The 112,775-nt window shown below is 64.2% G+C and carries 110 protein-coding genes (1 of these 110 only partly in view); 55 read left to right on the forward strand and 55 right to left on the reverse strand.

The genetic code is table 11. From position 1 onward, the window contains the following. Positions 1 to 27 precede the first annotated feature (27 nt). Positions 28 to 246 (reverse strand): hypothetical protein, encoded by a 219-nt coding sequence (locus XH84_RS08540; RefSeq protein ID WP_128922245.1) that lies wholly within the window; start codon positions 244 to 246, stop codon positions 28 to 30. Between the two features lie 250 nt (positions 247 to 496). Continuing rightward, positions 497 to 1,942 (reverse strand): TAXI family TRAP transporter solute-binding subunit, encoded by a 1,446-nt coding sequence (locus XH84_RS08545; protein WP_128922244.1) that lies wholly within the window; start codon positions 1,940 to 1,942, stop codon positions 497 to 499. A 415-nt stretch (positions 1,943 to 2,357) separates the two neighbouring features. Here XH84_RS08545 and XH84_RS08550 point away from each other — a divergent pair, with 415 nt between their 5' ends. After that, positions 2,358 to 2,705 (forward strand): DUF3307 domain-containing protein, encoded by a 348-nt coding sequence (locus XH84_RS08550; protein ID WP_206734179.1) that lies wholly within the window; start codon positions 2,358 to 2,360, stop codon positions 2,703 to 2,705. 183 nt (positions 2,706 to 2,888) lie between these two features. Beyond that, entirely contained in the window at positions 2,889 to 3,287 is a 399-nt protein-coding gene (locus XH84_RS08555) for a hypothetical protein (protein WP_128922242.1), read from the forward strand. Here the strand turns inward: XH84_RS08555 and XH84_RS08560 are convergent. Both XH84_RS08560 and XH84_RS08565 read right to left on the reverse strand, forming a co-directional pair. Further along, the gene (locus tag XH84_RS08560; RefSeq protein ID WP_128922241.1) at positions 3,284 to 3,607 is read right to left on the reverse strand and encodes a YkgJ family cysteine cluster protein; all 324 of its coding nucleotides are present in this window, start codon (positions 3,605 to 3,607) and stop codon (positions 3,284 to 3,286) included. The genes XH84_RS08555 and XH84_RS08560 overlap by 4 nt on opposite strands. A gap of 16 nt (positions 3,608 to 3,623) precedes the next feature. After that, positions 3,624 to 4,322 (reverse strand): helix-turn-helix transcriptional regulator, encoded by a 699-nt coding sequence (locus XH84_RS08565; protein ID WP_128922240.1) that lies wholly within the window; start codon positions 4,320 to 4,322, stop codon positions 3,624 to 3,626. Between the two features lie 113 nt (positions 4,323 to 4,435). Here XH84_RS08565 and XH84_RS08570 point away from each other — a divergent pair, with 113 nt between their 5' ends. Further along, on the forward strand, positions 4,436 to 4,690 hold the full coding sequence (locus tag XH84_RS08570) for a hypothetical protein (RefSeq protein WP_128922239.1): 255 nt from the start codon (positions 4,436 to 4,438) through the stop codon (positions 4,688 to 4,690). A gap of 36 nt (positions 4,691 to 4,726) precedes the next feature. Beyond that, on the forward strand, positions 4,727 to 5,455 hold the full coding sequence (locus tag XH84_RS08575; protein ID WP_128922238.1) for a glutathione S-transferase family protein: 729 nt from the start codon (positions 4,727 to 4,729) through the stop codon (positions 5,453 to 5,455). A 161-nt stretch (positions 5,456 to 5,616) separates the two neighbouring features. On the opposite strand, the gene XH84_RS08580 is transcribed toward XH84_RS08575, so the two are convergent. From XH84_RS08580 to XH84_RS08630, 10 genes are all read right to left on the reverse strand, one after another. After that, positions 5,617 to 6,768, reverse strand: coding sequence for an ABC transporter substrate-binding protein (locus XH84_RS08580; RefSeq protein ID WP_128922237.1), 1,152 nt, complete (start codon positions 6,766 to 6,768; stop codon positions 5,617 to 5,619). A gap of 78 nt (positions 6,769 to 6,846) precedes the next feature. Further along, entirely contained in the window at positions 6,847 to 7,266 is a 420-nt protein-coding gene (locus tag XH84_RS08585; RefSeq protein WP_128922236.1) for an acyl-CoA thioesterase, read from the reverse strand. A gap of 12 nt (positions 7,267 to 7,278) precedes the next feature. Further along, positions 7,279 to 8,040 (reverse strand): SDR family NAD(P)-dependent oxidoreductase, encoded by a 762-nt coding sequence (locus XH84_RS08590; protein WP_128922235.1) that lies wholly within the window; start codon positions 8,038 to 8,040, stop codon positions 7,279 to 7,281. A 215-nt stretch (positions 8,041 to 8,255) separates the two neighbouring features. Continuing rightward, complete coding sequence (locus tag XH84_RS08595) at positions 8,256 to 10,139, reverse strand: feruloyl-CoA synthase (protein ID WP_128922234.1); 1,884 nt, start codon at positions 10,137 to 10,139, stop codon at positions 8,256 to 8,258. Beyond that, entirely contained in the window at positions 10,136 to 10,945 is an 810-nt protein-coding gene (locus tag XH84_RS08600) for a crotonase/enoyl-CoA hydratase family protein (RefSeq protein WP_128922233.1), read from the reverse strand. Before XH84_RS08600 ends, XH84_RS08595 begins: the two co-directional genes overlap by 4 nt. Before the next feature lie 130 nt (positions 10,946 to 11,075). After that, complete coding sequence (locus XH84_RS08605) at positions 11,076 to 11,756, reverse strand: DUF2270 domain-containing protein (protein WP_128922232.1); 681 nt, start codon at positions 11,754 to 11,756, stop codon at positions 11,076 to 11,078. Positions 11,757 to 11,979: 223 nt separating this feature from the next. Beyond that, a complete protein-coding gene (locus tag XH84_RS08610) occupies positions 11,980 to 12,441 on the reverse strand; it encodes a DUF3237 domain-containing protein (RefSeq protein ID WP_128922231.1) in 462 nt (153 codons plus the stop codon). A 12-nt stretch (positions 12,442 to 12,453) separates the two neighbouring features. Next, entirely contained in the window at positions 12,454 to 13,773 is a 1,320-nt protein-coding gene (locus XH84_RS08615) for a TRAP transporter large permease (RefSeq protein WP_128922230.1), read from the reverse strand. Positions 13,774 to 13,775: 2 nt separating this feature from the next. After that, complete coding sequence (locus XH84_RS08620) at positions 13,776 to 14,285, reverse strand: TRAP transporter small permease (RefSeq protein WP_128922229.1); 510 nt, start codon at positions 14,283 to 14,285, stop codon at positions 13,776 to 13,778. Positions 14,286 to 14,472: 187 nt separating this feature from the next. Further along, positions 14,473 to 15,489 (reverse strand): TRAP transporter substrate-binding protein, encoded by a 1,017-nt coding sequence (locus tag XH84_RS08630; protein ID WP_128922228.1) that lies wholly within the window; start codon positions 15,487 to 15,489, stop codon positions 14,473 to 14,475. A 264-nt stretch (positions 15,490 to 15,753) separates the two neighbouring features. Here XH84_RS08630 and pobA point away from each other — a divergent pair, with 264 nt between their 5' ends. Together pobA and XH84_RS08640 are read left to right on the forward strand one after the other, a co-directional pair. Then, positions 15,754 to 16,923, forward strand: coding sequence for a 4-hydroxybenzoate 3-monooxygenase (gene pobA, locus XH84_RS08635; protein WP_128922227.1), 1,170 nt, complete (start codon positions 15,754 to 15,756; stop codon positions 16,921 to 16,923). Between the two features lie 332 nt (positions 16,924 to 17,255). Then, positions 17,256 to 17,675 carry a PaaI family thioesterase gene (locus XH84_RS08640; RefSeq protein WP_128922226.1) on the forward strand — a complete coding sequence of 140 codons (420 nt, stop codon included), beginning with the start codon at positions 17,256 to 17,258 and terminating at the stop codon, positions 17,673 to 17,675. Positions 17,676 to 17,809: 134 nt separating this feature from the next. Here the strand turns inward: XH84_RS08640 and XH84_RS08645 are convergent, their stop codons facing one another. After that, a complete protein-coding gene (locus tag XH84_RS08645) occupies positions 17,810 to 18,694 on the reverse strand; it encodes a LysR family transcriptional regulator (protein WP_128922225.1) in 885 nt (294 codons plus the stop codon). Between the two features lie 120 nt (positions 18,695 to 18,814). Here XH84_RS08645 and XH84_RS08650 point away from each other — a divergent pair, with 120 nt between their 5' ends. Beyond that, a complete protein-coding gene (locus XH84_RS08650) occupies positions 18,815 to 19,432 on the forward strand; it encodes a pyridoxamine 5'-phosphate oxidase family protein (protein WP_128922224.1) in 618 nt (205 codons plus the stop codon). 38 nt (positions 19,433 to 19,470) lie between these two features. On the opposite strand, the gene XH84_RS08655 is transcribed toward XH84_RS08650, so the two are convergent. From XH84_RS08655 to XH84_RS08665, 3 genes are read right to left on the reverse strand one after another with little or no spacing between them, the layout of a single operon-like run. Then, positions 19,471 to 20,202 (reverse strand): ABC transporter ATP-binding protein, encoded by a 732-nt coding sequence (locus XH84_RS08655; protein WP_128922223.1) that lies wholly within the window; start codon positions 20,200 to 20,202, stop codon positions 19,471 to 19,473. Continuing rightward, positions 20,199 to 21,968, reverse strand: coding sequence for a branched-chain amino acid ABC transporter ATP-binding protein/permease (locus tag XH84_RS08660; protein ID WP_128922222.1), 1,770 nt, complete (start codon positions 21,966 to 21,968; stop codon positions 20,199 to 20,201). The genes XH84_RS08655 and XH84_RS08660 overlap by 4 nt, the downstream gene beginning before the upstream one ends. 7 nt (positions 21,969 to 21,975) lie before the next feature. Continuing rightward, positions 21,976 to 23,016 carry a branched-chain amino acid ABC transporter permease gene (locus XH84_RS08665; protein WP_164936610.1) on the reverse strand — a complete coding sequence of 347 codons (1,041 nt, stop codon included), beginning with the start codon at positions 23,014 to 23,016 and terminating at the stop codon, positions 21,976 to 21,978. 177 nt (positions 23,017 to 23,193) lie between these two features. Here XH84_RS08665 and XH84_RS08670 point away from each other — a divergent pair, with 177 nt between their 5' ends. The 8 genes from XH84_RS08670 (at position 23,194) to XH84_RS08705 (ending at position 31,476) form a co-directional block, all read left to right on the forward strand. Next, positions 23,194 to 23,715, forward strand: coding sequence for a MarR family winged helix-turn-helix transcriptional regulator (locus XH84_RS08670; protein WP_128922221.1), 522 nt, complete (start codon positions 23,194 to 23,196; stop codon positions 23,713 to 23,715). Positions 23,716 to 24,064: 349 nt separating this feature from the next. After that, positions 24,065 to 24,340 (forward strand): transcriptional regulator, encoded by a 276-nt coding sequence (locus tag XH84_RS08675; RefSeq protein WP_164936609.1) that lies wholly within the window; start codon positions 24,065 to 24,067, stop codon positions 24,338 to 24,340. Between the two features lie 34 nt (positions 24,341 to 24,374). After that, entirely contained in the window at positions 24,375 to 26,375 is a 2,001-nt protein-coding gene (hyfB, locus tag XH84_RS08680; protein ID WP_128922219.1) for a hydrogenase 4 subunit B, read from the forward strand. Further along, complete coding sequence (locus XH84_RS08685; RefSeq protein WP_128922218.1) at positions 26,372 to 27,328, forward strand: respiratory chain complex I subunit 1 family protein; 957 nt, start codon at positions 26,372 to 26,374, stop codon at positions 27,326 to 27,328. The genes hyfB and XH84_RS08685 overlap by 4 nt, the downstream gene beginning before the upstream one ends. 3 nt (positions 27,329 to 27,331) lie before the next feature. Then, positions 27,332 to 27,994 (forward strand): hydrogenase-4 component E, encoded by a 663-nt coding sequence (locus XH84_RS08690; RefSeq protein WP_128922217.1) that lies wholly within the window; start codon positions 27,332 to 27,334, stop codon positions 27,992 to 27,994. Continuing rightward, positions 27,991 to 29,430, forward strand: coding sequence for a hydrogenase 4 subunit F (locus XH84_RS08695; protein ID WP_128922216.1), 1,440 nt, complete (start codon positions 27,991 to 27,993; stop codon positions 29,428 to 29,430). Before XH84_RS08690 ends, XH84_RS08695 begins: the two co-directional genes overlap by 4 nt. Positions 29,431 to 29,433: 3 nt before the next feature. Further along, the gene (locus XH84_RS08700) at positions 29,434 to 30,948 is read left to right on the forward strand and encodes a hydrogenase large subunit (RefSeq protein WP_128922215.1); all 1,515 of its coding nucleotides are present in this window, start codon (positions 29,434 to 29,436) and stop codon (positions 30,946 to 30,948) included. Between the two features lie 3 nt (positions 30,949 to 30,951). Further along, positions 30,952 to 31,476, forward strand: a complete 525-nt coding sequence (locus tag XH84_RS08705; RefSeq protein ID WP_128922214.1) for an NADH-quinone oxidoreductase subunit B family protein — start codon at positions 30,952 to 30,954, stop codon at positions 31,474 to 31,476. 57 nt (positions 31,477 to 31,533) lie between these two features. Here the strand turns inward: XH84_RS08705 and XH84_RS08710 are convergent, their stop codons facing one another. The 11 genes from XH84_RS08710 to XH84_RS08755 all read right to left on the reverse strand — a co-directional run bounded on the left by XH84_RS08710 (position 31,534) and on the right by XH84_RS08755 (position 42,865). Then, complete coding sequence (locus XH84_RS08710) at positions 31,534 to 32,817, reverse strand: glycerate kinase type-2 family protein (RefSeq protein ID WP_128922213.1); 1,284 nt, start codon at positions 32,815 to 32,817, stop codon at positions 31,534 to 31,536. 187 nt (positions 32,818 to 33,004) lie between these two features. Next, complete coding sequence (locus XH84_RS08715; protein WP_128922212.1) at positions 33,005 to 34,234, reverse strand: ABC transporter substrate-binding protein; 1,230 nt, start codon at positions 34,232 to 34,234, stop codon at positions 33,005 to 33,007. A 165-nt stretch (positions 34,235 to 34,399) separates the two neighbouring features. Beyond that, complete coding sequence (locus tag XH84_RS08720; RefSeq protein ID WP_128922211.1) at positions 34,400 to 35,629, reverse strand: ABC transporter substrate-binding protein; 1,230 nt, start codon at positions 35,627 to 35,629, stop codon at positions 34,400 to 34,402. A gap of 90 nt (positions 35,630 to 35,719) precedes the next feature. Next, positions 35,720 to 35,863: a hypothetical protein gene (locus tag XH84_RS39595; protein ID WP_164936608.1), complete on the reverse strand. Its 144-nt coding sequence runs from the start codon at positions 35,861 to 35,863 to the stop codon at positions 35,720 to 35,722. A gap of 25 nt (positions 35,864 to 35,888) precedes the next feature. Then, complete coding sequence (locus XH84_RS08725; RefSeq protein ID WP_128922341.1) at positions 35,889 to 37,115, reverse strand: ABC transporter substrate-binding protein; 1,227 nt, start codon at positions 37,113 to 37,115, stop codon at positions 35,889 to 35,891. 121 nt (positions 37,116 to 37,236) lie between these two features. Continuing rightward, on the reverse strand, positions 37,237 to 38,472 hold the full coding sequence (locus XH84_RS08730; protein ID WP_164936607.1) for an ABC transporter substrate-binding protein: 1,236 nt from the start codon (positions 38,470 to 38,472) through the stop codon (positions 37,237 to 37,239). Positions 38,473 to 38,509: 37 nt separating this feature from the next. Further along, positions 38,510 to 39,529, reverse strand: a complete 1,020-nt coding sequence (locus XH84_RS08735) for a branched-chain amino acid ABC transporter permease (protein ID WP_128922210.1) — start codon at positions 39,527 to 39,529, stop codon at positions 38,510 to 38,512. Between the two features lie 2 nt (positions 39,530 to 39,531). Further along, positions 39,532 to 40,410, reverse strand: coding sequence for a branched-chain amino acid ABC transporter permease (locus XH84_RS08740; RefSeq protein WP_128922209.1), 879 nt, complete (start codon positions 40,408 to 40,410; stop codon positions 39,532 to 39,534). A 14-nt stretch (positions 40,411 to 40,424) separates the two neighbouring features. Next, complete coding sequence (locus XH84_RS08745; RefSeq protein WP_008135694.1) at positions 40,425 to 41,138, reverse strand: ABC transporter ATP-binding protein; 714 nt, start codon at positions 41,136 to 41,138, stop codon at positions 40,425 to 40,427. Beyond that, positions 41,135 to 41,932 carry an ABC transporter ATP-binding protein gene (locus XH84_RS08750; protein ID WP_128922208.1) on the reverse strand — a complete coding sequence of 266 codons (798 nt, stop codon included), beginning with the start codon at positions 41,930 to 41,932 and terminating at the stop codon, positions 41,135 to 41,137. The genes XH84_RS08745 and XH84_RS08750 overlap by 4 nt, the downstream gene beginning before the upstream one ends. 66 nt (positions 41,933 to 41,998) lie before the next feature. Further along, on the reverse strand, positions 41,999 to 42,865 hold the full coding sequence (locus tag XH84_RS08755; RefSeq protein ID WP_164936606.1) for an IclR family transcriptional regulator: 867 nt from the start codon (positions 42,863 to 42,865) through the stop codon (positions 41,999 to 42,001). Positions 42,866 to 42,996: 131 nt separating this feature from the next. Here XH84_RS08755 and XH84_RS08760 point away from each other — a divergent pair, with 131 nt between their 5' ends. From XH84_RS08760 to XH84_RS08795, 8 genes are all read left to right on the forward strand, one after another. Further along, positions 42,997 to 45,090, forward strand: coding sequence for a 3-hydroxyacyl-CoA dehydrogenase NAD-binding domain-containing protein (locus XH84_RS08760; protein WP_128922206.1), 2,094 nt, complete (start codon positions 42,997 to 42,999; stop codon positions 45,088 to 45,090). Between the two features lie 88 nt (positions 45,091 to 45,178). Further along, on the forward strand, positions 45,179 to 46,861 hold the full coding sequence (pimA, locus tag XH84_RS08765) for a dicarboxylate--CoA ligase PimA (RefSeq protein ID WP_128922205.1): 1,683 nt from the start codon (positions 45,179 to 45,181) through the stop codon (positions 46,859 to 46,861). Further along, entirely contained in the window at positions 46,858 to 48,045 is a 1,188-nt protein-coding gene (locus tag XH84_RS08770; RefSeq protein ID WP_128922204.1) for an acetyl-CoA C-acyltransferase, read from the forward strand. Before pimA ends, XH84_RS08770 begins: the two co-directional genes overlap by 4 nt. Before the next feature lie 186 nt (positions 48,046 to 48,231). Further along, a complete protein-coding gene (gene pimC / locus XH84_RS08775; RefSeq protein WP_128922203.1) occupies positions 48,232 to 49,422 on the forward strand; it encodes a pimeloyl-CoA dehydrogenase large subunit in 1,191 nt (396 codons plus the stop codon). A gap of 195 nt (positions 49,423 to 49,617) precedes the next feature. Beyond that, on the forward strand, positions 49,618 to 50,760 hold the full coding sequence (gene pimD / locus XH84_RS08780) for a pimeloyl-CoA dehydrogenase small subunit (RefSeq protein ID WP_128922202.1): 1,143 nt from the start codon (positions 49,618 to 49,620) through the stop codon (positions 50,758 to 50,760). Positions 50,761 to 50,921: 161 nt separating this feature from the next. Further along, complete coding sequence (locus tag XH84_RS08785) at positions 50,922 to 51,695, forward strand: SDR family NAD(P)-dependent oxidoreductase (RefSeq protein ID WP_128922201.1); 774 nt, start codon at positions 50,922 to 50,924, stop codon at positions 51,693 to 51,695. Positions 51,696 to 51,919: 224 nt separating this feature from the next. After that, positions 51,920 to 53,425: a glycerol kinase GlpK gene (gene glpK / locus XH84_RS08790; RefSeq protein ID WP_128922200.1), complete on the forward strand. Its 1,506-nt coding sequence runs from the start codon at positions 51,920 to 51,922 to the stop codon at positions 53,423 to 53,425. Positions 53,426 to 53,617: 192 nt separating this feature from the next. Beyond that, a complete protein-coding gene (locus tag XH84_RS08795; RefSeq protein ID WP_128922199.1) occupies positions 53,618 to 54,211 on the forward strand; it encodes a GNAT family N-acetyltransferase in 594 nt (197 codons plus the stop codon). A gap of 151 nt (positions 54,212 to 54,362) precedes the next feature. Here XH84_RS08795 and XH84_RS08805 read toward each other — a convergent pair whose 3' ends face one another. Further along, complete coding sequence (locus XH84_RS08805) at positions 54,363 to 55,346, reverse strand: threonine/serine dehydratase (protein WP_128922197.1); 984 nt, start codon at positions 55,344 to 55,346, stop codon at positions 54,363 to 54,365. A gap of 27 nt (positions 55,347 to 55,373) precedes the next feature. Between XH84_RS08805 and XH84_RS08810 the strand changes: the two genes are divergently transcribed. Further along, positions 55,374 to 55,676 (forward strand): ArsR/SmtB family transcription factor, encoded by a 303-nt coding sequence (locus tag XH84_RS08810; RefSeq protein ID WP_128922196.1) that lies wholly within the window; start codon positions 55,374 to 55,376, stop codon positions 55,674 to 55,676. Between the two features lie 129 nt (positions 55,677 to 55,805). Continuing rightward, positions 55,806 to 56,435 carry a glutathione S-transferase family protein gene (locus tag XH84_RS08815; protein ID WP_128922195.1) on the forward strand — a complete coding sequence of 210 codons (630 nt, stop codon included), beginning with the start codon at positions 55,806 to 55,808 and terminating at the stop codon, positions 56,433 to 56,435. 363 nt (positions 56,436 to 56,798) lie between these two features. Here XH84_RS08815 and metH read toward each other — a convergent pair whose 3' ends face one another. Both metH and metF read right to left on the reverse strand, forming a co-directional pair. After that, entirely contained in the window at positions 56,799 to 60,647 is a 3,849-nt protein-coding gene (gene metH / locus XH84_RS08820) for a methionine synthase (RefSeq protein ID WP_128922194.1), read from the reverse strand. Between the two features lie 6 nt (positions 60,648 to 60,653). Next, a complete protein-coding gene (metF, locus tag XH84_RS08825; protein ID WP_164936605.1) occupies positions 60,654 to 61,574 on the reverse strand; it encodes a methylenetetrahydrofolate reductase [NAD(P)H] in 921 nt (306 codons plus the stop codon). Between the two features lie 411 nt (positions 61,575 to 61,985). Here metF and XH84_RS08830 point away from each other — a divergent pair, with 411 nt between their 5' ends. Next, a complete protein-coding gene (locus XH84_RS08830; RefSeq protein WP_128922192.1) occupies positions 61,986 to 63,005 on the forward strand; it encodes an LLM class flavin-dependent oxidoreductase in 1,020 nt (339 codons plus the stop codon). A gap of 149 nt (positions 63,006 to 63,154) precedes the next feature. Here XH84_RS08830 and XH84_RS08835 read toward each other — a convergent pair whose 3' ends face one another. Together XH84_RS08835 and XH84_RS08840 are read right to left on the reverse strand one after the other, a co-directional pair. Then, complete coding sequence (locus tag XH84_RS08835; RefSeq protein ID WP_128922191.1) at positions 63,155 to 64,015, reverse strand: prephenate dehydratase; 861 nt, start codon at positions 64,013 to 64,015, stop codon at positions 63,155 to 63,157. Positions 64,016 to 64,053: 38 nt separating this feature from the next. After that, complete coding sequence (locus XH84_RS08840) at positions 64,054 to 64,794, reverse strand: 3-deoxy-manno-octulosonate cytidylyltransferase (protein WP_128922190.1); 741 nt, start codon at positions 64,792 to 64,794, stop codon at positions 64,054 to 64,056. 247 nt (positions 64,795 to 65,041) lie between these two features. Between XH84_RS08840 and XH84_RS08845 the strand changes: the two genes are divergently transcribed. The 6 genes from XH84_RS08845 to XH84_RS08870 all read left to right on the forward strand — a co-directional run bounded on the left by XH84_RS08845 (position 65,042) and on the right by XH84_RS08870 (position 73,542). After that, positions 65,042 to 65,596, forward strand: a complete 555-nt coding sequence (locus tag XH84_RS08845) for a c-type cytochrome (RefSeq protein ID WP_128922189.1) — start codon at positions 65,042 to 65,044, stop codon at positions 65,594 to 65,596. A gap of 210 nt (positions 65,597 to 65,806) precedes the next feature. After that, the gene (locus XH84_RS08850; protein WP_128922188.1) at positions 65,807 to 67,723 is read left to right on the forward strand and encodes an extracellular solute-binding protein; all 1,917 of its coding nucleotides are present in this window, start codon (positions 65,807 to 65,809) and stop codon (positions 67,721 to 67,723) included. A gap of 14 nt (positions 67,724 to 67,737) precedes the next feature. Beyond that, positions 67,738 to 69,609 carry an extracellular solute-binding protein gene (locus tag XH84_RS08855; RefSeq protein ID WP_128922187.1) on the forward strand — a complete coding sequence of 624 codons (1,872 nt, stop codon included), beginning with the start codon at positions 67,738 to 67,740 and terminating at the stop codon, positions 69,607 to 69,609. Positions 69,610 to 69,611: 2 nt separating this feature from the next. Then, positions 69,612 to 70,721, forward strand: coding sequence for a microcin C ABC transporter permease YejB (locus XH84_RS08860; RefSeq protein WP_128922186.1), 1,110 nt, complete (start codon positions 69,612 to 69,614; stop codon positions 70,719 to 70,721). Continuing rightward, the gene (locus XH84_RS08865) at positions 70,721 to 71,899 is read left to right on the forward strand and encodes an ABC transporter permease (protein WP_128922185.1); all 1,179 of its coding nucleotides are present in this window, start codon (positions 70,721 to 70,723) and stop codon (positions 71,897 to 71,899) included. The genes XH84_RS08860 and XH84_RS08865 overlap by 1 nt, the downstream gene beginning before the upstream one ends. A 5-nt stretch (positions 71,900 to 71,904) precedes the next feature. Further along, entirely contained in the window at positions 71,905 to 73,542 is a 1,638-nt protein-coding gene (locus XH84_RS08870) for an ABC transporter ATP-binding protein (RefSeq protein WP_164936604.1), read from the forward strand. A gap of 93 nt (positions 73,543 to 73,635) precedes the next feature. Here XH84_RS08870 and XH84_RS08875 read toward each other — a convergent pair whose 3' ends face one another. Continuing rightward, positions 73,636 to 74,475: a C40 family peptidase gene (locus tag XH84_RS08875; RefSeq protein ID WP_128922184.1), complete on the reverse strand. Its 840-nt coding sequence runs from the start codon at positions 74,473 to 74,475 to the stop codon at positions 73,636 to 73,638. Next, on the reverse strand, positions 74,468 to 75,841 hold the full coding sequence (locus XH84_RS08880; protein ID WP_128922183.1) for a leucyl aminopeptidase family protein: 1,374 nt from the start codon (positions 75,839 to 75,841) through the stop codon (positions 74,468 to 74,470). Before XH84_RS08880 ends, XH84_RS08875 begins: the two co-directional genes overlap by 8 nt. A gap of 199 nt (positions 75,842 to 76,040) precedes the next feature. Here XH84_RS08880 and XH84_RS08885 point away from each other — a divergent pair, with 199 nt between their 5' ends. Continuing rightward, positions 76,041 to 76,244: a hypothetical protein gene (locus XH84_RS08885; protein ID WP_128922182.1), complete on the forward strand. Its 204-nt coding sequence runs from the start codon at positions 76,041 to 76,043 to the stop codon at positions 76,242 to 76,244. A 175-nt stretch (positions 76,245 to 76,419) separates the two neighbouring features. Continuing rightward, complete coding sequence (locus tag XH84_RS08890; RefSeq protein WP_128922181.1) at positions 76,420 to 77,235, forward strand: tetratricopeptide repeat protein; 816 nt, start codon at positions 76,420 to 76,422, stop codon at positions 77,233 to 77,235. Between the two features lie 63 nt (positions 77,236 to 77,298). Here XH84_RS08890 and XH84_RS08895 read toward each other — a convergent pair whose 3' ends face one another. The 10 genes from XH84_RS08895 to XH84_RS08935 all read right to left on the reverse strand — a co-directional run bounded on the left by XH84_RS08895 (position 77,299) and on the right by XH84_RS08935 (position 86,234). Continuing rightward, positions 77,299 to 78,273 (reverse strand): type II secretion system F family protein, encoded by a 975-nt coding sequence (locus XH84_RS08895; RefSeq protein WP_128922180.1) that lies wholly within the window; start codon positions 78,271 to 78,273, stop codon positions 77,299 to 77,301. Positions 78,274 to 78,282: 9 nt separating this feature from the next. Next, positions 78,283 to 79,260, reverse strand: a complete 978-nt coding sequence (locus tag XH84_RS08900) for a type II secretion system F family protein (protein WP_128922179.1) — start codon at positions 79,258 to 79,260, stop codon at positions 78,283 to 78,285. 16 nt (positions 79,261 to 79,276) lie between these two features. Further along, on the reverse strand, positions 79,277 to 80,746 hold the full coding sequence (locus XH84_RS08905) for a TadA family conjugal transfer-associated ATPase (RefSeq protein WP_028138538.1): 1,470 nt from the start codon (positions 80,744 to 80,746) through the stop codon (positions 79,277 to 79,279). A 21-nt stretch (positions 80,747 to 80,767) separates the two neighbouring features. Continuing rightward, complete coding sequence (locus XH84_RS08910; RefSeq protein ID WP_128922178.1) at positions 80,768 to 82,036, reverse strand: CpaE/TadZ family protein; 1,269 nt, start codon at positions 82,034 to 82,036, stop codon at positions 80,768 to 80,770. Next, on the reverse strand, positions 82,033 to 82,767 hold the full coding sequence (locus XH84_RS08915) for a CpaD family pilus assembly protein (RefSeq protein WP_128922177.1): 735 nt from the start codon (positions 82,765 to 82,767) through the stop codon (positions 82,033 to 82,035). The genes XH84_RS08910 and XH84_RS08915 overlap by 4 nt, the downstream gene beginning before the upstream one ends. 20 nt (positions 82,768 to 82,787) lie before the next feature. Continuing rightward, entirely contained in the window at positions 82,788 to 84,263 is a 1,476-nt protein-coding gene (locus XH84_RS08920; RefSeq protein WP_164936624.1) for a type II and III secretion system protein family protein, read from the reverse strand. Positions 84,264 to 84,274: 11 nt separating this feature from the next. Beyond that, complete coding sequence (cpaB, locus tag XH84_RS08925) at positions 84,275 to 85,075, reverse strand: Flp pilus assembly protein CpaB (protein WP_164936603.1); 801 nt, start codon at positions 85,073 to 85,075, stop codon at positions 84,275 to 84,277. Positions 85,076 to 85,203: 128 nt separating this feature from the next. Continuing rightward, on the reverse strand, positions 85,204 to 85,728 hold the full coding sequence (locus tag XH84_RS08930) for an A24 family peptidase (protein WP_128922174.1): 525 nt from the start codon (positions 85,726 to 85,728) through the stop codon (positions 85,204 to 85,206). 124 nt (positions 85,729 to 85,852) lie between these two features. After that, positions 85,853 to 85,999: a hypothetical protein gene (locus XH84_RS39600; RefSeq protein ID WP_164936602.1), complete on the reverse strand. Its 147-nt coding sequence runs from the start codon at positions 85,997 to 85,999 to the stop codon at positions 85,853 to 85,855. Positions 86,000 to 86,069: 70 nt separating this feature from the next. Beyond that, entirely contained in the window at positions 86,070 to 86,234 is a 165-nt protein-coding gene (locus XH84_RS08935) for a Flp family type IVb pilin (protein ID WP_128922173.1), read from the reverse strand. 266 nt (positions 86,235 to 86,500) lie between these two features. On the opposite strand from XH84_RS08935, the gene XH84_RS08940 reads away from it, so the two are divergent. The 4 genes from XH84_RS08940 to XH84_RS08955 all read left to right on the forward strand — a co-directional run bounded on the left by XH84_RS08940 (position 86,501) and on the right by XH84_RS08955 (position 89,409). After that, entirely contained in the window at positions 86,501 to 87,328 is an 828-nt protein-coding gene (locus XH84_RS08940; RefSeq protein ID WP_128922172.1) for a sterol desaturase family protein, read from the forward strand. Positions 87,329 to 87,478: 150 nt separating this feature from the next. Beyond that, positions 87,479 to 87,976: a pilus assembly protein N-terminal domain-containing protein gene (locus tag XH84_RS08945; protein ID WP_128922171.1), complete on the forward strand. Its 498-nt coding sequence runs from the start codon at positions 87,479 to 87,481 to the stop codon at positions 87,974 to 87,976. 216 nt (positions 87,977 to 88,192) lie between these two features. After that, a complete protein-coding gene (locus XH84_RS08950) occupies positions 88,193 to 88,777 on the forward strand; it encodes a TadE/TadG family type IV pilus assembly protein (protein WP_128922170.1) in 585 nt (194 codons plus the stop codon). A gap of 17 nt (positions 88,778 to 88,794) precedes the next feature. Continuing rightward, positions 88,795 to 89,409: a TadE/TadG family type IV pilus assembly protein gene (locus tag XH84_RS08955; RefSeq protein WP_128922169.1), complete on the forward strand. Its 615-nt coding sequence runs from the start codon at positions 88,795 to 88,797 to the stop codon at positions 89,407 to 89,409. A 91-nt stretch (positions 89,410 to 89,500) separates the two neighbouring features. Here the strand turns inward: XH84_RS08955 and XH84_RS08960 are convergent, their stop codons facing one another. The 3 genes from XH84_RS08960 to XH84_RS08970 all read right to left on the reverse strand — a co-directional run bounded on the left by XH84_RS08960 (position 89,501) and on the right by XH84_RS08970 (position 91,881). After that, complete coding sequence (locus tag XH84_RS08960; RefSeq protein WP_028138527.1) at positions 89,501 to 89,713, reverse strand: cold-shock protein; 213 nt, start codon at positions 89,711 to 89,713, stop codon at positions 89,501 to 89,503. A 269-nt stretch (positions 89,714 to 89,982) separates the two neighbouring features. After that, positions 89,983 to 90,270 carry a translation initiation factor IF-1 gene (infA, locus tag XH84_RS08965; RefSeq protein ID WP_128922168.1) on the reverse strand — a complete coding sequence of 96 codons (288 nt, stop codon included), beginning with the start codon at positions 90,268 to 90,270 and terminating at the stop codon, positions 89,983 to 89,985. A gap of 24 nt (positions 90,271 to 90,294) precedes the next feature. Further along, entirely contained in the window at positions 90,295 to 91,881 is a 1,587-nt protein-coding gene (locus XH84_RS08970; protein ID WP_128922167.1) for a DEAD/DEAH box helicase, read from the reverse strand. Between the two features lie 480 nt (positions 91,882 to 92,361). Here XH84_RS08970 and urtA point away from each other — a divergent pair, with 480 nt between their 5' ends. From urtA to XH84_RS09045, 15 genes are all read left to right on the forward strand, one after another. Next, on the forward strand, positions 92,362 to 93,690 hold the full coding sequence (gene urtA, locus XH84_RS08975) for an urea ABC transporter substrate-binding protein (RefSeq protein WP_128922166.1): 1,329 nt from the start codon (positions 92,362 to 92,364) through the stop codon (positions 93,688 to 93,690). An 83-nt stretch (positions 93,691 to 93,773) separates the two neighbouring features. Next, complete coding sequence (urtB, locus tag XH84_RS08980; RefSeq protein ID WP_128922165.1) at positions 93,774 to 95,381, forward strand: urea ABC transporter permease subunit UrtB; 1,608 nt, start codon at positions 93,774 to 93,776, stop codon at positions 95,379 to 95,381. Next, positions 95,378 to 96,547 (forward strand): urea ABC transporter permease subunit UrtC, encoded by a 1,170-nt coding sequence (urtC, locus tag XH84_RS08985; protein ID WP_128922164.1) that lies wholly within the window; start codon positions 95,378 to 95,380, stop codon positions 96,545 to 96,547. The genes urtB and urtC overlap by 4 nt, the downstream gene beginning before the upstream one ends. A 4-nt stretch (positions 96,548 to 96,551) precedes the next feature. After that, entirely contained in the window at positions 96,552 to 97,313 is a 762-nt protein-coding gene (gene urtD / locus XH84_RS08990; protein WP_128922163.1) for an urea ABC transporter ATP-binding protein UrtD, read from the forward strand. A gap of 3 nt (positions 97,314 to 97,316) precedes the next feature. After that, positions 97,317 to 98,012, forward strand: coding sequence for an urea ABC transporter ATP-binding subunit UrtE (gene urtE, locus XH84_RS08995; RefSeq protein ID WP_128922162.1), 696 nt, complete (start codon positions 97,317 to 97,319; stop codon positions 98,010 to 98,012). 31 nt (positions 98,013 to 98,043) lie between these two features. Continuing rightward, entirely contained in the window at positions 98,044 to 98,874 is an 831-nt protein-coding gene (locus XH84_RS09000; RefSeq protein ID WP_128922161.1) for an urease accessory protein UreD, read from the forward strand. A gap of 37 nt (positions 98,875 to 98,911) precedes the next feature. Next, entirely contained in the window at positions 98,912 to 99,214 is a 303-nt protein-coding gene (locus XH84_RS09005) for an urease subunit gamma (protein ID WP_007605424.1), read from the forward strand. Positions 99,215 to 99,345: 131 nt separating this feature from the next. Further along, positions 99,346 to 99,651 carry an urease subunit beta gene (locus tag XH84_RS09010; RefSeq protein ID WP_026202067.1) on the forward strand — a complete coding sequence of 102 codons (306 nt, stop codon included), beginning with the start codon at positions 99,346 to 99,348 and terminating at the stop codon, positions 99,649 to 99,651. A gap of 57 nt (positions 99,652 to 99,708) precedes the next feature. Continuing rightward, complete coding sequence (locus XH84_RS09015) at positions 99,709 to 100,248, forward strand: HD domain-containing protein (RefSeq protein WP_128922160.1); 540 nt, start codon at positions 99,709 to 99,711, stop codon at positions 100,246 to 100,248. Between the two features lie 34 nt (positions 100,249 to 100,282). Then, positions 100,283 to 101,998 (forward strand): urease subunit alpha, encoded by a 1,716-nt coding sequence (ureC, locus tag XH84_RS09020; protein WP_128922159.1) that lies wholly within the window; start codon positions 100,283 to 100,285, stop codon positions 101,996 to 101,998. 124 nt (positions 101,999 to 102,122) lie between these two features. After that, on the forward strand, positions 102,123 to 102,422 hold the full coding sequence (locus XH84_RS09025) for a putative quinol monooxygenase (RefSeq protein ID WP_128922158.1): 300 nt from the start codon (positions 102,123 to 102,125) through the stop codon (positions 102,420 to 102,422). A 12-nt stretch (positions 102,423 to 102,434) separates the two neighbouring features. Next, positions 102,435 to 103,067, forward strand: a complete 633-nt coding sequence (locus XH84_RS09030) for an urease accessory protein UreE (RefSeq protein WP_128922157.1) — start codon at positions 102,435 to 102,437, stop codon at positions 103,065 to 103,067. Further along, positions 103,048 to 103,776 carry an urease accessory protein UreF gene (locus XH84_RS09035; RefSeq protein ID WP_128922156.1) on the forward strand — a complete coding sequence of 243 codons (729 nt, stop codon included), beginning with the start codon at positions 103,048 to 103,050 and terminating at the stop codon, positions 103,774 to 103,776. The genes XH84_RS09030 and XH84_RS09035 overlap by 20 nt, the downstream gene beginning before the upstream one ends. A 41-nt stretch (positions 103,777 to 103,817) precedes the next feature. Next, positions 103,818 to 104,441, forward strand: coding sequence for an urease accessory protein UreG (gene ureG / locus XH84_RS09040; protein WP_128922155.1), 624 nt, complete (start codon positions 103,818 to 103,820; stop codon positions 104,439 to 104,441). Positions 104,442 to 104,735: 294 nt separating this feature from the next. Beyond that, on the forward strand, positions 104,736 to 106,394 hold the full coding sequence (locus tag XH84_RS09045) for a CHASE domain-containing protein (RefSeq protein ID WP_128922154.1): 1,659 nt from the start codon (positions 104,736 to 104,738) through the stop codon (positions 106,392 to 106,394). Between the two features lie 10 nt (positions 106,395 to 106,404). On the opposite strand, the gene XH84_RS09050 is transcribed toward XH84_RS09045, so the two are convergent. From XH84_RS09050 to XH84_RS09070, 5 genes are all read right to left on the reverse strand, one after another. Beyond that, positions 106,405 to 107,019, reverse strand: coding sequence for a TetR/AcrR family transcriptional regulator (locus tag XH84_RS09050; RefSeq protein WP_164936601.1), 615 nt, complete (start codon positions 107,017 to 107,019; stop codon positions 106,405 to 106,407). Positions 107,020 to 107,095: 76 nt separating this feature from the next. Continuing rightward, a complete protein-coding gene (locus tag XH84_RS09055) occupies positions 107,096 to 108,238 on the reverse strand; it encodes an OpgC domain-containing protein (RefSeq protein ID WP_128922152.1) in 1,143 nt (380 codons plus the stop codon). A 186-nt stretch (positions 108,239 to 108,424) separates the two neighbouring features. Beyond that, on the reverse strand, positions 108,425 to 108,880 hold the full coding sequence (locus XH84_RS09060; RefSeq protein ID WP_128922151.1) for a hypothetical protein: 456 nt from the start codon (positions 108,878 to 108,880) through the stop codon (positions 108,425 to 108,427). Between the two features lie 93 nt (positions 108,881 to 108,973). After that, positions 108,974 to 109,345 carry an ElaB/YgaM/YqjD family protein gene (locus XH84_RS09065; RefSeq protein ID WP_164936600.1) on the reverse strand — a complete coding sequence of 124 codons (372 nt, stop codon included), beginning with the start codon at positions 109,343 to 109,345 and terminating at the stop codon, positions 108,974 to 108,976. Between the two features lie 77 nt (positions 109,346 to 109,422). After that, positions 109,423 to 110,535 (reverse strand): AI-2E family transporter, encoded by a 1,113-nt coding sequence (locus tag XH84_RS09070; RefSeq protein ID WP_164936599.1) that lies wholly within the window; start codon positions 110,533 to 110,535, stop codon positions 109,423 to 109,425. A 208-nt stretch (positions 110,536 to 110,743) separates the two neighbouring features. Between XH84_RS09070 and XH84_RS09075 the strand changes: the two genes are divergently transcribed. Together XH84_RS09075 and XH84_RS09080 are read left to right on the forward strand one after the other, a co-directional pair. Beyond that, the gene (locus tag XH84_RS09075) at positions 110,744 to 111,517 is read left to right on the forward strand and encodes a L,D-transpeptidase (protein ID WP_128922149.1); all 774 of its coding nucleotides are present in this window, start codon (positions 110,744 to 110,746) and stop codon (positions 111,515 to 111,517) included. A gap of 17 nt (positions 111,518 to 111,534) precedes the next feature. Next, positions 111,535 to 112,188, forward strand: a complete 654-nt coding sequence (locus XH84_RS09080) for a DUF2865 domain-containing protein (protein ID WP_128922148.1) — start codon at positions 111,535 to 111,537, stop codon at positions 112,186 to 112,188. A gap of 250 nt (positions 112,189 to 112,438) precedes the next feature. Here XH84_RS09080 and XH84_RS09085 read toward each other — a convergent pair whose 3' ends face one another. Next, a protein-coding gene (locus XH84_RS09085) for a methyl-accepting chemotaxis protein (RefSeq protein ID WP_128922337.1) crosses the window boundary here: on the reverse strand, positions 112,439 to 112,775 show its final stretch. The gene runs 1,757 nt beyond the window's last position; 337 of the gene's 2,094 nt are visible here — the last part of the coding sequence; its start codon lies beyond the right edge, outside the window; it ends in the stop codon at positions 112,439 to 112,441.

The raw sequence follows: 112,775 nt of genomic DNA on the forward strand, positions 1-112,775 counted from the left end.
CCGTGCCGCCGTCGCTGGCGGGGGTGTCTACCTGAAATGTGGCGGTTCGTCGTAACCGCGGCGGCTGCTGAAGAACAGCAGCACCATCAGCCCGACGCCGACGACGATGGAAAACCCCGCGCCCAGCGCCAGCGCCACGTAGCCTTCCGTCGGAATCGGCTCACCGTCGACCGCCATTGCGGAATAGGCGAAGTAACCGGCCCCCGCCAGCATTCCCAGAAGGATGATGATGAGGAGTGCACGCACGCCGCGGTCTCCGGTTGTAACAAGAATCCAACGGTTGCAGATCGCGGTGGTTCCGGACGGACGATATCGGCCGGCCGGAGCCACAACCCGAGTCTCATGCCCCCGGACGCAGCGCAGCACGCAGTGTTGCGCTGCAGAGCCGGGGCCCATCTTGCAGAGCAGGCTGCGGCTCCTGGGTCCCGGCTCTGCGCCGCAACGCCTTCGGCATTGCAGCTTGTCCGGGACAACAGATTGATGGGCGCGCAACCCCTCAGGCGCTCTGGGCGGTCTTCACCACCACGACATTGCTGTCGTCGTGCGGAGCAGGGCCAGCGCCCTGCACTGTCTTCTCGGTCTCGCTGGCATGACGTTTCAGATAGTCGCGGCGCATGCCGATCTCGTCGCGGACGAACTCGTAGCCGAGCTTGAAGGTGTCGAGCCCGTCGGTACTGATCGTGCCATCTCTGAGACCGATGACGGCGCCGCGCAAAATGCTCTCCAGCTCGTCCTGGAGGCATTCGAGCTGATCCAGCGAGTGGGCGTGCTCGATCCGCTCGCCGATGTCGAGGATGGCGGTGGAGAGCTTGCTGGCCTTCTCGGGCGCGATGCGGGTGATCTTGGCGTAGATCGCAGCGAAGATCGAGCCGATGACACTGAGCGCCGCGGCGCCCAGATACATCAAGTCACTGTACTTATCCATGAACGACTTGGTGTCGTCGTTGATGTAGTCGGCCGCCCCCTGGTGCGCCATCACGAAGGCGTCCTTCTCGACAGAGGCCGGCTCGATCCTGGTGGCAAAGCCGTTGTCGAGCCCGAGCGCGGATTTGTTCTCGTAGACGGTGCGGGCGAGCTCGCCTGCCGTGGTCGGGGACATCCTGGATTGCGCGACCAGCAGCCATTCCAGCCCGATCGTGTCGAGATCGTCGTCGGGAATTTGCGGGGAGGTCGACAGCGTGCCTGCCGTCAGCGTTTCGCTTGAAATGCCGGGAAGCCTGCGCGCCAGCGCCTTGGCCTCGTCGATCGCGTTGAGCGTGAAGCCGCCGCGCTTGGCGGCCTGCTCATAGGCCTTGTCCCTGACAGCCCTGGAGGCATGGACGATGGCGATGACCGCGCCAAAGCCGTTCGACGGTGCGAACAGCTTGTCGAGCGTTGCGCCCTGCGGCGCCATCTGGATCTTCGCGGCATCCGGACCGTCGGGGATGTCGAGGATGCTGCGGACAAAGGCGAGGGAGGATTCGCTCTGGGCGAGAACGGCGACCTTCTTCTTCTTCAGTTCGGCGATCGATTTGATCTTCTTGTTGCCGGGACCGAGCAGAAGCACGAGATCGTGCTCGAGGATCGCGAGCGTGCGCGCCCGCAACGGGACCTTGGCGTCGGTGCGCAGGACAGCGAGGTCGGCCTGCTTGCGGTCGAACTGTGCGAGCGCCTTGGCGTTGTCCGCATTGTTGACGATCTTGATCCGGAAGCGCGAGGCGTTGGACTTAAGCACGGCGGCGAGCTTGGCCGCGAACAGTGCCTCGTCGCTGTTGGGACCGCCGACGGCAAAGGTCAGCGTTTCCGAATTGTGCAGCAGGGCGCGGCCGCCCCAGACGGTGGCGAGCGACAACAGCAGGGTCAGCACGACATAGAGGAAGACCTGCTGTTGATTGGTCTTGATGACCTTGGGGCGCCGGGACGGCGGTTCAGTGAATGACGAAGTGGGGCCTTCAGTACTCATGGCAGCACTCTGGCCTTATTGTTTCGGTGGCGGGCGGCTCGCGAATGCGATCGCAGCGAGCGCCCTTTAATTCGTAAACGCCTGAAAAAAGAACGAAATTCTCTGTCTGCAATGATAGCGTGAAGGGAGCGGATTGCAAATTTCGAGCCGATGGTAACCTTACGCGACGCGTCGGCGGCGATTGGTCCTCCTATCACCAGTTAGCCACACTTGGCGATTTTCCGGTTCCCCCGGCTGCATTCCGTCGCGGGAGATGTCATAAATCGCGCCTCCCGGCGATTTGACCGGTCCAGAACTGGTCCAAGAAGAAGTTGCGCTGAACGCTCCAATTTTTCTTGTCACGTCAATGAGGGCGTCAGCCTTGTCGTTTCCACCCATGTCATCGGCGGTTCCGGTCGAAGCGCTTATTGGCTGGATGTTGCTGCTCACCTTCAAGCACGTCATCGCCGATTTCGTCCTCCAGACCGCCTGGATGGCGCACGGCAAGGATCAGAAGCACGGCTGGGCTCTGCCGCTCCTGGTGCACTGCCTCGTTCACCTTGCGGTTGCGCTGCCGCTGATCCTGATCGTGGCGCCGAAATTCTGGTTCGTGGCATTCATCGACTTCGTGATCCACATCACGATCGACCGTGCCAAGGGGTTCGTTTCGGCGAATTTCGGGGTCGACCTGGCGCACCCCTGGTTCTGGACCCTGATCGGCGTCGACCAGGCGCTGCACCATCTCACCGGCTTCGGGCTGTCCATCTTCATGGCGACGAACTGACTGCCGCGCAATCATTCCGTAGCTCGGTCCTGCGGACCGCCCCCCGGAATGGCGGCAAGCGACGAGTCCCGCACCTTCCGATTCGCGGCCCACGCGCAAGCACCCCGGGTGACTACCGGGCAGCGTGGTTAACCTTTCATTAGAGAATTGCGCTGCATCTTCCCCACACGAGGGAGAACTGCAATGTTTTCAAGCCGCGACGCCTTTGAAAGCGATTTCTGCCCGGTTCGCGACGAACTCCTTGGCGAGATGTACCGCGCCAGCGAGAGCGGCCTGCCGAGGCTGGTTGAGAGTGTTTCCCCTGACGCGCGCGCCAGGCTGGCGCTGTTCTGCTATCGCCGCAACCATCTGTACTCGCTGGCGGTTGTGATCGCAGCAAGCTGCAACGAGCGCGACCTGATCGAGAACGGCGGCCGTGTCGGCTCGACACTCTATGCGCTGTCGCGGGAAGGCGCGGCGAAATCCTCGCCGTCGCTGTCGGGCGGCCGCAAGCCGATCACGCTGTCGACCAAGCCGCTCTCGGTGCTCGTGCCGCTCGAGGACGAGTTCGACGACGAGATCATCGAAGCAGTCCCCGCTTAAGCGATCGCGATCATAGGCAACCTGAACTTCCGCCGCGCCATTGCACATTCGGCGTCGCCCGGCATGCAGGTGCGGCACACCTCCGGCCGCATCGCATAGATGCCGCACGCGGTCGCTTTCCCGATGTCCCCCTGCAGGGCCGAGCAGCGATCGCCCTCACAACGCATGCCGGACTGGCGCTCGTTGACCAACGCTTGCGGAATCGCCGCAAGCTCCTCGTCGCTCTCGATCGAGAAGCGCGGCCAGTTGGCCGAATAGCCGCAGCACGCGCCGCAACTCTGGCAGCAGCTCGACGGATCGATGGGGGAGCTCCCTTGCATCCTCGTCACGTGTCCTTCAGGTATCTTTGGGAGGGCCCCAGACCAGGCTCTGCCGCCATCTTGCGCGCAGCACGTCGCGTCGTTCCGGATATTTCTCGTCGAGATAGTTCGCCTCCACCACGCGGTCGGTGCGGAAGCTGCGGAAGTCGCCGCGCAGCTCGCACCAGGCGGCAAGCAGGCGCACGGCTTCGAGATAGCCGACCGAGATCGGCCAGATCATGCGCTCGCTGGCGCGGCCCTGCTCGTCGCGATAGCGCAGCATGATCTTCTTGCCTTCGTGGATCTGGGTGCGGGTACGCACCATGTCCAGGCGGTCCGGCTCCCTGTTCCAGCTCGGGCGTGCGCGGCTCGCCGGCTCCAGCACGAAGGGGCGCAGACGCTCAGGCACGGTGTCGGCGATCTTGGCCATCAGATCTTCGGCCGCGCGCGCGAGGGCCGAATCGGCATGGCCGGCGACCCATTGTGCGCCCAGCACGGCCGCCTCGATCTCGTCGGGCGTCAGCATCAAGGGCGGCAGGTCAAAGCCCTTCTCCAGGATGTAGCCCATGCCGGCTTCCCCGCGGATCGGAACGCGCTGGCCGATCAGCGTTGCGATGTCGCGATAGATCGTGCGCTTCGAGGTCTCGAGCTCGGACGCGATGGCATCTGCCGTCAGCGGCTTACGCGTGCGCCTCAGTACCTGGATGATCTGAAACAGCCGGTCGGCGCGTCTCATGACGGGTCTCTTGTTGGTTGTCTTTTCAGAAAGCGGCGCGCGGCTGCTGACAGGATGTTGGCAGCAGGGGGGTTCTATACCGGGACAACACATCGACTGAAGAGGATTTGTCCATGATCATTCCAACCCATTTCGGCCCGGCCGTTCCGCTGTGGCAGGCGTGGTCCGTATCGGCGTTCGGCCGCCTCGTTTCGCTCGATCTCATGGCCGTCGACCTCCGGTTTGCCCTCGCAAGCGTCGTGGCACGTTCGCTGACCCAGGTTGCGGACGCGCTGGTCCGCCACGTGATGGGCCGTGCCTGGCGGGGGGCCCGCTTCGCAGAAGATATCACGGCTGCTGCCACCATGGTGGCAGCAGCCGGTCGCTAGGTTCCGTCAACTTTCGGTAGGTTCAGGAGAGCTCGCATGATCACGCTTTACGGCTTTGGCACCGGCTTCGGCCTGCCGGAAATCAGCCCCTTCGTCACCAAGACGGAGGTGCAGCTCAAGATGGCGGGACTGCCCTACCGGAAGGAGCGGGCGATGCCGCCGGCCTCTCCCAAGGGGCAATTGCCGTTCATCGACGATAGCGGTGAGGCGGTGGCTGATTCCACGTTCATCCGCGCCCATATCGAGCGCCGCTACGGTTTCGATTTCGATGCCGGCCTGTCGCTGGCCGAACGTGCGCAGGCCTGGGCGTTCGAACGGATGATCGAGCACCATGTCTATTGGGGGCTGGTCGGGGCGCGCTGGGTCGACCCGGTGAATTTCGCCAAGGGACCTGCGCATTTCTTCGATGGCGCGCCGGAGCACAACCGCGAGAAGCTGCGCGAAGATGCGCAGTTCCGCGTCGCCGAGAACTATCTGCTCTCGGGCCTCGGCCGCCACGCGCCCGATGACGACGTCGACCTCGCCGTGCGCTCGCTGTTTGCACTCTCGGTGCAGCTCGGCGACAAGGCGTACCTGATGGGCGACAAGCCCTGCGGCGTCGACGCCACCGCCTTCGGTATGCTCGCCGGCATCCTCACGCCGTTCTTCGAATCGGTCTTGCGCGAGCGCGCGGAAGGGTTTCCAAACCTCACCGGCTTTGTCGACCGCATGATGGATACCTATTACCCCGAATTCGCCTGGGCCCCGCTGCGGCAGGCGGCGTAGCAACGCGACGTATCCGTTTCGTCATGCCCGCACGGCAAGGCGTGGATGGCCGGGGACAAGCCCGGCCATGACGACCTCAGTGACAGTGCCAATATAGAATTGAAAGACAAAAGAGCCGGCCCGCCGGGCCGGCTCTCGTCGTCTCTCAACTTTCGCTGGGCTTACTTCACCAGCGAGTACTTGCCGTCCTTCACCGTCAGCAGGATGCGTGAGCGCTCGTCGAGGCCGTAGCGGTCCTTTTCGGTGAAGTTGTAGACGCCCTGGCTCGCCGCCAACTCCTTCTCGGACAGCAGCGCCTGGCGAATCGCTTCGCGGAATTCCGGCGTGCCCGGCTTGGCCGTCTTCAGCGCGGTCGGGATAATGCGCTTGAGAAGCTCGAAGGCGTCGTAGGAGTGACCGGCGAACTGGCTGCGGCTGTTCGGGCCGTACTTGGCCTCATAGGCCGAGTTCAGCGCGAGGCCCGGCTTCTTGGTGGCGGCTTCGTCCGGCTGGTCCTCCGGGTCCATCACTGGGCCCGAAGCCATCAGCACACCTTCCGCCGCTTTGCCGGCGATGCGGATGAAGTCCATGCTGGCGGCACCGTGAGTCTGGTAGATCAGGCCCTTGTAGCCGCGGTCGCGCAGCTCGGATTGCGGCAGCGCGGCTGCGGTGCCGGATGCACCGACCAGGATCGCGTCGGGATTGGCGGCGACCAATTTCAGCACCTGTCCGGTCACCGACGTATCGGGACGGGCGAAACGCTCCTCGTCGACGATGGTCATGCCCATCGGCACGGCCTGGGCCTTCAAATCGTTGAACCAGAGATCGCCATAGGAGTCGGAATAGCCGATATAGCCGAGCGTCTTCACGCCCTTGGCTTTCATGTGGTCGTACAGCACCTTGCCGACGATCGGAATCGGCTGCGGCATCGCGACCGACCACTTCATGCGCTCGGGCGTGATCGGGAACGGCGCCAGGCCGAAATGCGGAATGCCTGCTTCGTTGGCGACGTTGGAGACCGCGATCGTCGGCGGCGTCAGGGCCGAGCCCATGATGATGTCGGCCTTGGATTCGGTCACGAAGCGGCGAGCGTTGGTGGTTGCAGTGGTGGGATCGCCGCCGTCGTCGAGCACGATCACTTTCAGCGGCACGCCGCCGATCTCCTTCGGCACGAACTCCAACGCGTTGCGCTCGGGAATGCCCAGCGCTGCCCCGGGGCCGGTCGTGGTGGTGGTGATGCCGATGGTGATTTCGCTGGTCTGGGCCAGCGCGGGCAGCGCCGGCAGGGCCAGCGTCGCCGCGGCGATCGCGGCAGTCAGGTAATAGCGTTTCATTGTTTCCTCCCTTGACGTGTTTCTTTGAAAGCAGAAATCGGGGGGTAATTCAGCCCCCTCTTTTGGTGATGCGGCGATTTAGCTTCCCGTGAATTTGGCTACCATTTCCGCCGGGAATGGTGCCGATTTCAGCTTGTCTGGGTTAACGGGATCGCGGCCCACCAGGACGCGGGTCTCGAACCCCTCGATCGCCAGCGCCTCGGCCTTGTAGACGTTGTGTTTCACCTCGAAGCTCGAGCGCTTGATGCTCTCGATTCTGGTTTCGATGGTGATCCAGTCGCCATAGGTCGAGGGGATGTAGAACTTGGCCCGCGTGTCGACCATGGGGATGCCCACCAGGCCGTATTTGCGGACCAGATCCTGCTTGGAGAAGCCGGCGACCTCGAACAGGGTCGAGGTCGAATCGTCGAACATCGCGAAATAGCGCGGATAGTAGACGATGTTGGCGGGGTCGCAATCGCCCCACTGGATCTGGACCTCGCGCCGGTTCACGAACATGCGTCGCGCGCCTTATTTCGGCGCCATGCGCAGCGAGCCGTCGAGGCGCACCACTTCGCCGTTCAGGTATGCATTCTCGACCATGTGCAGCGCGAGCGCGGCGAATTCGTCGGCCTGGCCGAGCCGGCGCGGGAAGGGGATGGCGGCGGCGAGCGAGTCCTGGGCTTCCTGCGGCAGGTTCGCAAGCAGCGGCGTCAGAAACAGGCCGGGTGCGATGGTCAGCACGCGGATGCCGAACTGCGCCAGCTCGCGCGCGATCGGCAATGTCATGCCGACGATGCCGCCCTTGGAGGCCGAATAGGCGGATTGCCCGATCTGGCCGTCATAGGCGGCAACGGAGGCCGTGTTGATGATGACGCCGCGCTCGCCGGTCGCCTGCGGCTCCAGCTTGGACATCTCGGTGGCGGCAAGGCGCAGCATGTTGAAGGTGCCGATCAGATTGACCTTGATCACCTTGTCGAAATCGGCGAGCGCCATCGGGCCGTCGCGCCCGACCACGCGCTTGGCAACGCCGATGCCGGCGCAATTGACCAGTACGCGCGCCGGGCCGTGAGCTTTCGCAGCCTGCGCGACCGCGGCTTCGGCGGAAGCGGCATCGGAGACGTCGCAGGTCACGGCGACGCCCTTGATCTCGGCGGCAACGGTTTCAGCAAGCTTGGTATTGAGATCGCACACCGCGACCTTGGCACCCTGCGCAGCCAGCTTTCGCGCAGTGGCCGCGCCCAGTCCCGATGCACCGCCGGTGACGATGGCTGCCTGATCCTTCAACAACATGGCGTTCTCCTTTAGCGGAATTCTAGACGAAATGAACTCCCTCGCCCCGCTTGCGGGGAGAGGGTTGGGGTGAGGGGGGCTCTCCGCAGGGAAGGTGAGAGTGGGACGCGCGGAGAGTCCCCCTCACCCGAATTTGCGCTTTGCGCAAATTCGACCTCTCCCCGCAAGCGGGGCGAGGTGAAGCAAGCGCCAGCCGGTACATCCCATCTCTCATGCTATCCGACCGATATCACACGGTTGGATGGATTGGCAGCGTAGAGCTCCTCGATCAATTCGGTGCGGTGCTCGAGCACGGCGCGCTGGTTGATCGAGCCCTTGTCGGTGACCTCGCCCTTGTCGATCGAGAGCGGCGTGTCCATCAGGATCGCGCGCGTGATCCGTGTCGAGGATCCCGTGGCTTGGCTGAGGAAACGGGTCAGGCGCTCGCGGAAGGCTTCGCGCACCAGGCGGTCGCGTGTTGCGACGACGAGATCGTCGGTCGGCAGCGTCGGATTGATCAGGCGGCAGCCGTCGAGGTCGAGCACGACCAGCGCGGAGACCTCGTCGCGGTTGATGCCGGCGATGACGACGTCGCGCACCAGCGGTGCGCAGGCCGCCGTGAGGCGCGCGCGCAAGGGGCCGACGCTGACCCAGGTGCCGCTGGCGAGCTTGAAGTCCTCACCGACACGGCCGTCGAAATCGAATCCGGCATTGAGATCGTCGGGGTCTGCGGGCTTGAGCGCATCGCCCATCATGTAAAATCCTTCCTCGTCGAAGGATTTCGCGCTGATGTCGGGCTGGCGCCAGTAGCCGGGCATGACGTTCGGCCCCTTGGCGCGCACCTCCAGCTTGCCGTTGTTCGGCACCAGTTTGGCGTCGTTGCCCGATACGGGCAGCCCGACATGGCCGGAGCGGCTGGTGCGTGGATTGACCGACATGAAGAACGGCGCGGTCTCGGTCGCCCCAAGGCCGGTCAGCATCGGCACGCGATAACCTTTTTCCTTCACCGCGAGCTCGTCGAGGCTGTCCCAGATGAAGGGCGAGAGCGCAGCGCCAGAGAAGAACATCGCGTGCAATCGGTCGAAGAATTTTGCGCGCAGGCTCTGGTCGTCGCGCAAATAGGGCAGCAGCGATTCATAGCCCTTGGGCACGTTGAAATAGACCGTCGGCGAGATCTCCTGGAGATTGCGCACGGTCTCCTCGATGCCGCCGGGCATCGGCTTGCCGGCGTCCAGATACATCGAGCCGCCGTTGTAGAGCGTCAGGCCGATATTGTGATTGCCGCCAAAGGTGTGATTCCAGGGCAGCCAGTCGACGATGACGGGCGGCTCGTCCTTGAGGAAGGCGAGCGTCTCGCGCAACATCACTTGGTTGGCGCAGATCATGCGCTGGGTGTTGATGACGGCCTTGGGATTGCCGGTCGAGCCCGAGGTCAACAGGAACTTTGCGATCGTGTCGGGGCCGATCCTGCCATGGACGTCGTCGAGATCGCTGCGGATCGGAGCCGCCATGAGGTCGGCCAGCAGGGTGACGTCACGGCCCGGCACGCCGCCATAGGACGCGGCGATCTCGGTGCCGAGCGAGACGTTGGCGGCGAGCGCATCGGCGAACTTGTCGGCATCTTCCGCGAAGACGAGGCCGGGCGTCAGCAGCTTCATCAGATAGGACAGCTTGCCGTAGTCCTTCGACACCAGCGAATAGGCTGGCGACACCGGGCAGAACGGAATGCCGGCATAGAACGCGCCGAACGCGAGCAATGCGTGGTCGATCGAGTTTCCGGAAAGGATGACGACCGGCCGCTCCGCCGACAGGCCGCGCGCAATCAGGCTTGAAGCGATATGCCGGCTCGCGGTGAGCAGCTCGGCGTAAGTGATCTTGCGCCAGCCCCGGCCGCCTTCGCGCTCCGCCATGAAGACGCGATCCGGCGTGGTCGTCGCCCAATGATGCAGGCGGTCGGTGATGCGGGCGGGATAGTCGCCGAGCAGCTGTTTGGGCCGCAGGTAAATCGTGCCGTCGTCGCGGCGCTCGATGTTGACGGCAGGATCGCCGAACGAGATGGGCCGCAGCGGGGAAGTGCTCGCGCCGCGCTCCATGCTGGAAGAGGACGGCTGCGCGCTCATGACTTGGGCTTTACCTTTGCGGTCTTGTGCTCGAGGAATTCGCGGATCCGGCGTTTTGCCTCCTTGTCGCTCTGAGCCACGGTGGCCATCAGCGATTCCATGAGCAGGCCGGTCTGCGGATTGGCCTCCGCGATCATCGGCAGCGCCTGGAGCACGGCGAAATTAGTCAGCGGCGCGTTGGAGGCGACCTTGGTCGCAAGCTCCATCGCCTTGCCGAGCGCATTGCCGGCTTCCGTTACATATTGCGCGAAGCCGTAGGAGGCGCCTTCGGTCGCGCTATAGACGCGGCCCGTCAGCATCATGTCCATCATCCTGGCGACGCCGATCAGCCGCGGCAGCCGCACCGAGCCGCCGCCGCCGACGAAGATGCCGCGCTGGCCCTCCGGCAGCGCGAAATAGGTGGTGGGCTCCGCGACGCGGATATGCGCCGAGCAGGCAAGCTCCAGCCCGCCGCCGATCACCGCGCCCCTCAGCGCCGCGATCACGGGCACGCGGCTGTACTGGATGCGGTCGAACACCCGGTGCCACATCTGGGAATGCAGCAGGCCGCCGGTGGCGTCATGCTCGGTCAGCTCGGAGAGGTCGAGGCCGGAGGAGAAATGATCGCCGATGCCGTGGATGACGACCGCGCCGATATCCTCGGGCAGGGACGCGAAACATTCGCCGATTTCCAGGATGATGCCGTCATTGAGCGCATTGCGCTTGGCCGGCCGGTTCAGACCCACGGTCAGAACCCGGTCCACCCTCTCGATCCGGAGTAGCCCGGAGGCACCCGCGGCAGCGGGCTCGGCGTTTCCCTGTGTCATTTGCGTCCTTATCAGAATAGTTATGTTGTATAACGAATTCTGGGGGAGTCAAGGAGGGGCGGGTTCCCGATCCTCTCCCTGGGGGCGGGCGGGGGACCCCCGGCGCTCGGCCGGACTTCCCCGTCGCTAGCTAGCCCATTGCAACGCCATCGCCCTTGGTCCCGTGCTCGCGCTGGTCGAGCCAGAGCGTGCCGAACGCGAACGCCAGCCAGCCCAAATCGTAGGCGCCCCCCATGAGCAGAATGATCCAGCCGGGAAGCGGTCCGACCGCCGCGCGATCGACAAATTCCGCCAAGCTCTCTGCGGGCGTCGGATGGATTGCAATCTTGCCGTAGTAGGCCACGGCCTGGATGGCGAGGATCCAAACGTAGTTGCGTCGCAGCCGCCGCCCCGCAGCGCGGACGAACGAAATGTGATGGCGTGGCGCGGTGTAATCACGCGCAAGAACCGTCTGCCAGCCGTCATCGTGCGCTTCGCCCGTGAACATCGGCGCGTAAAAATTCTTCTCGATCCAGCGGGCGCGGGCGCGCCAGACGTTGAAATAGCGATAGCGCCGCGCCTCCATCGCGAGGAACGCAGCAAGCAGCAACCCGACGAGCACGAGCGGCAGCGGAGATGCTTGCGGGCTCGAAAAGGTCGTCGACAGCGCGATGCCCATCGTGACAATGGCCCAATTGGTCGTGTTATCGAGTCGCGTTCGCCAGATCGTCGAGCGATAGACCTCGCCCCGATAGAGATGGGCGATGGCGCCCATCTCGGCAGGATCGAAACTGTGTCGTGGATTTGAGTCGCTGGAAGCCATGAGGGACATGGTGGCACTCCCGTGGTCTGCGCAATCTCGCGCAAGTCGTATCCTGAACCAGCTCAGAGGCGCGTCATAGGCGGATTCAGCTCTCACCTTCAATGAGCTCAGGCACGCCGCCACACTCTCACGGCAGGATCTGCCCGAGCTTTGCGCCCGTCGCGCTCCCGAATTGGCTCAGAAGGCGCAGGGAAGGCCGGGCACGGGTTGGTACCCGTGAGTTCCCAAAGAGTCACATCACCTGATGCACGTCGATCACGACGCGATCGGCATGGCGCGCGGCTGAGCCCACAAAAATGTGCTCCATCAGCCAGCGATATTTCTCGTGCCCGGTCTCGAATTTCGGCACGGTGCGGAAATAAATTAGCTTGGGATCGACCGGCTCGCCACGCTTGAGCTTTTGCAAGAGTTCGACCGGGCCAAACCGCATGCCTTTGTTCTCGACATAGACCACGGCGCCGTCGTCGGTCTCGAAGGCGTATTTGGCCTCGAGGTCGATCAGCTCGTTGGGGCGGATGGTCTGGAAGTCGGCGCCGAACGGCAGCACCTTGCCTGATATCGCGCCCTCCACCTCGCCGCCGATGATCGGGATGATGCGGCGAACGCCGATGCCGGTCTCACCGGCGGTGACGACGTCGCCAATCTTCGCCGTGATGGTGAAGACGTATTTGGTCTCCAGCGTCGGTGTCGTCATCGCTTCACCTCTTTAGTTCGCCATCATCCGTGTCGGCAGCCAGGTCGCCAGCAGCGGGAAGGCGATCAGGATCACGAGGCGGATCAGGTCCGTGACCACGAACGGGATCACGCCCTTGAAGATGGTGGAGAAGGAGACGTCCTTCACCACGCTCTTGATGACGAAGACGTTCATGCCGACCGGCGGGTGGATCAAGCCGAGCTCGACGGTCATGACGATGATGACGCCGAACCAGATCGGATCGAAGCCGAGATGCGTGATGACGGGGAAGATGATCGGCACGGTGAGGATGATCATCGCCATGGCGTCCATCAGGCAGCCGAGCACGAGATACATCACCATGATCAGCGCCAGCACGCCGTAGCTGCCGAGGCCGAGACCGGTGAGGAACTCGGTTACTTTCTGCGGCGTCTGCGTCACCGTCAGGAAATAGCCGAAGATCAGCGCGCCGATCAGCACGGTGAAGACAGCGGCCGCGGTGCGCGTCGCTTGCAGCAGCGAGGCCAGGATCTTCTCGCGGTCGAGGCGGCCCGTCAGCACGCCGATGACGAAGGCGCCGGCGGCGCCGACGCCGCCGGCTTCCGTCGGCGTGAAGCGCGGCAGGAAGGGCAGGCCGTAGAGGCCGCCGATCACGAACACGAACAGCAGCACCGGCGCCCAGATCTCCTTCAGGCCCGCAAAGCGCTCGCGCCACGAAGTCACCTTGCCCTTGGGCAGGAAGTCGGGCCGCAAATAGCCGATCAGGAAGATCGTGACCATGTACATGGTCATCGCCAAGAGGCCCGGGATGATGCCGGCGATGAAAAGCTTTCCGATGTCCTGCTCGGTGATGATGCCGTAGACGGCGAGCACGGTGGACGGCGGCAGCATCGCGCCGAGCGTGCCGCCCGCTGCGATCACGCCGGTGGCAAAGGATTGCGGATAGCCGAAGCGGCGCATCTCGGGATAGGCGACGGCGGAGAAGGTCGCGGCAGTCGCGACCGAGGAGCCGCAGATCGCGGCGAAGCCGCCGCAGGCGCCGACGGTGGCGATGCCGAGCCCGCCGCGCAAATGACCGACGAAGCCGTTGGCGGCGCGGAACAGCTCGCGGCTCATGCCGGAATTTGACACGAACGAGCCCATCAGCAGGAACATCGGGATGACGCCGAAGGTGTAGTCGGTGACCGTGCGCATCGAGGTCTGGCCGACCAGCTTCAGCGCCGCATTGCCGTTGACGAGATAGGCAAAGCCGGAGACGCCGACGAGCCCCATGGCCATGCCGACGGGTACGCGCAGCAGCATCAGGACGAACAGGGAAACGAAGCCGATTAAGGCGACGGCATCGGTGCTCATGATTACTCCGTCGCCTTCAATTTGGGATCGTGCATCTCTTCAGGATGGAAGATCAGCCGGTAGGTGCGGATCGCGATCAGCAGCACGGCGGAGACGTCGCCGATCCAGGCGATCGCGAAGAACGGCCAGGTCGGCATGTGCATGTCGAAGGTCTGAACGTTGTCGTTGTAGGTGCCGCGCACCTTGTCGAACAACGTCCAGGTCTGCACGGTCACCACGAACAGCAGCACCAGGGTCGCGAACACGTCGATCCAGCGCTGGTAGCGCGGGCCGACATTGCCCCAGACCAGATCCACGGTGATGTGGGTGCCGCGATAGGAAGTCGCCGCGATGCCCCAGAAAATGAGGATGCCGAGCAGCATGCGGCCGATGTCGAAGCTGTCGGGGATCGAGTAGTTCAGCGTATTGCGCAGCAGCACCGACACGAAGATGTCGAGCGCGACGATGCCGACGAAGCCGGCCGCGATCCATTCGATCGTGTCGATGATGCGGTCCATCCAGGAGCGCTTCATGGGGAAAGAGTCCTTCCGACGAGTGCGAGGTGTGCCCGCGATCGAGCTGCGCTCCCTCCCCCGCTTGCGGGGGAGCGGGTGTCTCCGCAATCGAGAACCCCCAAGAGGAGGGAGCCCTCACCCGGCGCTCCGCGCCGACCTCTCCCGCAAGCGGGAAGGTGCAGCAAGTGCGCGGCCGCGGTTGAGGCTACTCTGCCAGCGCGTTGTACTTCTTCAGCGAGGCCTTGAGGTCTGCCAGCGCGGCGTCGGGATCGGCGCCGGCCTTCTTGGCGCCCTCGGCCCAGGTCTTCACCAGCGGCTCGGCGGCCTTCTTCCAGGCGGCGGTCTGCTCGGGTGTCAGCTTGTAGACCTCGTGGCCGGACTCCGCCTTGACCTTGTCGATGCCGGCATCCTCGAACTTGCCCCAGTGCTCGCCGACCACGCCGGCCATCTCGACCGAGCAGTTCTTGTCGATCGCGGCCTTCTGCTTGTCGGACATCGCATTGTACTTGTCCTTGTTGATCACGAACACGAAGGTCGTGGTGTAGAGCGGCGCCTCCATGTCGTACCTGGTCACCTTGTCGATGCCGAACAGCACCAGGGAGCCCCAGGGGAAGGTGACGCCGTCGGCGACGCCGCGCTCGATGATGTCGCGCACTTCCGGCGCCGAGGACTGCACGTTGGTGCCGCCGAGCGAGGTGACGAAGTTCGCCATGGTGGCGTGCGCCGGGCGGATCTTCATGCCCTTCACGTCCTCAGGCATCACGATCTTCTTGGTCTTGGAGTGGAAGGAGGAAGGCGAGTGGACGAAGGCGAGGCAGTATTTGACGTCCTTCATCTCCTTCTCGGCATATTTGCGATACCAGGCATCCAGCCCCATCGAGCCGCCCTTGGCGTCCGAGATCAGGAACGGCAGCTCGCCGGCGCCGACGATCGGGAAGCGGCCGGGCTGGTAGCCGGGATTGACGTAGGTGACGTCTGCGATGCCGTCGCGCGCCATGTCGTAATGGTCGAACGCCTTGCCGAGCTGCTGGGCCGGAAACACCTTGCCCTTGATGGTGCCGCCGGAATCCTTCTCGACCGCCGCGGCCCAGTCTTCCAGCGACTTCTGCAGCGGATGCGAAGCCGGCACCCAGTGCGAGATCTTCAAATCGAAGGTCTTGTCCTGCGCGAAGGCAGGCGTCACGCTCGCGGCCAGCAGCAATGCCAGACAGGCTTTTCTCATCACGCGTCTCTCCCTGTTGTCGACGGTGGGCTTCGATGGCCCGGTCTCGTTAATTAACATGTTATCTAATTGGCCGGCGCGTTCAAGCCGGAATTGGTGCGCGCCTCGTCGCCCAGCTACGTCAGCCATGTTGCACGGATTTGTCGCTGCTCGGGCGACCATCGCTCCCCTTTTTGCCCAACCGTTATATGATATAATTATCGTCCGCGAGCCGGCGCGACAAGCGGCAGCGACCAAAGCCTACAGGATCGGAAGGAGCAAGTATTGCGGACAAAGGTCGCAATCATCGGGGCCGGGCCGGCCGGATTGTTGCTTGGGCAATTGCTGCACGCCTACGGCATCGACAATGTCATCCTGGAGCGGCAGAGCCCGGACTACGTGCTCGGCCGCATCCGCGCCGGCCTGCTGGAGGAGGGAACCGTCGCGCTGCTCGACCAGGCCGGGGCGGGGACCCGGGCGCATGCCGAAGGTCTGGTGCACGAAGGCATCGAGCTTGCCTTTTCCGGCCGCCGTCATCGCATCGACATGAAGGGTGCGACCGGCAAGACGGTCATGATCTACGGCCAGACCGAAGTCACGCTCGACCTGATGAATGCGCGCAAGGCCGCCGGTCTCGTCTCGGTCTACGAGGCCAAGGACGTCCAGCCGCATGATTTTGACGGCAGTCACCCGCGCGTGACCTACGTCAAGGACGGCGTCACCCACACGCTCGGTTGCGATTTCATCGCCGGCTGCGACGGATTTCACGGCGTCAGCCGCGCCAGCGTTCCGGCTTCGGCGATCGAGGAGTTCGAGCGGGTCTATCCGTTCGGCTGGCTCGGCATTTTGTCGGAGACGCCGCCGGTCAGCCATGAGCTGATCTACTCCAACCATGCGCGCGGCTTTGCGCTGTGCACCATGCGCTCGACCCGACGCAGTCGCTACTATGTGCAGTGTTCGCTGGACGACCACGTCGACCAATGGCCGGACGATCGCTTCTGGGACGAATTGAAGCGCCGGCTCGACCAGGAGGCCGCCGACAGCCTCGTCACGGGCCCCTCGATCGAAAAGAGCATCGCGCCTTTGCGCAGCTTCGTCGCCGAGCCGATGCGTTTCGGCAAGCTGTTCCTGTGCGGCGATGCCGCCCACATCGTGCCGCCGACCGGCGCCAAGGGCCTCAACCTCGCAGCCAGCGATGCGCATTATCTGTCGAGCGCGCTACGCGAATTCTACGACGAGAAATCAAGCGCCGGGATCGACGCCTATTCCACCAGGGCGCTGGCGCGCGTCTGGAAAGCCGTGCGCTTCTCCTGGTGGATGACCTCGATGCTGCACAAATTCCCCGACACCGGCACCATCGGCGCGCGCATCCAGCTCGCCGAGCTCGACTACGTCACGCAGTCGCAGGCGGCCATGACGTCGCTGTCGGAGAATTACGTGGGGCTGCCGTTTTAAGGGCGGCGTCGTCGGTGCCGTAGGGTAGGCAAAGCGAAAGCGTGCCCACCAGCTTTCGCAATCGTGGAGAGATCGTGGGCACGGCGCTGTCGCGCCTTTGCCCACCCTACGGCATCGCGTGCTTGGGCTCCATCGTCATTGCGAGCGTAGCGAAGCAATCCAGACCGTCTCTGCGGAAAGATCCTGGATTGCTTCGTCGCAAGAGCTCCTCGCAATGACGGGCGTGTCCCGTTTCAAACGCTCGCGCAAATCCCGTTTAAAACTTTGTAATTGATGCATCTGTCACGTCCGTCGCGTTCAATGACGGCGACACAGCAAAACGCGAGACGCCCATGACCACTCCCGACATCCCCGCCGGCTTCGAGCCGCATTTCCGCAAGGCGCCGCTCACCGATCCCTGGGAGCCGCTCTATTCGAAGAAGACCGACAAGGGCGTCACCGTCGGATTGCGGCTGGCGGTGCCGCACACCAATTCACGCGGGCTCATCCACGGCGGGCTGATCGCGGCGCTGGCCGACGCCGCCATGGGCTACAGCTGCGCGCAGGCGAGTGGCTGGACGACCTCGTTGGTCACGATCTCGCTGTCGATCGACTATGCCGGTGCTGCCGAGATCGGCCAATGGCTCGCGGTCGAGGGCGAAGCGATCAAGACCGGCTCTACGATCTGTTTCGCACAATGCCTGGTGAGGGCGGATGATGCCGTGATCGCGCGCGCCAGCGGGACGTTTCGCGTGTTGCCGAAGAAGGGGTGATATCGTGCGCCGGACGCAGCGCAGCGCCCTCTTCGGCGGTGCGCTGCAGAGCCGGGGCCCATCCATCCGCAGCTTTCCTCTTGGCCGTCTGGGTCCGGCTCTGCGCCGCTGCGCGGCGCGTCCGGGACACGCACTCACCCGAACCTCCACTCCGCCGTCTCCACCACGAGATCGATGAACGCGCGCACCTTGGCCGAGAGCAGGCGCGAAGTCGGATAGACGATGTGGATCGGCAGTGCCGGCTGCCCATATTTTGCCAGCACGATTTTCAGCCGTCCGCGCTTCAGCCCCTCGGCGGCCTGATAGGCCAGCACCCGCGTGACGCCGCCGCCGGCCTCGGCATATTGCAGCGCTGCATCGGCGCTGTTGCTGATGAAGCGCGGGGCCGTCGTCAGCTCGATGTCGCGGCCGTCCTGCACGAAGTGCCAATCGGCGGATGGGCCGAACTGGATGGTCTGGTGCTCGCGTAGCGCCTCCGGCGTCCTCGGCTCGCCGTGGCGCTTGAGGTAGGCGGGCGAGGCCACCACGATCCGCCGCATCTCGCCGACCTGGCGCGCCACCAGCGAGGAATCGGCGAGGTGACCGATCCGCACCGCGGCGTCGACGGCATCCTCCACGAGGTTGACGAGATGGTCGGACAGCCGCAATTCGCAGGCGACCTCGGGATAGCGCTTGAGATAGGCGGTCATGACCGGCCCGACATGCAGCCGGCCGAAGCCGACCGGGGCCGACACCACCAGCCGTCCGCTCGGCCGGTTGCGCTCTTCGCGCGCGGAGCCGTCGGCCTCCTCGACATCGGCGAGGATGCGCCGCGCGCGTTCGAGGTATCGCGTCCCGACATCGGTCAGCGTCACCTGCCGCGTGGTCCGTTGCAACAGCCGCGCGCCGAGATGCTCCTCCAGCGCAGCAATCATTCGTGTCACCACCGAAGGCGACAGCCGCAGCTTGCGCGCCGCCGGCGCAAAGCCACGAAGATCGGCGACGGTGACGAAGACGTGCATGGCTTCGAGACGGTCCATGGCATTATTGCATATATTGCAACGATGAAGTGTCAAGCGGCGAGATTGTTCGAGCCGAAGAAAGGGCCAGATTACAGGTCGAAGACGCAGCAATGCGTCGGAATCCCCGGAGATGTTCCGATGACGGCAACTCACATCTACGCCAGCGACGTCGCCTTCTCGCCGGCGGTGAAATCGATTCAGTCCCGAAAGGGATCGCGCGAAGGCTATGCCGAGGCCGAACAGCGCGGCTGGCGCACCGAGGTCGACGAGAGCCTTGCGGCATTTCTGGCTGGCGCCAATAGCTTCTATTTCGCCACCGCATCGGCCGATGGTCAGCCCTATATCCAGCACCGCGGCGGCCCGAAGGGCTTCTTGAAGGTCTTGGACAAGCAGACGCTCGCCTTCACCGACTACGCGGGCAACCGGCAATACATCACGCAAGGAAACCTCTCGGAGAACCCCAAGGCCTACATCTTCGTGATGGACTACGCCCATCGCCGCCGCGTGAAGATTTGGGGCGAGGCGCGCGTAGTCGAGGACGACGTGGCACTGACGACAGCTCTAATGCCGAAAGGCTATCGCGCGCGGCCGGAGCAGGTGATCCTGTTCAAGATCGCGGCCTGGGACACCAACTGCCCGCAGCACATTCCGCAGAAGTTCGATGCGGCCGATGTCGCGGCCGCGCTGGCGGCCAGGGATGCGCGGATCGCGGAGCTGGAGGCGGAGGTCGCGGCGTTGAAGGGGAAGGCGAGCTGAGCTTCGCCTCTCCCGGCAAGCAGGGAGAGGGAGAAGACCTACAGCGCGCTTTCACCTTCGTGCTGGAAGCCGAGATAGCTCGCCGCGACCCGCTCGTTCGCGGCGATGTCGCTGGCCTTGCCGCTCAGCACGAACTCGCCGAGCTCCATCACGTAAGCCCGGTCCGCGATCTTCAGCGCGGCCTGCGCGTTCTGCTCGACCAGCAGCACGGAGACGCCGCTGGCGCGGAGCTCAGTGACGATGCGGAAGATATCGGCGACGATGATCGGGGCGAGGCCGAGGCTCGGCTCGTCCAACATCAATAGTTTCGGCTCGCCCATCAGTGCGCGGCCCATCGCGAGCATCTGCTGCTCGCCGCCCGACAGCGTCCCGGCGAGCTGCTTGCGGCGCTCCTTCAGCCGTGGAAACAGCGCGTAGACCCGCTCGATCGAGGACTTGGCACGGCTGCGCTCGATGCGGAAGGCCCCTAACTCGAGATTGTCCTCGACATTCATGGTCACGAACAATTCGCGGTGCTCGGGAACGAGGCCGAGGCCCATCGCGACGCGATCCTCGATGTCGAGCCGGGCCAGATCCTGCCCGGCAAAGGCGACGCGGCCTTTCAGCGGCAGGATGCCCATGATGGCGGATAGCAGCGTGGTCTTGCCGGCGCCGTTGGCGCCGACGATGGTGACGATCTGGTTGGCGCCGACCTCGAGCGAGACCGAGCGCACGGCCTCGACCTTGCCATAGGCGACATGGGCGTCGGTGACGGACAACAGCGCGCTCATGCCGCCACTCCGAGATAGGCCTTGATCACTTCGGGATTGGTCTTGATCGTGGCGGGGGTGCCTTCGGCGATCTTGGTGCCGAAATCGAGTACCACGATGCGATCGGCGAGGTTCATGACGAAGCCCATGTCGTGCTCGACCAGCAGCACACTCATGCCGCCGTCGCGCAAGTCGCGCAGCAGTGTCGCAAGCCGCTGCTTCTCCATGTGGCGCAGGCCCGCGGCGGGCTCGTCGAGCAGCAGCAGCATCGGATCGACGCAAAGCGCCCGCGCGATCTCGACGATGCGTTGCTGCCCCAGCGAAAGCGAGCCTGCGAGCTGGTGCATCTGCTCGGTGAGGCCGACGCGCTCGATCTGGCGGGCGGCCTCCGCAAGCAGTTTTGCCTCGTCAGCGCGATCGAGCCGCAGCATCGAGGAGATCGGCCCGGCATGGCCGCGCAGATGCGCGCCGATCGCGACGTTTTCCAGCACGGTCATGTCGGGGACCAGCTTCACATGCTGGAAAGTCCTGCTGATGCCGAGCTTGACGATCTCCTGCGGCGGCGCCTTGTCGACCTTCTTGCCCAGCACCGAGATCGAGCCTGCCGTGGCCGACAGCACGCCGGTGATCAGGTTGAAGGTTGTGCTCTTGCCGGCGCCGTTCGGGCCGATCAGCGCGACGATCTCGCGGGCCTGGACGTCGAAGGAGACGTTGTTGACGGCGACGACGCCGCCGAACTGTTTTCGCGCCTTGTCGACCTGGAGCAGGATGCTGCCCTCGCCGGGCGCGCGGGGACGCTGCTCGAGCTTCAGGGAGGTGTCGGGCTTCTTGCCTCCGGCGCGCTCGGGCAGGAAGGAGATCAGCCAGGGCCAGAGGCCGCCGGGCGCAAGCTGCAGCAGGGCGACCAGCATGATGCCGAACACGATGGTCTCGACCTGTCCGGAGCCGGGCAGGATCAGTGGCAAATAGCTTTGCAGCACCTCTTTGAGGACCACGACGATCGCCGCGCCCAGAACGCCGCCCCAGACATAGCCGGCGCCGCCGACCACCGCGATGAAGAGATATTCGATGCCGGCCTGCGCGCCGAACGGCGTCGGGTTTACGGCGCGCTGGAGATGCGCGTAGAGCCACCCCGAAAGGCCGGCCAGCACGGCGGCATGGATGAACACCAGCAATTTGGCGCGGGGCGTGTGCACGCCGAACGCCTCGGCCGCGACATGGCCGCGGCGCAGCGCGCGGATGGCGCGGCCGGTGCGGGAATCCAGCAGGTTCATCGTCAGCAGTGCCGAGAGGATCACGGCGACCCAGATCGCGTAATAGATCGAGCCGGGCGAGAGCATCTTGAACGTGCCGATCGACAGCGGCGGGATCGCCGAGATGCCGTCGTTGCGGCCGAGAAATTCCAGCTTGCTGAACAGATAGAACAGGCCGAGCCCCCAGGCGAGCGTGCCGAGCGGCAGGTAATGGCCGGAGAGGCGGACGGTGATCAGACCGAGCAGCACCGCCAATGATCCGCTGACCGCCAGCGATAGCGGCAGCGTCAGCCAGGGCGACAGGCCGTAGGCCGTCGACAGCACCGCGGTGGTATAGGCGCCGAAGCCGACGAAGGCTGCTTGTCCGAAAGAGGTCAGGCCGCCGACGCCGGTCAGCAGCACGAGGCCCATCGCGACCAGCGCGGTAAGGCCGATATTGTCGAGCAGCACGATCCAGAACGGGGGCATGCCCGGGACAAACGGGATCGCCGCCATCACGAGTGCGAAGACGAGAATGGGAAGCCGGCTCTGCATCTTAGCCTCAGTCCTTCTCTTCCTCGACCGCCGGCGCGGCGAGCGAGCGCAGCAGCAGCACGGGGATCAAGAGCATGAAAACGATCACCTCCTTGTAGTTGGAGGCATAGAAGGACGAGAACGCCTCGACGAGGCCGACCACCAGCGCCGCGACGGCGGTCAAGGGGTAGCTGACGAGGCCGCCGATGATCGCGGCGACGAAACCTTTCAGGCCGATCAGGAAGCCCGAATCGTAATAGAGCGTCGTGATCGGCACGATCATGATGCCCGACAGCGCGCCGATGACGGACGCCAGTAGAAAAGCGATCTGCCCCGACAACGTGGTGCGGATGCCCGCGAGCCGCGCCCCGAGCCGGTTCACGGCGGTCGCGCGCAGCGCCTTGCCGTAGAGCGTCAGGCCGAAGAACAGCCAGAGCCCGACGATGAAGGCAACGGTGATGCCGTAGACGGTGAGGCTCTGGCCGGTGAAGCGCAGCGCGCCGGCTGTGAAGGCGCCGGACAGCACGGCGGGGCCGCGCTGGCCTTCGGCGCCGAAGAACAGGAGGCCGAGGCCCTGCAGCGCGAGGTGGACGCCGACGGAGGCGATCAGCAGCACCAGCACCGAGGTGTGCGCCAGCGGCTGGAACGCGATGCGGTAGAGATAGAGGCCGATCATCGCGACGATCACCAGCGACAACACGATGCAGATTGCGACCGGCGGCTTCTGGGCCGCGAAGTACACGGTCAGCGCCAGCACGATGGAAGGCAGCACGATGTTGGTAACAACGCTGCGCAGGATCAGCCGCCCGTGCAGCGCCTTGCGCGCCACGATCAGGTCGAAGGCGAAGGCACCGATACCGAGCGCCAGCGCCAGCTTTGCCGTTCCCGGCATCTGGCCCGCGGCCAGCGAGGCGTAGGTCAGCGCGCCGTAGGTGACGAATTCGCCCTGGGGAATGAGGATCACACGGGTGACGGCGAATACCAGCACCAGCGCCAGGCCGAGCAGCGCATAGATCGCGCCATTGGTGATGCCGTCCTGCATCAGGAACAGCATGATGGTGGTATTCAAGACCGGACGCTCCCCCTCAAGATTACGAACCGGTCCCCTCGATTGCGGTGGACGGTTCGCTCACAGCCATTGAAAAACGCTGACGATATTTGATATGGTCTATAACAATTATCAAATATAACATCAAGGGCGGGGAACGACCCGGCCCGAATTTAGCGGGATTACGAGCACGAGGCGATGACCGTTTCCAAAACCGCTGAAAAGTCCTCTGGGAAGTCGGCCGACCCGGCCAAGGGCCGCAAAGACGCGACTGAAGTCCAGAGCGAAGCCCTTCAGCTCGGCGAGCTCTCCGAACAGCTCGGCTATGTCTTGAAGCGGGCGCAGCTCAAGGTGTTCGAGAACTTTTTGCGCTGCATGGCCTCGCTCCAGCTCACGCCGGCGCAGTTCTCCGTGCTGCTGCTGGTCGAGAAGAATCCCGGCCGTAACCAGACCGAGATCGCCTCTACGCTAGGCATCCTCAGGCCGAACTTCGTGGCGATGCTCGACAATCTCGAGAGTCGCGACCTTTGCGCGCGGATCCGCTCCACCAACGACCGCCGCTCGCACATCCTGGTGCTGACCGACAAGGGCAAGGCCGTGCTGGCCCGCGCCAAGAAGCTCGTTGCCACCAAGCACGAGGCGCGGCTGAACGAACTGCTCGGCCAGGCCAACCGCGAAGCCCTCCTCGCGATGCTCTCGAAGATCGCGAGCGAGTTTTGAGGCGGGCAGTCACGACCTAGGTGCGCGAGCGCGACCCTGGAATCTTTCGCCGCATTTGCGTGGTCGCCTTTGCCCCGGCTTGACTAGCTTCTGTCGCGGGCATCCGCGTCTCTTCTCTCACTCCGTCATGCCTGGGCGATCCGCCGGACAGCTGCGCGGTCGCGCTTTGGTGGCGCGTCACTCGCGTCCGGAATGGCGGACGAGCCTGATGGCGGAGTGCGAGGGCGTGAGTTCCGAGGGGGGCGAGCGGTATGATGCGCCGCATGTAGAAAATGATGCTTGAAACATCATTTCGTGCGTCCTAAGCTTGGCAAATCAACCATTGTAACTGCCACGGACATCCTGCCCCGTGATCACCGCCGCGCAGCTTCGAGCCGCCCGTGCTTTGCTCAGGATCGACCAGCGCGAACTCGCGCAGCGCTGTTCGCTGTCGCTGCCGACGATCCAGCGTATGGAGGCCTCCGAAGGGGTGATCCGCGGCAATGTCGATTCCCTGGTGAAGCTGGTTGAAGCGCTATCGGCTGCCGGCATCGAGCTGATTGCCGAGGGGGCGGTGTCGAGCGCCGGGGGCCGCGGTGTGCGGCTGAAGTCTCCACCTCCAAGCGCGGGCGGCCAATCGGGATGAGGGCGCGCGCACAAATCATGATCGAGGACCGGCCATGATCGCCGTCGCGCTATGGTCGGTGGCGGCTCTGCTGGCGCTGGCGCCTGCGGGAGTCGTGCTGTCGACGCGCCCGCGCGGCTCGATCATCCTTTACGGCGGATGCCTGATCGCCACATCGACGCTCTGTGTCACGGCGCTGTCCGCTCTGCTCTATTCCCCTCAGTTGGCGCCGAGCGCGATACTGCCGATCGGATTGCCGTGGCTCGGTGCTCATTTCCGGCTCGATGCACTGTCCGCCTTCTTCCTCGTCGTCGTCAATCTAGGCGGCGTCGCTGCGAGTCTGTTCGCGATCGGTTACGGCCAGCACGAGGATTCCCCCGGCCGCGTGCTGCCGTTCTATCCCGCCTACCTCGCAGCGATGAACGTCGTCGTGCTGGCAAACGATGCCTTCAGCTTCCTGGTCGCCTGGGAATTCATGTCGCTGACCTCCTGGGCGATGGTCGTATCGCATCACCGGGACGCAGAGAATGTCCGCGCCGGCTACGTCTATCTTCTGATGGCAAGTTTCGGCACGCTGGCGCTGCTGCTCGCCTTCGGCCTGCTCGCGAGCAACGCCGGTTACGATTTCGATGCGATCCGAGCCTCGCATCCTTCCGCTGCGCTGACCGGCACGGTGGTCATCCTCGTGCTGCTGGGGGCCGGCTCCAAGGCTGGCTTGGTGCCGCTGCACGCTTGGCTGCCGCTCGCCCATCCCGCGGCGCCCAGCCACGTCTCCGGCCTCATGAGCGGGGTCATGACCAAGGTCGCCGTCTACGGCTTCGTGCGCATCGTCTTCGATCTTGTGCCCGAACCGGTGTGGTGGTGGAGCATGGTGGTGCTGCTGGTCGGCGGTCCGACGGCGACGCTGGGCGTGCTCTATGCGCTGATGCAGCGCGATATCAAGCGCGTGCTCGCCTATTCAACGATTGAGAACATCGGCATCATCTTCACCGGCCTCGGGCTGGCGCTGGCTTTCAAGGCGGAAGGGCTCGACTGGGTGGCGGCGCTCGCCTTCACCGCGGCGATGATGCATGTGTTCAATCATGCGCTGTTCAAGAGCCTGTTGTTCTTCGGCGCCGGCGCGGTGCTGGGAGCGACCGGCGAGCGCGACATGGAGAAGCTCGGCGGGCTGATCCATCGCATGCCGAAGACGGCGTTTGTGATGCTGGTCGGCTGCGTCGCGATCTCGGCATTGCCGCCGTTCAACGGCTTCGTTTCGGAATGGCTGATCTTCCAGGCGATCCTGCTTTCACCGCAACTGCCCTCTTGGGGTCTCAAGCTCGTCATCCCGGCGGTCGGGGGTTTGCTGGCGCTCGCGGCCGCCTTTGCCGCGGCCTGCTTCGTCAAGCTCTTTGGCATCAGCTTTCTCGGTCGGCCGCGTTCGGACGTCGCGGCGTCAGCGCATGAGACTGACCGCTTCTCGCTGACCGCGATGTTCGCGCTTGCCGCCTTCTGCCTCATTGCCGGTATCCTGCCCGGGCTGTTCATCGATGCACTGGCACCGGTGAGCAAGGATATGGTCGGCAACATCATGCCGCATCAAGTCGGATTGCAGTGGCTCACCATCGTGCCGATTGCGGAAAGCCGCAGCTCCTATAACGGCCTCCTGGTGTTCCTGTTCGTGGCACTCTGCGGCACGGCGGCGGCGTCAGCCATTCACCGTCTCGCCTCCGACCGCTTACGCCGCGCACCCGCCTGGGATTGCGGCTATCCCGACGCGAACCCGGCGATCCAGTACTCAGCCTCCAGCTTCTCGCAGCCGATCCGCCGTGTGTTCGGCAGCGTCGTCTTTGGCGCACGCGAGATCGGCGAGATGCCGCCGCCGTCCTCGCCGCTTCCTGCGCGGCTCCAGGTCGAACTGCACGATCGGATCTGGGATTGGCTGTACGCGCCGATCGCGAGGGCCATCGGCTTTGCGACGGAGCGCATCAATATCCTGCAGTTCCTCAGCATCCGCCGCTACCTGACGCTGGTATTCGTGGCGCTGGTCGTGCTGCTGCTGGTGGTGGCACTATGAACGGGCTGCGCGACATCCTCTCCCAGGGCGCGCAGATGTCGCTGGTGCTGGGACTCGCGCCGCTGCTGACGGGTTTCGTGCGGAAGGTGAAGGCTCGGCTGCTACGGCGGCGTGGACCGCCGCTGCTCCAACCCTATCGCGACCTCGTCCGCCTGATGCGCAAGGACGTCGTGCTCGCGGACAACGCATCCTGGCTGTTTCGCGTCATTCCCTATCTGATGTTCGCGGGCACCTGGGTCGCCGCCTCGCTGGTGCCGACTTTCGGCAATGGTCTGTTGTTCTCCTGGACCGCCGATCTCATCGCCATCACTGCGCTGCTCGGCAGCGCTCGTTTCTTCCAGGCGCTCGCCGGCATGGACGTCGGAACCGCCTTCGGCGGCATCGGCTCCAGCCGTGAGGTGATGATCGCCTCCCTCGCCGAGCCCGCGATGCTGATCACCGCGTTCTCGGTGGCAATGATCGCCGGCTCGACGCAGCTGCCCACGGTGGCCGAGTTCATGGGCTCGGACGCGGTCGGTCTGCGTGTGTCGTTGGGAATGGCGTTCGTGGCGCTGACCATCGTGGCGCTGGCGGAGAATGCCCGTATCCCGGTCGATAACCCCGCCACCCATCTCGAGCTCACCATGGTGCACGAGGCCATGGTGCTGGAATATTCAGGGCGGCATCTCGCGCTGATCGATTTGTCGTCGCAGCTCAAGCTTCTGCTCTACGTCTCGCTGATCGCCTGCGTGTTCCTGCCATGGGGCACGGCGACTGCGGATGCGAGCGTTGCAAGGCTCGCGCTTGGCACACTGGTCTATTTCGGCAAGCTGACGGTCCTCGGCTTCCTGCTTGCCGTGTTCGAGACCGCAATCGCCAAGATGCGCGTGTTCCGGATTCCGGAGTTCTTGGGCGCGGCGCTGATGCTGGCATTGCTTGCCACCCTGTTGCGCTTCGTGTCGGGGAGCCTCTGAGAGATGAGCAGCCTGCAATTCGACATCGCCCATCTGCTCGCCGGCTCGCTCGTGCTGGCGAGCTTCATGATGCTCTATCAGGATCGACTCTATGCGCTGCTGAATGTCTATGCGCTGCATGCCGGCGTGCTGGCGCTATCGGTGGCCTGGCAGGCCTATGTGCAGCAAGCGCCGCATCTCTATATCACGGCGCTGATCGCGTTGGCCTTCAAGGCCATCATCATCCCCGTGGCGCTGCACCGGATCATCAAGCGGCTCGGTATCCACCGCGAGATCGAGAACGTGATCGGCGTCGGGCTGACCATGATGGCCGGCATAGGACTCGTCGCGCTGTCGATGGTGGTGATGTTGCGGGTGACGCCGGGCGCCGACGCGCTCGCGCGCGAGGATCTCGCCTTCGCGCTGTCGGTGGTGCTGCTGGGTCTCCTGATCATGGTTACGCGACGCAACGCGGTGAGCCAGGTCGTCGGCTTCATGTCGCTGGAGAACGGCTTGGTGCTGGCGGCAACCGGCGCCAAGGGTATGCCGCTGGTGGTCGAGATCAGCGTCGCCTTCTCGGTGCTGATCGCTTTCATCGTGATCGGGATCTTCCTGTTCCGCATCCGCGAGCGTTTCGACAGCGTGGACGTACAGGCGCTCGATCGCTTCAGGGGAGAGCGGCGATGACGCTCGATGCGCTCGGTGCGATCCTGCTGATCCCGACCATCTCGGCCGCTCTGCTCGCGATCCTGCCTGGCTACATGCTGGCGGCGAGGCTCAACATCGCCGCGGCGCTCGCGACCTTCCTCACTTCGCTGTCGCTGTTCGTGATCGAGCCGACGTCGGGGCAATATCTGCTGCTCGACGACCTTAACAAGGTCTTCATAGTTCTGACGACCTTCATCGGCTTCACGACGTCGGTCTTCAGCGCGAGCTACATCCACCACGAGATCGAGACCGGGCGCTTGACGCCGGCCTTTCTGCGTTTCTATCACGCGATGTACCAGATGCTGATGTTCGCGATGAACCTCGCGCTCGTCGCCAACAATATCGGCCTGATGTGGGTCGCGGTCGAGGTGGCGACGCTGACGACCGTGCTGATGGTCGGCATCTACCGCACCCATGAGGCGCTGGAAGCCGCATGGAAATACTTCATCCTCGGTAGCGTCGGCATCGCGCTCGCGCTGTTCGGCACGATCCTGGTCTATATGGCGGCCCGCCCCGCGGTGGGCGAGGGGCTGGACGGAATGGTATGGACGGTGCTGGTGAAGCACGCCGCACAGTTCGACCCGGCGTTGCTCAACGTCGCCTTCGTTTTCCTCCTGCTCGGCTACGGCACCAAGGTCGGCCTCGCGCCGTTGCACGCCTGGCTGCCGGATGCGCATGCCGAGGGCCCGACGCCGATCTCGGCGGTGCTGTCCGGCCTGTTGCTCAACGTCGCGCTCTATGCGCTGCTGCGCTTCAAGATGATGCTCGCGGTCAACTCCGAGGCGATCGCGCCGGGTCCGCTGATGGTGACCATGGGCCTGATCTCGGTGATCTTCGCCGCGCTGATGCTGTACCGGCGCCGCGACATCAAGCGGATGTTCGCCTATTCCTCGATCGAGCATATGGGCATCATCGTCTTCGCCTTCGGCATGGGCGGCCCGCTCGCGAATTTCGCGGGTCTGTTGCACATGGCCATGCATTCGCTGACCAAGTCGGCTATCTTCTTCGCCGTCGGCCATATCGCACAGGTCAAGGGCACACAGAAGATCGCCGATATCGGCGGCCTCACGACGACCAACCCGGTGCTCGGGTGGGGCCTGATGCTCGGCGTCATCGCCATCGTCGGGCTGCCGCCGCTCGGCATCTTCATGAGCGAGTTTCTAGTGGTGAGCTCGACTTTCGCCCGCGCGCCCTGGCTGACGGTGATCCTGGTGCTTGGCATCATCATCGCGCTCGGCGGGCTTTTCCTGCGGGTCGGCGTGGTGATGTTCGGCGAGCCCAAGGGCAAGACCGCACCCGCGGAAGCCTCCTACGTGCCGATGTTCACGCACCTCGGATTGGTGCTGATGGCCGGCATCTATCTGCCGCCGGTGCTGGTCACCGGCTTCCAGAACGTCGCGAAGCTCCTGGGATAGGCGATGGGCATCCTCGACAGCATCCCCCACGTCAATGCGGTGTCGTCGCACCGGCCCTGGCCGCGCGCCGTCGTGACGGAGGCGGGCTGGCAGGCAGCGATCGATCGGCTCGTCGAGGGGGGCCTCACACTGCTCGGCTTCTGGGGCGAGCCGACCGCGGTGCATATGGCGATGCTCGATGGAGGCTCAGCCGCGATCGCAGTCGTCACCTACGAGTGTCCGGCCGGCACATTTCCAAGCGTCGCCAACCGCCATCCGCCGGCGCTTCGGCTGGAACGGACCATCCATGATCTGTTCGGGCTTGTTCCGACCGGCGCGGACGATCTGCGGCCATGGCTCGACCACAATGCCTGGGGCCAATCCCATCCGCTCTCCGGCCGCAACGCATCGCGCGAGGTGCGGCCATATCAATTTCTGCCGGCCGAGGGCGAGGCGCTGCACCAGGTGGCGGTCGGCCCGGTCCATGCCGGGATCATCGAGCCCGGCCATTTCCGCTTCACCGCCAATGGCGAACACGTGGTGCGGCTGGAGCAGCGGTTCGGCTACACCCACAAGGGCATCGAGTCGCTGATGCAGGGTGCGAGCCTCGAGGCCGCGGCAAAGCTCGCCAGCCGCACTTCCGGCGACAGCACCGTCGCCTATGCCTTCGCCTTTGCGTGTGCCGTGGAAGCAGCCCTGCAGATCCAGGCGCCGAGGCGAGCGACGCTCTTGCGAGCGCTGATGGCGGAGCTGGAGCGGCTCGCCAATCATTTGGGCGACATCGGGGCCATCTGCAACGACGCCTCGTTCGCGCTGATGCATGCCCAGACCGGCATTTTGCGTGAGCGTTGTTTGCGCGCTGCGGACGTCGCATTCGGCCATCGCCTGATGATGGACGTCATCATGCCCGGTGGCGTGACGCGTGACATTGCGCCGGACGGCGTGTCCGCGCTCCGCGCGCTGCTCGCGGAGCTACGCAAGGTCTTTCCGCGCTTGATCGAGCTCTATGACAATACGGCGTCCTTGCAGGACCGCACCGTCACCACAGGCATCGTGAAGGCGGAATATGCGCGTCAATTTGGTGCCGGCGGCTATGTCGGCCGCGCCTCGGGCCGCGATTTTGACGCGCGGCGGGCGCTGGCCTACATGCCTTACGAAGCGCTATCGTTCGAGGTGCCGGTCCTGCAGGCCGGTGACGTGAATGCGCGGGTCTGGATCCGAATTCGCGAGATCGAGCAGAGCGTCGCGTTGATCGAGCAGATTCTCGACCAGCTTGGGCCGGGCGGGCTCGAAACCGCGCTGCCAGCCGGGACCGGCGGCGCTGCCCGTGAAGGCATGGCGCTCACCGAGGCCTTCCGCGGCGACGTTCTGGTGTGGCTGCGGCTCGATGGCGAATTGCGCGTCGAACGCTGCCACCTGCGCGACGCGTCGTGGTTCCAGTGGCCGCTGCTGGAAGCCGCGATCGAAGGCAACATCATTGCCGACTTTCCGCTCTGCAATAAGTCGTTCAACTGTTCCTATTCGGGCGTGGACCTCTAAGCCATGCGCAAGACCCTGCTCGAAAGCCTCACCCATGGTTCGCTGACGGAGCCCGCTCCGGCGCCGGACGGTTCCGCGCTGGCCGAGCTTGCAGCGAAGGTCGACCGTGCTGCCCAGGCCCGGCTTGGGCGTTCTCTTGCCATTCGTGAGGTCGACGCCGGATCCTGTAATGGCTGCGAACTGGAGATCCATGCGCTTTCCAACGCCTTTTATGACGTCGAACGTTTCGGCCTGCGTCTCGTCGCCTCGCCACGTCATGCCGACGTGCTGCTGGTCACGGGTCCCGTGACGAAGAACATGCGAGAAGCGCTGGAGCGGACTTACAACGCGACGCCAGATCCGAAATGGGTCGTCGCGGTCGGCGGTTGTGCGATCGATGGCGGTATTTTCAGGGACAGCTACGCCTGCGTCGGCGGCGTATCCGAGACCGTTCCGGTGGATCTGCACATCAAGGGCTGCCCGCCGTCACCGACGGACTTGTTGAAGGGGCTGCTCGCGCTGCTGGAGCACGTCGGCGGCGAACGGTAATCCGCGCAGACTCCGTCATGTCGGGCCAAGCCGCGACCGCGTCGAACAGGGCGGGCTCTAATCGACCAGGATCACTCTGATGTCATTGACGTTCGTCAGCGTCGGGCCCGGCAGCAGCAGGTCGCCGGTCGCCTCGAAGAACGTCGTGGCGTCGTTGTTGTCGAGATAGGCCTGCGGCTGCAGCGCTAGCGCCTTCATCTTCGCGAACGTCGCCGCGTCGATCAGCGCACCGGCGGGGTCGGTCGGGGTGCCGGCACCGCCGTCGGCACCGTCGGTGTCGCCCGCCAGCGCCGAAATGTCCGGCGTGTCCTTGAGCAGGCTGGCGAGCGCCAGCGCGTATTCCTGGTTCGGGCCGCCGCGCCCCTGGCCGCGCACGGTCACCGTGAGCTCGCCGCCGGAGAGGATGGCGAGGCGCTTGCCCTGCGCGCGCGCATCCAGCGCCAGCCGGGCGTGCGCGGCCGCGACCTCGCGCGCTTCGCCTTCGAGGTCGGCGCCGAGGTCGATCGTCTCGTAGCCGGATTCGCGCGCGAGCTTCACCGCGGCGTCGAGCGACTGCTTGGGCCGCGCGATCAGTTCGAAATGCGCGCGGGCGAAGGCGGCATCATCGGGCTTGCAGCTTTCGTTGCGGGGATCGTCGAGCGCGTGGCGAACGGCATCGTCGATGTCGAGCTTGTATTTCGCGACGATGGCGCGCGCATCAGCCAGCGTGGTCGGATCGGGTACGGTCGGACCGGAGGCGATTGCGGAAGGATCGTCATGCGGCACATCCGAGATCGCGAGCGTCACGATCTCGGCGGCATTCCTGCCGGCGCGTGCCAGCCGGCCGCCCTTGATCCGCGACAGATGTTTCCTGACGGTATTCATCTCGCCGATCGGCGCGCCCGAGCGCAGCAGCGCCTTGTTGACCGCCTGCTTCTGCGCGAAGCTGATGCCCTCGCTCGGCGCGATCCAGTTGGCCGAGCCGCCGCCGGTGAGCAGCACCAGGAGCAGATCGTCCGGCCCGGCCTCGCCTGAGAGCGCGAGCGTGTCGGCGGCGCCCTTCAGGCCGGCCTCGTCCGGAACGGGATGCCCGGCTTCGACCACGCGGATGCGGCGCGTCGGCACGCCGTAGCCGTGACGCGTGGTGGCGATGCCGACGATGCGTTCCGGTGCGAGGTGGAGCGTGTCGAGATAGTGCCGCTCGGCGGCCGCGGCCATGGCACCCGCGCCCTTGCCGGCGGCAAGGCAGATCACGCGTCCCTTGGGCGCGGGCGGCAGGTGCGGCGCCAGCACCACATTGGGATGGGCGGCGGCGACGGCGGCGTCGTAGAGCGCACGGAGCAGGGGACGTCGGTCGGTCATGACGATGGCCTTCGGCAGACATGAGACTGGCGGCCAAGGCCGCCGTTCACCTGCCTACCGCATCGGGCGCCAAAGCGTAAGCCGGCTTTGCCGTCATTCGATTGTGCAATCGCGTGATCATAATCGGCGGGCAAGCAAAAGCCCCCTGCGACGGGGTCGCAGGGGGCTGGTTTCTTGCTTGAGACGGTTAGCCGCCGGCTTCGGCGTTGATCACGTCGCCGAACAGCTCCCACCGCTCGCCCTTGAAGCGCTGCAGCTGCAGTGAGCTGATCGGTGCGAAATCGGTCGGCGACGTGTTGATCTTGATGCCGGGCAGCAGCACCTCGGTGCGGAAGTCCTTCAGGCTGGCCGCCTGCTTCATGACGTTCGCGCGTGTGAGGTCGTCGCCGCAATTCTTGAGCACCTGGACCAGCGTCTGGGCCACGCCGTAGCCGACGATCGTGCCGTTGTCGGTCTTGTCGCCTTCGGGAAAGTACTTCGCCATGAAGTCGAGGAAGCCCTTCATGCCGGCATCATTGGCCCATTGCCTGTCGGTGGTGTCTTTCAGATAGGCCGCCGAGATGATGCCTTGTGCGTTCTCGAAGCCTGCCGGCTTGATGACGCTGCCGACGGAAGCCGAGACGTTGTTGAGGAAGTGAGTCGGCTTCCAGCCGATCTCGGCATTCTTCTTGATCGCCTGCGCCGCGAATTTCGGCGTGGTGATGTTGACGAAGATGTCGGCGCCGGTCGCCTTCAGCTTGACGATGTGGTTGTCAATGGTCGGCTCCGACGTCTCGTAGCTCTCCTCGGCCACGATCATGCTCGCGGCCTTCGAGCCGAGACCGTCCTTCAGGCCCTTGAGATAATCCTTGCCGTAATCGTCATTCTGAAACAGGACGGCGATCTTCGCGTTCGGCATCTCCTTCAGGATGTACTTCGCGTAGATCTGCGTTTCGCTCTGATAGTTGGGCTGCCAGCCCATGGTCCACGGAAAGTCCTTCGGATCGTTCCACTTGGTGGCGCCGGTGGCGACGAACAGCTGCGGGACCTTCTTCGAGTTCATGTACTTCTGGATCGCCGAGTTCGGCGGGGTGCCGAGCGAATTGAAGATCAGCAGCACCTCGTCGCTCTCGACCAGCTTGCGCGCCTGCTCCACCGTCTTCGGTGGCGAATAGGCGTCGTCGTAGCTGATGAAATTGATCTTGCGGCCGTTGATGCCGCCCTCTTCGTTGATCTTCTTGAAATAGGCGGCCTCGGTCCGCCCGATGATGCCGTAGGCGGAGGCCGGTCCGCTGTAGGGCATGATGTTGCCGACCTTGATCTCGGTATCGGTCGCGCCGGTATCGTATTTTTTCTGGGCAAGAGCGGCACTCGTCGAGGCCGCGAAAACTGCGAGCGCAATCGATGCGGCCGCAAGTTTGCTGGTGACAGCAGGCATTCCTATCTCCCTATTTTTCTTGATGTGCGCGTCCTTGTTCTTGTGTCGCTCTTCTTGCCGACGCGATCGGGATTGAACCCGATTTGGCCGGAACCTTCAAGGAAAAGCCCCTGCAACCGTGTCGCAGGGGCTACTTCTTTAGTAGTCATGCGCGATGATGGACCCTCATCCGCCGACGTCGCCACTGATGACGTCGCCGAAAAGCTCCCAGGTTTCACCCTTGAATCGTTCCAGCCGCAGCTGCGAGAGCGGCGCGAAGTCGGTAGGGCTTGTGTTTACCTTGACTCCTGGAAGCAGTCCGTGGGGTTCGAAATCTCTCATACTCGCGGCCTGCTTCATCACGTTCGCGCGGGTCAGATCGTCGCCGCAAGCCTTCAGCACATGTACCAGTCCCTGTGCGACGATGTAGCCGTACATGACGGAGGCGTCCGCGCGGTTCGCCTCGGGATAGTACTTGTCCAGGAATTCATTCCAGGCCTTCATGCTCGGATCGTTCGTCCATTGCGGATCAGTCGGATCCTTGAAATATTGCGAGGAGATGATGTCCTGCGCGTTCTCGAAACCTGCGGGCTTGATCACGCTGCCGATCGATGCCGACACGTTGTTGAGGAAGTGCAGTGGCTTCCAGCCGACCTCGGCGTTCTTCTTGATCGCCTGGGCCGCGAATTTCGGTGTCGTGATGTTGAAGAACACGTCGGCGCCCGTCGACTTCATCTTGACGATATGGGAATCGATCGTCGGTTCGGAGACTTCGTAGCTTTCCTCGATCACGATCATCGAGGAACCTTTGGCGCCAAGTCCATCCTTGAAGCCCTTGAGATAGTCCTTGCCATAGTCGTCGTTCTGATAGAGCACGGCGATCTTGGAGTCCGGGTGGTTCTTCAGCATGTACTTGGCATAGATTTGCGCTTCGCTCTGGTAGTTGGGCTGCCAGCCCATGGTCCAGGGAAATTCCTTCGGGTCGTTCCACTTGGTGGCACCTGTGGCGACGAACAATTGCGGCACTTTCTTCGAATTCATGTATTTCTGGATTGCCGAGTTGGGCGGTGTCCCGAGGGAGTTGAAGATCAGCAGCACCTCGTCGCTCTCCACAAGCTTGCGCGCCTGCTCCACCGTCTTCGGCGGCGAGTAGGCATCGTCATAGCTGATGAAGTTGATCTTGCGGCCGTTGATGCCGCCTTCCGCATTGATCTTGCGGAAATACGCCTCCTCGGTCTTGCCGATCACGCCGTAAGCGGACGCGGGGCCGCTGTAAGGCATGATGTTGCCGATCTTGATTTCGGTGTCGGACGCGCCAGTGTCGTATTTCTTCTGCGCGAACGCTGCCGTGGACAGGGTGGCAGCCAGCACGAGGGCGGCCGAGAAGGCCCCCAATCGCACATGCATTGCAGGCATCTTGCTCTCCCTAGCTCGGTTTGAATGTGTCGATTGTTCTTGTTGGGAGCGATCATTGCGCGCCGCTCCGGCACGCATTGAATACCCTTCTCAGGCGCCCAGCAAGGAGAACGCCCAGCCGGCGCGATCGCGGCGAGCTGCTTCTTTTTCGAGGGGATGCGGAATATTCCGGCGCGCGAGATCAAGCGCGTCGCCGCTCACCCACGCGTAAATTGTCTTATCAAGCAGACGCAATTTTCAATTGCGCCTTTGCCTGGCTTCAATGCCCGATCTCGCTGGAGATGACGTCGCCGAACAACTCCCATTTCCGGCCCTTGAAGCGCATCATTTGCAGCTGCTCGATCGGGGCGAAATTGTCCGGCGCGGTGTTGATCTTGATGCCGGGCAGCAGCGTGTCGGGCTCGAAATCCTTCAAGGAAGCTGCCTGCTTCATGACGTTCTCGCGGGTGAGATCGTCGCCGCACATCTGCAGCACCTTCACCATCGTCTGTGCGGCGGCGTAGCCGAACACGACACCGGCATCGAGCTTGTTGGCCTTGGGATCGTATTGCGCGAGGAAGTCATAGAACTTCTTCATGCCGTCATCGGCATTCCACTGCGGATCGGAGCCGTCCTTGAGGTAGCTCGCCGACAGGATGCCCTGGGAGATCTCGAGGCCGGCCGGCTCGATCACGCCGCCGACGGAGGCCGAGACGTTGGAGACGATGTAGACCGGATGCCAGTTGATCTCTGCCGCCTTCTTGATCGCCTGCGCGGCGAACTTCGGGGTGGTGATGCTGATGAAGACGTCGGCGCCCGAGGCCTTCAGCTTCACGATGTGCTCGTCGATCGCGGGCTCGGAGGTGTCGTAGGCCTCCTGTAGCACGATCATCGAGGCTTTGGCGCCGAGGCCGTCCTTCAGCCCCTTCAGATAGTCCTTGCCGAAATCGTCGTTCTGGTAGAGCACGCCGATCTTTCCGTCCGGCTTCTCCTTCGTGATGTACTTGGCATAGATGCGCGCCTCGCTCGCGTAGCTCGGCTGCCAGCCCATGGTCCAGGGATATTGCTTGGGATCGTTCCACTTCGAGGCGCCGCTCGCGACGAACAATTGCGGCACCTTCTTCTCGTTCATGTATTTGCGGATGGCGCTGTTGGTGGAGGTGCCGAGCGAGCCGAAGATCAAGAGCACCCCGTCGCTCTCGACCAGCTTGCGCGCCTGCTCCACCGTCTTCGGCGGCGAATAGGCGTCATCATAGGAAATGAACGTGATCTTGCGGCCGTTGACGCCGCCTTCGGCATTGATCTTGTTGAAATAGGCTTCTTCGGCCTTGCCGATCGCGGCGTAGGCCGAGGCCGGGCCGCTATAGGGCATGATGTTGCCTATTCTGATCTCAGTATCGGAAGCGCCGCTGTCGTATTTCGCCTGCGCCAGTGCCGGGCTGTCCATCGCAGTGCACAACGCGACCGCGGCCAGAAGCGCCGCAACCTGACATCGAACGGCAGTCATCATTCTCCCACCCCGAGTTGGATCGGCGCCGCATTGAACAAGATTGACGCCTGCCGTCAACAAAAAGCCCCCGCGATCGCTCGCAGGGGCTTCTCGAGGGTCGGACTTTTGCGTCAGCGGGTCACTCGGAGGCGATGTCGCCGCTGATGATCTCACCGAACAGTTCCCACTTCTCGCCTTTGAAGCGCTGCATCTGGAGCTGGGCGATCGGGGCGAAGTCGGTGGGGCCGGTGTTGATCTTGACGCCGGGCAGCAGGGTATCCGGCGCAAAGTCCTTCAGGCTGGCGGCCTGCTTCATGATGTTGGCGCGGGTGAGATCGTCCCCGCACATCTCCAGCACCTTGGCGAGGGTCGACGCAGCGCCGTAGCCGTAGACCATGCTGGTGTCGGACTTGTCGGCCCCGGGCATGTACTTGTCGACGAACTCGTTCCACTTCTTCATGCCGGGATCGTTGGCCCATTGCGGATCGGTGGAGTCCTTGGCATAGGCCGCCGACAACACGCCCTGGGCGTTTTCGAAGCCGGCCGGCTTCATCACGCTGCCGACCGAGATCGACACGTTGGTGAGGATCTGCAACGGCTTCCAGCTGAGCTCGGCGGTCTTCTTGATGGTCTGGGCCGCGAATTTCGGCGTGGCGTAGATCAGGAGCACGTCGGGATTGGCCGCCTTGATCTTGACGATGTGGCCGTCGATCGAGGGCTCGGACACCTCATAGCTCTCTTCCATGATGATCATGGACGAGGCCTTGGCGCCGAGGCCGTCCTTGGTGCCCTTGAGGTAGTCTTTGCCGAAATCGTCGTTCTGATAGAGGATCGCGACCTTGGCGTCGGGCTTCTCCTTCATCAGCCATTTGGCGTAGATCTGCGCTTCGCTCTGGTAGGAGGGTTGCCAGCCGATGGTCCAGGGGAAGTTCTTCGGATCGTTCCACTTGGTGGCGCCGGTGGCGACGAACAGTTGCGGGATCTTCTTGGCGTTGAGGTACTTCTGGATCGCGCTGTTCGAGGGCGTACCGAGCGGATTGAAGACGGCCAGAACCTCGTCGCTCTCGACCAGCTTGCGGACCTGCTCGACGGCCTTCGGCGGCGAATAACCGTCGTCATAGGTGACGAAGTTGACCTTGCGGCCGTTGATGCCGCCCTTGTCGTTGATCATCTTGAAATAGGCTTCTTCGGTCTTGCCGATGATGCCATAGGCCGACGCCGGACCGCTGTACGGCATGATGTTGCCGATCTTGATCTCGGTATCGGAAGCGCCGGTGTCGTATTTCTTTTGGGCGAGTGCAGCGCCGGAGGTGAGAGTGATGGCCGCCGTTGCCGTGACCAGCGCGGCGGCTCGCAGTGTTCTTCCAAAATACAATTCGGTCTCCTTGGTTAAACAGCAGTCTTTGAGAGTTTCAGTTTCTTCTGAGCTTGGCGGCGAATTGCTGGCCCATGATCGCGATCTGCCTTGCGCCGTGTGGCACGAGATAGATGACGAGGAATAGCAGCACGCCGAACACCGCGCCGGAAAGACCTTTGGAGATGCTTTCCGCCATGTTCGGCACGAAGATGATGAAGGCCGCTCCGACGAACGAGCCGGGCAGCCAGCCGACGCCGCCGACCACCATGCCGAGGAACAGCGAGATCGCCAGCGTGATGGTGTAGCTGTCGGGCGCCACGAACTGCACCGCGATGGCGCCAAGCGAGCCGGCAACGCCGGTGATGCCGGCGGACACGCCGAAGGCCAGCGTCTTGTACAAAGCGACGTTGACCCCCATCGAGGAGGCCGCGATCTCGTTGTCGCGGATCGCCATGAAGGCGCGGCCGGAGCGCGAGCGCAGCAGGTTGACCGAGAAGATGTAGATCGCGAGCGTGACGATGAGCGTGAAATAATACAGCCACATGTCCTGCGACATCGGCAGGCCGAACGGCGCGTCCGGCTTGGTGACGACGAGGCCCTGCACGCCGCCGGTCCAGTGTTCGAGGAAGTTCAGCTTCAACAGCTGCGGCATCGCGGTGGCGAGCGCGAAGGTCGCGAGCGCGAGATAGACGCCCGACAATCGCAGTGCCGGCTTGCCGAACAGGTAACCGAAGCCGAAGCAGACCGTCGCGGAAATCGGAATCGTCAGCGCGTAATTGACGTTGAAGTACTCCATCAGCACTGCTGACGTATAGGCGCCGACGGCGTAGAACGCGCTCTGGCCGAGCGAGAACTGGCCGGAGCCGCCCGTCAGGATGTTCAGCGCCAGCACGGCAAGCCCGTAGATCAGGAGCATCGTCATCTGGAAGATGATGAAGTTCTTGACGAACACCGGCACCAGCAACAGCACCGCCAACACCAGCAGCGAGGTGCCCGTGCCCAGCGTCATGGCCCGCTTCGGAACCGCCTCGACCGCCTCGTGGCCTTCTGCAACGACTTCTTCTGCAGCGCTCATGATCAAACTCGCTTGACGATGTGCCGGCCGAACAGGCCAGCGGGCTTGACGACCAGGACGGAGATGATCAGCGCGAGCGCGATCGGAAGTTTCAGCTCGTTGCCGACGCCGGGGATGTAGGTGCCGGCGAGATTCTCGAAGATGCCGACCAGGAAGCCGCCGACCACGGCGCCGAACGGGCTCGACAATCCGCCGAGCACGGCTGCGGCAAAGCCGTAGATCAGCACGCCGCCCATCATGTTGGGCTCCAGGAACACCACCGGTGCGATCAGCATGCCGGCGATCGAGCCGATCGCGGTCGCCATGCCCCAGCCGAGCGCGATCATCCAGCTGGTGTTGATGCCGACCAGGCGGGCCGATTCAGGCACCGAGGCGGCGGCGCGCATCGCAAGCCCGATCCGCGTGTACTGGAAGAAGAAGTAGAGGCCGAGCAGCAGCAGCACGGTGACGCCGATCATGCCGGCCTGGTGGGTCGAGATCAGCTGGCTGCCCAGGAACGGCGAGGAGCCGAACGGGGTCGGATATTGCTTGATGGTGAAGTCCCAGATCAGGCCGGCCGAGGAGTTGATGATCGCGAACAACGCAATGAAGCCGGCGACGTTGGTCAGCACCGGCGCTTTTGCCAGCGGCTTGAACAGGATGCGCTCGATCGCGATGCCGGCGACGAAGGAGAATGCCAGCGTGATGATGAAGGCGGCCCAATAGGACAAGCCCCATTGCATCAGCTGCCAGGAGATGAAGGTCGAGAACATCGCCATCTCGCCTTGCGCGAAGTTGAGATGGTCGATGGCCTGGTAGATCATCACCACGGCCAGCGCCATGCAGGCGTAAATGGCGCCGGTGGCGATCCCAGCCAGGACCTGGTTGGTGAAAAGCTCCATTTGTCCCGGCTCCCTCAGTAACCCAGATAGGATTTGCGGATTTCTTCGTTGTTCGCGATGTCCTTGGCGTTGCCCGACATCACGATGCGGCCGGTCTCGATCACATAGGCCTGGTCGGCGAGCTCGAGCGCGAGCTGGGCGTTCTGCTCGACCACCAGGATCGACACCTTGTCCTCGCGGTTGATCTTGCCGAGAATGCCGAACAGGTCGCGCACCACCAGCGGCGCGAGTCCGAAGGACGGCTCGTCCAGCAGCATCAGCCGCGGTCGCAGCATCAGGGCGCGGGCGACCGCGAGCATCTGCTGCTCGCCGCCGGAGAGCGTGCCGGCCTGCTGGGTGTGGCGCTGCTTCAGCACCGGGAAATGCGCATACATCCGCTCGATGTCGGAGACGATGCCGGCGCTGTCCTTGCGGGTGATGGCCCCGAGCTGGAGATTTTCCTCCACCGTCATGGTGGTGAAGGTGCCGCGGCCCTGCGGCACATGGGCGATGCCGAATCGCACGATGCTCTCGGTGGACCGGTTGTTCAGCGGCTTGCCGTCGAACTCGATGCCGCCGGTCGAGCGCACCATGTTGCAGATCGCGCGCAGCGTGGTGGTCTTGCCGGCGCCGTTGGCGCCCAAAAGCGTGGTCAGCGAGCCTTCGTTGAGGGAGAAGGACAGGCCATGGAGCGCCTGGACCTGGCCGTAATAGGCGCGCAGGTCCTTGACGTTGAGCAGTGTCGTCATTGATCCTTGCTCCCGAGATAGGCCTTGATGACGTCGGGGTCCGCCTGCACTTGGGCGGGCGTGCCTTCCGCGAGCTTCTTGCCGAAGTTCAGCGCGACCACGTGGTCGGCGATCGACATCACGAGGCCCATGTGGTGCTCGACCAGCAGCACGGTCATATGGCGCTCGTCGCGGATGCGGCGGATGAGGTCGCCGAGCACGTGGACTTCCTCGTGATTGAGGCCGCCGGCGGGCTCATCCAGCAGCAGGATCTTCGGATCGGCCGCGAGCGCGCGTGCCAGCTCGACGCGCTTCTGCGTGCCGAACGGCAGGCCGGAGACGGTGGTATGGGCGACGTCCTCGAGGTCGAGATAGGCGAGGATCTCGTGCACCTTCTTGTTGACGTCGGTCTCGCTGCGGCGGACCCAGGCGAGGCGCAGCGAGTCGCTGATGATGTCGCTGGAGGTCCGGGCGTGTGTTCCGACGCGGACATTGTCCATCACCGAGAGGTTCGGAAACAGCGCCACGTTCTGGAAGGTGCGGCCGATGCCGATCTCGGCGATCCGGTGCGGCGGCCGCGTCAGGATGCTTGCGCCTTCCATCAGGATGTCGCCGGACGAGGGCTGATAGAGCCGCGACAGACAGTTGAACAGCGTAGTCTTGCCGGCGCCGTTGGGGCCGATCAAGCCGAGGATCTGGCCCTTGTGCATGTCGAAGGACACACCGTTGAGCGCGACAATGCCGCCGAACACGACGCTGACGTCGCGAACCGCGAGCAGGGGCGATGTCCCCCGCGCGAGCTGTGCCTGCGTCATCTCGTCTCGCTCACGTCGTTCGGTGAGCGCAGGGGCGATGCGAACCGCTCCCGACGATGACAAAGGCTATCTGATCCCCTCGGCCAAACGCGCAACTTTCCCTCCTGATTTCAGCTTTTTGCTGACGTCTTTTTTGGAATGCGGCATCAGACCCCCGAGCGCCGCTTCGATGTTCCTTACCATCGCCAAGAGACGCGGTCCAATGTCGTTGATCAAACGCTCTTCCGTGAAACGGAATGCGGGCGCGCCGCAATTGAATGCGTAAGGTCCGGTTCCGTCGTTGAGCTTGAGCGCGACGCCGGCGGCGCCGATATCGTCGTGCCAGTCGCCGACCGAAATCGCAAAGCCGTATTTCGCGACGGTCTCGCCGGAACGTTCCAACCCATCGCGCATCTTTGGCCAACGGCTGCCGTAATGTTCGCGCAACAGACGCGACAACTCCGTACGGTCGGCGTCGTCGAGCGCCCAGAAATAGGCGCGGCCCATCGCACTGGTTGCAATCGGCACGCGGGAGCCGACGTCAAGTTGAACGCCGACCGTCTCGCTGCCGCGGCTTTGCCCGAAATAGATCATGCTGTGACGGTCGCGGCCGCCGACGGCGACGGCGCCGCCGGTCGCGCGCATCACGTCCTCGCGGAACGGCTCGGACAAATGCCGAACGCCGAGATTGGCGAGCGCGGCGTAGCCGAGCGACATCGCGGCGGGCGTGAGCTGGTACTTCTCGAAGCGGGGAACCGGCGCAAGATAACCCAGCTTGGTCAGCGTGTAAGTCAGTCGCGACACCGTCGGCTTCGGCAGGTTGGTGCGAGCCGCAATCTCCTGATTGCCGAGAAGGCCGTCATTGGGGTGGAATGCTCGCAATACGTCCAGTCCGCGGGAAAGCGCGACGACGAAATTCCGATCGGTCGCGGTCTTCTTTCCTGTACGCTTCATCCCTGATCTGCTTCTTGCGCGGAGTCGTTGACAAGCCACGTGCTTCAAAATAACCCTGCCGTCAAGATGCGGAATTAAATTCCGCACCGCGAAATCGAACAAAAGTTAATCCCCACCAAGGAGGGAACACCGTGAGCGAAGTGGTCAAGCTTGAGCGTCATGACGAGGTCGGGATCGTCACGGTCGACAGCCCTCCGGTCAACGCGCTGAGTGCCGCGGTCCGCGGTGGTATCCTGGAGTGCATCAAGGCCGCGGTCGCCGATCCCGCCATCAAGGGCATCGTGCTGACCTGTGCCGGCCGCACCTTCATCGCCGGCGCCGACATCACCGAATTCGGCAAGCCGCCGAAGCCGCCGGCCCTCAACGACGTGCTGTCCGAGATCGAGAACTCGCCGAAGCCGGTGGTTGCCGCGATTCACGGCACGGCGCTCGGCGGCGGCCTCGAGGTTGCACTCGCCTGTCATTTCCGCGCCGCGGTGAAAGAGGCCAAGCTCGGCCTGCCCGAGGTGAAGCTCGGCCTGCTGCCGGGCGCCGGCGGCACCCAGCGCCTGCCGCGCGCGGTTGGTCCTGAGCTCGCGGTCAAGATGATCGTCGGCGGCGATCCCATCGGTGCGGCGGAAGCGCTGAAGAACGGCCTGATCGAGGAGATCATCGAGGGACCGGCATCGGGCGGCGAAGCCTTCGTGCGAAAACTGCTGGCCGAGAAGCGTCCGCTGCGGCGTCTGCGCGACGACGATTCCAAGATCGCGGCCGCCAAGGCCGACCGCTCCATCTTTACCAATGCGGTCGCCGCCATGACCAAGAAGTCGCGCGGCCTGGAGGCGCCGTTCGCCGCCGCCGACGCGGTGGGCTACGCCATTGACCTACCTTTCGACGAAGGCCTCAAGAAGGAGCGCGAGGGCTTCCTGAAGCTCGTCGCCAGCGACCAGTCCAAGGCGCAGCGTTACGCCTTCTTCGCCGAGCGCGAAGCCGCCAAGATCGCGGGCGTTCCTGAGGGCACCAAGTCGCGTCCCGTGAACCGCGTCGCCATTCTCGGCGCCGGCACTATGGGCGGCGGCATCGCGATGTCCTTTGCCAATGCCGGCATCCCCGTCACCCTGATCGAGACCGGCGAGGAGCAGCTCAAGCGCGGCATGGGCGTCATGCAGAAGAACTGGGAAGCGACCGCGGCGCGCGGCGGCATCCCGGCAGACGCGCCCGCCAAACGGATGGCGCTGATCAACGGCGTCGTCGGCATCGAGAATGTTGGCGATGCCGACCTCGTCATCGAAGCCGTGTTCGAGACCATGGCGGTGAAAAAGGAAGTGTTCGGCAAGCTCGACCAGTATGCCAAGCAAGGCGCCGTGCTCGCCTCCAACACCTCCTACCTCAACATTGACGAGATCGCGAAGTCGACCAAGCGTCCGCAGGACGTGCTCGGCATGCACTTCTTCTCGCCGGCCAACGTCATGAAGCTGTGCGAGATCGTGCGCGCCGACAAGACCGCGCCGGACGCTCTCGTGACGGCTGTCACCATCGCACGCAAGATCGCCAAGGTACCGGCCGTGGTCGGCGTCTGCGACGGTTTTGTCGGCAACCGCATGCTCGCCCAGCGTGGCAAGCAGTCCGAGAAGCTGCTGTTCGAGGGCGCTTTGCCCCAGCAGGTCGATGCCGTGGTGACAAAATTCGGCATGCCGATGGGGCCGTTCGCGATGGGCGACCTCGCCGGCCTCGACATCGGCTGGCGCTCGCGCAAAGACCGCGGCATCAAGTCGGAGATCGCGGACGCGCTGTGCGAAGCCGGCCGCTTCGGCCAGAAGACCGGCAAGGGCTACTACAAGTATGAGGCCGGCAGCCGTGCGCCGCTGCCCGACCCTGATGTCGAGAAGCTGATCGACGAGACGCTGCTGCGCCTCGGCCGCAAGAAGCGCGTCGTCAGCGACGAGGAAATCCTCGAGCGCATGATGTATCCGATGATCAACGAGGGCGCGAAGATCCTCGAGGAGGGCATCGCGGCACGCCCGTCCGACATCGACGTGGTCTGGCTCTACGGCTATGGCTGGCCGATCTACCGCGGCGGGCCGATGTTCTGGGCCGACAGCGTCGGCCTCAAGCACATCGCCGATCGCCTGGCCTTCTACGCCAAGGAGACCAACGACCCCAGCCTCGAGCCCGCGCCGCTGCTGAAGAAGCTCGCCGCCGAAGGCAAGACGTTCGCCTCGCTCGCGGCGTCGAAAGCGGCGTGATGGGGCTTTGCGCTCCAACTCTCAGTCATTCCGGGTTCGGCTCTTCGAGCCGCCCCGGAATGACGGTCTGCGTAGTTTCAAGGAAGCTATGACCCATCCCGGCGAACAGTTTTACCCCGACGGCGTGCATTGGGACGACCCCATCGCCCAGGGCACGCTGCCCGATTTGTTGTCGAAGGCTGTCGCCGATTACGGCCCGCGCACCGCGCTGGAGTTTCGCGATCGCCCGATCACCTACACCGATCTTGCCGCGATGGCCGAGCGCGCCGCCGCGGCGTTTCTCCGCGCCGGCTGCGGCAAGGGCACATCCATCGCGCTGTTCCTCGGCAACACGCCCGACCATCCCGTCAATTTCTTCGGCGCGCTGAAAGCCGGCGCCCGCGTCGCGCATCTGTCGCCGCTCGACGGCGAGATCGCGCTGACGCACAAGGTCTCCGATTCCAGCTCGCGCCTGCTCGTCACCTCGAACCTCCAGGCCTTGCTGCCGACCGCGCTCAAATTCCTGGACAAGGGACTGATCGACCGCCTCGTCGTCTGCGAGGACGACGCTTGGGGCAAGGTCGGCACGCCGCAGGCGGCGATCCCCGATGATCCCCGCATCGTCACCTTCAAGGCCTTCGTCGAAGGCGCGACGGTGCCCGCGCAATGGCCGTCCGTGACGGCCGACGACGTCGCGCTGCTGCAATATACCGGCGGCACCACCGGCCTGCCCAAGGGCGCCATGCTGACCCACGGCAATCTCACCTCGGCGGTATCGATCTACGACGTCTGGGGCAAGCCGGGACGCGCGGCGCGCGGCGACGTGATCGAGCGCGTGATCTGCGTGCTGCCGCTGTTCCACATCTACGCGCTCACCGTGGTGCTGTTGTCCTCGCTCAGCCGCGGCAATCTGATCTCGATCCATCAGCGCTTCGACGTCGAAGCCGTGATGCGCGATATCGAGGTCAAGCGCGCGACGTATTTTCCGGGCGTGCCGACGATGTGGATCGCGATCGCGGCGCTTCCTGACCTCGACAAGCGCGACTTCTCCTCGCTCGCCTCTATCGGCTCCGGCGGCGCGCCGCTGCCGGTGGAGATCGCGAGCTTCTTCGAGCGCAAGGTCGGCAAGAAGCTGAAGAGCGGCTGGGGCATGACCGAGACCTGCTCGCCCGGCACCGGCCATCCGCCCACGGGGCCGGAAAAGCCCGGCTCGATCGGCCTGATGCTGCCCGGCATCGAGCTCGACGTCGTCGCACTGGACGATCCGAAACGCGTGCTTGCGCCGGGCGAAGTCGGCGAGATCCGCATCAAGGGCCCGAACGTCACCAAGGGCTATTGGAACAAGCCGGAAAGATCCACCGACGCCTTCGTCGACGGCCGCTTCCTCACCGGCGACATCGGCTATGTCGACACCGACGGCTATTTCTTCCTGGTCGACCGCAAGAAGGACATGATCATCTCCGGCGGCTTCAACGTCTATCCGCAGATGATCGAGCAGGCGATTTACACCATTCCAGGCGTGCACGAGGTGATCGTGCTCGGCATTCCCGATCAGTATCGAGGCGAGGCCGCCAAAGCCTTCATCAAGCTGAAGCCCCACGCAAAGCCGTTCTCGCTCGACGAGCTGCGCGCGCAGCTTGCCGGGAAGGTCGGCAAGCACGAATTGCCGGCCGCGGTCGAGTTCGTCGACGATTTGCCGCGCACGCCGGTCGGAAAATTGTCGCGCCACGAATTGCGCCAGCAGCAGAAACCGTCACAATCCGTTCAACACGCATCAGGAGGTCGTTCTTGACCGACGCCGTCATCGTTTCCACCGCCCGCACCCCGATCGGCAAGGCCTATCGCGGCGCGCTCAATGCCACCGAGGGCGCGACCCTTCTGGGCCATGCCGTCGGCGAAGCCGTCGCGCGCGCGAAAGTCGATCCCAAGGAGATCGAGGACGTCGTGATGGGCGCAGCGCTGCAGCAGGGCGCGACCGGCGGCAACATCGCGCGCAAGGCGCTGCTGCGCGCCGGCCTTCCCGTCACCGTCGCCGGCACCACCATCGACCGGCAGTGTGCCTCGGGCCTGCAGGCGATCGCGCTCGCCGCGCGCTCGGTGATCTTCGATGGCGTCGAGATCGCGGTCGGCGGCGGCGGCGAGTCGATCAGCCTCGTGCAGAACGACAAGATGAACGGTTTCCACGCCCAGGATCCGGCGCTGCTCAAGATCAAGGGCGAGGTCTACATGCCCATGATCGACACGGCCGAAATCGTCGCCAAGCGCTACGGCATCTCGCGCGAGAAGCAGGACGAATATTCTCTGGAGAGCCAGCGCCGCACGGCCGCTGCCCAGCAGGGCGGCAAGTTCAAGGAGGAGATCGCGCCGATCACGACCCAGATGGCGGTCACCGACAAGGCCACCGGTGCGGTGTCGATGAAGGACGTGACGCTGTCGCAGGACGAGGGCCCGCGCCCCGAGACCACGGCCGAAGGCCTTGCCGGCCTCAAGCCCGTGCGCGGCGAAGGTTTTTCGGTCACCGCCGGCAATGCCAGCCAGCTCTCGGACGGCGCCAGCGCCTGCGTGATCATGAGCGACAAGGAAGCTTCCAAGCGCGGCCTCAAGCCGCTCGGCATCTTCCGCGGCTTCGTCTCGGCCGGCTGCGAGCCCGACGAGATGGGCGTTGGCCCGGTCTTCGCCGTGCCGCGCCTTCTCAAGCGCCACGGCCTCACCGTCGACGACATCGGCCTGTGGGAGCTCAATGAGGCCTTCGCGGTGCAGGTGCTGTATTGCCGCGATAAGCTCGGCATCGACCCCGACAAGATCAACGTCGACGGCGGCGCGATTGCGGTCGGCCATCCCTACGGCATGTCGGGCGCGCGCCTCACCGGCCACGCTTTGATCGAAGGCCGCCGCCGCAAGGCCAAATATGCGGTCGTCACCATGTGCGTCGGCGGCGGCATGGGCGCGGCGGGTTTGTTCGAGGTGTTGCAGTAATTGCTGTCGTCCCGGACAAGCGCAGCGAAGCGGAGCGCCGATTCGGAACCCATACTCCGCAGCATGAGTGTGAAACGTAAATGGTAATGGCCTTCGCAAAACGAAGGCCGGTGGTTATAGGCCCCGGCGCCCGTGCGCAATTGCGCACTAGGCCGGGACGACAAGGGAAGCTCACAGGAGGATCCGATGGATCTCGCATTCACGAAAGAAGAGCAGGCGTTTCGCGAGGAAGTACGGCAGTTCTTCCGCGACAACGTGCCGCCGGATACGCGGCGCAAGATGATCGAGGGCCGTCACCTCTCGAAGGACGAGATGGTGACGTGGTGGCGCATCCTCAACAAGAAGGGCTGGGGCGTCAGCCACTGGCCCAAGCAATATGGCGGCACCGGCTGGACCTCCGTGCAGCACTACATCTTCAACGAGGAGCTGCAATCCTATCCGGCGCCGCAGCCGCTCGCTTTCGGCGTCAGCATGGTCGGCCCGGTCATCTACACCTTCGGCAACGAGGAGCAGAAGAAGCAGTACCTGCCGCGCATTGCCAATGTCGACGATTGGTGGTGCCAGGGCTTCTCCGAGCCAGGCTCCGGCTCCGACCTTGCCTCGCTCAAGACCAAGGCCGAGCGCCGGGGCGACAAGTGGATCATCAACGGCCAGAAGACCTGGACCACGCTGGCGCAGCACGCCGACATGATCTTCTGCCTCTGCCGCACCGACAACAATGCCAAGAAGCAGATGGGCATCTCCTTCATCGTGTTCTCGATGAAGTCGAAGGGCGTCACCGTGCGTCCGATCCAGACCATCGACGGCGGCCATGAGGTCAACGAGGTCTTCTTCGACGACGTCGAGGTGCCGATCGAGAATTTGATCGGCGAGGAGAACAAGGGCTGGGATTACGCAAAATTCCTGCTCGGCAACGAGCGCACCGGGATCGCGCGGGTCGGCGTCTCCAAGGAGCGGCTGCGCCGCATCCGCGATCTCGCCGGCAAGGTCGAATCCGCCGGCAAGCCCATCATCCAGGACGCGGCGTTCCGCGAGAAGCTGGCGGCCTGCGAGATCGAGCTGAAGGCACTCGAGCTGACCCAGCTCCGCGTCGTCGCCGACGAAGGCAAGCACGGCAAGGGCAAGCCCAATCCGGCCTCCTCGGTGCTGAAGATCAAGGGGTCCGAGATCCAGCAGACCACCACCGAGCTGCTCATGGAAGTGATCGGTCCGTTCGCAGCGCCCTACGACGTGCACGGCGACGACGGCTCGAACGAAGCCATGGACTGGACCGCCCAGATCGCGCCGAGCTACTTCAACAACCGCAAGGTTTCGATCTACGGCGGCTCCAATGAGATCCAGCGCAACATCATCGCCAAGGCGGTGCTGGGGCTGTGATGCTTTCTTCTCCCTCGCCCCGCTCTTGCGGGGAGAGGGCGGGGTGAGGGGCCTCTCTCCGGGCAAAGATCGTCGAGAGAGCGGCACCCCCTCACCCGGATTGCATCTCCGTGCAATCCGACCTCTCCCCGCAACCGGGGAGAGGTGAAGAGGCACCCCGCGCCATGCAGACACTTTTGACTTGAGGAAACAGAAATGGATTTTGATCTGAACGAGGAGCAACGGCTTCTCAAGGAAAGCATCGACGGCCTGCTGACCGATTCATACGATTTCGAGCAGCGCAAGAAATACATGGCGGAGAAGGGCGGCTGGAGCAAAACCGTCTGGCTCAAGCTCGCCGAGCAGGGTTTGCTCGGTCTGCCCTTCAGCGAGGCCGACGGCGGCTTCGGCGGCGGCGGCGTCGAGACCATGATCGTGATGGAAGCGCTCGGCAAGGCGCTGGTGCTCGAGCCGTATCTGGCAACAATCGTGATCGGCGGCGGTTTCCTGCGCCATGCCGGCACCGATGCGCAGAAGGCCGCGCACGTGCCAGGGATCATCGACGGCAGCAAGACGCTCGCGTTCGCCCAGCTCGAGAAGAACTCGCGCTACGATCTGTTCGACGTCTCGACGACGGCGAAGAAGAAGGGCGACGGGTGGGTCATCGACGGCGAGAAGTTCGTCGTGCTCAACGGCGAGAATGCCGACACGCTGGTCGTCACCGCGCGCACCAAGGGCGAGCGCCGCGACAGAAGCGGCATCGGTGTGTTCCTGGTGCCGGCGAATGCCAAGGGCGTCGCCAGGAAGGGCTATCCGACCCAGGACGGCCTGCACGCCGCCGACATCACTCTTACGGGTGTCGAGGTCGGCCCGGACGCCGTGCTCGGCAATCCCGAGGATTCGCTGGCGCTGATCGAGCGCGTTGTGGATGAAGCCCGCATCGCGCTCTGCGCTGAAGCGGTCGGCTTAATGGACGAATCGCTCAAGACCACGGTCGAATACATCAAGACGCGAAAACAGTTCGGCGTTGCGATCGGCTCGTTCCAGTCGCTGCAGCACCGTGCCTCCGACATGTTCGTCGCCGCCGAGCAGGCGCGCTCGATGTCGATGTTCGCGACCATGGCGAGCGATTTCGAGAACGCCAAGGAGCGCACCAACGCGATCGCCGCGGCCAAGGTGCAGATCGGCAAGTCGCTGAAATTCGTCGGCCAGCAGTCGATCCAGCTCCACGGCGGCATCGGCATGACCATGGAGGCGAAGATCGGCCACTACTTCAAGCGCCTCACCATGATCGAGAACACGTTTGGTGACACCGACTACCACCAGCGCCGCGTCGCCGACGCGGGCGGGCTGGTATGAGTTGATCTAGCCCGCACGAAGGCTGTCATGCTCCGGCTTGACCGGGGCATCCAGTACTCCGCGGCGACAGTTCGTTCACGCAGCTTCAGCCGCGGCGTACTGGATCGCCCGATCAAGTCGGGCGATGACACGGAGTAAATGGTGTCAACGGAGCAACAACAATGAAGAACACCCCGTTCGATCTCACCGGCAAGGTCGCGGTCGTCACCGGCTCCAGCCGCGGCATCGGCCGCTCCTCCGCTGAACTCCTGGCCAAGCTCGGCGCCAAAGTCGTCGTCTCCTCGCGCAAGCTTGAGGCCTGCAAGGAGGTCACCGACGGCATCATCGCTGCTGGCGGTGACGCGATCGTCATCCCCTGCAACATCGCCCGCAAGAACGAGGTCGAAGCGCTGATCGCGGGCGCCACCAAACATTACGGCAAGATCGATATCCTCGTCTGCAACGCCGCGGTGAACCCGTATTACGGCCCGCTGCTCGACATCACGGACGAGGCCTTCGACAAAATCATGGGCTCGAACGTCAAGAGCAACATCTGGCTCTCGGCGCTCGCGATCCCGCAGATGGCCGAGCGTGGAGGCGGCTCCGTGATCATCATCTCCTCGATCGGGGGCTTGCGCGGCTCCACCGTGATCGGGGCCTACGGCATCTCCAAGGCGGCCGACTTCGCGCTGTGCCGTTCGCTCGCCGGCGAGTGGGGCCCGAAAGGCGTCCGCGTCAATTGCATTGCGCCCGGCCTCGTCAAGACCGATTTCGCCCGCGCGCTGTGGGAAGACGAAGCCAACCTGAAGCGCCGCACCGCCACCACGCCACTGCGCCGCATCGGCGAGCCCGAGGAGATCGCCGGCGCCGTCGCCTACCTCGCCTCGGACGCATCGAGCTTCATGACCGGCCAGACCATCGTCATCGACGGCGGCGTGACGACGGCCGCGGTGTAGCTGGATCGTGTCCCGGACGCATTGCAGTGCGGAGCGCTGCTGAGCCGGGACCCAGAACGGCCTCGGCGTTGGGCCCCGGCTCAGCAGCGCACCGCCGAGGCGCTGCACTGCGTCCGGGGCACGAGACCGACACCAACCTTGACCTTCCGCCTCCAATCCGCTCCCTTTGGCGCGACACACTGATCCCCTCGGGATAACGCCAAGATAACGCCAGGGTAGCTTCCATGTCTTTCGTCCTCGCCATCGACCAGGGCACCACCTCCTCGCGCGCGATCGTGTTTCGCGGCGATATTTCCATCGCCGCCAAGGCGCAGCAGGAGTTTCCGCAGCATTTTCCGGCTTCGGGCTGGGTCGAGCACGAGCCGGAGGACATCTGGACCTCGACTGTGATGGTGTGCCGCGAGGCGATCGAGCAGGCCGGCATCGGCGCAAAGGACATCGCCGCGATCGGCATCACCAACCAGCGCGAGACCACCGTGGTGTGGGACCGCGCGACGGGGCAGGCCGTGCACCGCGCCATCGTCTGGCAGGACCGCCGCACCGCCGACATCTGCGCAAACCTGAAAGCGGAAGGCCGCGAGCCCGTGATCTCGCAGAAGACTGGCCTGATCATCGATCCCTATTTCTCCGGCACCAAGGTCGCCTGGATCCTCGACCACGTTCCCGGCGCCCGCGCCCGCGCCGCGCGCGGCGAATTGATGTTCGGCACGGTCGATTGCTACCTGCTCTGGCGCCTCACCGGCGGCAAGGTGCACGCCACCGACGCCACCAACGCCTCGCGCACGCTGCTGTTCAACATCCACACCGGCCAGTGGGACGATGAGCTCCTGGAGATCATCGGCGTGCCGCGCTCGATGCTGCCCGAGGTGAAGGATTCCTCCGCCCGTTTCGGTGAGAGCACGCCGGACCTGTTCGGCGGCGCCATCGCCATCTCCGGCATCGCCGGCGACCAGCAGGCCGCGACCATCGGCCAGGCCTGCTTCCGCCCGGGCATGATGAAGTCCACTTATGGCACCGGCTGTTTTGCCCTGCTCAACACCGGCACCACGCCCGTCGTCTCCAAGAACAAGCTGCTCACCACCGTCGCCTATCAGCTCGAGGGCAAGCGCACCTACGCGCTCGAAGGCTCGATCTTCGTCGCAGGCTCCGCGGTGCAATGGCTGCGCGACGGCCTTGGCATCATCAAGCACGCCGCCGAGACTGGCCCGCTGGCCGATCAGTCCGACTCCATGCAAAGCGTCTATCTCGTCCCGGCCTTCGTCGGCATGGGCGCGCCCTACTGGAATCCGCGCGTGCGCGGCGCGCTGTTCGGCCTCACCCGCAACACCGGCCCCGCCGAGCTCGCCCATGCCGCGCTGGAAAGCGTCTGCTACCAGACCTTCGACCTCTGGGCCGCGATGCGCGCGGACTGGCCGAGTTCGGAAACCGCAAGCGTCGTGCTCCGCGTCGACGGCGGCATGACCGCCTCGGACTGGACCATGCAGCGCCTCGCCGATCTCCTCGATGCCCCGGTCGACCGCCCCGTGATCCAGGAAACCACGGCGCTCGGCGCCGCCTATCTCGCCGGCCTCAACGCCGGCGTCTATCCCGAGCCGACCAAATTCGCCGACAATTGGCGCCTCGAGCACCGCTTCAAGCCGAACATGAGCCAGGCGACGCGCGAGCGGAAGCTCGCCGGCTGGGCGCGCGCGGTGAAGGGCGTGCTCGCGAGTGACGAGGGGGAGGGGTAGGCACGTCCCGCGTACCCGCGTGGAGTGAGGTGCAGCCTGCTGCCTCCACACCCGTCATTGCGAGGAGCTCTTGCGACGAAGCAATCCAGATTGCCGGCGCGGAGACAGTCTGGATTGCTTCGCTGCGCTCGCAATGACGGAGTATGGAGCAACCGACCCGGGCTGACCTCTAGGGAACGAAAGCAACGAAGCATGATCCTCCCCGACGGCTATTCCGACGTCCCCGCCGGCAAGATCGCCGCCGTCGTCACCCATCTGGAGATGACCGCGCCTCCCGCGCGCCGCGACGATCCGCCCGGCGCCTGGACCCTGCGCAAGGTCGACGCCCCCGCGCTCGCCTGGTACCGCGATCTCTTTCGCCGCGTCGGCGAGGACTGGCTGTGGTTCTCGCGCACCCGCATGACCGATGCAGAGCTCGCCGCAATCATCCACGCGCCTGGCATCGAGGTCTACGCCCTGGTCGCCGACGGCCGCGATGAAGGCCTGCTCGAACTGGACTTCCGCGAGCCCGGCCAATGCGAGCTGGTCTATTTCGGCGTCACCGCTAGGCTGATCGGCACCGGCGCCGCCCGCTTCCTGATGAACCGCGCGCTGGAGCTTGCATGGTCACGCGACCTCCGCCGCGTCTGGGTCCACACCTGCACCTTCGATCATCCCTCCGCCGTTGCCTTCTACCAGCGCTCCGGCTTCCGCCCGTTTCGGCGTCAGATCGAGATCGCCGACGATCCGCGTTTCGACGGCACACTGTCGCGCGATGCGGCGAAGCATGTGCCGATCATTGAGTAGTACGCGGCTGCCGCCCTGCCGTCATTGCGAGGCGCCCCTGCGACGAAGCAATCCAGTCTGTCTCTGCGGAAAGATTCTGGATTGCTTCCGCCTTCGCAGAGGCTTTGGCGACCATCAGATGCGCGCCGCCCCCGACCATGTCACCCTCGGGCTAGCTATCGAAATTCACCGCCGTCGTGTTGGCGCCGCAGACCAGAACCGCGACACGCTCGGTGGGTGACGGACGGTAGCGGCCGGAGAGTAATGCGGCAAAGGCGGCTGCGCCGCCGGGCTCGGCCACCAGGCGCAAGTGCGACCACAGCGCGGCCTGGGCCTGCCGGATCGCCTCGTCGCTGACCAGGACGACGCGCTCGACATGAGCGCGCGCGATCGGAAACATCAGTTCGCCGACGCGTCGCGGCGCGAGGCTGTCGGCGGCGAGACCGCCGGCCGGCGCATCGACCGGAGCGCCAGCCTCGAACGCGTTATGCAGGGTTGGCGATTGCTCCGGTTCGACCGCGATGATGCACGTCTTGCCGCCGTACCACGCTGCAATGCCGCCGATCAGTCCACCGCCGCCGACCGCCACCAGCAGCGTGTCGATGCCGGGTGAGTCCTGCTCCAGCTCCAGGCCGACGCTGCCCTGGCCGAGCAGGGTTTCGGCCTGGTCATAGGCATGGACGGCCAGCGCGCCGGTCTGCGCGACATGCGCCTCGCTCGCGGCGAGCGCGTCGGCGTAGCGGCTGCCCGCGATCACGAGCTTGGCGCCGTAACCCCTGATCCGGTCGGCCTTGGCCGGCGAGGTGATGTCAGGGACGAAGATCGTGGCGGGAATGCCAAGCCGCTGCGCCGCATAGGCGACGGCCGCGCCGTGATTGCCGCCGGATGCGGCGACGACACCGGCTTGCGGCACCTGCCGCAGCAACAGATTGGCGAAGGCGCCGCGGGCCTTGAACGATCCGGAATGCTGCAGCATCTCGAGCTTGAACGTGACGGGCGCGGCCGGCAGGCCGAAATCGGCGAGGTCGGCCCGAACAAGGGGCGTGCGCCTGATATGCGGGCGGATGACGGTCTCGGTCGCCGCAATCCGCTCCCGCGTGATGTTCATTGTCGCTGTCATGATACCGTTCAGAATAGCGCAGGGGAGCGTTGACATCAATTAGGTAATTAGCAAAATAGCTAAATGAAATTTGCCGTCGCCCTGCGCGCGCTCGCCAACGAACGCCGCCTGCAGATCCTGGAATGGCTGCGGGATCCGCGGAAGCATTTTCGCGAGCAGGCCGACGGCGACCTGGTCGAGGACGGCGTCTGCGGATTGCTGATCGCCGAAAAGCTCGGCGTCAGCGCGCCGACATTGAGCGAGCACATGCGGGTGCTGACGGCCGCCAAGCTGGTGCGCGCCAAGCGGATCAAGCAGTGGACGATGTACAAGCGCAACGAGACGGCCATCGCCACGATCAAGCGCTCGATCCAGGACGGCCTTTGAGCGTGGAGTGGGAGGCGCCGTTGCAGCCGGCGCAATGCTCCATTTCCGAGAAATTTGTTGCGCCGCACCGAGCTGGTCGTGGAAACTGATCGGCCCTGCCTTGTTCAATGATCGAGAAGAGCGCGAACCATGTTCCTGATCGGCCAATATGATTCCCCCTTCGTCCGCCGCGTCGCGATTGCGCTGAAGCTTTACGGCCTCACTTTCGAGCACCAACCGTGGTCGACCTTCGGCGATGCCGACAAGATCGCGCCGTATAATCCGCTGCGCCGCGTGCCGACCCTGGTGCTCGACGACGGCGAGGCGTTGATCGAGAGCACAATCATCCTGGATTATCTCGACGAACTCGTCGGCGAGGCGAAGGCGATGCTGCCGCGCAGCGGCACTGATCGGCGCAAACATTTGCGCATCTGCGCGCTTGCCTCGGGCCTCGGCGACAAGGCGGTCAGCCTGCTCTACGAGCGCGTGCTGCGGACGGAGCAGCTCGCGCTGTGGGTCGAGCGTTGCCAGGCGCAGATCGGCGACGTCCTGAAAGTGCTCGAGGCCGAGCGCGCCAAGGTGGCAACGCCGTACTGGCTGGGTGAGCGCATCGGGCACGCCGACGTCGCCGTGGCCTGCGTCGTCCGCTTCACCCGCGAGGCGCATCCGCAGCTGTTCGACGCCTCGCGCTATCCGGCGCTGAGCGCGCATGCCGAGCGCTGCGAGGCTTTGCCGCCGTTCAAGGAGATCGTACAGCCGCTCGCCCCGCCGAAGGGGTGATGCGCTTACCCTCCCCTGGAGGGGCAGGGCAATCGCATATGGGGGGCATCTCGCCTGTGGCCATCCTTCGAGACGCCCGCCGTTGGCGGGCCCTCAGGATGAGGACGAGCGGATGCGCGGCGCCAGTTTCAGCGAGCACCAACGCTGCTTAGCCTCATCCTGAGGAGACCGCGATGGGGACCGGAGGTGGGCTTGAGTTGCCCGGGCACATCACTCGGACCGGCACAGCAGCCGATGATGCAATGTTACCCCTGTTTTGCCCGACGCCGCAACCGCGGCTTCGGCAAGACCGAAATTGCCCAGTCTTATCAACCCCATCGCTACTGTGCATGGGGTTGTTTTTCAGTTTTCACTTTCCGAGGCCTATCCTGCCCCCGCGCGCTTCTTCTGCCAGACCAGATGCACCGCGCAGGTGCAGCCCGGCGGATGCGAGGCGAGATCCTTCGAGGTCTCGTCGTTCGCCGGCGTTGCCGCAAAGGTCTTGTCGGTCTGCTGCGACGGGATGTAGTTCAGCACCGGCGCGAGCCAGCGCTCGGTCTCCGCGACGGTCATGCCCTTACGCGCGGCGTAGTCCTCGACCTGATCGCGCTCGATCTTGCCGACGCCGAAATAATAGCTCGCAGGGTTCGCGAAATAGAGCCCCGACACGCTACTGCCCGGCCACATCGCAAAGCTTTCGGTCAGCTTCACGCCGCAGGTCGCCTCCGCATCGAGCAGCTCGAACAGCGTCGCCTTCTCGGTGTGATCGGGCTGCGCGGGATAGCCGGGCGCGGGGCGGATGCCCTGGTATTTCTCCAGGATCAGCTCGTCGTTGGACAGCGTCTCGCTAGGGGCGTAGGCCCAGAACTCGCGGCGCACGCGGGCATGCATGCGCTCGGCGAAGGCCTCGGCGAGCCGATCGGCCAGCGCCTTGCAAAGGATCGAGGAATAGTCGTCATTGGCCATCTTGAAGCGATCGGCAACCGCATCCTCGCCGATGCCCGCGGTGACGACGAAGCCGCCGACATAGTCAGGAACGCCTGCAGGCGCCACGAAGTCGGCAAGCGCCGCGTTGAAGCGTCCCTCGCGCTTCTCGAGCTGTTGGCGCAGCGTGTGCAGCGTCGCGATCTTCTTGGTGCGGCTCTCGTCGGCATAGAGCGCGATGTCGTCACCTTCAGCGTTCGCCGGCCAGAAGCCGATCGTCGCGCGCGCCCGGAACCACTTTTCCTTGACGATGGTGTCGAGCATCTTGCGCGCGTCGTCGTAGAGCGAGCGTGCGACTTCGCCGACCTTGGCATCATCGAGAATGGCGGGGAAGCGTCCGGCGAGCTCCCAGGTCTGGAAGAACGGCGTCCAGTCGATGCAGTCGACGAGCTCGGCGAGATCGTAGTCGTCGAAGCTGCGGATGCCGAGGAAGGTCGGCTTCACCGGCTTGTTCGCGGTGAAATCGACCGGCACGCGGTTGGCGCGGGCGTCGCTGAGCTTCAGGCGCTTCTTGTCGGCCTGCGCGCGCAGATGCGCGTCCGAGATTTTTGCATATTCGGCCCGCACCTCGGCGGCATAGGCCTCGCGCTTCTCCGCCGAGAGCAGCGAGGACGCAACGCCGACGGCGCGGCTGGCGTCGTTGACATGGACGACGGGACCGGCGCGATAGCTGGGATCGATCTTGACAGCGGTATGCACGCGACTGGTGGTAGCGCCGCCGATCAAGAGCGGCAGCTTGAGGCCTTCGCGCTGCAATTCGCCGGCGAAGAACGCCATCTCGTCGAGCGAGGGCGTGATCAGGCCCGAGAGACCGACGATGTCGGCCTTCTCCGCCTTCACGGTCTCGACGATCTTCGCCGCCGGCACCATCACGCCGAGGTCGATGACCTCGAAATTGTTGCACTGGAGCACAATGCCGACGATGTTCTTGCCGATGTCGTGGACATCGCCCTTCACCGTCGCGAGCACGATCTTGCCGGCGGACGAGGATCCCTCGGTGCCGATGCCGTTTGCGAGATTGCGGGCCTTCTCCTCCTCCATGAACGGCATCAGCCAGGCCACCGCCTGCTTCATCACGCGGGCGGATTTCACCACCTGCGGCAGGAACATCTTGCCGTCGCCGAAGAGGTCGCCGACCACGTTCATGCCGGCCATTAGCGGTCCTTCGATGACGTCGAGCGGGCGCGAGGACTTCTTGCGGGCTTCTTCGGTGTCCTGCTCGATGAATTCGGTGATGCCGTGGACCAGCGAATGCGACAGCCGCTTCTCCACCGGCCATTCGCGCCAGGCGAGATCGGCTTCCTTGGTCTGGGTCTTGTTGCCGCGGAATTTCTCCGCCAGCACGAGTAGCCGCTCGGAGGCGCCGGGATCACGCTTGAGGACGACGTCCTCGCAGGTCTGGCGCAGCTCCGGATCGATGTCGTCATAGACGATCATCTGTCCGGCATTGACGATGCCCATGTCCATGCCGGCCTTGATGGCGTGATACAGGAACACCGAGTGCATGGCCTCGCGCACCGGCTCGTTGCCGCGGAACGAGAACGACAGATTGGAAACGCCGCCCGAGATATGCGCGCCCGGCAGGTTCTGCCGGATCCAGCGGGTCGCCTCGATGAAGTCGACGCCGTAATTGTTGTGCTCCTCGATGCCGGTCGCGATTGCGAAGACGTTCGGATCGAAGATGATGTCCTCAGGCGGGAAGCCGACCTTGTTGACCAGGATGTCGTAGGCGCGCTTGCAGATCTCGGTCTTGCGCGCGAACGTGTCGGCCTGGCCGACCTCGTCGAACGCCATCACCACGACGGCCGCGCCATGGCGGCGGGCGATCTTGGCTTCGTGAATGAACTTCTCCTCGCCCTCCTTCATCGAGATCGAGTTCACGACCGGCTTGCCTTGCACACATTTCAGGCCGGCCTCGATCACCGAGAATTTCGAGGAGTCCACCATGACGGGGACGCGGGCGATGTCGGGCTCGGCGGCGACGAGGTTGAGGAAGGTCACCATCGCAGCTTCGGAGTCGAGCAGACCCTCGTCCATGTTGACGTCGATGATCTGCGCGCCGTTCTCGACCTGGTCGCGCGCGACCTGCAGCGCGGCGGTGTAGTCGCCGGCGGTGATCAGCTTGCGGAAGCGAGCCGATCCCGTGACGTTGGTGCGCTCGCCGACGTTGACGAAGGGAATCGCATCGGTCAGCACGAACGGCTCGAGGCCGGACAGCCGCAGGCGCGGGGTGATCTCGGGCACGATGCGCGGCTTGTGCGGGGCGACGGCAGCCGCAATCGCCGCAATATGTTCCGGCGTGGTGCCGCAACAGCCGCCGACGATGTTGACGAGGCCGTCTCGGGCGAATTCGCCGACGAGGCGGGCCATGTATTCCGGCGTCTCGTCATACTGGCCGAACTCGTTGGGCAGGCCGGCGTTCGGATAAGCGCAGACCAGCGTATCGGCGACGCGGCCGATATCGGCGATATGCGCGCGCAAATCTTCGGCGCCGAGCGCGCAGTTGAAGCCGATGGTGATGGGCTTGGCGTGCCGCACCGAGTTCCAGAACGCCTCCGGCATCTGGCCCGAGAGCAGGCGGCCGGACTTGTCCGTGATGGTGCCCGACACCATCACGGGCATGTCGATGCCGCTCTCGTCGGTGATCTCGGCGATCGCATAGAGCGCCGCCTTGGCGTTCAGCGTGTCGAAGATGGTTTCGACCAGCAAGAGGTCGACGCCGCCGTCGAGCATGCCACGGATCTGCTCGCCATAGGATTTGCGCAAATCGTCGAAGGTGACGGCGCGGTAGCCGGGATTGGAAACATCCGGCGAGATCGAAGCGGTGCGGTTGGTCGGGCCGATCGCGCCCGCGACGAAGCGCGGCTTGCCGTCCTCGGCCTCGACGCGGCGCGCGGCATTGCCGGCGAGGCGGGCGCCTTCGCGCGCCATCTCGTAGACGATGTCGGTGAGGTCGTAATCGGCTTGCGCGATCGAGGTGGTGGAGAACGTGTTGGTCGCGACGATGTCGGCGCCGGCGCGCAAATAAGCGGCGTGGATGTCCTCGATCGCCTGCGGCTGGGTCAGGATCAACAAATCGTTGTTGCCGCGCAGGTCGCGATGGAAGTTCTTGAAGCGCTCGCCGCGGAACGCCTTCTCGTCGAACTGCAGATTCTGGATCATCGTGCCCATGGCGCCGTCGAGCACCAGGATGCGCTCGCGCGCGGCGTTGAGCAGGGCAGTTCGCTTGGCGGAAACGGGTACGGTCATTTTCTCTTACGCAGCCTTCTGAGCGCTCTTGGCGCGAATGCCGAGCAAATGGCTGATCGCGAACACGAGATCGGCGCGGTTCATGGTGTAGAAATGGAAGGTGTCGACGCCGTGCTTGGCGAGCTTCTGCACCTGGCCGGCGGCGACGGTTGCGGCCACCAGCTTGCGGGTCTCGGCATCGTCGTCGAGGCCCTCGAATTTCGCGGCGAACCAGTCCGGCACGGTGGTGCCGGCGCGGGTGACGAAATTCCGGGCCTGCTTGAAATTGTGCATGGGCATGATGCCCGGCACGATCGGAATGTTGATGCCGCGGGCGCGGACGCGGTCGAGATAGCGGAAGTAGAGGTCGTTATCGAAGAACACCTGGGTGATCGCGCGGGTCGCGCCCGCGTCGACCTTGGCCTTCAGCGTGTCGATGTCGGCATCGAAGTCGCGCGCTTCGGGATGCTTCTCGGGATAGGCCGAGACGGACACTTCCATATCGGCATGCCGCTTCTTGATTCCCGCGACGAGCTCGGCGGAGCTCTGGTAGCCGTCGGGATGGCTGGCATAGGGCGTGCCGATGCCGCCGGCGGGATCGCCCCGCAGGCCGACGATGTGGCGGACGCCGACCTCGTGATAGCGGTCGACGATCTCGTCGATCTCGCCGCGCGAAGCTCCGACGCAGGTCAAATGCGCTGCCGGCAGCAGCGTGGTTTCCTTCAGGATGCGGGCAATGGTCGCATGGGTGCGCTCGCGGGTCGAGCCGCCGGCTCCGTAGGTCACCGAGACGAATTTCGGGTCGAGCGGGGCGAGCCGGTTGATGGTCTCCCAGAGATTGCGCTCCATCTCCTCGGTCTTGGGCGGAAAGAACTCGAAGGAGATCGCAGGCCGCGTCAGGTGCCCGTCTTGCCCATCGGTCCGGGCAGGAATCGTCAGATCGGTCATGGCACCACGCACTCCAGATTTGTCGCCAAAGAATTTTCGTCAGGTTTCGGCGGCCGACGGTCAGGTCTCGCTTGGAAGCCCAAGATAAGCCAAAGGCGGGTTGATCGACAGCCCATCGGAAATGGGAAGTGGCCCACTTATGCCAATAATTCCGGAATTATTGGTCGAATGTCAATTTTTGTGGGACATTGGTATTCCTATAAAATGCGCATAATATCAATATATTATAGAGCAAGCGAGGCTGATTTGGGGAAACTTCAGATGATGGGCAGGCCGAAATAAATGTTGTCCAGATGTTAATTGGCCCATCAGCTCGCTACGACCAACCCGCTCCGGCTCGTGGTCCGCACACGTCAGACCTGCGCAGCCGGCCCATTGTCGCCGCGCGGCCCTCCATTAGGTTAAGCCGCCATGATCCCGCTCTCCGTCCTCGACCTCTCCGTCGTCACATCAGGCACCAAGCCTGCCGCGGCGCTGCGCAATAGCATCGACCTGGCGCGCCATGTCGATGGCCTCGGCTATGTCCGCTACTGGCTCGCCGAGCACCACAACCTTGCCTCGGTCGCGAGCCCGGCGCCCGACGTCATGATCGGCCAGATCGCGGCGGTGACGAAGCATATCCGCGTCGGCTCCGGCGGGGTGATGCTGCCCAACCACGCCCCTCTGGTCGTCGCCGAGCGCTTCAAGATGCTGGAGGCGCTGTTTCCCGGCCGGATCGATCTCGGTCTCGGCCGCGCCCCCGGCACCGACGGTGCGACGGCTTACGCTCTGCGCAGCCGGCTCGACCGCCGCGAGGGCGACGATTTCCTGGAGCGGCTGCACGAGCTGATTCTGTGGCAGACGCGCGAATTCCCCGCTGGGCACCCCTACAACAACGTCGTCGCCATGCCCGATGACACCGCCCTGCCGCCGATCTGGCTGCTCGGCTCCAGCGATTATTCCTCGGAGCTGGCCGCGCAGATCGGCATGGGCTTCGCCTTCGCCCATCACTTCGCGTCCCACGATGCCGTTGATGCGATGGTGCATTACCGCAACCGCTTCCAGCCCTCGGCGTGGCGCGCCACCCCGCACGCGATCCTCGCGGTTGCCGTCATCGCCGCCGATACCGACGCGGAGGCCGAACGGCTCGCTTCTTCGTTCGACCTCAACCGGCTGCGTCGCGACCGCGGTCAATATCTGCCGCTGCCAAGCGTCGAGGAGGCGCTGGCCTATCCTTACTCCGACGCTGAACGCACCTCGATCCTGCGCAACCGTTCCCGCCTGTTCGTCGGCAGCCCCGCGACGGTGCAGAGGAAGCTGCAGCTGTTGATCGAGGCGAGCAAGCCGGACGAGTTGATGGTGATCACCGCCGTGTACGATCACGAGGCGCGGAAGAAATCGTATTCGCTGCTCGCGGAGGCGTTTGGGTTGGTGAAGAGAGAAGCCGCCTAACCCGCTCTTGTGCCCTGGACGCAGCGCAGCGCTCCCGGCGATGCGAAGCATCGTCCGGTGCGGTGCGCTGCAGAGCCGGGGCCCATCGCGCGGCTGGCTATTGCGGCCTCTGGGTCCCGGCTCGCGCTTCGCGCGTCCGGGACACGAAACTAATCCTGCTGCGCTTCGCTGAACGTTGCGCGGAACGGATGGCCCGGATACACGCCGACGATGCGGAATTCGCGCGAGAAGAACTTCAGCTCCTCGATGGCGAAGGCGAGACCCTTGTCCTCGGGGTGGCCGTCGACGTCGGCGTAGAACTGTGTGGCGAAGAAATTGCCGTCGACCATGTAGCTCTCGAGCTTGGTCATGTTGACGCCGTTGGTGGCAAAGCCGCCGAGCGCCTTGTAGAGCGCGGCCGGCAAGTTGCGCACGCGGAACACGAACGTCGTGACCAGCGGGCCGGAGCCCTGCGCGGCCCATTTCGGCTCGCGCGCCAGCACCACGAAGCGTGTGGTGTTGTGGGCCTCGTCCTCGATGTCCTCGGCGAGGATGTCGAGGCCGTAGATCTTTGCGGCGAGGCGCGAGGCGATCGCGGCGACGGTCTTGTCATTGCGTTCGGAGATGTCGCGGGCGCTGCCGGCGGTGTCGGCGTGCACGATCGGCTTGATGCCGAGTTTGCGGATGATGCGCCGGCACTGGCCGAGCGCATGCACATGGCTCTCGACGCTCTTGATGTCTTCGAGCCTGGTCCCCTTCACCGCCATCAATTGATGCCGAACGGGGAGGAACCACTCACCGATGATGAAGAGGCCGGAGGCCGGCAACAGATGATGGATGTCGGCGACGCGACCGGCGACCGAGTTCTCGATCGGGATCATGCCGAGATCGGCCTCGCCCGACGAGATCGCCGACAGCGCGTCCTCGAAGGTGGCGCAGGCCATCGGCTCGGCGTCGGGATAGGCCTCGACGATGGCGATGTGCGAATTGGCCCCGGGCTCGCCCTGGAATGCGATTTTCAGCTTGGTCATGTCTTAATAGTGCTCCTGCCGCGCCTTGTAGCAGCCGCTCAGGATTTGGAAAGGATGCTGCGCGCGGTTTCGAGATCGGGCGGCGTGTCGACGCCGCGGGGCAGGATGTCGACGATCATGATGTCGATGCGCATGCCGGCTTCGACTGCGCGGAGCTGCTCCAGGCTTTCCTGGCGCTCCAGCGGCGAAGGCGGCAGCGACACGAACCGCTCCAGCGCAGCGCGGCGGTAAGCATAGAGGCCGATATGGTGGTAGCGCGGTCCGTTGCCGTAGGGCGCGGTGGCGCGGGTGAAATATAGAGCCCGCAGCCGCCGCGGTCCGATCGGCGAGCCGACGGCCTTCACGACGCTCGGGGCAAGATCCTCCTCCTCGGTGTGGATCTGCGAGGCCAGCGTTACGATATCGACCGCCGGATCGGCGAAGGGCGGCAGCACCTCGCGGATGGTCTGCGGCGTGATCGTCGGGAAATCGCCCTGCAGATTGATCACGATCTCGGTCTTGCCCTCAGGGTCGAGCTTCTGCATGGCCTCGTGGATGCGGTCCGAGCCAGAAGGGTGGTCGGCGCGCGTCATCACGGCTTCGCCGCCATGGGCTGCGACGACCGAGGCGATCTCCGGCGTGTCGGTTGCGACCGCGACCCGGCCGATTGCGGCGGCCTCTGCGCGGCGTAGCACGTGCACGATCATCGGCAGGCCCGCGATATCGGCGAGCGGCTTGCCGGGCAGGCGGGTGGCGGCCATGCGGGCCGGGATCAGCACCAGGATGCGAGGATCGATCATGGGTTCAAGTTCTTGGGTTCAAGTTCTTGGGGTCAAGGGCCTGGAAACGGGGCGTTTTTCGCGCCGAGAAATGGAGTGGGGACGGGCTGCAAGCGGGGTCGCTTATACGGGTTGCCAGACCCCGGGCAAACCGATATCTCAATGGCAAAACTCGGGGAAACGATCAGGAACGTTTGATTCTCCCGAGGCTCGTCCTGGCGGCCGCCTGGCCGCTCGATCCTTCTTGCGGTGTGGGGCCTGGCCGGAAATGGACTCTTTCGAACTCAATAAAATTCTCGGTGCCGTGCTCGGCACCTGTCTGATCCTGCTGGTGACGAGCTTCACCGCGAGTGCGCTGTTCTCGCCCAAGATGCCGGAAAAGCCGGGCTTCGAGATCGCCGTGAAGGAAGATGCCGGCCACGGCAAGGAAGGCGGCGGCGCTGCTGCTGCCTCCGCCGAGCCGATCGAAAAGCTGCTCCAGGCCGCCTCGGTCGAGAAGGGTGCCGCGGCCGCCAAGAAGTGTGGCGCCTGCCACACCTTCGAAAAGGGCGGCCCGAATCGCGTCGGTCCGAACCTTTACGGCGTCGTCGGCGAGGCGAAGGGCGAGGGCCGCGGGTTCAACTTCTCGGCCGCGATGAAAGGCAAGGGCGGCACCTGGACCTTCGACGATCTCAACAAGTTCATTGCCAATCCGAAGGGCTTCATCCCGGGCACCGCGATGGGCTTCGCCGGTATTCCCAAGGACTCCGAGCGCGCCGACGTCATTGCCTATTTGAATTCGCTGTCGGAGCATCCGCAGCCGCTGCCGACCGCGTCGAAGTAAGGCGTCAAAAGCCTGCTCTCGAAGAAACGGCCAGGCTGAAAAGCCTGGCCGTTTCGTTATCCGGGCCTCGCGGCGAATTTATCGGGGCGTTTGGCCGCATCTGACGGGCCTCCGGCCTTTCAAGATGAGGAAAAAGCAACATATTCGGTCGAAACCTCGCCTATATTGGGAACTTAAAGGAGTAGCCTCCTTCAAGACAGGGATGTTGATTTGGCCATCACCCGACGCGATCTCCTGCTCACCGGCACTGCGGCCGCAGCGCTTCCCGTCCTCGGTTCCTTGGGCAGCGTTCCCGCCATCGGCCCAGCGCAGGCCCAATCCGCCAGTGAGCTGACTTCAAATGGGCCTCCTTGGCGCCATGCGCTGTCGCTGTTCGGGAAGGTCAAGTACCCCGCCGATTTCAAGCGCTTCGACTATGTCAATCCGGAAGCGCCCAAGGGCGGCGTCGCCCGCCAGATCGCCGTCGGCACCTTCGACAATTTCAACATCGTCGTGTCGGGCGTGAAGGGGCAGGTCGCAGGCGCCGTCGCATTCATCTACGAATCCCTCACCACGCCCTCGCTCGACGAAGTCTCGACCGAATACGGCGCGCTGGCCGAGGCCGTCAGCCATCCCGATGATTTCTCCTTCGTCACCTACCGCTTGCGGCCGCAAGCCAAGTGGCACGACGGCAAGCCGGTCACCCCCGATGACGTGATCTTCTCGCTCGATTCCTTCAAGAAGCACCACCCCATGTACTCGGCCTATTACAGCCATGTGGTGAAGGCCGAGAAGATCGGCGAGCGCGAGGTGAAGTTCGTATTCGACGCGCCGGGCAACCGCGAATTGCCGCAGATCGTCGGGCAGCTTATCGTCTTGCCGAAGCATTGGTGGGAGGGGACCGACGCGCAGGGCCGCAAGCGCGATGTGTCGGCGACCACGCTCGAAGTGCCGCTCGGCTCCGGTCCCTACAAGGTCAAGGACTTCGTTGCAGGACGGTCGATCGCACTGGAGCGCGTTAGGGATTATTGGGGCCGCGATCTGCCGGCCAATGTGGGCCGCAACAATTTCGACGAGCTGCGCTACGAATATTTCCGCGACGCCACTGTCGCGATCGAGGCTTTCAAGGCCGATCAGGTCGATTGGCGCACCGAGAACAGCGCGAAGAACTGGGCGACCGCCTACGACTTCCCGGCCGTCGGCGAAAAGCGCGTGATCCTCGAGGAGTTCGCCAATCGCAGCTCGGGCGTGATGCAGGCCTTCGTGCCGAACCTGCGCCGCGCCAAGTTCAGCGATCCGCGCGTGCGTCGCGCGCTCAACTACGCATTCGACTTCGAGGAGATGAACAAGCAGATCTTCTACGGCCAGTACAAGCGCATCAGCAGCTATTTCGATGGCATCGAAGATCTGATGGCAACAGGCGTGCCGCAAGGGAAAGAGCTGGAGATCCTCGAGACCGTCCGTGCTCAGGTCCCGCCCGAAGTTTTCACGACGGCCTACAGCAATCCGGTGGGGGGCAGTCCGGAGGCCGTGCGCGATAATTTGCGCGAAGCGCTGCGCCTGTTCAAGGAGGCCGGCTACGAGATACGCGACCGCAAGCTGATCGACGTCAAGACCGGCACCCAGTTCTCCCTGGAATTGCTGAACTCGGATCCGAGCTTCGAGCGGATCACCCTGTTCTACAAGCCGTCCCTCGAGCGGCTCGGCATCGCCGTCAGCGTGCGGACGGTCGATCCGACCCAGTACGAGAACAGGACGCGCGAGTGGGATTTCGACATGGTCACCAACTCCTGGCCCGAGTCGCAGTCGCCGGGCAACGAGCAGCGCGAGTTCTGGTCGTCCAAGACGGCTGACATCGCCGGCTCCCGCAATCTTGCAGGGATCAAGAATCCCGCGATCGACAAGCTGATCGAACGGGTCATCTACGCCAGTGATCGCGACGATCTTGTCGCTGCAGCCAAGGCGCTCGACCGTGTACTGCTGTGGAATCACTACGTCGTGCCGCAGTGGAATTATCCAAAGGTTCGCACCGCGCGCTGGGATCGCTTCGGCCGGCCGGCGGAATTGCCTAGATATGGCCAGTCCGGCTTCCCGCTCATCTGGTGGTATGACGCAGACAAGGCGGCGCGGATCGCAAAGAAGTCGTGAAGGATATTTCCCGCATGACGCAGATGTCACGACGGCATGTGCTGATCCTCGGTGTCGGCGGCGCATTCAGCGCTGTCGCACGCCACAGCGCGGCGGCGTCCGAGGGGTCCATCGAGGCTCACGGCATCTCGGCGTTCGGCGATCTCAAATACTCCGCCGATTTCCATCATTTCGGTTACGTCAATGTCGACGCGCCGAAGGGCGGCGCGTTCTCCCTGATTCCCTCGGTGCGCGCCTACAACCAGTCTTATTTCACGTTCTCTTCGCTGAACGCCTACATACTGAAGGGTGAGGGCGCGCAGGGCATGGACATGACCTTTGCGCCGTTGATGGCGCGCGCCAATGACGAGCCCGACGCGATGTACGGGCTTGCAGCGAAATCAGTGCGGATCTCGCCCGACAAACTGGCCTACACCTTCACGATACGGCCCGAGGCCCGCTTCCACGACGGCTCCAGGCTCACCGCGCACGACGTCGCCTTCTCGCTCAACACGCTGAAGGAGAAGGGGCATCCGCTGATCGTCGTGCAGCTGCGCGATTTCGTGATGGCCGAGGCGCTGGACGACGTCACCGTGGTCGTCACCTTCGCGCCGAACCGGGCGCGGGACGTGCCGCTCTATGTCGCGAGCCTTCCAATCTTCTCGAAGGCTTATTACGCCACGCGCGCTTTCGATGAATCGTCGCTCGATACCCCGCTGGGCTCCGGCCCGTACAAGGTCGGCAGGTTCGAGGTCAACCGCTACATCGAATACGAGCGCGTCAAGGACTGGTGGGGCGCCGACCTGCCGGTGTGCCGCGGCAGCTACAATTTCGACACGGTGCGCTACGAATTCTACCGCGACCGCGACGTCGCCTTCGAAGGCTTCACCGGCAAGAACTATCTGTTCCGCGAGGAGCTTACGTCGCGCATCTGGGCGACGCGTTATGATTTCGCGGCGGTGAAGGACGGTCGCGTCAAGCAAGAGCAGCTGCCGGACGAGACGCCTTCGGGCGCACAGGGTTGGTTCATCAATCTGCGCCGCAACAAGTTCGCGGATCCGCGCGTGCGCGAAGCGCTGATCTACGCCTTCGATTTCGAGTGGACCAACAAGTCGATCATGTATGGCGCCTATGCACGCACGCACTCGCCGTTCCAGAATTCCGACATGATGGTGTCCAGCCCGCCTTCGCCGGAAGAGCTCGCGCTGCTCGAGCCCTTCCGCGGCAAGGTGCCCGACGAAGTGTTCGGCCAGCCCTTCGCGCCGCCGGTATCGGACGGCTCCGGTCAGGACCGCGCCCTGCTGCGCAAGGCGAGCGAGCTGCTCAACGAGGCCGGCTACATCATCAAGGACCGCAAACGGGTTCTGCCCAATGGCGAGCCTTTCACGATCGAATTCCTCAACGACGAGCAGTCGATCCAGCCGCATCACGGGCCTTATTTGAAGAACCTCGCAACGCTCGGGATCGACGCCTCCTTCCGTCTGGTCGATGCCGTGCAATACCGCGCGCGGCTCGAGGATTTCGATTTCGACATGACGATCGAACGCTTCTCGATGTCGGCAACTCCAGGCGATGCCATGCGGGCGTTCTTCTCCTCGCAGGCGGCCAAGACCAAGGGCTCGTACAATCTCGCAGGCATCTCCGATCCTGTGATCGACGCGCTGATCGAGAAGATCATTGCCGCACAGACCCGGGCGGAGCTGACCACGGCCTGCCGGGCCTTCGACCGCGTGTTCCGGGCCGGGCGCTATTGGGTGCCGCAATGGTATGCCAACTTCCATCGCGTCGCCTATTGGGACCAGTTCAGCCATCCCGCCAAGCCGCCGAAATACGCGCAAGGCGTCGGTGCGCCTGAGAACTGGTGGTTCGACACGGCGAAGGCCGCCAAGCTCGAGCAGGCGAAATAATCATGAGCGCCTACATCGCCCGCCGCATCCTCCTGATGATCCCAACGCTGCTCGGAATCCTGTTCGTGTCCTTCATCGTCGTGCAATTCGCGCCGGGCGGCCCGGTCGAGCGCGTCATCGCGCAACTCTCGGGAGCCGATACCGGCGGCACGTCGCGCATTTCGGGCGGCGGCGACTTTGCGCAGCGCGCGCCGGGACAGTTGGGGGCCGGCGGCGATGCCATCAACTCGAAATATCGCGGCGCGCAGGGTCTTGATCCTGACTTCATCAAGAAGCTCGAGGCACAGTTCGGTTTCGACAAGCCGGCACCGGAGCGTTTCGCTCTGATGGTTTGGAATTTCGCCCGCTTCGATTTCGGCAAGAGTTATTTTCGTGACGTCAGCGTGCTCCAGCTCATCAAGGAGAAGCTGCCGGTCTCGATTTCGCTCGGGCTCTGGCTGACGCTGATCACCTATTTGATCTCGATCCCGCTCGGCATCCGCAAGGCGGTGAAGGACGGCACGCGCTTCGACACCTGGACATCGACCATTCTCGTGCTGGGCTATGCCATTCCCGGCTTTCTGTTCGCGATCCTCCTCATCATCCTGTTCGCCGGCGGTTCCTTCTTCAACTGGTTCCCGCTGCGCGGACTGACCTCGGACGGCTGGTCGCAGTTTCCCTGGTACTGGAAGATCATCGATTACTTCTGGCATCTGACGCTGCCGCTGATCGCCATGGGGTTAGGTGCGTTCACCACCATGACGTTCCTGACGAAGAACTCGTTCCTGGACGAGATCCGCAAGCAATACGTCATGACTGCGCGTGCCAAGGGTTGCAGCGAGGGGCGGGTGCTTTACGGCCATGTCTTCCGCAACGCGATGCTGATCGTGATCGCGGGCTTTCCCGGCACCTTCATCCATGCCTTCTTTTCGGGTTCGCTTCTGATCGAGACCATCTTCTCGCTGGACGGGCTGGGCCTGCTCAGCTTCGAGAGCGTGCTCAACCGCGACTATCCCGTGGTGTTCGGCACGCTCTACATCTTTTCGTTGGTCGGCCTCGTGATCAATCTGGTCTCCGACCTGACCTATATGTGGATCGACCCCCGGATCGATTTCGAGGCGCGGGAGGTCTGATGACGATTACTGCGCCGACGCCGATCGAGACCACGACCCAGTCGCCGCTCGGCGAGGTCGTTCCGATCACGCGCAAGCCCTTTGCGCCTTCGCCGCTGAACAGGCGGCGGTGGCAGAACTTCAAGGCCAATCGCCGCGGCTACTGGTCGTTCTGGATCTTCATCGCCCTGTTCGTGGTCTCGCTGTTCGCCGAGCTGATCGCCAACGACCGCCCCTTCCTGGTCAAGTTCGACGGCCATCTCTATTGGCCGGCCTTCGTGACCTATTCCGAAACCACCTTCGGCGGTGACTTCGAAACGGCTGCCGACTATCGCGATCCCTATCTGCAGAAGCTGATCAAGGAGAAGAACGGCAGCATCGTCTGGCCGCTGATCCGCTATTCCTACGACACCCATAATCTCGATCTGCCGACGCCGGCACCGTCGCCGCCGACCTGGATGTTGACCGAGAAGCAGTGCCAGCCGGTGGTGGAGAAGAAGGGGCTGAAGAGCTGCCGCGACCTCGAATATAACTGGCTCGGCACCGACGATCAGGGCCGCGATGTCGTCGCGCGGCTGATCTATGGCTTCCGTATCTCGGTGCTGTTCGGCCTTTGCCTCACCATCGTCTCGTCCGTCATCGGCATCGCAGCGGGCGCGGTGCAGGGCTATTTCGGCGGTCGGGTCGATCTCATCTTCCAGCGCTTCATCGAGATCTGGACGGCGATTCCCTCGCTCTATCTTCTCCTGATCCTGTCCTCGGTGCTGGTGCCCGGCTTCTTCGTTCTGCTTGGTATCCTCCTGCTGTTCTCCTGGGTCTCGCTGGTCGGTCTCGTGCGGGCCGAATTCCTGCGCGGCCGCAATTTCGAATACATCCAGGCGGCGCGGGCGCTCGGCGTGTCCAACCCGGTCATCATGTTCCGCCACCTGCTGCCGAATGCGATGGTGGCGACCATGACGTTCCTGCCCTTCATCGTGTCGAGCTCGGTGATGACGCTGACGGCACTCGATTTCCTGGGCTTCGGCCTGCCGCCGGGATCGCCATCGCTCGGCGAATTGCTGTCGCAGGCCAAGTCCAACGTGCAGGCGCCCTGGCTCGGCTTCTCCGGCTTCTTCTCGGTCGCGATCATGCTGTCGCTCCTGATCTTCATCGGCGAAGCGGTGCGCGACGCCTTCGATCCGCGCAAGACGTTCAGGTAAGACCGATGGACGCGATCAACCAGCCCCTGCTCGCCGTGCGCGACCTTTCGGTGGCCTTCCACCAGGGCGGCGCCACCACGCTCGCGGTCGACAAGATCTCGTTCCAGATCAAGCGCGGCGAATGCCTGGCGCTGGTCGGCGAATCCGGCTCCGGCAAGTCGGTCAGCGCGCTTTCGATTCTCAAGCTGCTGCCCTATCCGAACGCCTCGCACCCGTCGGGGAGCATCCGCTTCAAGGGGCAGGAGCTGATCAAGCGCTCCGAGCAGGAGATGCGGGAGATCAGAGGCAGCGACATCTCCATCATCTTCCAGGAGCCGATGACCTCGCTCAATCCGCTGCATACGATCGAGGCGCAGATCGGCGAGATCATCCAGCTGCACAATCCGACCAGCAATGCCGAGGCGCGCAGGCGAACGCTGGAGCTCTTGACGCAGGTCGGCATTCCCGAGCCCGAAACGCGGCTGAACAGCTATCCGCATCAGCTTTCTGGCGGCCAGCGCCAGCGCGTGATGATCGCGATGGCGCTCGCCAACGAGCCGGACCTCTTGATCGCGGACGAGCCGACGACGGCGCTCGACGTCACCGTGCAGGCGCAGATCCTGGCGCTGCTCGCCGAGATCCGCTCGCGGCTCGGCATGAGCCTGCTCTTCATCACCCACGATCTCGGCATCGTGCGCCGCATCGCCGACACGGTCTGTGTCATGAAGAGCGGTGAGATCGTCGAGCAGGGACCGGTCGAGCAGGTCTTCAAGTCGCCGAAACATCCCTATACGCGCGACCTGCTCGCGGCGGAGCCGAAGCCCGATCCGGCGCCGCCGCAGCCGGATGCGCCGATGGTGATGTCCGCCAATGACCTGAAAGTGTGGTTTCCGATCAAGCGCGGGCTGATGCGCAAGACGGTCGGCCACATCAAGGCGGTCGACGGCGTCAGCGTCGCCGTGCGCAAGGGCGAGACGCTCGGTGTCGTCGGCGAATCCGGTTCGGGCAAGACCACGCTCGGGCTGGCGCTGCTGCGCTTGATCTCCTCGAACGGACGCATCGTCTTCCTAGGCAAGGACATCCAGGGCCTGCGCTTCAAGGAGATGCGGCCCTTCCGGCGCGACATGCAGATCGTGTTCCAGGACCCGTTCGGCTCGCTCTCACCGCGCATGTCGATCGCCGACATCATCGCCGAGGGTCTCTCCGTGCATCAGCCGAAGCTGTCGCGCGAAGAGCGTGAGTCGCGCGTCGTCAAGGCGCTGGAAGACGTCGGGCTGAAGCCCGATACCCGCTACCGCTATCCCCACGAATTCTCCGGCGGCCAGCGCCAGCGCATCAGCATCGCGCGCGCGGTGGTGCTGGAGCCGGATTTCGTCGTGCTGGACGAGCCGACCAGCGCGCTCGACATGCTGTTCCAGGCGCAGATGGTCGATCTGTTGCGCGAGCTCCAGCGCAAGCGCGACCTCACCTACTTGTTCATCTCGCACGATTTGCGCGTCGTCGCTTCGCTGGCGAGCCACCTGATCGTGATGCGGGGCGGCAAGGTCGTCGAAGAGGGACAGGCCGCCGAACTGTTCAAGCACCCGAAGACGGATTACACACGGGCGCTGTTTGCGGCTGCGTTCCGGCTGGAGACCGCCGGGAACGGCTCGGTGGCGACGTAGTATCTGGTAGGGTGGGTTAGGCGAAGCCGTAACCCACCGCTTCTCTCTCAACGGAAGCTGAAGAGGTGGGTTACGCCACCCTACGAGATCTCGCTATAGCCGCTTGATCGCAACGACCTCGCAGCCGGCCTGCCTGATCCGCGCAATGGCCGGCTCGATCGGTTCGATGATTGTCGCCATGTGATGCGCGTTGGCGTGAACCATGGTGCTGCCATCGCGGACGATCGCGACATGGCCTTTCCAGAAGATCAGGTCCCCGCGCCGCAAGCTTCGCTCATGCGGCTCCAGCGCGCGCCCGAGACCGGCCAGCTGCATGTCGCTGTCGCGCGGGCAGCCAATCCCCGCTGATGTCAACGAGACCTGGACGAGGCCGGAGCAATCGATGCCAAAACTGCTCTTCCCGCCCCAGAGATAGGGCGTGCCGACGAAGCGATCGGCGACCGCGACGAAGTCCGGCTCGCGGTGATCGAGTGAGGCAAGATGCGTCCTCGGCAGATATCTGCCGTCGCGCGTCACGGCGAAGCTGCCCTCTTCGCGTGTCACGGCGAGCTTGGATCCCATCACCAGCGTGTCGGCCGGCGGCAGCTTGATCGAGGGACCGGGGAAGGCAAACGTCCGCAGCGCGCTGACCAGGTGAGTTGGTGCAGCCGATGGCTTCACCAGCGCCGCTTCTGGCAGCCAGCCGACATAGCCGTCGCCATTGAGCTGGCCCCACGCCCAACCCTCGCCGTTGCGGTCGTAGATGGTGACGCGTTCGCCGCGCAGTGCCTCCGTCATCAGCATCGCGTTCGAAGATGGCTGTTCGCGCACCGGCGCGACCGGTTCGATCACCTCGAATTCCTCGCCGGTGACGAAGCGATCCGCCTGCACCTTGCCTTCGAGATATTTCGCCGCGAGGTCGCCTCGCGCCGGTGTCAATCGCGGATCATGCATAGCGCTCGCTCAACAAGCTGTAGATGGCGCGCGCGGCCTGGCACTCGCCGCCTTCGGGGCGTGCGGGCTTTGCCGTCGGTGTCCAGCCGTAGATGTCGACATGCAGCCAGCTTCGGGCGTGCTCGACGAAGCGCTGCAGGAACAGCGCGCAGGTGATCGAGCCGGCAAAGCCGCCCGATGGCGCGTTGGTGATCGTGGCCGTCTTGGAGTCCAGCCAGGAATCGTAAGGCGGCCACAGCGGCATGCGCCACAACGGATCGTTCTCCTTCACCGCGCAGCGCGAAAGGTCGGCGGCAAGGGTCTCATCATTGGTGTAAAAGGGCGGTAAATCCGGTCCCAGCGCGACACGCGCCGCGCCGGTCAGCGTGCCCAGGTCGACCAGCAGGTCGGGTTTCTCCTCGTCGGCCAGCGCCAGCGCGTCGGCGAGCACCAGCCGGCCTTCCGCGTCGGTGTTGCCGATCTCGACGGTGATGCCCCTACGCGAGGTGAAGATGTCGAGCGGGCGGAAGGCATTGCCCGCGACCGCGTTCTCCACGGCCGGAATCAGCACGCGAAGCCGCACCTTCAGTTTCGCATCCATCACCATGCGCGCCAGCGCCAGCACATTGGCGGCGCCGCCCATGTCCTTCTTCATAATCAGCATGCCGCTCGACGGCTTCAGGTCGAGCCCGCCGGTGTCGAAGCAGACGCCCTTGCCGACCAGCGTCACGTTGGGATGCTCAGGGTCGCCCCAACCGATGTCGATCAGCCGCGGCGCGCGGCTGGAGGCCATGCCGACGGCGTGGATCAGCGGGAAGTGCTTCTCCAACTCCTCGCCGATGGTGCAGGCAAAGCTTGCCCCGAATTCGACGGCGAGCGCTTGCGCAGCAGCGGCGAGCTCTTCCGGCCCCATGTCGTTGGACGGCGTGTTGATGAGGTCGCGCGCGAGCATCGCTGCGTCGGCGATCCGCCCGATCTCGGTGGCGTCGATGCCGTCAGGCGGCACCAGCCGGACGTCGGGCCTGTCAGCCTTGCGGTAGCGCGCGAAGCGGTAGCACCCCAGCGCAAAAGCGAGCGCGGCCAGCCGTGTATCGTGTGGCGCATTGGCAAAGCGATAAATGCCCGGCGGCAGCAGCCCAGGCAGGGCGCCGGGCCGAAACAGGTCGCGTGATTTTGCGGCGTCGTCCTCGAGGCCGAACAGCACCTGCGCTATCGTGCCGTCGGGCGCGGGCAGCGCCAGATAGGCGCCCGGCTTGGCCGTAAAGGCGCATGCAGTGGCGAACAGGCGTTGCGGTGGCGGCAGCGCCTCGGCGACCCGATCCCAGCTCGATTTCGTGACGAAAGTGATCGGGATGGCGGTGGGTGACGTCTCGAAGACAGAAGGCATTGGCGGGTCCGGATCGTCGGATCAAGCGGGCATGCGAACGGACGAGACTTCGCAGAGTTTCGCCGCGGCTGCAATCGGCTTTGCTGTCACCGTTGGGCGAGCCCGCTACTCGCGGCAAGGGGGCCATGCTAGGTTCCGGCAACGGTCGCCAGGGACGACGATCGGGCGACCGCCGACAAACGCGCCGGGAGGACATGCGATGGAATTTGTGTGGAGCGTGGTCACATTCATCGGCCAGGCTATCGAGGTGATCTTTGCTTATGTCGAGCACCACCACTGGATCTTCGCGTTCCTTGCCGGCGGTTACGTCTTCTATCTCCACGACCGCTCCGTCCACGCGCGATTCGATGCGCTCGACAAGCGCATCGACGAAATCCGCAAGCGGCTCGCCATCGAATATTGAGGCGGCAATTGCAGGTGAGGGCGCTCGGCCTCGATCTCGACCTCGGCGGTGGGGCGCCGCCGCAAACGTCGCCGTGAGAGGTGTGGTCCGGGAAGGGGCGTTAACCGGCCGTTAGGGTTAACAGTCTATTGCTGGCGCGTTCGGCTCGATCAATCGGCTCGAGAGTCAAGGCGTCATGCGTCAACGGTTCAGTCTCGCCCGGCTTCTTGCGTCCACCTCGCTGGTCGCGGCGGTGGCCATGGGCCTCGGCGGCTGCACGGGCATGTCGAAACTCTCCGACGTGACGGGTTCGCTCGGCGGACCACGGGCGGAGGCGGCTCCTGCCGATCCCGCGCGCGCCGTCGAGGTCTATGGCGAGCGCTACCGTGCCAATCCCCGGGATGCCGAGGCGGCGCTGGCCTATGGTCAGGCTTTGCGTGCCAACGGCCAACGCGCCCAGGCCGCTGCCGTGCTCGAGCAGGCGACCATCGCCAATCCCGGCAACAAGGCGCTGCTCGCGCAGTATGGCCGCGCGCTCGCCGACAACGGCAATTTCCAGCAGGCCTACGACGTCCTGTCGAAAGCGCATTCGCCTGACAATCCGGACTGGCGCCTGCTCTCGGTGCAGGGCACCGTGCTGGACCAGATGGGCCGTCACGAGGAGGCGCGCTCCTATTATACGAGCGCGCTCAAGATCGCGCCGGGTGATCCTGGCGTGCTTTCCAATCTCGGCCTGTCCTACATGCTGTCGAAGGATCTGCCCAAGGCCGAAGAGGCGTTGCGGCAGGCCTACGCCTCGCCGCGCGCCAGCAGCCGGGTGCGGCAGAATCTCGGCCTCGTCGTCGGTCTCCAGGGCCGCTTCGCTGAGGCCGAGATCATCGTGAAGGCGGATCTGCCGCCGGACCAGGCCGCGGCCAATGTTACGTATCTCAAGGAAATGCTGAGCCGCAGCGACAATCATCGCGGCGCGCCGAAGCGGACCCCGGTCGCCTCGCTCGACCAGCCCGATTGATCAGATCTGATCTTCAGCCATCGAAGTCGTCTCACCGACCCGCGTACGGCCAGCGGCTCCGTGTCACTGCATCTCGGTGATCTTGATGCCGGTCGGTCCGAGAATGACGACGAATAGCACGGGCAGGAAGAACAGGATCATCGGCACCGTCAGTTTCGGCGGCAACGCGGCGGCCTTCTTCTCGGCCTCGGTCATGCGCATGTCGCGGTTTTCCTGGGCCATGACGCGCAAGGATTGACCCAGGGGGGTGCCGTAGCGTTCCGCCTGCTGAAGCGCGAGACAGACCGACTTGACGCCCTCGAGCCCGGTGCGCCGCGCCAAATTCTCATAGGCGACCTTGCGATCCTGCAGGTAGGACAATTCGGCTGTGGTCAGCGTGAACTCTTCCGACAGCGCAATCGACTGTCCCACGATTTCGGTGGCGACCTTGCGGAACGCCATTTCGACCGACATGCCGGACTCGATACAGATCAGGAGCAGGTCGAGCGCATCGGGAAAGGCGCGCTTGATCGAGAGCTGGCGCTTGGAGATCGCATTCTTGAGGAACAGCATCGGCGCCTGGAGGCCGAGATAGGCCGCGCCGAGGCAGATGCCGATCTTGATCGGCATCGGCTTCTCCATGTGCGCGATCACGAAAACGTAGATGACCGAGCCGACGAAGAGCACGATCGGAGCGACCATGCGGGCAAACAGGAAGGTGATGTAGGGCGCCTGGCCGCGGTAGCCGGCCATAATGAGCTTGTCCCGCGCCGCCTCTTGCGCGAGCCATTTGGTGAGGTTGAAGTCCTCCACGACCTTGGAGACGAGCTGCTTCGGCGTCTGGCGCAGCGAGACCTTTTCATTCTTGTGAAGGCGCTCGCGCTCGCGCTGCCGGATGCGCTCACGCTCGCTCGCGACCGCCTTCATGCGCTTGGAGAGTCCCTCCCCGGCGAACAGCGGCATCACCAGCGTATAGACGGTGGCGCTGGCGGCGATGGCCGCCAGCAGCATCGTCATGAAGCGGACGTCGTGCAGTTTCGAAACGAGGAACTCGACCATGCGGCACCGTCAGAAGTCGAAATTGATCATCTTCTTCATCACCATGATGCCGATCGACATCCAGACGACGCAGCCGACCAGCATCAGCTGGCCAGTGGGGTGAGTCCAAAGCAGCGAGATGTAGTGCGGCGTCGTGAGATAGACGAGGAACATCACGATCGGCGGCAACGAACCGATGATGCCGGCCGAGGCCTTGGCTTCCATCGACATCGCCTGGATCTTCTCTTTCATCTTCTTGCGGTCGCGTAGCACCTTGGAGAGGTTGCCCAGCGCCTCGGAGAGGTTGCCGCCCGATTTCTGCTGGATCGAGATGACGATGCCGAAAAAGTTGGCTTCGGGCAGCGGCATGCGCTCATAGAGCCGGGAGCAAGCCTCGCCCAGCGGCATACCGATCGCCTGCGTCTCGATGATGGCGAGGAACTCGCTGCGCAGCGGCTCGGGCGAATCCGCAGCGACGACCTTGATCGATTCGAACAGCGGCAGGCCCGCCTTGATGCCGCGGACGATGACGTCGACCGCGTCGGGGAGCGCCTTCAGGAATTTGTCTTCCCGGCGCTTCTTCAGGAAGCCGAGGGCCCAGCGCGGCAGGCCGAAACCTCCGGCAAAGGCGAGACCAGCGGCGCCGAGCAACCCGCCGCCGACGAACAGGGCCGCCGCGAACAGCACGCCCGCCACGACGGCGGACACGATCCAGAATTTCTGCGGCGTCCAGTCCAGGCCGGCCTGGGACAGGCGGACATTGAGCGGAACGCTCTTCTCCTGCTGGCGCCGTGCCTCGAGATCCTTCAGCGACGTCTCGACTTGCTCGCGGCGCGATCGCTGGCTCTTTTCGCTCTGCTTGGCCGCAGGCGCGTCGGCACGCGAGATCGAGGCGCGTCGGCTTTCCGCCTTCCGTTCCCCGGAGAGCAGCGGATAGAGGAAAACCCAGGCGATGCCGCCAACGGCTGCGGTGGCGAGAAATGCGAGGGCGAGGACCTGTATGTTCATGGCGTCGCTGACCTGCTCACGTCGTGGGCGCCACTTCCGCGGCGTCGAGCGCGGCGGCAAGGCGCTTCTCCTCGCCGTAATAGCGGGCGCGTTCCCAGAACTTCGGACGGCCGATGCCGGTCGAGCGGTGCCGGCCGATGATCTTGCCGTTGGCGTCCTCGCCGATCATGTCGTAGAGGAAGATGTCCTGGGTGATGATGGTGTCGCCTTCCATGCCCATCACCTCGGTGATGTGGGTGATGCGGCGCGAGCCGTCGCGCAGGCGCGCGGCCTGGACGATGACGTCGATCGAGGCGCAGATCATCTCGCGGATCGTTCGCGAGGGCAGGGAAAAGCCGCCCATCGTGATCATGGATTCGCAGCGCGACAGGGCTTCGCGCGGGTTGTTGGCGTGCAGCGTGCCCATCGACCCGTCATGGCCGGTGTTCATGGCCTGGAGCAGGTCGAACGCCTCGGGTCCGCGGACTTCGCCGACGATGATGCGTTCGGGCCGCATACGCAGGCAGTTGCGCACCAATTCGCGCATGGTGACCTGACCCTCGCCCTCGATATTGGGCGGGCGGGTCTCCAGCCGCACCACATGGGGCTGCTGGAGCTGGAGCTCGGCAGCGTCCTCGCAGGTGATGACGCGCTCGTCGTGCTCGATGTAATTGGTCAGACAGTTGAGCAGCGTCGTCTTGCCCGAGCCGGTACCGCCGGAGATCAGCACGTTGCAGCGGACGCGGCCGATGATCTGGAGGATCTCGGCTCCTTCCGGCGAGATCGCCCCGAACTTGACGAGCTGGTCGAGCGTCAGCTTGTCCTTCTTGAACTTGCGGATGGTGAGCGTCGGGCCATCGATCGACAGCGGCGGCACGATGGCGTTGACGCGGGAGCCGTCGGCGAGGCGCGCGTCGCAGATCGGCGAGGATTCGTCGACGCGCCGGCCGACCTGGCTGACGATGCGCTGGCAGATGTTGAGGAGCTGCTGGTTGTCGCGAAAGCGGATGCCGGTGCGCTGGATCTTGCCGGCGACCTCGATGTAGACGGTGTTGGCGCCGTTGACCATGATGTCGGCGATATCGTCGCGCGACAGCAGCGGCTCGAGCGGACCGTAGCCCAGAACGTCGTTGCAGATGTCGTCGAGCAGCTCTTCCTGCTCGGCGATCGACATCACGATGTTCTTGATCGCGATGATCTCGTTGACGATGTCGCGGATTTCCTCGCGGGCGGATTCCGAGTCGAGCTTGGCGAGCTGGGCGAGATCGATCGCCTCGATCAGGGCGCCGAAGATGGTCGCCTTGACCTCGTAATAATTGTCCGAACGCCGGCTCTCCATGGCCGGGGGCGGCGGGGCCTTGGCGGGAGCAAGCGGCGGCGAGGCGACGGCCGGCGGAGGCGGGGCGCGCGACACCGTCGGCGCTGGAGCCTGGGCAGGCTCGAGCGACACGGCGCCGGGCTTGGGCGCCCGAAGGTCGGTGTCTGTTCCGCTACGCTTACCGAACACTTAACAACTCCATGCGGCGGCTTATTTTCCCCGCAACTTGTCAATCAGGGGTGAAAACAGGGACGACTTTTGTTTCTTGGTTTCGCTGCGGCCGGTCAGGCGCTGGGCGATCTGAAGGAACATCTCGATCGACTTGTGGTTGGCGGAGATCTCCGCGATCATCTGGCCGTTGTTGGCCGCCGAGCCGAAGATCTGCGGCTCGAACGGGATCGAGACGATCGGCTGGCTCTCGATCGCCTTGGCGAACTCCGCGGCGGCGATTTCGGGCCTTTTTGGCACGCCGACCTGGTTCAGGCAGTAGAGCGGCGGCCGGTCGTTGGGGCGCGCGGCCTTCAACAGATCGAACAGGTTCTTGGTATTGCGCAGATTGGCGAGGTCAGGGGCGGCCACGATCAGGATGTCGTCCGCTCCGATCAAGGCGCGCTTGGTCCAGCCCGACCATTGATGCGGAATGTCGAGCACGATGCATGGCATGGTGGAGCGCAGCGTGTCGAACACGGAGTCGAAGGCGTCGGTGCCGAAATCATAGACCCGGTCGAGTGTCGCCGGCGCCGCCAGCAGGCTGAGATGGTCGGTGCATTTCGACAGCAGGCGGTCGATGAAGGCGGTGTCGACGCGATCGGGCGAGAACACGGCGTCGGCAATGCCCTGCGGCGGATCCTGGTTGTAGTCGAGCCCGGCGGTGCCGAAGGCGAGGTCGAGATCGGCGACGACGGCGTCCATTGCGAGGTCGCGCGCGATCGCCCAGGCGACGTTGTGGGAGATGGTGGAGGCCCCGACGCCCCCCTTGGCGCCGACCACGGCGATGATGCGGCCGACCGCCTTGGCTTCCGGCGCCGAGAACAGGTTGCAGATCGAGCGCACGACGTCGATCGCGCCGACCGGCGCAAGCACATAGTCGCTGACGCCGCGGCGCACCAGCTCGCGGTAGAGCATGACGTCGTTGATGCGGCCGATCACGACCACGCGGGTGCCGGCGTCGCAGACTGTGGCGAGCTGGTCGAGCCCGCCCAGGAGGTCGTTGCGGCCGTCGCTCTCGAGCACGATCACGTTCGGCGTGGGAGCCGAGCGGTAGGCTTCGATCGCGGCCGCCATGCCGCCCATCTGGATCTTCAGATGAGCCTTGCCGAGACGGCGATCCTCGCCGGCCGACTGCACCGCGGCAGCGGTCTCCACGGTCTCGCAGAAGGCCTGGACCGAGACGCGGGGCGCGGGTGCAATATGCTCCTCGACCGGCGGAGGGGCTGCTTCCGGCTGCTCTTCGTGTGTCTGGCGAGCGTAGCTGATCATTTGCCGGTGTCGCTGAGTTTGGCCTTGTCGGCCTCGGGATAGGTGGTCGCGGTCGTAACTCCCTTGCGATACTTCTCGAGGCCGGTGATGCGCCGCGGCGTGTAGGACGGCGTCTCAGGCCGCGGCTGCTCGAGATCCGACGGATTGTCGACCATCGCGGCGAGGTTGCGCTGATAGGCGCAGCCGTAATTGTAATAGTCCTTGTTTTCGAACCAGCTCTTGTTCTTCATGGAAGGGCCGACGTCGTCCGGCCACAGGCCGCAGGGACCCGCGACTGCGGCGATCTTGGAATAGGTGAGCCGGATCGGCGGCAGGAAGCGCTTGTCCTCGGGTTGGTAGGGGTGAACGTTGACGCCCCGCGGTGGAACGCCTGCCGCCGCCAGCATCGCCTGAATTTCGCGCATCGTGTCCGCGACTGGGCGCGCATTGGGCGTGCCGGACGGCACGTCGATGCGGATGGCGCCAGTGCCTTCGTGCAACCACGCCGATGCGACACCCATCACGTCCGCGCGCTGGGCAGCGGTCAATCCGCCGCGGGCATGACCGACGAAGACGACGATCGAGCGGTTCTGCTCCTCGATCGCGATCGGATGGCGCTGCTTGTAGTCGTCGGGAATAGAGGCGGTAACGACCTCGTCGTGTTGGCAGCCGCCGAGCGCGAGCGCCATGCCGACCAGCGCGCCACCGAGGCGGATGGCGCGTTTGCGAAGCTGGGGTGGTCTTGTGATCATCGTGAAGTCCCCGTTCCGCATCAGTCGGTAATGAAGCCGTAGGTACCGCGGTAATTCCTGGCCGGTTCGGTCCGGCCGGGCACGCCGTAGATGCGGTTGATGTTGCCGAGCAGCTGGGCCTGGGGATCCGCAGGCGGGGCGAAGCCGTCATCCGGCCGCGACAGGTCCTTTGGCGCCACCGCGCGAACGACATAGGGCGTCACGATCACGACCAGCTCGGTCGCGTTGTTGACGAAATCGCGGCTGCGGAACAGCGTGCCGAGGATCGGGAGCTGCATCAGTCCGGGCAGTCCGCTGATGGCCTGCTTGGTCTGCTGCTGGATCAGGCCGGCCATCGCCATTGCGCCGCCGGAGGGAATTTCCAGCGAGGTCTCCGCGCGGCGGGTCCTGATCGAGGGGACCGTGAGCGAGTTCACCGACGTCGAGGTCACGGCCTGCGACAGCGTGATCGCGTTTTCGTTCGAGAGTTCCGAGACCTCGGTCATCACGCGCAGGCTGATCTTGCCTTCGCTCAGCACCACGGGGGTAAAGTTGAGCGAGATGCCGAACTTCTTGAAGCTGATCTGGGTGGTACAGACATGGGTGGTGGGGTCGCACGCGTAGCCGGCCGGGACCGGGAATTCTCCGCCGGCGATGAACGTCGCCGATTCACCGGAGATTGCGGTCAGGTTCGGTTCGGCCAGCGTGCGGATCACACCCGCGGTTTCCATCGCGCGCAAGGTGGCCTGCACCGACGTCGAGCCGCCGAACTTCGTCGTCAAATTGTTGCCGTCCACGAGGTTCTTGCCGAGAGCCGTGAACGGATTGGAGTTGGTGAAGCTCACCACCGACGTGCCGTAGTTGAGGCTGGCGCTCAGGTCGATGCCGAGCTGCTTGACGATGGTGCGCTGGACCTCCGCCACCGTCACCTTCAGCATGACCTGGTCGCGGCCGCGCACCACGATCGAGTTGACCACCTTGTCGGCGCCGCCGGCCAGGCGCGCGGCGAGCTCGTTGGCCTGTTGCGCTTCCATCGGATTCGCCGCCGTGCCGGTCAGGACGATGCCGTCGCCGAGCCCGTCGATCTGAATGTCCGAATTGGGCAGGACCTGCTTCAGCGCGGCCCGCACGCCGTTGAGGTCGCGCTTGACCGCGATGTCATAGGCCGCAATCTGCTGACCGGCGGAATCGAAGAACACGATATTGGTCTGGCCGACCGTGGCGCCGATGATATAGGCGCGCTGCGCCGAGCGGACCACCGCGTTGGCGATCTTGGGATCGGCGACCAGCACGTCCTTGATGTCGCGCGGCAGGTCGATCACGATGGATTTGCCGACGCCGAGCGAGAGGAAGCGCGCGTTCATTTGGCCATCCGCCGCGGCCTGCGCCACCGGACGATAATCGGCGGCGACTACGGGGTTCAGCATGGGGTTGAGCGCCAGCGCCAGAGCGGCCGAAAACGACAGGGCGCGGACCGCTGAGGTTCGCATCGTCGCCAAATCCACCCTGCGTTTCATATCGACTGTCTTCATCGTGCTTTCGCCGTCTGACTTGGAATGCCGTAGCGAATGATCGAAATACCGTCCCGCTTCTGCGCGGAATCTTCGAGCGTGATTTCGCTCATCTTGACGTCGACGATGCTGCGCAGCGCCAGCGACAGCGTGCCGCTCTGGCGGGCCGCGGAGAGTGTCGCGGTCTGCGCGGGATTGAGCTCGAGGGTGACGGTCTTGCCGACCACCGCGTTCTGGCCGTCCTTTTCCTTTGGCGCCTGGTCGATGGCCAGGACGCGGATATTGGCCAGGATGATCTCGGAGGTGACGACGTCGGGGGCGCCGTTGTTCTGGTCCGGGTTCTTCAGCCGGCGGGTCAGAAGGACGTCGACGCGATCGTTGGGCAGGATGAAGCCGCCTGCGCCGGTTTCCGGCGAGATCTCGGTCGAGATCGCCCGCATGCCGGTGGGCAGGATTGCCGCCATGAAGCCGGAGCCTTCTGCCTTGACCAGCTTCTGGTCGCGGATCGGCTCACCTTGAATGAAGGGGGCGCGCGCGATCGAACCGGTGACCTGGGTCGCGCCCTCGGGACGCTCGCTGCGGCGGATGAAGGTGGCGCTGGCGGTCGCGGCCGGCCAGGTCTGCCATTGCACGTCTTCCGGCTTTACGGTCTGGCCGAGGCCGATGTCGTTCTTGGCCACGAGGACGTCGACGGTCGGAAGCTGGGCGACCGGAGCAGCCGGAGGCGGCGCAGATCGGTCCGAGCCGCTCGCCAGGTACGCGGCGACGCCGCCGGCGCAGATGGCGACCGCCAGGACGACAATGCGTGCCCTATTCATACGCTTCACTTTCCAACAAGACGCCGCGACGCTTCCGCCGCCGTAATCGGCAGTTGACCAGCTATTCGTCAAAGCATGGTTAATGAGGCGTATCTAAATCGCCTTAACGCCGGGTTTACCCGGTGCGTTCAGCGCAGTGCGAGGTGAGCGAGGTCGATCGCCTTCACCCATTCGGTCTCCGGGTAGACCATCAGCGCGCTCAGCGCGAGCGCGATGCCATAGGGGATGCCGCTCTCCTTGGCGTGCAGCCGTGCCAGCCAGGCCTGACCCGCCAGCCCGTAGGGCAGCGGCCATTGCCGGAACTGGAGCAGGAGCAGCGTCAGCGCGCCGCCGAACAGCGAGGCGTAGAGCAGGAAGTTCATCAGCTGGGCGAACCCGAACCAAAGCGCGACGGAGGCCGCGACCTTGGCATCGCCGCCGCCGACCCAGCCCATCGCAAAACAGGTGAAGGCCACGACGAGGAGAAGCGCGCCGGCGCCGACATGACTCAGCATCTCGTAAGGTGCCATGCCACCGGCGAGGGCGAGCGCGAAGAAGCCTGCGACCAGCGCCAGCGACACGCGGTTCGAGATCGTCATCGTGAAGAGATCGCTCGCGGCGGCGAACGCCATCACGGCAGGGAAGAGCAGAAGGCGCGCAAGGTCGAGGATCATGGGCTGCGTCTTGAGGCCTGGGTTTGCCGCGGGAACTGGCGTCGCCGGATTCTAGCCGCCAGTTGCTAAACAAACCGACAACGGCAGCGAGGGTCACGCGAGGCCGAAGCCGCGGAACGCGTGCTTACCAGAGGCTGGCAATGCGCGCGGCGAGTGCGGCTGTTGCAAGCAGCAGCGCAAGGCAGACCCAATAGACCGGCGAGCCGGCCTGCGCCGCAGCTGCCTCGTTCGCCGCGACCGCGGCACCGGTTCTGTACTTGCGCAACGCCACTGGAACTCGCCGTCTTCAGAAAAACAAAGGCCCCGGAGGTCCGGGGCTTTTGCCGTCATTCGTGTGTTGCTTACTTCAGCCCGGTGCTGATCGCGGTGAACTTGGTGTTCAGCGTGGTGCCCAGGCTGTTGACGACGGTGATGATGGCCAGCGCGATGCCGGCGGCGATCAGACCGTATTCGATGGCGGTAGCGCCGGATTCATCCTTCGCGAAACGCGCAATCAAGTTCTTCATGAACAAACTCCATTCGGGTGGGATCGCCTCGTTCGGCGCTGTCTTTGACCCGATGACAATGAGAGCCGAGCTCTTTCGGTAGAGTTAATCCGATCGCGTAAACCCGCGTCTGGCGCAATGCTTTGGTCCAGAGTGAATTTCGCCTTAAAGCGGCAGCTTCAATTCCTCCCGGTTCCAGATGCATCGCCGGCGCAGCGGCTGCTTCACCCTCCCTTAAATTTCACGGAGTAGGCGTAAGAGCACACAAATCCGCAAGAGAGGCGACGATGTCGAGCCTGCCCATGGAAGTCGCCCTGATGCTCGGCGAGACCATCGCGAAGGTGATCCCCGTGACCTTCGTGCTCGCGGCGGTCTTCACCGTGCTCGAGCATTTCTGGGCCTGCAATCCCGGCGCCCCGTGGTGGCGCAAGCGGGAGATCATCACCGACATCTGCTACTGGTTCTTCGTTCCGGTGTTCGCCCGCACCATGCGGATCGGACTCCTGATCGTGGGCGCCGGCGCCGTCTTCAACATCCACGACGCCGACGAGCTCATCGCCTTCTACGACAACGGCCATGGTCCGCTTGCGCAGCTGCCCCTGTGGGTGCAGGCCCTGCTGTTCGTGGTGCTGTCCGACTTCATGCTGTATTGGATCCACCGATTTTTCCACGGCGGCGGCTTCTGGAAGTATCACGCCATCCATCATTCGTCGGAGGAGATCGGATGGATTTCCGCGGCGCGCTTCCATCCCATTAATCTCATGCTCGGGACGATCAGCGTCGACGTCGTCCTGCTGATGGCCGGCATTTCCCCGAACATCATGATCTGGGTGGGGCCGTTCACCACCTTCCATTCGGCCTTCGTGCACGCCAATCTGAACTGGAGCTTCGGATCGTTCAAATATCTGCTGGCCACGCCGGTGTTCCACCGTTGGCACCACACCTCGCTCGAAGAGGGCGGCAACACGAATTTCGCCGGAACGTTCCCGGTCTGGGACGTGCTGTTCGGCACCTTCCGCATGCCGGAGGGGCGGCTGCCGCAGGATTACGGCAAGGACGAAGCGGCGATACCGAAGGAGATCGGGGGCCAATTGGCCTATCCGTTCCGTCGCTAGCTGGAGATAGCCGAAAACGCCGGTCCGTTCGAACAATCGTCTGCGAGTTTGCGGAACGTTCACGAATTAAGGGCAGGTTAGCCGGGTCGGACACCGGCTCCGCTGTTATCTGTTTGCTTCTGCCGGTTTGTGTCGTCCGGGGGTAAGAGTATGCGTAAAGAATTGCTGCGCCGTCATGCGCGGGTCTGTCTTCTGGTTGCTGCCGCTGTGCTGGCATCGCCAGCTGCCGGCCTTGCCGAGTCAACCGCCGACACCATCGCCGTCAATGTCGACCAGGCCAAGCTGGTGCGGCTGCCCGGCAAGGTGGCGACCATCGTGGTCGGCAATCCCCTGATCGCCGACGTCACGCTCCAGCCCGGCGGCATGATCGTCGTGACCGGCAAGGGCTACGGTGGCACCAATTTCATCGCGCTCGACCGGAGCGGCGAGATTCTGGTCGACCGCCAGATCCAGGTCGAAGGCCCGAGCGACCGGCTCGTCACCGTCTATCGCGGGATCGAGCGCGAGTCCTACAGCTGCATGCCGCTTTGCCAGCGTCGGGTGACGCTCGGCGACAGCGACGCCTACTTCAACCAAACGATGAACCAGGCCGGTTCGCTGAGCAGCAATGCCAGCGGCAACGCCGGTGCGGCCACCAAGTCCAACTAGCCGGATCGATCGGCGGTTTCCCACCGGGGTGGATCGCCTGATTCCGCCTGAGCGCTTGCCGATGCCAGGCGCCGTCTTTTCGGCGCCGCCGGCGTGTGTGGTTAACGCATCCTTGACCGTGCGGTTCGCGGAGCGTGAATCGCCCGCAACACTTAAACAATCAGTTTTAGCTATTGAACGAAGCAGATGATCGCCGCTGCTGGGGAATTTGACGCGATGCCATCGCTTCCGCCTACCAGGTTCACGCTCCGGACAGCGCTATGCCGGTTTCGTGACAGCCGCCGCGGCTCGGCGGCGGTCGAGTTCGCGCTGGTTGCTCCGATCTTCTTCGGGCTGCTGTTCGCCATCATCGAGACCGCGTTGGTGTTCTTCGCGGGCCAGGTGCTCGAGACCATCACCCAAAATTCGGCGCGTGTGATTCTGACCGGTCAGGCGCAAGCGCAAGGAGGCTCAGTGGCGGCCTGTCAGACGGTGCCCAACGTGGTCTCGGCGTGCGATCAGATCACGTTCAAGGCCTATGTCTGCACCCAGATCCCGGCGCTGTTCGATTGCAACAAGCTTTACGTCGATGTGGTGAGTACCAGCTCCTTCACGACGCTGAGTCTGACCAATTACGGCGATTCCTGCACCTTCGATCCGGCCGGCGTGCAATACAATCCCGGCAGCTCCAGCCAGGTCGTCGTGGTGCGGCTGTTCTATCAGTGGCCGCTCTTCGTCACGGGCCTCGGCTACAACATCGGTTGCAGCAGCAAGCGGCTGCTGGTGGCGACCGCAGCCTTCAAGAACGAACCCTTCAACTGACGGATCTGGTCGGACCCATGCAGGCGATTGCGAAATTCTCGAGGAGTGCCCGCTGCTCGGTCCGTGACTTCGTCGCCGACAAGCGTGCGCTTGCGGCGACCGAATTCGCGGTCATCGTCCCGCTGATGCTGGTGATGTTCTTTGGGACTGTCGAATTCTCCTCTGCGGTGGCGGTCGATCGCAAAGTCACATTGATTGCACGGACACTGTCCGATCTGACATCGCAGTCGACGACGCTTGCCGATTCCGACATGCAGAACACGTTCACGGCGAGCATCTCGATCGTCATGCCTTACGACGCTACGCTCGTGAAAGGCTCGATTTCCCAGATTTATATCGATGCGAACAGCATTGCCACGGTCCAGTGGAGCAAGGCCGGAACCATCGCGAGCGGCGCGACGCAAGCGACGCTGGCGACTTCGGGCCGGAAGGCTGGCGACAAGGTGACCAACGAAATTCCCGCGACGCTGCTGATTCCGTCGACCTACCTCATCCTCAGCGAGGCGAGCTACACTTACACACCGACGGTGGGCTACGTGTTGAAGTCGAGCATCCCGCTGAAAGATCTGTCCTACACGCGGCCGCGCCAGTCCACTTGCGTTCAATACAACAGCGTCCCGTCCTCGTGCTGACGTCCTCGAGCAGGGCCTGGAACAAAAAAAGGCCGTGCGTTGCGCACGGCCTTCTTGTTCTTGCGAGCCGATCGGGCGAGGCCCGGCGGGTTCAGCCTGCGGCGCGGAGGTTGTCTGCTGCCGACTTGCCGGAACGACGGTCGGCCACGATCTCGTACGAGATCTTCTGACCTTCACGCAGCGTGCCGAGGCCCGCACGTTCCACAGCGCTGATGTGGACGAACACGTCCTGGCCGCCGTCGTCGGGCTGAATGAAGCCGAAGCCTTTGGTCGCGTTAAACCACTTCACGGTTCCCATGCTCACGGGGGTAGTCCCTTCTCAGATAACACAATGTTGGGGCCCGCTCGCGCAGGCCGGTTAGATCGAATTTTTGGAAGGGTCGTCAGCGTGTCTGAACCGGCTGTACCGGTGGATGCTAATGTCGTCCGGCCGAAAATCGATAAATTCCTTTTATCGGAATTCGAGCGTCAAAACAATCCGGGCACGCACGATTTTTTGATCCGCCGCGAGGTTCGCGGCGGATCAACAGAAAGGTCGGAATTTTGCTGCCCCGCTCGCGCGCCGGCGCTCGACTAGCGGCGACGGAACTGGCCGCCGCGCTGTCCGGGGCGGGGCGGTCCGCCGGCAGTGTTGGGACGTTCGTCCTTGTGGCGGAAAATCAGCCGGCCCTTCTCGAGGTCATAGGGCGACATCTCCACCGTCACTCTGTCGCCCGCCAGCGTCTTGATGCGATTCTTCTTCATCTTGCCGGCGGTATAGGCGACGATCTCGTGTCCGGCGTCGAGCTGCACGCGGTAGCGGGCGTCGGGGAGGATTTCGGTGACCAGTCCTTCGAACTGGATCAGCTCTTCCTTGGCCATGTGGGTGTCTCCAGTCGTAGACTGTTAGTTCGAATGAGGATTGCGGTTCGGTCGGCCGTTGGGGCGACTCTCGCGACGCAAAAAGGCAACGCCTTGTATTCCATCAGGCTTGCCGGCGCTATGCGCGGGACGCTGTTCCGACCGATCGGCTGGTGAGGAATTCATCTTACCACCGGAACCGCGACGGCGGCGAGACCCCTTGGAGGCCTTGTGGCCTTCTCCGGGCCTGCCATCAACAGGTCTGCCCTCATTATGACGTCCTTCGCCGGGCCGTCCATCGCCAGGCCTGCCGGCGCTGTGATGACGTCCGTCGGCATGCCGCTCGTCGCCACGCCGTGCGTCGCCGTGCCGGGCGCTCTGCGGGCGCTGGCCCGGGCGGCCACCCGGCCGACCCTGCCGTTGCTGCGGCGGGGGAGGACCGGCGTCGCGGCGGCCCGCATCGGTGCGATGGTCTTCACGCGGCAGCGCCACGCGGATCAGCCGTTCGATGTCGCGGAGATAGCTGAGCTCCTCGCCGCCAGCCACCAGCGAGATCGCGGTGCCGTCAGCGCCGGCGCGCGCGGTGCGGCCAATGCGGTGGACGTAGGTTTCCGGCACGTTGGGCAGGTCGAAATTGATGACGTGGCTGATGCCGTCGACGTCGATGCCGCGGGCGGCAATGTCGGTGGCGACCAGGGTGCGGATCTCGCCCGAGCGGAACTGGGCGAGCGTGCGCTCGCGATGGTTCTGCGACTTGTTGCCGTGGATGGCGCTGGCAGGGATGCCGGCCTTCTCGAGCGACTTCACCACCTTGTCGGCGCCGTGCTTGGTGCGGGTGAAGACCAGGGCGCGATTGACCGGCTCGTCTTTCAGAAGCTTGGTCAGGTAGGCCGGCTTGGCGGAGAAGTCGACCTGGACGATGCGCTGGTTGATCCGCTCGGCGGTCGAGGACACCGGGGTCACCGCGACGCGGGCGGGGTCGCGCAGCATGGCGTCGGCGAGCTCGGCGATATCCTTCGGCATGGTGGCCGAGAAGAACAGCGTCTGCCGCTTGATCGGCAGCTTGGCGACGATTTTGCGGATATCGTTGATGAAGCCCATGTCGAGCATGCGGTCGGCCTCGTCGAGCACGAGGAATTCGACGCTCGAGAGTTTCAATCCGTTGCTCTGCACGAGGTCGAGCAGGCGGCCGGGGGTGGCGACCAGCACGTCGACGCCCTGCATCAGGGCGCGGACCTGGCGGCCCATCGGCACGCCGCCGATGGCGAGCGTCGAGGACAGGCGGAGGTGGCGGCCATAGGCGTTGAAGCTATCGAGGATCTGGCCGGACAGCTCGCGGGTGGGCGACAGCACCAACACCCGGCAGGTCTTGGGCTGCGGCTTGATGCGATGCTCGAGCAGGCGGTGCAGGATCGGCAGTGCGAAGGACGCGGTCTTGCCGGTGCCGGTCTGGGCGATGCCGACGACGTCGCGCCCGGTCAGCGCGATCGGAATAGTCTGGGCCTGGATGGGGGTGGGAGTGACGTAGTTCTCTTCGGCGAGAGCACGCGCGATCGGTTCGGCGAGACCGAAATCCTGAAACGAAGTCAAAAGAGGGGTTCTTTCCATGTCAAAAGCGGGCGCCCGGCGCATTCAGCGCGGCGCGCGCAAAAGGGTGTCGAGAAGACACCTGCGTGTTTAGGGTGTCGGATGGCTTGGGAGATATGGGGCAAGCCAGAGGCCCGTAGGGGGCTTAAGAACACGCGGCTCGCAACGACCTCTTGATTCGCAAGAGGTCTCGGCTGCTCATATGGAACATCGAGGGGGCGCTTTCAAGGCAGGCTCGCTCGAAATGGCGATTGCGGTGCAGAAATAGTTATGCCGGAAATTTAGCCAGCCTCGTCGATTTGCCCAAAAAATAATCCGCATGCCGCTTTGGCATACATTTGAATTGCTCAAGATTTGAGCGGCTTCTTCATTCCTAAACTTGGTTTTTAGGCAATTTTTCAAATGAAATCAACGTGTTGTCAGGTGCTCACGCCATGGCATGGTTCTTGCGAATCCGTTAATCGCAGGCGGCCGTGGGGCCGTTTCGCAGCGTTTTCACGTCTGCGTCAGGGAGATGAGACACTCATGCTTAGCAAACGTACTCACGATATAGCGGCGTCATTTAGCCGCCGCGGCGTGCTCGCCGCGACCGCCGGACTGATGCTCGGTTTGGCTTCATTGACTGGCGCGAAGGCAGCGGACGACACCATCAAGGTCGGCGTGCTGCACTCTCTTTCCGGCACTATGGCCATCAGCGAAACCACGCTGAAGGACACCATCCTCTTCCTGATCGACGAGCAGAACAAGAAGGGCGGCGTTCTCGGCAAGAAGCTCGAAGCCGTCGTCGTCGACCCCGCCTCGAACTGGCCGCTGTTCGCCGAGAAGGCGCGCGAGCTGATCACCAAGGACAAGGTCGCGGTGGTGTTCGGCTGCTGGACCTCGGTGTCGCGCAAGTCGGTGCTCCCGGTGTTCAAGGAGCTGAACAACATCCTGTTCTACCCCGTCCAATACGAGGGTGAGGAGAGCGAGCGCAACGTGTTCTACACGGGTGCGGCGCCGAACCAGCAGGCGATCCCCGCCGTCGACTATTTGATGAAGGAAGAGAAGGTGAAGCGCTGGGTGCTCGCGGGCACCGACTACGTCTATCCGCGCACCACCAACAAGATCCTGGAAGCCTATCTGAAGTCCAAGGGTGTCGCCCAGGAAGACATCATGATCAACTACACCCCGTTCGGTCACTCCGACTGGCAGACGATCGTGGCCGACATCAAGAAGTTCGGCTCGGCCGGCAAGAAGACCGCGGTGGTCTCGACCATCAACGGCGACGCCAACGTTCCCTTCTACAAGGAGCTCGGCAACCAGGGCATCAAGGCGAAGGACATCCCGGTGGTGGCGTTCTCGGTCGGTGAGGAAGAACTCGCCGGCATCGACACCAAGCCGCTGGTCGGCCATCTCGCCGCCTGGAACTACTTCGAGTCGATCAAGACCAAGGACGGGTCGAACGAGAAGTTCATCAAGGAGTGGCAGGCCTACACCAAGAACCCGAAGCGCGTGACCAACGATCCGATGGAAGCGCACGTGATCGGCTTCAACATGTGGGTGAAGGCGGTCGAGAAGGTGAAGTCGACCGATCCGGACAAGGTGATCGACGCGCTTCCCGGCATCGAGGCACCGAACCTGACCGGCGGCGTGTCGAAGATGCTGCCGAACCACCACATCACCAAGCCGGTGTTCATCGGCGAGATCAAGGGCAATGGCCAGTTCGACGTGGTTTGGAAGACCCCCGGCCTCGTCGCGGGCGATGCCTGGTCGAAGGAGCTCGAGGGCTCCAAGGACCTGATCGGCGACTGGGTCGGCAAGAAGTGCGGCAACTTCAACACCAAGACCAACAAGTGCCTCGGTTCCGGTTCCTGATCCGGATCTGACGCTCCATTGCACGATCGGAGAGGGCGGCGATCCCGCCGCCTTCTCCATCCATTCTGCCGGGGTCTTTCACAGTGCCAGTCCATTTGTCCGCGCGCCTCTGCGCGCTTGCGCTCTCATTGTTGCTGATCGTGTTCGCGCTGCCGGCCCTCGCCGGTCCGTTCGAGGACGGGGTCGCCAAATTCGCCAATGACGATTTTTCCGACACGGAAGAGGCGATCGGCGTAATCGCGAGCAGCGGCAACAAGCTGGCTTTTCCCATCATCAGCGCACTCCAGGACGGCCGGTTGATGGCCGATCCGGACAGCAAGAAGGTTTACGTTACCGGCACCGACGGCAAGTCGATCGACGCCGCGACCGGCGAGGCGGTCGCCAGCGTTCCCGACAGTGCGAGCGCGGTCCGCCTCAACAACCGCCTGCGCCGCAGCGTCGATGCCGCGCTCGGCGGCCTGACGCTGCAGTCGCCGGATGTCGGAACGCGCCTGCAGGCCGCGCAATCCGTCTTCAAGTCGCATGAGGAGACTGCGCTCGAGGCCGTCGACGCCGCGCTCGCCAAGGAAAACAACAAATCCGTCAAGGCTGCGCTCGGCGACGCCCGCGCCGCGATCCTGTTGTTCAAGTCGGACGCCACGGAGGTGGAGAAGCTCGAGGCGGTCGCCACGCTCAAGGCGCGCGGCGACCAGGAAGCGCTGGCGCTTCTCACCGGCATGGGCGACCAGCCGGCCTCGGTGACCAAGGCCGCCGCGAGCGCCATCGGCTCGATCCAGAATTCGCTCGCGGTCTGGTCCATGGTGCAGAATGCCTGGTACGGCCTCTCGCTCGGCTCGGTGTTGCTGCTCGCCGCAATCGGGCTCGCCATCACTTTCGGCGTGATGGGCGTGATCAACATGGCGCATGGCGAGATGGTGATGCTCGGGGCCTACACCACCTTCGTGGTGCAGGAGGTGATCCGCACCCGCTATCCCGGCCTGTTCGACTATTCGCTGTTGATTGCCGCGCCGCTCGCCTTTGTCGTCGCCGGCGCGATCGGCGTCTTGATCGAGCGCAGCATCATCCGCTTCCTCTATGGCCGTCCGCTGGAGACGCTGCTTGCGACCTGGGGCCTGTCGCTGGTGCTGCAGCAGGCCGTGCGCACCATGTTCGGCCCGACCAACCGCGAGGTCGGCAATCCCTCCTGGATGAGCGGGGCGTTCGAGTTCGGCCAGATCACCATCACCTATAACCGGCTCTGGATCCTTCTCTTCACGCTTGCCGTGTTCGCGATCCTGCTCGCGATGCTGCGTTACACCGCGCTCGGCCTCGAGATGCGCGCGGTGACGCAGAACCGCCGCATGGCAGCCTCGATGGGCATCGCCACCTCGCGCGTCGACGCGCTCACCTTCGGGCTCGGCTCGGGTATCGCGGGCATTGCCGGCGTGGCGCTGTCGCAGATCGACAATGTCAGCCCCAATCTTGGCCAGAGCTACATCATCGACAGTTTCATGGTCGTGGTGTTCGGTGGGGTCGGCAATCTCTGGGGCACGCTGGTCGGCGCCTTCACGCTCGGCATCGCCAACAAATTCCTGGAGCCGGTCGCCGGCGCCGTGCTCGGCAAGATCGCCATCCTGGTTCTGATCATCCTGTTCATCCAAAAGCGCCCGCGCGGTCTGTTCGCGCTCAAGGGCCGTGCGGTGGAAGCATGACCCCTCACATGCTGACGCGATCGCTCGACCGCGGCGCGACGATCTTCATTGCCGTCGTCGCAGCCTGCGGCATCCTGATCCCGCTCTCCAACCTGCTGCTGCCCGCGGGCTCGTTCCTGCAGGTGCCGACCTACCTCGTCGCGCTCTGGGGCAAATATGTCTGCTACGCCATCCTGGCGCTCGCGATCGACCTGATCTGGGGCTATTGCGGCATTCTCTCGCTCGGCCACGGCGCCTTCTTCGCGCTCGGCGGCTATGCCATGGGCATGTACCTGATGCGGCAGATCGGCACCCGCGGCGTCTACGGCAACCCGATCCTGCCGGACTTCATGGTGTTCCTGAACTATTCGAAGCTGCCCTGGTACTGGTACGGCTTCGACATGTTCTGGTTCGCCGCGCTGATGGTGCTGGTCGTGCCGGGGCTGCTCGCCTTCTGCTTCGGCTGGCTCGCGTTCCGCTCCCGCGTCACCGGCGTGTACCTCTCGATCATCACGCAGGCGATGACCTATGCGCTGCTGCTCGCCTTCTTCCGCAATGATTTCGGCTTCGGCGGCAATAACGGCCTGACCGATTTCAAGGACATCCTCGGCTTCAACGTGCAAGCGGAGGGCACCCGCGCGGCGCTGTTCGCGCTGAGCTGCCTGGCGCTGATCGCCGGCTTCCTGATCTGCCGCGCCATCGTCTCCTCGAAGCTCGGCAAGGTGCTGATCGCGGTGCGTGACGCGGAATCGCGCACGCGCTTCCTTGGCTACCGCGTCGAATCCTACAAGCTGTTCGTGTTCACGGTGTCGGCCTGCATGGCCGGCGTCGCCGGCGCGCTCTACGTCCCCCAGGTCGGCATCATCAATCCATCCGAGTTCGCGCCGGGCAATTCGATCGAGGCGGTGATCTGGGTCGCGGTCGGCGGCCGCGGCACGCTGGTCGGCGCGGCGCTCGGTGCCGTCGTCGTCAACTACGCCAAGACGTTCTTCACCTCCGGCATGCTCGCGCCTTACTGGCTGTTCATGCTGGGCGCGCTGTTCATCCTGGTGACGCTGCTGCTGCCGAAAGGCATCGTCGGTACTTTCAACGCCTGGTGGGACTCCTCGGAGGAGAAGCGCACCGCCGCGACCCTGGCGAGCGCCGCGGCCGAAGACGGCGTCACCGAACCCAAGATGGCGGAGTAGCGCAATGAACGTCATGGACAACCGCGCAACCTCCGCAATGCTCTATCTCGACGGCGTGCACGTCTCGTTCGACGGCTTCCACGCCATCAACAATTTGTCGCTGACGCTCGCGCCCGGTGAGATGCGCGCCATCATCGGCCCGAATGGCGCCGGCAAGACCACGATGATGGACATCATCACCGGCAAGACCAAGCCTGACGAGGGCACCGTGCTGTTCGACGGCGTCACCGATTTGACGCGCCTCGACGAGACCCGCATCGCCGAGCTCGGCATCGGCCGCAAATTCCAGAAGCCGACTGTGTTCGAGAGCCAGACCGTGCAGGACAACCTGCTGCTCGCGCTCAATGTCGACCACAGCGTCAAGGGCACGCTGTTCTGGCGCGGCAGCAAGGCCGAGTCCGAGCGCATCGACAAGGTTCTTGAGACGATCCGCCTCACCGACGCCCGTAACCGCCTTGCCGGCAGCCTCAGCCACGGCCAGAAGCAGTGGCTGGAGATCGGCATGCTGCTCGCGCAGGATCCGAAGCTGCTTCTCGTCGACGAGCCCGTCGCGGGGATGACCGACGTCGAGACCCATCTGACCGCCGAGCTGCTGAAAGAGATCAACAAGACCCATACCGTGATGGTCGTCGAGCACGACATGACCTTCGTGCGCGAACTCGGCGTCAAGGTCACCTGCCTGCACGAGGGCACGGTGCTGGCGGAAGGAACCATCGACCAGGTTTCGTCCAACGAGCGGGTCATCGAAGTGTATCTGGGACGCTGAGCGATGCTTGAGGTCAAGGACATCAACCTGTTCTACGGCGCCGCGCAGGCGCTGCGCGGCGTCTCGATTTCGGCCGAGCCGGGCAAGGTGACCTGCGTGCTCGGGCGTAACGGCGTCGGCAAGACCTCACTGCTGCGCGCGATGGTCGGGCAATATCCGATCTCGTCGGGTTCAATCGTGCTCGACGGCACCGACATCACCGGTTTGAGGCCCTATGAGCGCGCCCGCAAGGGGATCGGCTTCGTGCCGCAGGGCCGCGAGATCTTCCCGCTGCTGACGGTCGAGGAGAACCTCAAGACCGGCTTCGGCCCGCTCAAGCGCGAGGACAAGCACATTCCGGACGACGTGTTCTCGCTGTTTCCGGTGCTGCAATCCATGCTGGGCCGGCGTGGCGGCGATCTCTCCGGCGGCCAGCAGCAGCAGCTCGCGATCGGCCGCGCGCTGGTGATGCGGCCGAAGCTGCTGCTGCTCGACGAGCCGACCGAAGGCATCCAGCCCTCGATCATCAAGGACATCGGCCGCGCCATCTCGTACTTGCGCAACCTCGGCAACATCGCCATCGTGCTAGTCGAACAATATCTCGACTTTGCCTGCGAACTCGGCGACAGTTTCGCGGTGATGGATCGCGGCGCGGTGAAATACACCTGCGACCGCGCCAACCTCGACGCGAGCGAGATCAGCCGCCAGATGGCGCTGTAAACCATCCTGCCGCGACCGGCTGGGGAGACGGATGCGCAGCGACGCTTTGGCGACATCTTCTGTGTTCGAGGCCAATCGCGCCCGCGGCGCCGTGCGCTTCGACGTACACGCCCGCGAGGGCGTAACGCGGCGCGGCGCCTTGCATGAATCCGGCTCGCTCCGTGTCCGCTTCCCCTCGCCGGAAGATCAGGGCCTGTCCGGTGTGTTCGTCAACACGGCCGGCGGGGTCGCCGGCGGCGACAGTTTCGATATCGATGTCACGGCGGGCCGAGGCTCGCGCCTGACCTTGACCACTGCGGCCGCCGAAAAGGTCTATCGCGCACCGGGCCCGGCGGCGCAGCTCAACATCGCTTTGCAGGTCGGTGCGGGGGCGCATTTGTCCTGGCTGCCGCAGGAGACCATCCTGTTCGACCGGGCCCGGGTGCAGCGCCGTTTCGACATCGCGCTCGACGAAGCCGCCTCGCTCCTGCTCTGCGAGATCGTCGTGTTCGGCCGCACCGCCATGGGCGAGCGGATGGAGCAGGGCGAGTTCGTCGACCGCTGGCGGCTGAGGCGTGGTGGCAGGCTGGTATTCGCCGAGACGGTCCGGCTCGACGGCAATATCGGCGCAAAGCTCGTGCGATCGGCAGTTGCCAAAGGCGGCGCCGCGATCGGTACGGCCCTGATCGTGCCCGGCGATGAGGCGCTGGTCGAGCGCATCCGCGAGGTCTCGGACTCGTTCGTCGGCGAGGTCGGAATCTCGGCGTGGAATGGCTTTGCAATGGCGCGGTTCTGTGCCCAAGATGCGGCGCGTTTGCGCGCCGATATGATGGCTGTGCTGGCGCGCACCGGCGCTGCCCTGCCGCGGCTCTGGCTGAATTGACTGGCTGAATTGACGAGTTGAACGGAAGAGATTCTGCATGAACCTGTCTCCCCGCGAAAAGGACAAGCTTCTGATCTCGATGGCGGCGATCGTGGCGCGCCGCAGGCTGGACCGCGGCGTCAAGCTCAATCATCCCGAAGCGATTGCCATCATCTCCGATTTCATCCTCGAAGGCGCGCGCGACGGCCGCACCGTCGCCGAGCTGATGCAGTCCGGCGCGCAGGTGCTGACCCGCGACCAGGTGATGCCGGGCATTCCGGAGATGATCCACGACATCCAGGTCGAGGCGACTTTCCCTGATGGCACCAAGCTCGTCACCGTGCACGAGCCGATCAGGTGAGGCGCGACACTGTAGCAACACCGTCATGCCCGGGCTTGTCCCGGGCATCCACGATCTTCGAACCAAGTGGCACCGCGTGGATGGCCGGGACAAGCCCGGCCATGACGCAGCGGAGCAAGACGAGGTAGCACATGATCCCCGGCGAACTCTTCATCCAGGACGGCGAGATCGAGCTCAATGCCGGCCGCAAGACCGTGACGTTGACGGTCGCCAACACCGGCGACCGACCGATCCAGGTCGGCTCGCACTACCATTTCTTCGAGACCAATCCGGCTCTGAAGTTCGACCGCAAGAAAGCCCGAGGCATGCGCCTCGACATCGCCGCCGGCACCGCCGTCCGCTTCGAGCCCGGCCAGACCCGCGACGTCCAGCTCGTTGCGATGGCGGGCAAGAAGACCATTTATGGCTTCCGCGGCGACGTGATGGGGAAGCTGTGATCTCCGAAGGAACGAGCCTGGTGCGGCACGGTTGAGGCGAAAACGGAGGTCTTTGCCATGCTGACACCGATCCGCCTCATCTCCGAAGCTGCCGAGCTCGCCGCGCAGCGCCACAACGGTATGGCGCGCAAGGGGCGCGGCAACGAGCCCTATATCAATCATCTCGCCGAGGTCGCGAACCTGCTTGCGACCGCGACCGATGGTGCCGATGCCGAGCTGGTTGCTGCCGGCTGGCTGCATGATTCCATCGAAGACACCGACACCACGCGCGAGGAGCTCGCGCAGCGATTTTCCGAGCGGGTCGCCGCGCTCGTCGCGGAGTGCACCGATGACATGAGCCTGCCGAAAGCCGAGCGGCGGCGGCTTCAGGTGCGCGACGCGCCGAAGAAATCCCCCGGCGCCAAGCTGATCAAGATCGCCGACAAGATCAGCAATACGGGGGCGCGCATTCAAACCGATCCGAGTGCCGCGGAGCGCGCCGATCTCGCCGATTACGTCGCGTGGGCCTCGCAAGTGGTTGCGGGGTGCCGCGGCGGCAATGCGTGGCTCGACGAGAAGTTCGATGATGCCGTGAAAGCAGCAAGGGCCTTGCTGTGACCATCCCAACATTCAAACGCAAACGGGGCTCGTGATGTCCGTCAAGATCAAACGTTCCGTCTATGCCGACATGTTCGGCCCGACCACCGGCGACAGGGTGCGGCTGGCCGATACCGATCTCATCATCGAGGTCGAGAAGGATTTCACCATATATGGCGAGGAGGTGAAGTTCGGTGGCGGCAAGGTGATCCGCGACGGCATGGGGCAGTCGCAGGTGACGAACAAGCAGGGCGCCGCTGACACCGTCATCACCAACGCGCTGATCGTCGATCATTGGGGCATCGTGAAGGCCGACGTCGCCATCAAGGACGGGATGATTGCCGGCATCGGCAAGGCCGGCAATCCCGACATCCAGCCGGGCGTGACGATCATCATCGGCCCCGGCACCGACGTGATCGCGGGCGAAGGAAAGATCCTCACGGCCGGCGGCTTCGACAGCCACATCCATTTCATCTGTCCGCAGCAGATCGAGCACGCGCTGATGTCTGGCGTCACCTCGATGCTGGGCGGCGGCACCGGCCCGTCGCACGGCACCTTCGCCACCACCTGCACGCCGGGCCCCTGGCACATTGCGCGGATGATCCAGTCGTTCGACGCCTTCCCGGTCAATCTCGGCATTTCCGGCAAGGGCAACGCCTCGCGGCCCGCAGCCCTGGTCGAGATGATCAAGGCTGGCGCCTGTGCGCTGAAGCTGCACGAGGACTGGGGCACCACGCCGGCGGCGATCGACAATTGCCTGTCGGTCGCCGACGCCCACGACATCCAGGTGATGATCCACACCGACACGCTGAACGAATCCGGCTTCGTCGAGGACACTATCAAGGCCTTCAAGGGCCGCACCATTCATGCCTTCCACACCGAGGGCGCCGGCGGCGGTCACGCCCCTGACATCATCAAGGTCGCCGGCCTGAAGAACGTGCTGCCGTCCTCGACCAATCCGACGCGCCCCTTCACCCGCAACACCATCGACGAGCATCTGGACATGCTGATGGTGTGCCACCATCTCGATCCCTCGATCGCCGAAGACCTGGCATTTGCTGAAAGCCGCATCCGGAAAGAAACCATCGCAGCCGAGGATATCCTGCACGATCTCGGCGCGCTCTCGATGATGTCCTCGGACTCCCAGGCGATGGGCCGCCTCGGCGAGGTCATCATTCGGACCTGGCAGACCGCCGACAAGATGAAGAAGCAGCGCGGCTCGCTCCCGCAGGACAAGGGCAAGGACAACGACAACTTCCGCGTCAAGCGCTACATTGCCAAATACACCATCAATCCCGCCATCGCCCACGGCGTGTCGAAGCTGATCGGCTCGGTGGAGAAGGGCAAGCTCGCCGATCTCGTGCTGTGGTCGCCGGCTTTCTTCGGCGTCAAGCCGGACTGCATCGTCAAGGGCGGCAGCATCGTCGCAGCTCCCATGGGCGATCCCAACGCTTCGATCCCGACGCCGCAGCCGGTGCACTACCAACCGATGTTCGGCGCCTTCGGCAAGGCGCGCACGGCATCGTCCGTGGTGTTCACCTCAAAGGTGGCCGTTACGGGTGGTCTCGCGCGAAAGCTCGGTATCGAGAAGAAGCTCTATGCCGTCCAGAACACCCGCGGCAAGATCTCGAAGAAGAGCATGATCCACAACGACGCCACGCCCAACATCGAGGTGGACCCGGAGACCTATGAAGTGCGCGCCGATGGCGAATTGCTCACCTGTGCACCCGCCGAGGTGTTGCCCATGGCACAGCGTTATTTCATGTACTGAAACAGCGCCTCAACGCATGTCCCCGGCGGTCGTCCGGGGATGGCTTTTCCGTTGCGTTCGATCCCGCCTGGTCTAATGTCCCGCCCGGTATTGAACCCTAGAACAAAAGCCGGGAGGATTTCTCGTGATCTACGTCGTTGCCACCTTGACCATCAAGCCCGAAACGCGCGCCGAATTCATTGCAGCCGCCATCGCCTGCATCAAGGAGACGCGGAAAGAGCCCGGCAATATCGCCTACGATCTGCACGAGAGCGTCACCGATCCTGCCAAGATGGTGTTCGTCGAGCAGTGGGAGAACGCCGAGGCGCTGGTGCCGCATCGTGGCATGGAGCATATGAAGACGTTCGGGCGCGTCGCGGTGAAGTGCTTCACGGCGCCGCCGAAGATCGAAGTGATCACGCCCGAGAAGGTCGAGACACGGTAACGGGGTAAAAGCATGATCCGGGCGACGCAGGTTAAGGGACAGTACCGCTTCACGGAAGCGCCAGCGGACACGGTCGTGCTCGATTTCGACGACCGGCACCGCCGCCGCATGGCGATGACGGGCACGCGGGGGCTCGAATTCCTGCTCGACCTCGAGCATGCCACGGCGCTCCGCGGCGGCGATGCGCTGGTGCTGGAGGACGGCCGGCTGGTCGAGGTGGTCGCGGCGCCCGAGCCGCTGCTGGAAATCCGCGGCCGTGATCCGCATCACCTCGTTCGTGTCGGCTGGCATCTCGGTAACCGCCATCTGCCGACCCAGATCATGGCGAAGGCCTTGCGCATTCGCCGTGATCACGTCATCGAGGCCATGGTGAAGGGCCTCGGCGCGCGTGTGATCGAGATCGACGCGCCGTTCGATCCCGAAGGCGGCGCTTATGCAGATGCCGGTCACGCGCATGGACACGATGACCATGCGCATCACGACCACGATCATGGCCGCGATCACCATGATCACCACGGCGACGATCACCACCACCACGGTCATGCCGTACATGACCATGGTCACGATCATCACCATCACCACGACGAGCATTGCGACCATCCCGACCATCACCACGGCCACAAGCATGCTCATGACCACAAATGAACCGAACAGCGCCGGTGGCCTCGACGAGGGCGAGGCGGCGGCGCTGTATCGGCTGATGACCTGGCTGTCGCCGGCATTCCCGGTGGGCGGTTTTTCCTATTCCAGCGGCATCGAATGGGCGGTCGAGGCGGGTGACATCGTCGATATTGCAACGCTGGCGGACTGGCTCGACGCGATGCTCGGTGACGGCTCCGGCTTTTGCGATGCGACGTTTCTGGTCCACGCCTATCGCGCCGCGGAGGCGGGCGACAAGGCCACTTTGAACGATGTCGCCGAGCTTGCCGCGGCTTTCGTGCCCTCGCGTGAGCGGCAGTTGGAGACGAACTCGCAAGGCCGTGCCTTCATCGACATCACCCGTGCCGCGTGGGATGCCGACAGGCTGGATGCCATGATTGCGGCATGCCGCACGCCACTGATCTATCCTGTCGCCGTCGGCGTTGTTGCAGCTCAGCACGGCATTCCGCTGGCGCCGACGTTGCACGCGTTCCTGCATGCGCTGGTCTCGAACTGGATTTCTGCGGCCAGCCGCCTCATTCCACTCGGCCAGACCGACAGCCAGCGCGTGCTGGTGAGGCTGGAAGCCGCCGTGGCCACCACCGCCAATCGTGCGCTGAACGCGACATTGGACGATCTCGGCAGCGCGACCTTCCGCGCCGATCTCGCCAGCCTGCGGCACGAGACACAATATACGCGGCTGTTCCGGTCGTAAGAAGCGCCGCGCCTTTAACCCATCGGGAGAAAGCGAACGACATGTCTATATCTCACGGCCCCTTGCGTGTCGGCATCGGCGGTCCGGTCGGATCGGGCAAGACCCAGCTGATGGACCTGCTCTGCAAGGCCATGCGAGAACGCTATGACATCGCCGCGATCACCAACGACATCTACACCAAATGGGATGCGGAGTTCCTGGTGCGTTCGGGCTCGCTGACGCCGGACCGCATTGCCGGCGTCGAGACCGGCGGCTGCCCGCACACCGCGATCCGCGAAGATGCCTCGATGAATCTCGCTGCGGTCGCGGACATGCGCGCCAAATTTCCCGGGCTCGATCTCGTGCTGATCGAGTCCGGCGGCGATAATCTCGCTGCCACTTTTTCCCCGGAGCTGGCCGACCTCACCATCTACGTGATCGACGTCGCCGCCGGCGACAAGATCCCGTCCAAGGGCGGTCCCGGCATCACCCGGTCCGATCTTCTGGTCATTAACAAGATCGACCTCGCCCCCCATGTCGGTGCCTCCCTTGAGAAGATGGACACGGATGCCAGGCGCATGCGTGGCGAGCGTCCTTTCGTCATGACCAACCTGAAGAAGAGCGAGGGGCTTGACCGCATCGTCGGCTTCATTGAGGCCAAAGGCGGCTTGAAACGGGCCGGCTGACGCCGCGACGACTTGGCGCACGGGTTTTTCGCCGTTAACCTTGGGGTCGAGGCGCAGGGGCGGAACAAATTTCGGACACGGCGATTGATTACCTCCGGCGCCCGGGCCATCCATCCTGGCCAGACCATCGGCCGGGCGGATTAAGCTTTTCAGGCGACCTACGTTGCGTACCGATGTCTCCTCCTCCATTATCTCTGCCACCGGGGGTCACCCTGTTTCGGCACATGGCCGTTCGAGCGGCGTTCATATGCTCCTTGTTTATTGCCGACCTTCTGCTTTGGCCTGAGTAGTCGCGTGGTCCGGCTGGGTTTCATCATCGGTTTCATCGCTCTGCTCGGAGCCTTGCTCTCCGGGCTTGCAGCCTATCGCGTCCACGACCAGGAGCTGGCACTGGACCGGATCGCGCTCGCGCGTGCGATCGACGTTCATGCCAGTCTGGTCCAGGACAGGCTCACCGAGCGCGAACTGCTCGCGCGCGTCGCCTCAGGCCTGTTCCGCACGCCGTCCGTGATCAAGCCGAACATGCTGGAGCCGCTGCGCTCGGCCATCTACGCCTTCAAGACGGATTTCGTGGTAGCCGGCTGGGTTGCCCGGCTGAAGCCGAACGAGCTTATCGCGGCGCAGGCTGCCATCGGCGGCGCGGGCTTCCCGAATCCGAAGATCCGCAGCTATGACGACAAGCCGATCAATCCGGTCGAGGTCACTCAGCCGATCGACGTGCTGCTGGATCTCGAGCCGCGCAGCGACGAGACCAAGGCTCTGCCGGGCCGCAGTTACGACCAGGACCCGGTTCGCAGCGCCATGCTGACGCGCGCCCGGATCGAGAAGAGATCGGTGGCCTCCGATCCGGTTCCGCTGTTGCGCGGAAACGGGCCGGTCGGCGTCATCGTGGCTGCGCCCGTCATTCCCGAGGGGGCAACCGAGCCGGCCGGATTCGTCACGTTCTCCTACGAACTCGCCTCGATGATGCTGACCAATGACGACATGTCGTTGTTCTCGGTCGCGCTCAGGGATCCGCGCAAGGAAGGCGGCGAGCTGATCGCCAACGACCAGGGCGTGGTCTCGACGCGCGGCGTGGCGGCGGACGGGCCGGCGCCGTCGGCGACGCGCACGGTGAGCTTCGGTGGCCGTGATTGGCAACTCGGCTATTACGCGAAGACCAACTCGGTGCGCCGTGCCGAGCAGACTGCGATCATCGTGGCGGCGATCGGCTTTGCGATCACGGCGATGGTGTGCGGTCTGTTTGGCTATGTCGCCTACAACAATCTGCGGCTCAGTCGGGAAATCCAGGTCAGAATCGGCTTCGAGCGCCGGCTGACCGCGGTGATCGACGAGCTCAACCACCGGGTCAAGAACATCCTTGCGGTGATCCAGTCGATCGTGACGCGCACCTTGCGCCATGGCGCGGACATCGACGTCGCCCGCGAGCTCCTGATCGGACGCATCCACGCGATGTCCAACGTGGTCTCGCTGCTCAGCGAGAGCCAGTGGCAGGGCGTCAAGCTGAAGGGCCTGTTCGAGGCGCGTGCCATCCCGCATGCCGATCGCATCGCCGTCACCGGTCCTGATATCGCGGTCAGCGCGCGCGCTGCGCAGAGCCTCTCGCTGCTGTTCTTCGAGCTTGCCTCGCATTCCGACGAGGGCTTGTCGCTGGTCGGCAAACATCCGCACATCACGGCTAACTGGACGGTGACGGGCGAGGGGCCCGACGAGGTCTTCCATTTCCGCTGGGAGGAGTTCAACACCAGCGAGGCGACGCGGCGCCCCGATTCCGATTTCGGCCTGATCCTGCTCGACCGCGTCGCCCCCGAGGCGCTCGGCGGCACCGCCAAGCGCTATTTCACCGACGCCTCCTACGTCTATGAGCTGACCGCTCCGATGGAGACCGTGGTCGACATGACCGAACGCGATCGCACCGATAAGATCTCGGCTCCGGTGCGGCCTGCGCGATAGATGGTGCCGGCTAGGCCTTGGGCCGCAACACCAGGTCGACCAGATTGCGGGCGTAGGCGGGCGTGATCGGCGCGATGCCGAAGACGTAGCGGTAGAACAGGCCGCCGTAGATCGCGTCGTAGAGATCCTCGGCCGGCCCTTCGGCCAGGATGCTGCCGTCGTTCTGGCCCGCCGCAATCATCTCCACCAGCGCGTCGCGACGGAATTGTAGATAGCGGGCGTAGAACAGCTCGGCGGAGCCGGTCTTGGAAATGCATTCAGAGATGACGGCGAGTTGCACCTTGCCGAACTCGCCCTGGAGCGCCTCGGCATAGGCCGCGGCATGACGGCGCGCGCGCGCCGCCGGGCTGCCGGAGCTCTCCGGAGGCAGCGGCAGCATCTGCGCTGCATGTCGAAGAAAGGCGTCGATCAAGAGCGCCTCGCGGGACGGCCACCACTTGTAGATCGTCATCTTGGAGACGCTGGAGTGGCGGGCGACCGCGTCGATGGTGGTGGCGGCAAGGCCGGTGGAAGCCATCAGCACATAGGCGCTTTCGAGAATGGCGTTGCTGGTCTCGATCGATCGCGGACGACCGCGCCGCGGGGCGCCGTCGGCCCCGTCATCCCCGCCATTCGCCGTCACCACGCCAGGTCTCCTCGCGCAACCCACTCCGTTCCGGGATAGCGCAGCCGCGGCGGCCGGCCTAGGGAAATCGGTCGCGCTAGGCCTGCTGCCGCCAGGCCTTGGGTAGATCCTGCCATCTCGACCAGGCGACATAGTAGGCCACCGCGGTCATCGCGGCGAATCCGGCGAGGCTCACCACGATCTGCATCGCGACCAGATTGGCGCTGGTGATCAGGATAAGATGGCCGGCGAAAGACAGGAACACTCCGACGCAGAACACGGCCAGCCATTCCTCGCCGCATCTGATGACCGCCTGGAGCGGCTTCAGACGCAGGCCGGGGTGATCGGCCGGAATGAGATGAGTCGCGAGGAAGGCGAGTGCGAGGAAGTGAACCACGCGATAGGGCGCGAGGTTTTCCTTGTCGGTCGGGGCGATACTGTCGAGCAGAAGGTGCGGCAAGTAGCTGGACAATTGCGGCGAATGGCGCAGCAGGGTGACCGCCATCGCGAATACGAGATAGGTCCCGGCGAGTACCCGTAGCCAGGGCATGTCGCGTAGCGCGCGCCCCGGCGCGCCTGTGACGGCGAACCAGCCTCCGAGCACCATCAGCATCTGCCAGCACAGCGGATTGAAGGTCCATTCCTGGTCCGGATAGACCCGAAAATTCCAGTCGAACCAGCGCGCGGCAAGATACAGCGCGACCGATGCCGCCAGCGTCACGTTGGGCCGCCGCAACAGGCCCCACAGCGCGAATGGAAAGAAGGCCATCAGCGGGATCATCAATTGCAGGAGATCGAGGTTCAGCGGCTCCTCCTGGAGCACGAGGCCGCGGACCAGGATGCGCAGCGGATGCTCGAGGATCCCCGAGATGTTGTATTCGTGGATGATTTCCGGCGCCATCGACTGCGAGGCGACGTAGGCGATGGTGTCGATGTAAATCACGAACAGCACGACATAGGCGGCATAGAGCCGCCAGACGCGACGGAAGATGCGCGTTGCGGCGACGAGATAGCCGCGCTCCAGCGCGATCCGGCCGTGGATGACCGCGACACCATAACCGACCACGAACACGAACAGGTCGGCGGCGCCGCTGAAGCCGAAGTTGCGCAGCGTCAGCAGGTTGACGATGTTGTTCGGGATGTGGTCGACGAAAACCGACCAATTGGCGATGCCGAGCGTCAAATAGAGCCTGGCGTCATGATGGAAGGCGGCAAGGTTTGCCTGGACGGAGGGTTTCATTGAGTAAAATAGCTTTGAGAATCAGGGTGATGCTTTTAGCGGCAACCGCCTGCGCATCCGAGTAGCGTTTGCGTGAGTGGTGGCCGATCTTGTCCGGCCGGCGCAAAATTGCGCTCCGTCGCCCGTGTCGAATTCGGGGAGATGCTCGCAGCTCTTATGACGAAATTTTCTAACCCGCTCGGGCCGTCACTCGGCCGGCTCGGCCGATACCTCGTCGGGCATACCGGCGCGGCTCGCCAGGATGCCGAGGGCGACGCCGCCGATTGCCAGGATCGGCAATAGCCGCTTGACCCCGATGGCACGAACGATCTGGAGCCCGGTGGCGAGCAGCATGGGGTCCGCGAGCATGCTCTGCGCCGCGGATTTCGCGGCGCGCTCGGCCGCGATCTGGGCTTGCTTACGCAGCTCTCGCTTGTAGGCCCAGTAGCTCACGGCTGCGGCCAGCGTCAGGAGAAAGAAAACGCCGGCGCCCGCGAGGCAGGCCTGCACTGGACCATACTTGTTGAGCACGGAGATGAATGCCGCCGCGCACAGGAAGCACGTGGTGATGAACAAAGCGAACGCCGCGCCTGCGGCCAGGGAGGTCAGCCGCACAGTCGTGCCCGTGGATGCACTGATCCCGTCGATGATGCGCTGAAACATGGCCTTGCTCCTCAAATCCCCACAAGCCTATCTGTCCACAAGCCGGCATCGGCGGCGCGGTAGCACCGCCGCTGTAGTGTCCCCTCGCGCGTCCTATCGGCGCCAGGCGGCGCCGATCAGGAAGCCGATCCCGAGCGCGAGGGCGACGGTCGCGAGCGGCCGCTGCGTGATCGCGTCTTCGAGCGTCTCCTCGATCGATCCGTAGGCCTCCTGGGCCGCATCCATCATTGCGCTGCCGCGCTCCGACATGTCGTCCATCGCGGTGTCCATGTTCTCGCGCGCCTGGCGGTAGCCGCGGCGGGCCTGCTTGCTGGTGGAATTGGCAAAGGTGTTGAGCGCGTCGGTGATTTGGTCGGTGAGGGCGGCGATATCGCTTTTCACGGCTGCTACATCCTTCTCGAGGCGTTCTCTGGTGGCTTTATCGGTCCAGTCTCTCATCCCGGCTTCGGCACTGGTCGTGGACATCGGGAGCTCCGAGCTGTTGACGGCGTGATAGCCGGAAAACGTTTCGTCACCGGGGAAGTTCCGTTCGCGGAAACCGGTCAGTCCTGCGGAAGCTGCGGTGCATCCGTCGGCAACAGATGCTCCTTGAGGATCAGCGCGACGATCAGGAGCGGAGACGACAAAAACGCGCCCATCGGGCCCCACATCCAGGTCCAGAATGCCAGCGCAAGCAGGACTGCAAGTGCGTTCAGCGCCAGCCGCCTGCCGATGATGGTCGGGGTGATGAAATGCCCTTCCAGAAAGGTAAGACCGCCGAAGGCGAGTGCCGCCATCAGGCCGCCGCTGATGGTCGGAAAGGCAACCAATCCTACCACGACCAGTACCGCGAACATTGCGACCGGCCCGATGATCGGGATGAAGTTGAGCGTTGCTGCGAGGGCGCCGAGCCCGGCCGGATTTGGCATGCGGGTGAGCGCGCAGATGAGACCGGTGGCGACGCCGACGCCGACGTTGATGAGGGTGACGGTCAGGAGATAATTGCCGAGATGCTCCTCGATCTCATTGAGAATCCGGAGCGTGCGAAGCCGCGCGTCACGATCGCCGAAGTTCATGATCATGGCGCGCCGCAGGTCGCGCCAGCTGGCGATGAACAGGATCAGGGTGACGAAGAACAGCAGGAATTCGGTGAAGGTCGGTGACAGGAATTCCAGCGTCGGCTGCACCCACTCCATTTTTGGCATCTGGAAGCTCGGCAACCCTTCGGAGCCGCCGAGCATGGCTTGCGTCTCTCGCCACAGCGAAAGCGGCCGGTCGAACACGTGCAACTTGTCCTTCAGTTGCGCGCCGAGTTCCGGCAGGCGCGTGCTCCATTCCATCACCGGCGAGGCGATCAGCGCCACAACGAAGGCGACCACGGCGGTCCCGGCAACCACGATCAGAACGGCACCGACCGCGCGCGGGACCTTGTACCGCTCCAGGAAGCCCGCCGCGGGCGACAGCATGGTGCCGACGACAAAGGCCATCACTACAGGCAGGAAGAATGCCCTTCCGACGTAGAGCACGGTAACGACGGCAATCAGCAGCAGGCCTGCGAGCGCGAAGGCAACGAACTCGGTGCGGCGGATCACCGGCGGCAGCTCGACACGGCTGTCGGGAAGCGGGTCGCCTGCGCTGTTGCCGGGAATCAAACTTTCACTCGGAAGGACGCGCACAATCTCTCTCCCGCACGGAAGCTTCGCACCGCGCGCCCATTGGTGACGGATAATGCGCCAGACCCGCCGCGGTTCCATCGCGGCTTCGTGAAGAGGCGCTCGCTTGACTGTGACAAGGATGCCGCGCGCTGCGCCGGAACCTGGGTCGCCCCCGCGGAGTTCATGGGAAAGCGCATCACCCTGATGCACACATCTCACGGGGCAGCACATGACAAAGTTCTCTGCAGTCCGTCGCAGCTTTTCGCCGCGCGCCGTCACCGCATTCGCCTTCGCAACCGTTCTGCTTGGGGTGCCGTTCGGCGGCGCGAGTGCGCAGACCTTCGGTTATACGTCGATGCAGCCGCAGTCGTACTCGCCGGACCAAGGTTACTCGCAGGGCTACGTGAACGAGGCGCCGCAGGCGGCCGACGAGGATGCCCAGCTGCCCGATCGCCTGCGCAAGCAAATCGTCGGCTTCGACCGCAGCGAGCCGGCCGGCACCATCGTGATCGATACCAACAACACCTATCTCTACTACGTGCTCGGCAACGGCCGTGCGATCCGCTATGGCGTCGGCGTCGGCCGCGAAGGTTTTACCTGGTCCGGCGTGCAGAGCGTCAGCCGCAAGGCGGAGTGGCCGGATTGGCATCCGCCGGCCGAGATGATCGCGCGTCAGCCCTATTTGCCGCGCTTCGTCGCCGGCGGTCCCGGCAACCCGCTCGGCGCGCGTGCGATGTATCTCGGCTCCAGCGAATACCGGATACACGGCACCAACGATCCCTCCACGATCGGAAAATTCGTCTCCTCCGGCTGCATCCGCATGACCAACGAGGACGTCATCGACCTGTTCGGCCGCGTCAATGTCGGTACCAAGGTCCTGGTGCTGCCGAAGAACGCGCCGTTGATGGCCAAGGGCGGCGACGCCGTGCGCAAGCGCCCGGCCGTGACGGCAATGCCCTCGGGGCGGCAGGCGCTGAATATTTCGGCGTCGTCGGTGAACTAGGAGTTCAGTGAGGTCACATGAGTAAACGCGCGATCCGCAAACTGGCCGTTGGCGTAGCGGCAATGCTCGCCGTTGCCGTCCTCGGTCTAGCGCCGACGCCGTCGGCGCGTGCGGAAGACTTCTTCTCGGCCCTGTTCGGCGGCTTCCGGATGCGGTCGCCGCCGGAGATCCGGATGCCTTTCCCCAACGATGACATGCCGCGTTACGACGCGCCGCGGCAGCGAGCCGCCTATGGTGGCGGCGCGGCCTATTGCGTGCGCAGCTGCGATGGCCGCTACTTCCCGGCGCAAGGCAATGATGCCGAGAGCAAGGCGCAATCTTGCAAGAGCTTCTGTCCGGCGTCCGAGACGTCGCTGGTCTATGGCAGCAATATCGATGATTCCACGACAGAGAATGGAAAGTCCTATTCCGACCTGCCGAATGCGTTCCGCTATCGCAACGAGATCGTCGCGGGCTGCACCTGCAACGGCAAGGACCCGGTCGGGCTGGCGCAGGTCAAGGTCGAGGACGATCCTACCTTACGGAAGGGTGACATCGTCGCCGGCGCCGACGGGCTCGTGGTCGCCAGCCGCAACGCCAGCGATCGCCGCGGCGTCGCGATGAACTTTTCGCCGTTGCCGGAGTCGGTGCGCGCCAAATTCCGCCAGGTGCCCGTGGTGGCGAAGGAGTAGGGGTGGCGCCGGCTCCGCGAAAGCCGAGGCGACATCTTGTGTGGTGCGATGCTTGCGCCTCACTCTCACTGTCGTCCCGGACAAGAGAGCGGAGCGAGCGCTGATCCGGGACCCATAGCCACAGGGAGATATTTGGCGAAGATTCGGATTGACCAACTCGCGCCAAACCACTCCCTGGGGTTATGGATCTCCTGAGTTCGCGGGAATGAGACGGGAGATTGTGGCACGCGCCGAAACCTGACTCCCGGTCTTACGCCGCGCGGATCTTGCCCAGGAAGTCGCTGACCTCTTGGCCGAGCTGCCGGCTCTGGGTTTCCAGCGTCTCGGAGGCCTGCTTGACGTTGTCCGCGGCGCCGGCGGCGGTATCGGCGTCGGCCTTCACGCCGGCGATGTTGTCCGAGACGTTCTTGGTGCCCTGCGCCGCATATTGCGTGCTGCGGGTGATCTCCTGGGTCGCCGCGCCCTGCTCCTGCACGGCGGCGGCAATCGCGGTGGCGACTTCGTTGACCTCGCCGATGATGCCACCGATCGCCTGGATCGCATTGATGGCGTCGCCTGCGACCTTCTGGATGTCGGCGATCTGCCCG

The organism is Bradyrhizobium nanningense (assembly GCF_004114535.1).
GTDB classification, from domain to species: domain Bacteria; phylum Pseudomonadota; class Alphaproteobacteria; order Rhizobiales; family Xanthobacteraceae; genus Bradyrhizobium; species Bradyrhizobium nanningense.

Excerpts from the sequence above, each read along its gene's own strand:
- glpK (WP_128922200.1), top strand. The coding sequence starts at position 51,920 with ATGTCTTTCGTCCTCGCCATCGACCAGGGCACCACCTCCTCGCGCGCG.
- XH84_RS08740 (WP_128922209.1), bottom strand. The coding sequence starts at position 40,410 with ATGGAGCTTTTCACCAACCAGGTCCTGGCTGGGATCGCCACCGGCGCC.
- XH84_RS08600 (WP_128922233.1), bottom strand. The coding sequence starts at position 10,945 with ATGACACAGGGAAACGCCGAGCCCGCTGCCGCGGGTGCCTCCGGGCTA.
- XH84_RS08615 (WP_128922230.1), bottom strand. The coding sequence starts at position 13,773 with ATGAGCACCGATGCCGTCGCCTTAATCGGCTTCGTTTCCCTGTTCGTC.
- XH84_RS09005 (WP_007605424.1), top strand. The coding sequence starts at position 98,912 with ATGAACCTGTCTCCCCGCGAAAAGGACAAGCTTCTGATCTCGATGGCG.
- XH84_RS08605 (WP_128922232.1), bottom strand. The coding sequence starts at position 11,756 with ATGTCCCTCATGGCTTCCAGCGACTCAAATCCACGACACAGTTTCGAT.
- XH84_RS08895 (WP_128922180.1), bottom strand. The coding sequence starts at position 78,273 with ATGGTCGAGTTCCTCGTTTCGAAACTGCACGACGTCCGCTTCATGACG.
- XH84_RS09055 (WP_128922152.1), bottom strand. The coding sequence starts at position 108,238 with ATGAAACCCTCCGTCCAGGCAAACCTTGCCGCCTTCCATCATGACGCC.
- XH84_RS08830 (WP_128922192.1), top strand. The coding sequence starts at position 61,986 with ATGATCCCGCTCTCCGTCCTCGACCTCTCCGTCGTCACATCAGGCACC.
- metH (WP_128922194.1), bottom strand. The coding sequence starts at position 60,647 with ATGACCGTACCCGTTTCCGCCAAGCGAACTGCCCTGCTCAACGCCGCG.
- XH84_RS09035 (WP_128922156.1), top strand. The coding sequence starts at position 103,048 with ATGCTCATGACCACAAATGAACCGAACAGCGCCGGTGGCCTCGACGAG.
- XH84_RS08645 (WP_128922225.1), bottom strand. The coding sequence starts at position 18,694 with ATGGACCGTCTCGAAGCCATGCACGTCTTCGTCACCGTCGCCGATCTT.
- XH84_RS08705 (WP_128922214.1), top strand. The coding sequence starts at position 30,952 with ATGCGCAAGACCCTGCTCGAAAGCCTCACCCATGGTTCGCTGACGGAG.
- XH84_RS08630 (WP_128922228.1), bottom strand. The coding sequence starts at position 15,489 with ATGAGAAAAGCCTGTCTGGCATTGCTGCTGGCCGCGAGCGTGACGCCT.
- XH84_RS09075 (WP_128922149.1), top strand. The coding sequence starts at position 110,744 with ATGACAAAGTTCTCTGCAGTCCGTCGCAGCTTTTCGCCGCGCGCCGTC.
- XH84_RS08555 (WP_128922242.1), top strand. The coding sequence starts at position 2,889 with ATGTTTTCAAGCCGCGACGCCTTTGAAAGCGATTTCTGCCCGGTTCGC.
- XH84_RS08875 (WP_128922184.1), bottom strand. The coding sequence starts at position 74,475 with ATGCATGATCCGCGATTGACACCGGCGCGAGGCGACCTCGCGGCGAAA.
- XH84_RS08805 (WP_128922197.1), bottom strand. The coding sequence starts at position 55,346 with ATGTCAACGCTCCCCTGCGCTATTCTGAACGGTATCATGACAGCGACA.
- XH84_RS08840 (WP_128922190.1), bottom strand. The coding sequence starts at position 64,794 with ATGATCGATCCTCGCATCCTGGTGCTGATCCCGGCCCGCATGGCCGCC.
- XH84_RS08655 (WP_128922223.1), bottom strand. The coding sequence starts at position 20,202 with ATGAGCGCGCTGTTGTCCGTCACCGACGCCCATGTCGCCTATGGCAAG.
- XH84_RS08700 (WP_128922215.1), top strand. The coding sequence starts at position 29,434 with ATGGGCATCCTCGACAGCATCCCCCACGTCAATGCGGTGTCGTCGCAC.
- XH84_RS08545 (WP_128922244.1), bottom strand. The coding sequence starts at position 1,942 with ATGAGTACTGAAGGCCCCACTTCGTCATTCACTGAACCGCCGTCCCGG.
- pimD (WP_128922202.1), top strand. The coding sequence starts at position 49,618 with ATGGATTTTGATCTGAACGAGGAGCAACGGCTTCTCAAGGAAAGCATC.
- XH84_RS08880 (WP_128922183.1), bottom strand. The coding sequence starts at position 75,841 with ATGCCTTCTGTCTTCGAGACGTCACCCACCGCCATCCCGATCACTTTC.
- XH84_RS09015 (WP_128922160.1), top strand. The coding sequence starts at position 99,709 with ATGCTGACACCGATCCGCCTCATCTCCGAAGCTGCCGAGCTCGCCGCG.
- XH84_RS08690 (WP_128922217.1), top strand. The coding sequence starts at position 27,332 with ATGAGCAGCCTGCAATTCGACATCGCCCATCTGCTCGCCGGCTCGCTC.
- XH84_RS08970 (WP_128922167.1), bottom strand. The coding sequence starts at position 91,881 with ATGCGCCGGGCGCCCGCTTTTGACATGGAAAGAACCCCTCTTTTGACT.
- XH84_RS08685 (WP_128922218.1), top strand. The coding sequence starts at position 26,372 with ATGAACGGGCTGCGCGACATCCTCTCCCAGGGCGCGCAGATGTCGCTG.
- XH84_RS08580 (WP_128922237.1), bottom strand. The coding sequence starts at position 6,768 with ATGAAACGCTATTACCTGACTGCCGCGATCGCCGCGGCGACGCTGGCC.
- XH84_RS08650 (WP_128922224.1), top strand. The coding sequence starts at position 18,815 with ATGACGGCAACTCACATCTACGCCAGCGACGTCGCCTTCTCGCCGGCG.
- XH84_RS08950 (WP_128922170.1), top strand. The coding sequence starts at position 88,193 with ATGCCATCGCTTCCGCCTACCAGGTTCACGCTCCGGACAGCGCTATGC.
- XH84_RS08910 (WP_128922178.1), bottom strand. The coding sequence starts at position 82,036 with ATGATCAGCTACGCTCGCCAGACACACGAAGAGCAGCCGGAAGCAGCC.
- XH84_RS08620 (WP_128922229.1), bottom strand. The coding sequence starts at position 14,285 with ATGAAGCGCTCCTGGATGGACCGCATCATCGACACGATCGAATGGATC.
- XH84_RS08590 (WP_128922235.1), bottom strand. The coding sequence starts at position 8,040 with ATGTTGTTGAAGGATCAGGCAGCCATCGTCACCGGCGGTGCATCGGGA.
- XH84_RS08890 (WP_128922181.1), top strand. The coding sequence starts at position 76,420 with ATGCGTCAACGGTTCAGTCTCGCCCGGCTTCTTGCGTCCACCTCGCTG.
- urtC (WP_128922164.1), top strand. The coding sequence starts at position 95,378 with ATGACCCCTCACATGCTGACGCGATCGCTCGACCGCGGCGCGACGATC.
- urtE (WP_128922162.1), top strand. The coding sequence starts at position 97,317 with ATGCTTGAGGTCAAGGACATCAACCTGTTCTACGGCGCCGCGCAGGCG.
- urtA (WP_128922166.1), top strand. The coding sequence starts at position 92,362 with ATGCTTAGCAAACGTACTCACGATATAGCGGCGTCATTTAGCCGCCGC.
- XH84_RS08750 (WP_128922208.1), bottom strand. The coding sequence starts at position 41,932 with ATGACGCAGGCACAGCTCGCGCGGGGGACATCGCCCCTGCTCGCGGTT.
- XH84_RS08755 (WP_164936606.1), bottom strand. The coding sequence starts at position 42,865 with ATGAAGCGTACAGGAAAGAAGACCGCGACCGATCGGAATTTCGTCGTC.
- XH84_RS08815 (WP_128922195.1), top strand. The coding sequence starts at position 55,806 with ATGTTCCTGATCGGCCAATATGATTCCCCCTTCGTCCGCCGCGTCGCG.
- XH84_RS08640 (WP_128922226.1), top strand. The coding sequence starts at position 17,256 with ATGACCACTCCCGACATCCCCGCCGGCTTCGAGCCGCATTTCCGCAAG.
- XH84_RS08570 (WP_128922239.1), top strand. The coding sequence starts at position 4,436 with ATGATCATTCCAACCCATTTCGGCCCGGCCGTTCCGCTGTGGCAGGCG.
- XH84_RS08560 (WP_128922241.1), bottom strand. The coding sequence starts at position 3,607 with ATGCAAGGGAGCTCCCCCATCGATCCGTCGAGCTGCTGCCAGAGTTGC.
- XH84_RS08915 (WP_128922177.1), bottom strand. The coding sequence starts at position 82,767 with ATGATCACAAGACCACCCCAGCTTCGCAAACGCGCCATCCGCCTCGGT.
- XH84_RS08845 (WP_128922189.1), top strand. The coding sequence starts at position 65,042 with ATGGACTCTTTCGAACTCAATAAAATTCTCGGTGCCGTGCTCGGCACC.
- XH84_RS09060 (WP_128922151.1), bottom strand. The coding sequence starts at position 108,880 with ATGTTTCAGCGCATCATCGACGGGATCAGTGCATCCACGGGCACGACT.
- XH84_RS08900 (WP_128922179.1), bottom strand. The coding sequence starts at position 79,260 with ATGAACATACAGGTCCTCGCCCTCGCATTTCTCGCCACCGCAGCCGTT.
- XH84_RS08940 (WP_128922172.1), top strand. The coding sequence starts at position 86,501 with ATGTCGAGCCTGCCCATGGAAGTCGCCCTGATGCTCGGCGAGACCATC.
- XH84_RS08585 (WP_128922236.1), bottom strand. The coding sequence starts at position 7,266 with ATGTTCGTGAACCGGCGCGAGGTCCAGATCCAGTGGGGCGATTGCGAC.
- XH84_RS08610 (WP_128922231.1), bottom strand. The coding sequence starts at position 12,441 with ATGACGACACCGACGCTGGAGACCAAATACGTCTTCACCATCACGGCG.
- XH84_RS08945 (WP_128922171.1), top strand. The coding sequence starts at position 87,479 with ATGCGTAAAGAATTGCTGCGCCGTCATGCGCGGGTCTGTCTTCTGGTT.
- XH84_RS08670 (WP_128922221.1), top strand. The coding sequence starts at position 23,194 with ATGACCGTTTCCAAAACCGCTGAAAAGTCCTCTGGGAAGTCGGCCGAC.
- XH84_RS08715 (WP_128922212.1), bottom strand. The coding sequence starts at position 34,234 with ATGCCTGCTGTCACCAGCAAACTTGCGGCCGCATCGATTGCGCTCGCA.
- metF (WP_164936605.1), bottom strand. The coding sequence starts at position 61,574 with ATGACCGATCTGACGATTCCTGCCCGGACCGATGGGCAAGACGGGCAC.
- XH84_RS08550 (WP_206734179.1), top strand. The coding sequence starts at position 2,358 with ATGTTGCTGCTCACCTTCAAGCACGTCATCGCCGATTTCGTCCTCCAG.
- XH84_RS08710 (WP_128922213.1), bottom strand. The coding sequence starts at position 32,817 with ATGACCGACCGACGTCCCCTGCTCCGTGCGCTCTACGACGCCGCCGTC.
- infA (WP_128922168.1), bottom strand. The coding sequence starts at position 90,270 with ATGGCCAAGGAAGAGCTGATCCAGTTCGAAGGACTGGTCACCGAAATC.
- pimC (WP_128922203.1), top strand. The coding sequence starts at position 48,232 with ATGGATCTCGCATTCACGAAAGAAGAGCAGGCGTTTCGCGAGGAAGTA.
- XH84_RS08565 (WP_128922240.1), bottom strand. The coding sequence starts at position 4,322 with ATGAGACGCGCCGACCGGCTGTTTCAGATCATCCAGGTACTGAGGCGC.
- XH84_RS08835 (WP_128922191.1), bottom strand. The coding sequence starts at position 64,015 with ATGACCAAGCTGAAAATCGCATTCCAGGGCGAGCCCGGGGCCAATTCG.
- XH84_RS09010 (WP_026202067.1), top strand. The coding sequence starts at position 99,346 with ATGATCCCCGGCGAACTCTTCATCCAGGACGGCGAGATCGAGCTCAAT.
- XH84_RS08870 (WP_164936604.1), top strand. The coding sequence starts at position 71,905 with ATGGACGCGATCAACCAGCCCCTGCTCGCCGTGCGCGACCTTTCGGTG.
- XH84_RS08930 (WP_128922174.1), bottom strand. The coding sequence starts at position 85,728 with ATGATCCTCGACCTTGCGCGCCTTCTGCTCTTCCCTGCCGTGATGGCG.
- ureC (WP_128922159.1), top strand. The coding sequence starts at position 100,283 with ATGTCCGTCAAGATCAAACGTTCCGTCTATGCCGACATGTTCGGCCCG.
- XH84_RS08720 (WP_128922211.1), bottom strand. The coding sequence starts at position 35,629 with ATGCCTGCAATGCATGTGCGATTGGGGGCCTTCTCGGCCGCCCTCGTG.
- XH84_RS08595 (WP_128922234.1), bottom strand. The coding sequence starts at position 10,139 with ATGAGCGCGCAGCCGTCCTCTTCCAGCATGGAGCGCGGCGCGAGCACT.
- hyfB (WP_128922219.1), top strand. The coding sequence starts at position 24,375 with ATGATCGCCGTCGCGCTATGGTCGGTGGCGGCTCTGCTGGCGCTGGCG.
- XH84_RS09000 (WP_128922161.1), top strand. The coding sequence starts at position 98,044 with ATGCGCAGCGACGCTTTGGCGACATCTTCTGTGTTCGAGGCCAATCGC.
- XH84_RS08865 (WP_128922185.1), top strand. The coding sequence starts at position 70,721 with ATGACGATTACTGCGCCGACGCCGATCGAGACCACGACCCAGTCGCCG.
- XH84_RS08885 (WP_128922182.1), top strand. The coding sequence starts at position 76,041 with ATGGAATTTGTGTGGAGCGTGGTCACATTCATCGGCCAGGCTATCGAG.
- XH84_RS08955 (WP_128922169.1), top strand. The coding sequence starts at position 88,795 with ATGCAGGCGATTGCGAAATTCTCGAGGAGTGCCCGCTGCTCGGTCCGT.
- XH84_RS08795 (WP_128922199.1), top strand. The coding sequence starts at position 53,618 with ATGATCCTCCCCGACGGCTATTCCGACGTCCCCGCCGGCAAGATCGCC.
- pimA (WP_128922205.1), top strand. The coding sequence starts at position 45,179 with ATGACCCATCCCGGCGAACAGTTTTACCCCGACGGCGTGCATTGGGAC.
- XH84_RS08810 (WP_128922196.1), top strand. The coding sequence starts at position 55,374 with ATGAAATTTGCCGTCGCCCTGCGCGCGCTCGCCAACGAACGCCGCCTG.
- XH84_RS08735 (WP_128922210.1), bottom strand. The coding sequence starts at position 39,529 with ATGAGCGCTGCAGAAGAAGTCGTTGCAGAAGGCCACGAGGCGGTCGAG.
- XH84_RS09080 (WP_128922148.1), top strand. The coding sequence starts at position 111,535 with ATGAGTAAACGCGCGATCCGCAAACTGGCCGTTGGCGTAGCGGCAATG.
- urtD (WP_128922163.1), top strand. The coding sequence starts at position 96,552 with ATGAACGTCATGGACAACCGCGCAACCTCCGCAATGCTCTATCTCGAC.
- XH84_RS08725 (WP_128922341.1), bottom strand. The coding sequence starts at position 37,115 with ATGACTGCCGTTCGATGTCAGGTTGCGGCGCTTCTGGCCGCGGTCGCG.
- XH84_RS08935 (WP_128922173.1), bottom strand. The coding sequence starts at position 86,234 with ATGAAGAACTTGATTGCGCGTTTCGCGAAGGATGAATCCGGCGCTACC.
- XH84_RS08860 (WP_128922186.1), top strand. The coding sequence starts at position 69,612 with ATGAGCGCCTACATCGCCCGCCGCATCCTCCTGATGATCCCAACGCTG.
- XH84_RS08785 (WP_128922201.1), top strand. The coding sequence starts at position 50,922 with ATGAAGAACACCCCGTTCGATCTCACCGGCAAGGTCGCGGTCGTCACC.
- ureG (WP_128922155.1), top strand. The coding sequence starts at position 103,818 with ATGTCTATATCTCACGGCCCCTTGCGTGTCGGCATCGGCGGTCCGGTC.
- XH84_RS08855 (WP_128922187.1), top strand. The coding sequence starts at position 67,738 with ATGACGCAGATGTCACGACGGCATGTGCTGATCCTCGGTGTCGGCGGC.
- XH84_RS08575 (WP_128922238.1), top strand. The coding sequence starts at position 4,727 with ATGATCACGCTTTACGGCTTTGGCACCGGCTTCGGCCTGCCGGAAATC.
- XH84_RS09065 (WP_164936600.1), bottom strand. The coding sequence starts at position 109,345 with ATGTCCACGACCAGTGCCGAAGCCGGGATGAGAGACTGGACCGATAAA.
- cpaB (WP_164936603.1), bottom strand. The coding sequence starts at position 85,075 with ATGAATAGGGCACGCATTGTCGTCCTGGCGGTCGCCATCTGCGCCGGC.
- XH84_RS08745 (WP_008135694.1), bottom strand. The coding sequence starts at position 41,138 with ATGACGACACTGCTCAACGTCAAGGACCTGCGCGCCTATTACGGCCAG.
- XH84_RS08695 (WP_128922216.1), top strand. The coding sequence starts at position 27,991 with ATGACGCTCGATGCGCTCGGTGCGATCCTGCTGATCCCGACCATCTCG.
- XH84_RS08660 (WP_128922222.1), bottom strand. The coding sequence starts at position 21,968 with ATGCAGAGCCGGCTTCCCATTCTCGTCTTCGCACTCGTGATGGCGGCG.
- XH84_RS08920 (WP_164936624.1), bottom strand. The coding sequence starts at position 84,263 with ATGAAACGCAGGGTGGATTTGGCGACGATGCGAACCTCAGCGGTCCGC.
- XH84_RS09030 (WP_128922157.1), top strand. The coding sequence starts at position 102,435 with ATGATCCGGGCGACGCAGGTTAAGGGACAGTACCGCTTCACGGAAGCG.